Consider the following 93,172-nt stretch of genomic DNA (forward strand, 5'->3'; position numbering starts at 1 on the left):
TGACAGGCTTGAGCATACATACGAAAATATACTATCGCAACACTAAGTAAAACAGCGCATAATGAAGTTTATGTTAATTTCCAGGCCTCGCCATCTTGTACCACCCGCGACTCAGACAACAGCTTCTCCAGATGCGCCGCAACGTTTCGTTCTGCGGCCATTGCGATATGTGGGTCGGTTTTCTGGTAGACGGAAGCGGCGATATTCTGGACCGAATCCGGGGTGTTTGAGAGGTGGGCGAGGATCTCCGCCTCGCGACGCATGCGGTTGGAAAGCAACCGTTTGACGTAAGGTTGCGGATCCCGGAGTATAGGTCCGTGCCCCGGAAAGTAGATCCTATCGTCGCGCTCAATCAGCCGCTGTAGCTGCGCGCAGTAGTCGTGCATGTTTCCGTCAGGGGGGCTGACGATCGAACTGTTCCAACTCATAACGTGGTCGCCCGTGAAGAGCACTCCGTCAGGTCTCGCGAAACAAAGGTGGTCGCTCGCGTGACCAGGTGTGTGCAGGACGGTAAGACCGGCAATGACCTGTCCGTCCTCCAGAAACCGGTCAGGTCGAAATGCATCGTCAGGGAATGCCCGTGAGGCATAAACAGGTGCGTCTGTCCGTGCTCGCAGGGCTGGGACGACTCCAAAATGATCAGAATGGTGGTGTGTGAGCAGAATCCCGGATGGTTTGGCCCCCAAATTTTTGATGATTGCCTCGAAATGTGTACTGTCTTCTGCTGGGCCGGGGTCGATTATGAACCGACCATCAGGCGTATCAATGATGTAGCTATTTGTCCCGTGGTAGGTCATCTTTCCGGGATTGTTCGCGACGATCCTCAGAATTCCAGGGGCCAATTCGACTCCCTTCGCGCGGCAAGGCTCCGGCTCTGAGAAAAACATGCTGCTTCTTTTCATTGTGTGCGACCAGGTATTGATTGCGAACAATTTGGTTCGCACAGTTTTGCGCATTGCTCTCGCATGGCGCCGGAAACCTCAGGCTGGCGTCCGGTGCCTGTCAAATCCGGCATCGGACCATTTCAACTTATATTGGACCAAGACCGTATGAGACTGAAACAGTCTGATACAGTCTTGGGCTGGCAGTCACACAGCGCGGCGATTATGGTAAGCAGTATACAGAACTACAGCAATTGTCGCCTTCGTCAGATCCCCGAGAAGGAACGGGTAAAGACCGGCGTTCAGCAACTTTTCGCCATAGCCGACAAAGCCACCCAACCAGAACAGCCCTGCGCAATACATGAGTATCGAGCCCAAAAAGACCGCGACAGATGCTCTGAATGAAGGCCAAAGTCCTTGCAGTGCTTGAACAACCCAACCGGCAGCCGCCGCTGCAAGTGCGAAGCCTATCAGGTATCCGCCTGTGGGACCCGCAATATACGCCAGTCCGGCCGGAGCCGGAGGCGTGCCTGCGAAGACCGGCAGGCCAAGCAGACCTTCAAAAAGGTATGTCACAACAACAAGACTACTGCGCACCGGCCCCAGGAAAAGGCCCAGACCCAAGACAACCAGGGTCTGTGTAGACATAGGTACGGGGTAGAACGGCACCACGATTTTGGCGGATAGTGCCAAAAGAATTGTGCCGACGAGTATTATCGAGATTTCTCGGGTCAGTCTTGCGACTGATTGGCTTTGAGTGGTTTCCAGATTCATCTTTTTCGTCCTTGTTTCTGAAGATTGTTATTTTTTGGATAGTAAGCTCACATGCGCTTGGCGACTTCTTCCAACATGACTTCGCTCGCCCCGCCGCCGATGGCCTGCACACGGGCATCGCGTGACATGCGTTCCACCGGTGTTTCGCGCATATAACCCATGCCGCCGTGAAACTGGACGCAGTCATAAAGCACGCTGTTCACCAGTTCGCCGCAATAGGCTTTGACCATTGAGACCTCTTTCACGCAGTCACCGCCCGCGGCATCCAGACCGGCGGCGTGATAGACCAGCTGACGTCCTGCCGCGATCCGCGTCTGACAGTCGGCCAGCCGTTGGCGCACGGCCTGCTTGTCCCACAGAACGCCGCCAAAGGCCCTGCGCTGCTTGACGTAATCCACGGTCATGTCCAGCGCGGTTTGCGCTTCGGCACAGGCCATCGCACCCAGGACGATGCGTTCGTTCTGGAAGTTCTTCATCACCGAATAGAAGCCGCGGTTGACCTCGCCCAGAACGTTTTCGGCCGGGATGCGGACATCTTCGAAGATCAGTTCGGCAGTGTCCGAGCACAGCCAGCCGGTCTTGTTCAACGCCCGTCCGACCGAAAAGCCCGGCGTGCCTTTTTCGACCGCAAACATGGTGATCCCGCGCGACCCCTTGGCATCGGGATCGGTCTTGGCGCCGACAAAGTAGAGATCGCCATGCACGCCGTTGGTGATGAACATCTTGGTGCCGTTCAGCACCCAATCCGACCCGTCCCGCACCGCGCGGGTGCGCATGCCGGCCACGTCCGAGCCCGCGCCCGGCTCGGTCACGGCGACGGCGGTGATCATTTCGCCAGAGGTGATCGACGGCATCCACCGCGCCTTCTGTTCGGGCGTGCCGGCGTTTTCCAGATGCGGCGAGGCCATGTCGGTGTGGACCAGAACCGTGGCCGAGAATCCGCCGAAGGTGGATCGCCCGACCTCTTCGGCCAAAACCACGCTGGACATCACGTCCAGCCCCGCGCCGCCATACTGTTCGTCATAGCGCATCCCCAGAACGCCGAGATCACCCATCCGGCGCAGCACGTCGCGGGGCACCATGCCCTCCTCCTCCCAGGGCTCGGCCTTGGCGGTCACCTCGGTTTCGATGAACCGGCGCAGCTGGTCGCGGATCAAGTTGAGGTCTTCGTTGAACGGGCCGGAGGCCGCGGTGATGTTGTCTTGTCTGGTCATGTGTTTTCCTCTGGATCGAGTTTGATAAGTGGGGCGTGCCCGGCAACCGTGTCGCCCGGTGCACAATAGATTTCCGTCACTACGCCCGCGACCGGCGCGGGCAGGCTTTGCAACAGCTTCATGGCCTCAAGCACCACAAGCGTGTCACCGGCTTTAACGCGGTCGCCGCGTGCGACACGCACCTCGGCAACGGCGCCGGGCATGGGTGCGGACAACAGGTCAGCGACGCCAGACCCGCCGGTGGCACGTTGCAGATGCTGGTCTTCCAGCGTGCGCAGGTCTGTCGCGGTCATTCCGGCAGGGGTTTGCAGGTGCACCCGCCAGTGACCCGGCGCGCGCGAGACATAGGCGGTGCGCGAAAACGGAACCCCGTCGATGCGTCCGCTCAGACGGCATCCTGTTAAGGCGGCACTCTCGACCGCGATGGTCTGGCCGTCCAGTTGTACGGCTGTCAACACCGACCCGGAGCCGTTTACGCGGATCGGGTCGTCTTTGGTCGTCTCCCAATAGGATGCTGCACCGGGCCACCCCGCAGGGGCCGTGAGCCGCCATGACCCCAGGCTTTCCCAGGGCGACGCGCCCGCCGGGGCGAGATGCAGATGCAGCGCCATCGCGGCAAGGGCCATGTCCCGGGGATCAGCGGACGGTTCAGTCCAGCCGCCTGGAAACATCTCGGGCAGGCCTGAGGTATGGTGCCGGAACGCCTCAAAATCCGGGTGTGTCAGCAACGCGCGCTGATAGGCCAGGTTCAGACCGACGCCACCGACTGCAAAGGCATCCATTGCGACAACCGCCCGGCGGATCGCACCGGCCCGATCCGGCGCGTGGACGATCAGCTTGGCAATCATCGAATCGTAATGGTGGCTGACGACCGAGCCTGCCTCGACCCCGGTATCGAGCCGCACGCCGGCGGGCGGAGCCCAAAGGCTGATCTCGCCCGTTTCGGGGCGGAAATTCTCGGCCGGGTTTTCGGCGGCGATGCGGATTTCAATGGCGTGCCCGTCAAACTGCACATCGCCTTGCGTCAGCGCCAGCGGCTCGCCCCGCGCGATGCGCAACTGCCATTCGACCAGATCGATGCCGGTGATCGCCTCGGTCACGGGGTGTTCCACCTGCAACCGGGTATTCATTTCCAGAAAGTAGTATTCACCGCGCCCGGGGTCATAGAGGTATTCCACCGTCCCGGCGGAGCGATAGCCGATCGCCTGCGCCAACCGCACCGCTGCCGCACGCATGCGGTCGCGCACAGCCTCGGGAAGATCGGCGGCGGGGGCTTCTTCGATCAGCTTTTGGTGGTTGCGTTGCAGCGAACAATCGCGGTCGCCCAGATGCAGCACGGTGCCGTGAGTGTCGCCCAGAACCTGCACTTCGACGTGGCGGGCACGGGGTGCATAGCGTTCGAGGAACACCGCCGGATCGTCGAAGGCGCTCTGCGCTTCGGCCCGGGCAGATGCAATCGCTTCGGGTGCGTCGCCCGGATCGGAGACCAGCCGCATCCCGCGTCCGCCGCCGCCGGCGCTGGCCTTGACCAGAAAGGGGGTGCCTAGCGCCTCGGCCTCTTGCAGCAGGCGCGCGTCGGACTGATCCTCGCCTCGATAGCCGGGCAGGACGGGCACGCCTGCGGCTTCGGCGGCAGCCTTGGCCTCGATCTTGGAGCCCATCCGCGCGATAGCGTCGGGTTCCGGCCCGATGAACACAAGGCCCGCCGCCTCGACCGCCGCCGCGAAACCGGCATTCTCAGACAGAAAACCATAGCCCGGGTGCACCGCACACGCGCCCGTCGCCCGCGCGGCCTCAAGGATGGCCTCGACGTTCAAATAACTGTCCGACGGGGCGGCCCCACCGATGCAGACGGCATGATCGGCCTCGGCCACGAAGGGCGCGTCGCGGTCCGCGTCCGAAAACACCGCTACGTTTTCCAGCCCCAGTTTGCGGCACCCGCGCTGGATGCGCCGGGCAATCTCGCCCCGGTTGGCGATCAGAACGCGGGTGAAGCTCATTTCACCCGCCATGACGGAACGCCCTTGTTGATGAAACTGTTGATGCCTTCGATACCTTCCTCAGTCTCCCACGCATCGGCCAGCCGGTCGGCGGTGTAGATCATGTTGGTCTCCAGATCGTGGGACGCGACATAGGCGATCAGCGCCTTGGTATCGGCCACGGCACCCGGCGCGGCCTGAAGGTGATCATGCACCACCCGGTTCACCGTGGCGTCCAGGTCGCCCGGCGCGACAACCTCGGTCAACAGACCGATCCGCTCGGCGCGGGCCGTGTCGAACAACGCCCCCGACAGCATGGTTTCACGCGAATGCACCTTGCCGATGCGGGCCACCACATAAGGCGATATATTCGCGGGCAGAAGGCCCAGTTTTACCTCGGTCAGACCGAAGCGCGCGCCTTCGGCGCCGATGGTGTAGTCGCAGACGGAGATCATGCCGACACCGCCACCGTAAGCCGGGCCGTTGATCCTCCCGATCAAGGGTTTGGGCAGCGTGTCAAGACGGCGCAACAGCCGCGCCAGCGTGGCGCTTTGTGCGACCCTTTCACTACGGGTTTTCTCGACATTAGAGGCGAACCAGTTGAAATCGCCGCCCGCGCAGAAGCTCTTGCCCGCGCCGGTCAGGACCACAATACGCACATCGTCATCTGCAGCCAGCTTTTCGGCGGCATCGTATAGCTCTGCGATCAATTCGCCATTCAGCGCATTGTGTTTGTCGGGGCGGTTGAGCGTCAGCGTGGCGACGCCACGCGCATCGGTTTCGATAAGGATCGTGTTGTAGGTATTGGTCAACTTGAAGCCTCACATTCTGAATACAGGCGTATGGCGACCGGCTTCGGGCACCGATGTCACGATGGCCAGACACAGGCCAAGGATATCGCGGGTTTGCGCGGGTTCGATCAGCCCGTCATCCCAAAGCCGCGAGGTGGCATAATAGGGATCGGACTGTTCACCGTACTGGGCCCGAACCTGCTCCTCGATCAGCTTCATGTCGGCCTCCATCTTGCCCGGGTCGCCCCCTTTCTGGCGGCGCAGTTCCAGCATCACATTTGTGGCGATGTCGGCAGACATGGTGGCCAGTTCCGCCGTGGGCCAGGCAAAGAGAAAATTCGGGGCGAAACCACGTCCGCACATGCCGTAGTTGCCTGCCCCGTATGAGCCGCCCAAGAGGACCGACAGGCGCGGCACCTTGGCAACCGACATGGCATAGACCAGCTTGGCGCTGTCTTTGGCAATGCCGCCGCGCTCGGCTTCGGTGCCGACCATGAAGCCCGAGATGTTGTGGAGGAACAAAAGCGGGATGTTGCGTTGATCGCACATCGACACGAATTGCGCGCCCTTGAGCGAACTGTCGGACACAAGCGCCCCATTATTTGCGAGAATGCCCACTCGATAGCCGTGAATCCGCGCGGTGCCGCAGACCAGCGTCTCACCCCATCCGGGCTTGAATTCGCGGAATTCGCCGGCGTCGATCATGCGCAGCAGAACCTCGCGCATGTCATAGGGCTGTTTGCGATCGGCGCTGATGACGCCAAGCAGTTCCTCTGGGTTGCGCGCCGGCGGCGCGCAGGTTGCATCGGGACCCATCGGGCGCGACAGGCCCAGTTCGGATACGATGTCGCGCATCAGAGCAAGCGCATGATACTCGTCCTCGGCCAGATGGTCAGACACACCGGAGACGCGCGAATGCATCTCGGCCCCCCCCAATGTTTCTCCATCAACCTCTTCGTTGATCGCCACCTTGACGATCGAGGGGCCGCCCAGATGGATGCGTGCGTTGCCGCGTACCATGATGACTTCGTCCGACAGGGCCGGGATATAGGCCCCACCGGCCGTGCAGCCTCCAAAGACCGCCGAGATCTGCGGCAGGCCGCTCGCGGACATGTTGGTTTGACGATAAAAGGAATTGCCGAAATGGCGGGCATCGGGGAAAACCCGGTCCTGCTCTGGCAGATAGGCACCGCCGCAATCCACCAGATAGAGGCAGGGCAGCCGGTTCTCGGCTGCGATTTCCTGGGCGCGGATGTGTTTCTGCACGGTTTCGTGATAGAAAGACCCACCCTTCACTGTCGCATCGTTGGCGATCACAACGCAGGGCAGCCCGTGGACGATCCCGATACCGGTCACGATCCCCGCACCGGGCACCTCGCCCCCGTATTGACCGTAGGCGGCAAGCGACGACAGCTCAAGAAACGCAGTGCCCGGATCCACCAGCAGGTCGATCCGTTCGCGGACCAACAGCTTGCCGCGCTTGCGATGCCGCGCGACCATATCGGGGCGGCCGCCAGCCGTTGCTTCGGCGATCCGCGCACGCAGCGTTTCGACGCGCTCGCTTTGTGCGGCGTGGTTGCGGGTGTAGGTCTCTGATGCGGTCAGCACCGCTGTTTCAAGACGTGCCATGAAGTCAGGTATCCTGTCTTTGGAGTATCCCGTTGAGGAACACATCGGCATAGGTGCGTGACAACGCATCGGCGCTACCGCGGTCCGGGTCGAACCAATCGAGCGTGGCGTTCAATGTACCGATCAGCATCAGGCGCAGGCGACGGATATCGACGTCTTGCTTCAGCTTGCCATCTTTCTTAAGCTGGGACAGAAGACTGTCCCACTCTGCCTCATAGGCCCTGCGCGTGGGCAAGTTGGCATCCCGGACGGATTGCGGCACCTGCCCGAAAATACGCACATTCGCCGATGTATAATCGCTCACATCAATAAGCGCGCGCAGATGCGCCCGGATCGCGGCGCGCAGTACCGTTTCGCCGTCGGCATCGGCCCGCAGGTCGGTGACGGCGTCTCTCATGCTCTCGTGAACGACTCGAATCCCTGCATCAAGAACGGCCGCGACGATCTCGTCCTTGGAACCGAAATGATAATATATGCTACCCGCCTTGATCCCGGCGGCCTCGGCAATTTTTCGGAGCGAAACGGACCCGTAGCCTTGTTCGCGGAAAAGCCGCGCGGCAATGTCCAGCACCCCATCCCGTCCAACCGCGCTGCGCGATGTCTCGTTGATTTTGATTGCCGTGTTTTGTGCCATATACTTTCGTATCGCCCCAACGCCTAACTAACGCCTGTTAGGTTAATAACGCAAATGAGTAAATCGTCGTGATCGTGCCAGACTAGAGTTTGCGGAAAATTCCGCATTGGCGACCGCCAAGAGGCCGCCCAGACATTAATGTGCTTGCCCGGACCCCGTCATCGGGTCCGGGCAAATGCCTTAGATCACGAAACCGCCACCGCAGATGACGTGCTGGCCTGAAATGAAGTTCGATTCCGGCGCACAGAACAGATAGACGGCACCGGCAGCTTCTTCCGGAGTGCCGACCCGGCCCAGCGGGATCATGCGCTCCATCTGGGACAGGAGATCGGGATTCACGCCGACCTTGATCTCTTTTTCTTCGACCTTGATCGTGCTGTCGCCATCCGCGCTGCCTTCGGTCAAGCGGGTGCGAATCGGGCCGAAGGCGACGGCGTTGACGTTGACCTTATAGCGGCCCCATTCCTTGGCCATCGTCCGGGTGACCCCTAGGATACCGGCCTTTGCGGCGGAATAGTTGATCTGGCCAGCATTGCCGCCGGTCCCTGCGATGGACGAGATGTTGACCACCTTGCGGAACACCTCTTGCCCGGCGGCGGCCTCTTCCTTGGCCTTGGCGCTGATCACCGGCTGGGCAGCGCGCAGGATCTTGAAAGGTGCCGTCAGGTGGACGTCGATGATCGCCTGCCACTGTTCGTCGGACATCTTCTGAACGACGCTATCCCAAGTGTAGCCTGCGTTGTTCACGATGATGTCTAACCCGCCAAAGCTGTCCACGCCGGTCTTGATGAACCGTTCGGCAAAACCGTCTTCGGTGACGCTGCCGGCACAGACCACGGCCTCAGCTCCCATTGCGCGCACCGCCTCGGCGGTTTCATTGGCCGGATCCGCATCCAGATCGTTGATCACCAGCCGGGCCCCTTCCGAGGCCAGTTTGAGAGCGATTTCGCGGCCAATGCCCCGGCCCGAGCCCGAGACCAGCGCCACGCGCCCGTCGAGTTTTCCAGTCATATTGATTCCTCCCGAAAGGCGCTATCAGGCTTTTTCATAAAGCGTGGTGACGCAGGCCCCGCCGAGGCCCAGATTGTGCTGAAGCGCCAGACGTGCGCCATCAACCTGGCGCGCATCTGCCTGGCCGCGAAGCTGCTGAACGAGCTCGGTACATTGCGCTAGGCCGGTCGCCCCAAGCGGATGGCCTTTGGACAAAAGACCGCCCGACGGGTTGGTCACGTATTTTCCGCCGTAGGTGTTGTCGCCATCATCAACGAATTTCGCCGCTTCGCCGCGACCGCAAAGGCCAAGCGCCTCATAGGTGATAAGCTCGTTGTGGGCGAAACAGTCGTGCAGTTCGACCACATCCACGTCCTCGGGCCCGATGCCCGCGTCCTCGTAAACCTGATCGGCGGCGCGCTTGGCCATCGAAAAGCCGACCACTTCGCGCATGTCATGGGCTTCGAAAGTTTCCGGTCCGTCTGTTGTCATGGCCTGCGCCGCGATCCGAACGGAACTGTCCAATCCGTGCTTGTCGGCGAATTCCTTGGAACAAATGATCGCCGCCGCCGCGCCACAGGTTGGCGGACAGGCCATGAGCTTGGTCATGACGCCGGGCCAGACGACCTGGGCGGCCATGACATCTTCCGCCGTCACCTCCTGCCGGAACAGGGCAACCGGATTCTTCGCAGCATGTCGGCTGGCCTTGGCGCGGATCTTGGCGAAGGTCTCGACGGGTGTGCCGAACTCGTCCATATGCGCCTTGCCCGCACCGCCAAAGTACCGCAGTGCCAGCGGGATTTCGGAACGGCCAACCAGATCGTCGGTTTCACTGTCGAATGCCGCAAACGGGCTGACCCGGTCATGGAACATCGCACCGATTGCGCCGGGCTGCATCTGTTCGAACCCAAGTGCCAGAGCACATTCGACCGCGCCGCTTTCAACTGCCTGCCTGGCCAGGAACAGGGCGGACGATCCGGTCGAGCAGTTGTTGTTCACATTCAGAACCGGGATGCCTGTCATTCCGACATGGTACAGGGCGCGCTGACCGCAGGTGCTGTCGCCATAGACATAGCCAACATAGGCCTGTTGGACTTTATCATAATCCAACCCCGCGTCTGCCAGAGCGGACCGGGTCGCAGCGGTCGCCATCACATCGTAGCTTTCGGATTTTCCCGGCTTCTGGAACGGGACCATCCCAACGCCTGCAACATAGGCTTTGTCTGTCATTTCTCTCTCTCCCAAGTTCGGTCAGGCCACCCTAATCGGTCCGCCAGCCTATTTTCTACCATTTGTTAGATTTTAAATCCCAACCTTGGGAAGTGTCAATATCGCCAAGCTGTGACGTAGGGAGCTTGCGCTATTTTCTAACTTGTGTTTGTTTTCGGGCCACACGCCCTGATCGGCGGCACAATTGAGGGATTCTGGTCCCGGCGCAACCGCTGACAAGCGTTTAGCACTCAGCTTACGAAAGGTGGTCGGAATGGCATACTGTTATGAGTTCAAGGGTTTTATACCCGTCGTGCCCGAGGATACATATGTCCACCCCCAGGCCGTTCTGATCGGAAATGTCATCTTGGGTCATGGATGCTACATCGGCCCCGGAGCAAGCTTGCGGGGCGATTTCGGCAGGATCGTGATCGGGGATGGAGCCAATGTTCAGGACAATTGCATCATCCATTCCTTTCCCGGCCGCGACGCCGTGGTGGAAAGCGACGGCCACATCGGCCATGGCGCGATCCTGCACGGTTGCACAGTGGGCCGGAACGCTCTGGTCGGAATGAATTCCGTCATTATGGATGGTGTAGAGCTTGGGGCGGAATCGATTGTCGGCGCGCAGGCGTTTGTGCGTGGCGAAACCGTGATTCCGCCGCGTTCGATGGTGGTGGGATCGCCGGCAAAGGTGATCCGCGAGGTCAGCGAGAAAGAAATCGCGTGGAAAACGCGCGGCACCGCGGAATACCAGCAACTTGCGCGCGACTGTCTGGCCGGATTGACGCCGGTCGAGCCGCTGAAGGCGGTCGAGGCAAACCGGCCCGGCATGGCGGCCTCTGACGTCGTCTCCATTCAGGAGGCGCGGCGGACATCGTCCTGACCGGTCCGGGAACCGGACCGGTCAGGACTACTTCAGATTCCGAAAGCACCAGATGGAAGCGCCTTGACGCGGAACGGCACTCCCCGACCCGGTGTGCCGTCCCTCAAGCCTTTACAGACGGAAGATCCCGTAGTGCGGATCGTCGATCGGTGCATTGAGCGAGGCAGAAATCGACATGCCAAGCGCGTTGCGTGTGTCCGCCGGATCGAGGATGCCGTCGTCCCACAATTCCGAGGTCGAGGTATAAGCCTCGACATCGCGCTTGTATTTTTCCAGCACCGGTTCGCGGATCGCGGCGATTTCTTCTTCGGTCAGCTCTTTGCCTTCGCGCTGAAGCTGCCGAATCTTGACGTCCGCCATGGTATTTGCGGCCTGATCCGCCCCCATCACGCCGATCTCGGCCTGGGGCCACATGAACAGCGTGCGCGCGTCCCAGGCCCGTCCGCACATCCCGTAGTTGCCGGCCCCGTAAGACGCATTGGCGATCACGGTAAACTTCGGCACGACCGAGCCGCCCTGCGCCATCAGCATCTTGGCGCCATCCTTGGCGATGCCTCGTTCTTCGTATTCGCGGCCCACCATATAGCCGGTGATGTTCTGGAAAAAGACCAGAGGCGTGCGGTTCTGGTTGCACAACTGCATGAAATGCGCTGCCTTGAGCGAACTGTCGTTGAACAGCACCCCGTTGTTGGCAAGGATGCCGACCTTGTAACCCCAGATATGGGCAAAGCCGCAAACCATCGTGGTGCCATAGTCGGGCTGGTATTCGTGAAAGCGCGAGCCATCGACGATCCGCGCCAGAACCTCGCGCATATCAAACTGGGTTTTCCGGTCCTTGGGGATGATCCCATAAAGCTCCTTGGGGTCGTAGTATGGCTCTTCAAAAGCGGCGGTTTCGATGATCGTTTTCGGGGTGCGCATCCATTGGCTGACAATCTCGCGCGCCAGTGAAAAGGCGTGTTGTTCGGTCGCGGCGCGATAGTCGCCGGTGCCCGATACCGAGGTGTGCATGACCGCGCCGCCAAGCTCCTGAACACCGACCTCTTCGCCGGTAGCCGCCTTGACCAGCGGGGGACCGCCAAGGAAAATCGCGCCTGTGCCTTCGATGATGATGTTGTAGTCGCTCAGCGTCGGCACATAGGCACCGCCAGCCGTGCAGTGTCCGCCGACCACGGCAATCTGCGGGATATTGGCCTGGCTCAGCTTGACCTGGTTGCGGAACACCCGCCCGCCCAGATACCGGTCGGGAAACACCCCGTGCTGCAGCGGCAGGAAACCGCCCGCGCTGTCGCAGATATGGATGACCGGCAGACGGTTTTCCAGCGCGACATCCAGAAGACGCACGACCTTTTTCACGGTATGCGGATACCAGGCACCGCCCTTGACGCTGGCATCATTGGCATGAATGGCGACCTCGCGGCCTTGCACGATGCCGATCCCCGTAACCACGCCTGCGCCGGGCACCACCCCGTCATATTCACGACAGGCCGCCAGGGTTGAAAATTCCAAAAACGGAGTGCCGGGGTCCAGCAGCAGTTTCAACCGCTCGCGCACGCCCAGTTTGTTCTGGCGGGCGAGGCGGTCGATATCGCGTTGCGGACGTTCGAAACGCGCCGCGTGCTGGCGAGCGTGGAATTCCTTCAGCCGTTCAGACATGGCGGCGAAATTTGCCTTGTAGTCGGCGGCATTGGTGTCGATCTGACTTTCAATTCTGCGCATGGTCACTCCTCCTCCGGAGCCAATTGGGCCAGGATGTCTTTCAGACCAAAACTGTCGCCTTCGGCGAATGGCATTTCGGCAACGACCCCGTCGCGCGGCGCCGTCAGTGTGGTTTCCAACTTCATGCTTTCGATCACCAGAAGTGGCTGGCCTTCTTCAACCGCATCGCCGGGTTTAACCGCAACTGACACCACGACACCCGGCATGGGCGCCACCAATCGGTCGTCGCTCGCGCCACCGTCGCTTCCGGCCAGGCGTTCGGCGGGATCAACCCGCCCGACTTCGTAGGTTCGCCCGTCCATGTGCACAAAAGTTGCTTCCGGCCCCACGGCCAGTCGCAATTCGCGCACAACACCCTTGGCCCGCAGCTTGTAACCGCCCGGCAGACCCGTCGGATCCAATTGGCAGGCAACAGCGCCAGTGGGGGTGTTGAGCACGAACCGGCTGCCATCATGACCCAGCCAGCAATCAGTCTCTTCTCCGTCGATCTGAAAAATCCGTTGCATCAGTTTCTCCACCCACCCATCTTGCGGTACATTTCCGGTATCTGCATTACGTCACTCACCAGGCGCTCGTCCGATAGGGCCGCCGCCGCTATCAGCAAGTCAGAGACATCTTCGCCCGGCGCGGTTAGCGTTTCGGATTGTTCAGCCAGGAAGCCAGTTGAAACGTCACCAGAGGCGAAATCCGGATGTGCAAGGATTGCATCCAGGTAACCGGTGTTGGTCGTTACCCCGAGAATCACATAGCTTTGCACCGCGCTCCGGGCACGGGCGATGGCCTGCGCGCGATCCGGGCCATGCACGATCAGCTTGGACAACATCGGGTCGAAGTCGGTCGTTACCTTGCCGCCATCCAGAATGCCGCTGTCTACGCGGATCCCCTCGCCCTGGGGTTCGTCCAGCAGCAGGATATTGCCGATCGCGGGGCGAAAATCGGCGGTCGCATCCTCGGCACAGATGCGCAGTTCGATCGAGTGTCCGGTTTGGGGAATATCCGCCTGCACGGCGCTCAGCCCGTCGCCCGCCGCGACACGCAGCTGCTCGGCAACCAGATCAAAGCCGGTTACCATCTCGGTCACCGGATGTTCGACCTGAAGGCGGGTGTTCATTTCCAGGAAATAAAAGGCCCCATCCTGTGCATAGATGAATTCGACAGTCCCTGCCCCGCGGTATTTGACGGCGCGGGCAATTCCGGCAGCGGTCTCGCAGATCTCATCCCGTTGCTCGGGGGTCAGCGCCGGTGACGGCGTTTCCTCGATAATCTTCTGGAACCGGCGCTGGATCGAACATTCACGTTCCCAGAAATGGACCACGTTGCCCTGTCCGTCGCCCATCACCTGCACCTCGATATGGCGCGGGCGTTCGATATAGCGTTCGACGAAAAGCCGCCCGTCGCCGAAATATCGTTCGCCTTCGCGGCGCGCGGTTTCGATTTCGGTCTCCAGCGTGCTGTCCTCGCGTACGACGCGCATGCCCTTGCCGCCACCGCCGGCCGAGGGCTTGATGAGCAGCGGATAGCCAACGGCGCGGGCGCGTTCGACAAAGCTCGCCGGATCATCATCCTCGATGGCCGAGGGGGCGACGGGAAACCCGCGTTCCTCGACGAAGGCGCGGGCGCGGACCTTGTCCCCCATCAGGTCGATGACCTCGGACGTCGGGCCGACAAAGGTCACTCCGGCTTTTTCCAGCGCCGCGACAAAACCGGCATTCTCTGACAGAAAGCCATAGCCGGGATGAACCGCGTCCGCGCCGATCCCTTTGGCGGCTTCGACGATCTGAGGAATATCGAGATAGGCGGCCACGGGCGTCGGGCCGTCGATCATCACGACCTCATCTGCGATCAGATGCGCCGGCCCCTCTTGCTCGGCGACATGACGCAACACGGCAGTCGCAAGCCCGCGGGCCTTAGCGGTGCGCAACACGCGCGCCGCGATCTCGCCCCGATTGGCGACCAGGAGTTTCGAAATGGTCATGGTGTCGTCCTCTTAGTTCCGGGCCGCGGCATTCAGTCCGTCACGTGCGGCCAGATCGGCTGGCACGGGAATTTCGATATCAAGCAGCATCTGCGCGAACCCTTTGCCCTGCGGGTCTATGCGGACCGAGGCGATGCCGCCACCGCCAAGCGATTCATGCAACAGGAAATTCAGCGAATGGCTTCCAGGCAAGTCGAACCGTTCTACCCTGCCGTCGCAGACATGGGCGAAATAGTCCTTCACCACCTCTTCGCTGAGAGCCGAGCGGATATATGGTAGGTAGTCCGGCTTGCGCGCGAGGATGCCGATATTGGCGATGTCCCCCTTGTCGCCCGAGCGGCCCCAGGCCAAATCGACGAGGCGGACCTTGACAACGTCCGGACCGGGCTCGCGGCTATCTGCGGGCGGTGCGGCAGGCGGATCAAGGTGGACTGGCGTAGTGGCCACGCTCACGGGCACATCCTTGCCGTCGACCTCGACCGCGACGGGGGTTTCGGCCTTGCTCTGAAGGAAGGAAAATAGACGGACCACCGGCTGCACCTTTGGCCGTCCGGCGAAGAACCCGGTCAGACCCTGCGCGGTCGAAATCGCCATCGGTGCGATTTCGCCGGCAAAGATGTTCAGCGCGGCGCGATCGTCATGGACCGCGCCGATCTTGAGCACCACCTCGCGGGTCCGGGCGCGCGCATTTGCGCCGTAGGCCGCCTCGGCCCCCAGCACCTCGACGCTGACCTGCCGGAAATCTCCCATGTTGCGGTCGCGGAAAATCCGGCGACAGCGGGTCAGGATCGCCTCGGCCACACGTTCGGCCTTGGCGGGTGCGTCAATCGCGGCCAGTGTCAGGGTAGAGACCGCGCGCCAGCCATCGGCATGGGTCGCCGACACCTTGTAGCTGTCGGTGCGCCCAAGCCCCCTGCCGCCCTTGACCAGCACCCGGTCGGGTCCGACCTGTTCCAGGGTGACCCCGGACCAGTCGCAGATCACGTCGGGCAACAGGTAGGCGCGCGGGTCCCCGATTTCATAGAGCATCTGCTCTCCGACTGACCCGGGCACGACCAGCCCGCCGGTGTCAGGCGTCTTGGTCATGATGAAACTGCCGTCTTCGGACACCTCGACGATGGGCATGCCCATATTGTCCCAACCCGGCACGTCCTGCCAGTCGGTGAAGTTGCCGCCGGTTCCCTGGGGGCCGCATTCGATCAGGTGGCCGGCCAGCGATCCCTGGCTGAGCTTGTCCCAGTCATCGTCGCCCCAACCGTATTCATGCATCAGGGGACCAAGCGCGACCGCGCTGTCGGCGCAGCGTCCGGTGATCACGATGTCGGCCCCGGCATCCAGCGCGGCAGCGATGGGGCGGGCACCCAGATAGGCATTCATGCTCCAGATATCATCTGGAAATGCGACACCCGAGAACATTTCCGTCTGACCGTTTTTGCGAATTTCATCGGCCCTGGGCAACAGGTCATCGCCTAGCACGACTCCGACGGACAGATCGATCCCGGCCTGGGCGGCGGCTTTGGCAAGCGCATCGCTGCAGCCACGCGGGTTCACGCCCCCTGCATTGGCAACGACCTTGATCCCTTTTGCCTTGATATCCGACAACCAGGGTGCCAGCGCCTTGACGAAGTCCGGCGCATAGCCCGACTCGGGCGCTTTGGCGCGGGCCCGCGCCATCAGCGACATTGTCACCTCTGCCAGATAGTCAAACACCAGATAGTCGATCTCGCCCTTTGAGACCAGTTGACCGATCGCTTCCGGCGTATCGCCCCAGAAACCCGACGCGCATCCGATGCGCAGCTTTCGTTCCGACATATTCCTCTCCTCCCCGTTTGATCAGCGGCCCGTCCATTCGGGTTTGCGCTTCTCAATAAAGGCATCAAAGCCTTCGCGCGCGTCTTCGGTCTGCGCCACACGCGGTAACAGTGTTTCTGCAAACCGCATCTGCTGCGGATAGGTCATGTCCTCCATCGCGTGACAGGCGTATTTTCCCAGCCGGATCGCGCTCGGCGACTGCGCGGCGATCTGGGCAACCAGTTCTGCAACCTTGTCGTCCAGCCCCGCGGCATCGGTCACATAGTTGACCAGATTGAACTGCAGGGCTTCCTCGGCCGTCAGAGGAACGCCGGTGATGAACATCTCCATCAGCCTCCGCCGGGGCAGCACGCGCATCATGGGTGGCACGATCGTCATGGGAAACAGACCCACCTTCACTTCCGGCGTTCCGATGCGAGCATGATCCGCCATCACAGCCAGATCGCAGGCACAGATGATGCCCGCTCCTGCCCCCATAGCGACGCCATTGATGCGCGCGATCGTTGGCTTTCGGCACGCCTGTATCGTCTCGAACAACCTTCCGGCAAAATGATCCGGGTCCGCCGGATCCTGAACAAACGGGCCGCCATCCGCCCCCGCCTTGATGTCGCCCCCGGCACAGAAGGCGCGCTCGCCCTCGCCGGTCAGAACGATCACGCGGCAATCGCTGTCCCTCTCGGCAGCACATATGGCGGCCATGATCCCGTCTGCGACCTCACGGTTGAGGGCATTTCGATTGTCAGGACGTCGAATCGTGATACGCACTTCTTTGCCGAGCGCCTGCGATTGAACAACGCTCTCAGTCATTTCCGAAGCTCCCCCCCCCTCTGTATTGCAGGACACCGCGCTTTCTTACGTCAGGTCGTCAAAAGCTTGGCTTGATCTATTTTCTAACATATGTTTGATTTTGGTCAACACGGCGGACGACATTTTTCGGGAGGATGATATGACCACTCAAAGTGAGGCCATCTCGGCTGATCTGGAAGCCATCAGGGCGAACTATTCTTTGACTGATGAGCAACGGCAGATCGTCGATCACGTGGATCGGGTGTCGCGCGAGGTGCTACACCCACTGCAAGCGCGTATGGATGACGAGGAATGGTGGCCCGATGATCTGTTCAAGCAGATGGGCGAGCTGGGCCTGCTGGGGATTACCGCACCCGAAGAGCTTGGCGGATCGGGACAGAACGAGTTCACCCAGGCGCTGGTGTCCGAGGTGATTTCGAAGTGGAATCCGGCTGTGGGCCTCTCACACGGGGCGCATGACAACCTGTGCCTGAATAACCTGCTGCGCAATGGATCCGAAGAGCATGTGAAGAAATACGTGCCGGGCCTTTGCTCGGGCGAGCTGGTTGGTGCTTTGGGCCTGACCGAACCGGGTGCGGGATCCGATGCGCTCGGATCCATGGCCACAACTGCCCGCCGCGACGGTGATGATTATGTCATCAACGGCTCGAAGATTTACATCACCAACGGCCCCATTGCCGATGTGATCCTGCTTTATGCCAAAACCGACAAGTCGAAGGGCGCCAAGGGCATTTCTGCTTTCATCATCGAGACGGACAATCCCGGTTTCAAGGTGGCGCAAAAGCTTGACAAGATGGGCTTTCGCGGCTCGCCAACCGGAGAACTGGTGTTTGAGGATTGCCGCGTACCCGCATCCGCCATGGTTGGACCGGAAAACACCGGCGTTTCGGTGGTAATGAGCGGGTTGGATCTGGAGCGTGCTATGGTTGCCTCAGTCTGCGTTGGCATGGCCGAACGCGCCCTGGAACTAGGGCTGGAATACGCCAAGATTCGCGAACAATTCGGCAAACCGATTGCAAGTTTCCAGATGATGCAGTCGAAACTGGCCGAGATCTACACCGAGGTCGAAACCGCGCGCGCATTCGGTTATCGGGCACTGGCCGCCTGTACGGGCCTACCAAAAGGGGCCGGGGGCCGTGGCGAAATCCACAAACTGACCGCGGCGGCCTGTCTTTACGCAGGCGAGGCATTCAACAAGGCGGTGACCGAAGCCTGTCATATTCATGGTGGCTCTGGCTACATGCAGGACACCGAGATCAACCGGCTGTTCCGCGCCAACAAATTGTTGGAGATCGGCGCGGGAACAAGCGAAGTCCGCAAGATCATCATTGCCGAAGAACTTTTGCGCGCCTGAGGGGGACGAGACAATGAACAAGCAACTGCGCAACGACACCGCTCTGCCAACACATTTCATGACGGACGAACAGCAGGCCCTGGCCGATCAGGCCGGCAAGTTCTTCATGTCCGAATTCCACCATCTGAATGCGGAAATGGACGATACTGATGACCTGCCGTCTTCGGTTTTCCCCAAGCTGGGCGAAATGGGCTACCTGGGACTGAACGTGCCGACGGAATTCGGCGGTGCCGGGCTCGATTTTACCTCGGCCTGTATCATCACCGAGGAAATGTCGCGCGCCTCGGCGGCCATCGGACTGACCCATGTGGCGCACGACAACCTCTGCGTCAATAATATCTATCGCAACGCCAATGACGAGTTGCGCCGAAAATACCTGCCAGGTCTGTGCGACGGCACGCTGGTGGGTGCCCTGGGTCTGACCGAACCCGGCGCGGGGTCTGATGCGCTTGGCTCGATGCGGACCACGGCCAAAAAGGATGGCGACGACTACATCCTGAACGGCGCCAAGATCTACATCACCAATGGGCCGATTGCCGATCTGGTGCTGGTCTATGCCAAGACATCGCCCGAAAAAGGGGCCAAGGGCATTTCCGCCTTTATCGTGGAAACCGACACGCCCGGTTTCAAGGTGGCGCAGAAGCTGAACAAGATGGGATTCCGGGGCTCGCCGACGGGCGAACTGGTATTCGAAGATTGCCGTGTTCCGGCCAGAAACATGGTCGGCAAGCTGGATGGCGGGGTTGCCGTTACCATGTCCGGACTTGATCTGGAACGTGCCATCGTCTGTTTCAACGCTCTGGGCATTGCGCAGCGGGCGCTGGATATTTCCATCGATTACGCCAAGACACGCCAGCAATTCGGCAAACCGATCGCCAGTTTTCAGATGGTTCAGGCGATGCTGGCCGACATGTATACGCAGATCGAGGCCGCGCGGAGCCTGTCCTTGCGCACCGCTGCCATGTGTGAAGGCCTCGAAGAGGGCGAAGGCGGGCGCGGCGAAATACACAAGCTCACCGCTGCGGCGATCTACAAGGCCGCTGAGGCGACATCCTTCGTGCTGGACAAAGCTGTCCAGATTCACGGCGGCTCGGGTTACATGCGTGATACAGAAGTGAACCGGCTATACCGGACCGGTCGCGTGCTTGAGGTCGGCGCAGGCACCCAGGAGGTTCGCAAACTCATCATCTCTGGCGAATTGCTGAAGAACTAGGGGCGGAACATGAGCGAAGCGAAATCAAGGCGTTACGCGTCGGATCTCATGGCGGGTCAAGTTGCCCTGGTCACGGGGTCCGGATCTGGAATGGGCCGGGCGACGGCGATCGAAATGGCCGCTTGCGGGGCAAGGCTTGCGCTGTTCGCGCGCCGCGAAGAGCCGCTGGAAGAGACCGCCGAAATGATCCGGGCGGCGGGGGGCGAGGCCTTTGTCGTGCCCGGAGACACCCGCGACGAAGACAGTATCGAAGCTGCGATGGGGCGGATCAAGGACCACTATGGGCAGTTGGATGTTTTGGTGAACAATGCCGGCGGCCAGTATATCGCGGCCGCCCGCGATATCACCAACAAGGGCTTCGAAGCCGTGATCCGCAACAACCTGATCGGATCTTGGCAGATGACCCGGGCAGCGGCGGATCACTTCATGTACGACAATGGTGGATCGGTTGTGTTTGTCACCGCCATCTCTGCGCGCACCGCGCTTACCGGCTTTACACACACCGTCGCCGCCCGCGCCGGTGTGACGGGCATGATGAAAACGCTGGCCGCCGAATGGGGCGAGTACGGCATCCGGCTGAACTGTGTCGCGCCGGGCACGATCAAGACCGATGCGCTTGGCCGCTATCCGATTCCGCCGGAACAGTGGAAAAAGCTGAACCGCTCGGTGCTAAACCGGATGGGGGCGGCCGAGGACATCGCAGGCACGATCATTTTCCTGGCCTCGAAACTTGGCGGTTTCATCACCGGAGAAGACATTTATGTAGACGGCGGTGAAACCTTGCATATGGGTCATGACGCGCGGGACATGATCAACCCCGCGATGTTCGAGAAACGCGAACGGGGAGATGGCAAGAATGAATAAACAGCCCGTCCTTCTGGAGATTTCCGACAGGATCGCTACGGTTACGCTGAACGACCCCGAGCGGCGCAACCCGGTCACCGGCAACGACATGATCGCTGCCCTTCTGGAGACCTTCGCCAAGGTGCAGGCCGATCCTCAGGTCAGCGTGATGATCCTGACCGGGGCCGACCCGGCCTTTTGTGCAGGCGGGGACATCAAGGAGATGAACGATCCCGACAGCGTGTTCCGCAAGGAGCCGCTGGCGGCGGCGCAGAGTTATGTTGATGGGGTGCAGCGGCTGCCGCTTGCGCTCTACAACATGGATATTCCGACGATCGCCGCAGTCAACGGCCCGGCGGTGGGCGCGGGGTGCGACCTGACCATGATGTGCGACATGCGCATCGCGTCAGAAAAAGCAAGGTTCGGCGAGGTGTTTCTGAATCTCGGAATCATTCCGGGCGATGCGGGCAGCTGGTTCCTGTTGCGTCGTCTGGGCCACCAGAAGGCCGCCGATCTGACCTTCTCGGGGCGCATGGTCGAGGCCAAGGAAGCGCTGGAGCTTGGTATGGTGCTTGAACTTGTGCCTCATGAAAAATTGATGGAACGGGCCCGTGAACGGGCCGCTGTCATCGCCGCGAAACCGCCGCGCGCGGTGCGGGTCGCCAAGCGTCTGATGCGCAATGCCGAACGGATGGACCTGCCGGATTTCCTGAATTCCGCGGCGGCCTATCAGGCGCTCATGCATCAGACCGAAGACCACCACGAGGCGGTTGCTGCGTTCGTCGAAAAACGAAAACCCAATTTCACGGGGCGTTAAAGGAAAGATCGCATGTCAGACATCACCCAAAAGAAGATGGAGCAAATCGCGCAGATGTGGAATGCGCGCGGCAAGGGTCTGATAACGCATATGGCGCTTGAGATCGAAGAGGTCTCGACGGAAGGTGTTCGGGTTCGGATGCCGTTCAATCCGGACTTTTGCGTCGATGCGGAACAATCGCTGCTCCACGGTGGTATCCTGACGGCACTTCTGGACAGTGTCTTTGGACTGGCGAACTTTGTTGCCATCGAAGGCGTCAGTACCATGGCCACTCTTGACCTCAGAGTTGATTACCTGCGCCCGGCCCGTTCGCGCGCGGATGTCATCGTTCAAGCGCATTGTTTTCGCAAGACCCGCCACATCGCCTTCAATTCCGGCAGCGTCTGGTTCGCGGGCCATGAGGATGCTGAAATAGCTAGGGGAACCGCCTCGTTTGCATTGACGCGCGGCGAAACCAGCCTGTTTGACGCAATGACAAAAGGAAAAACCTCGTGATGGACGTGCAAACTGTCAATGCCAATGTATCCCGGGTGCCGTTCTTCCGATTTCTCAACTTTGAGGTCAGAAGTCTAGACAGTCTCCATGCTGAGGCGGAAATGACCTTTGATGACCGCCATATCGGTAACCCGATCATGGAGTACTACCATGGCGGCATAATCGCGAGTTTTATGGAGGCCACTGCCGCCATCGCGGTACAGCCCGATTTCGCCGACGTTCCGGCCAAGCCGATCAACCTGACCGTCGATTACCTCAGACCCGGTGTGAAGGGACCGCTTTTTGCGCGCGCTAACGTCACGCGCAAAGGCAAGCGGATGGCAAGCGTCAGCGTGCTCAGCTGGCAGACGGATCGGGAAAAGGCGGTTGCCGAAGGGCTGTATCACTTCCTTCTGGTCTGACCGGGGCAACCGCTTTCAGGGCTACCTTGTCCTGTGGACGGGGTCGCTTCCCGGTTACAAATGCCTTCCAATAGCAGATTGATGAGCATGCTGGAGAATTCAGGCAGTGATAGATATCCTTCCACTCCTGCCTTGTTCGGGTCGAACCATTCCACCGTCCAGTTTAAGGCACCCAACATCACTTGGCGCAAGGGGACGATCTTGATATCCGACCGTATGGCACCGTCGTCCTGAGCTTCACGGAGTATCCGATCCCAGAGTTTTCCATACTCATGGCGAATACCCCTGTGCCTCTCCCTGAAATGATTGGGGAGCATTCCATAGCTTCTGATATTCGCCGAGGTGAATTCACTTGCCTTGAAGAGGAAATCCAGGTGCGCCCAGATTGCAGTCGCTATCTTGGCGTGATGATCGTACGGGGCATCGAATTTCCGAACGGCGGCTTCGACACCTGATAGCAAGTCCCTCAGTCCGGCGTTTAGAACTTCGTCAACGATCGCTTCTTTGGAGTTGAAATGGTAATAGACGCTGCCCGCTTTCATGTCCGCTTCTTCCGCGATCTTTCTCAGCGTGGTCGCCTTGTAGCCATTGTCCCTCAGAACGCGCGCTGCGGCCTTTAGAATTTCTGCACGGGTCTTAGCCGCCTTGCTGTCGGGATCCGGGGTTTTGGCGGTAGTGGCGGGGCACAGCTTCAAGCCTTCGGTATCCGCCTTGCGATGTGGACACATTCCGTCAAGTATCAGCTTACTCATTCGTTCCGCGAGTATGCGCACCGGATACGAGTCGACATCGTACCATTCTACGGTCCAGTTCATGGCACTCAGGATGAACTGGCGGATCACAGCAGTGGATATGTCGCTTCGAAGGTGGTCGGCGCGTTTGGCGTCATTCAGGAATTTGCCCCAGGCACCCGCATATGATGCACGCAATTCGCGATGCGGGGCGCGTGTTTCGTCCGACAACATCGGATAGTTCCGAATATTGGCTGACGTAAAGTCGCTGTCGGTCAATAGGTAGGCAAGGTGTGTTTCAATCAGCAGTCCGAAAGTCTTGCGAAAATCCTCCGAACTTGTCGGTGCCGACCGAACGATTTCACTGACCGCCTGATATAGTTGACGGACGCCAAGATCGAGAACTTCGCTCAGAATCTGGTCCTTGGATTGAAAATGATAATAAATGCTGCCGGCCTCAATGCCAGCTTCCTGCGCGATGTCGCGCATAGTCGTTGCGTGATAGCCTTCATACCGAAAAAGTCGCGCAGCCGCCGAAAGGATACCCTCACGTGTCCTCTCAGACTTGCTCAAGTCTTCGCTCAGTGTCCTGGGGGGGTCAGTCTTGTGTACCATTTCATTTCGATACTTGCGGGACACGAGACTGTCCATTGCATTAAATCTAACAAATGTTAGAATAATCCAAGGAACGTTCCGAATCAAGTTCTTGACAAAGGTTTATCGGAAGAGGAGGACCTCCATGCGAGGGTTGAGTGGAAAACGGGTCATTGTGACCGGCGGTGGAAGCGGCATTGGCCGCGCAGTTTGCGAACGGTTCGGCGAAGAGGGCGCCGAAGTTGCCGTTTTCGATCTGAACAAGGATGGGGCGGAGGAAACTGTCCGACTGATCACCGAGGCTGGCGGGAAGGCGCAGGCCTTCAAGGTAGATATCACCGACCGTAGTCAAGTCGACACGGCGGTGGCCGAGTTCGAATCCGGCGGCCCGATTGATGTGCTGGTGAACAACGCCGGCTGGGACGTCAGCAGAATGTTTCTCGACACCGATGCCGATCTTTGGAAAAAGGTTATCGACATCAATCTTTACGGCCCGCTCAACATGCATCACGCGGTGCTTCCGGGCATGGTCAAGAGCGGCGGCGGTCGCGTGGTTAACATCGCCTCTGACGCTGGTCGTGTCGGGTCATCCGGCGAGGCGGTTTATTCAGCCTGCAAGGGCGGCATCATTTCGTTCACGAAGACCGTGGCGCGCGAGCTGGCGCGCAAAGGTATACAATTGAATGCGGTCGCCCCGGGACCGACCGACACACCTCTGTTCGCTCAATTTGCCGAGGGCGAGGCAGGTCAAAAGATCGCCGAAGGTCTCAAGCGGGCGATTCCGATGAAGCGCCTGGCGCAGCCGACGGATTACCCTGGCATCATCTGCTTCCTGTCGTCGGACGACGCAGGGTTCATTACCGGCCAGGTGATTTCGGTTTCGGGCGGCTTGTCCATGCACGGTTGAAGCCATGACAGCAGCGCCGGACACCAGGCGTTGCTGCCAAACCGTGCCAAAAGAGTTACCTCCCCGACTGGCCGCGCCTTTTGTGCGGCCCTTTTTCATTCTAGAAAGGTTGCGAATGTTTCAGCCAGGCTCTGACATCCAGCGGACAAGCACTCTGACCGCATTTCTGACGGGCTGCGGCATTGACAGTTACGAGGAACTCGTCCGCCGTTCGAATGAAGACCCAGACTGGTTCTGGGGCCGGATCATTGACCATGCCGGGATACGGTTCGCGCGGCCCTACAGCCGGTTGCGAGATATCTCCGAAGGGCCCGAATCGATCCGGTGGGCCGTCGGGAGTACTTTGAATCTGACGGAAACCTGTCTTGACGCCCGAATTGTCGATGGCTTGGGCGACAAGGTCGCAATCGACTGGGTCGGCGAAGACGGAAGCCGCCGCCGCTGGACCTATTCCGACCTTACCGCCGAAGCCTCCCGCGTTGCCTCGGCCCTTGCCACGCGCGGTGTAAGGCCCGGTCAGGCGGTGGGCATCTATATGCCGATGATCCCCGAAATCGAGGCCGCGCTTCTGGGGATTGCCCGGCTGGGCGCGGTTGCGGTGCCGCTGTTTTCCGGTTTTGCGCCTCATGCCATCGTATCGCGCCTGAACGACGCGGATGCCGTGGCGGTGCTGACAGCGGATGCCACACCCCGGCGAGGCAAGCCGGTCTGGATGGAGGCGAGCCTCGCCCAGGCTTTGACCGACGTGCCATCGGTTCATACCGTGATCAGCCTGCGACGGTTCGGCGGTGCGGTAGCCGATCCCGCCCGCGATCTGGACTGGAGCGAAACCGTGGGCCGCGCCAGTCCGGAGCTTGCCGCCGTTCCGGTCAAGGCCGAAGCCACCTTTCTGATCGCCTATACGTCAGGCACCACCGGACGGCCCAAGGGCGTCGTGCATACCCATCTGGGCGTGCAGGCCAAGGCCACGGCCGATTTCCTGCTTTGCCTCGACATGAAACGGGATGACCGGCACCTCTGGATGACCGACATGGGGTGGGTCATGGGACCGCTTACCCTTTTGTCGGTGCTCTTGTCCGGTTCGACTCTGGTGCTGGCCGAGGGCGCACCATCAATGCCCGGCGATCCCTTCAGGCTGTTGCGTCTTGCGTCCGAGATGGAGGTCACGCATCTCGGCGTGGCCCCGACCCTGGTACGGCAGTTCATGACGCAGGATACTGAATCTTTGTCGGGCTACGACTTGTCGTCCCTGCGCATCGTCGCCTCGACCGGCGAGCCCTGGACCGAGGATGCCTGGCTCTGGCAGCTCGATCATATCTGTCGCCGCCGCGCCGTGCCGCTGAACATCTCGGGCGGGACCGAGCTTTTTGGCGCGATCCTGACCTCGACCGTGCTGCACGAGCTCAAGCCCGGCGGATTTTCGGCCCAGGCCCTGGGTGTCGGGGCCAAGGTTCTGCGCCAGGACGGCAGCGAAGCCGCACCGGGCGAGGTCGGCGAACTGGTCGTGACCCAGCCGCCTCTGGGTCTGACCCCGGCCATCTGGGGGGACCGCGATCGCTACCTTGAAACCTACTGGTCCACCTTCCCCGGCCTCTGGCGGCACGGCGACTGGGTGCGCTGCGATCCGGACGGGACATGGTATATCCTGGGCCGGTCGGACGACACGCTGAACATCGCCGGCAAACGCATCGGCCCGCCCGAGATCGAGGCGGCCCTGACCGAAACCGGAGAGGTGGTGGACGCCGCTGCCATCGCGGCACCTGATGACATCAAGGGCGTGGCCGTCGTCTGCGTCTGCGTGGCGGCCCCAAATGTGTCGCCGGACGCGGAGCTCGTGAACCGGCTCAAGGATCGTGTCGGAGAGATCGTCTCGAAGCCCTTCCGCCCGCGCGAGATCCACTTTGTCGAAGCGCTGCCCAAGACCCGCAGCATGAAAACCATGCGCCGTGTCGTGCGTGCCGCCTTTCTCGGTGAAGATCCGGGCGATCTGTCGTCGATCAGCAACCCGGAAACCATTCAGCCCATCGCAGACCTGCAAAAGGAAAAGTCATGATCACTGTTTTCGGAGCCACGGGCACGACTGGCGCGCCCCTCGTCGATACGCTTCTGGCAAAAGGCGCGTCCGTGCGCGCTGTCACCAGCGCCCCCTCCAAGTTAGATGCGCTAAGGGCCAAAGGATGCGAGGCGGTCGCAGCGGATTTCACGGACCCTGCCGCGCTGGCGCGGGCCTGTGACGGGGCAGAAAAGATATACCTGGTCACGCCTGCCCATCTGAACATGCGCCAGTGGAAGGCGAACGTGATCGAGGCGGCCAAGGCCGCGGGCGTGCGCCATATCGTTGTGGCCACGGGGCTTGGCGCGTCGCCCAAGGCGGGGCTGACCTTTGGAAAGTGGCATTCCGAAACCCAGGAGCTGCTGAAGCAAAGCGGCCTTGACTGGACCTTTGTCCAGCCGACCTATTTCATGCAGAACCTGCTGTGGCAGGCCGGCAACATTGCAAAGGACGCCGTGTACTATGACGATCTGGGCGGCCCCGTGGCCTGGATCGACGCCCGCGACATCGCGGATGTCGCCGCCGAGGCGCTGACCGCTCCGGGTTACGAAGGCAAGGCTCTTGGCCTGACCGGGCCCGAAGCTCTTGCAGGGGATGACATCGCGGCCCTTCTGTCCGGGGTGACGGGACGAACAGTGTCGTGCGTGTCCCTGTCGGCCGAAAATGCCAAGGCGGGCATGGTGGCTGGCGGAATGCAGGACGAGGTCGCCAGAGCCATGGTCGAATTGGCTTCCATCGCGCCCAAGGGCTACCTTGCCGGCATCGAGACCACGGTCAGTGATGTGATGGGACGCCCGGCGCGCCGATTTGCCGATTTCGTCGCCGAGAACCGGGATGCTTTCGTCAAGTAACCTGATGGAGCCGCCGCGTTATCTCGAACTGGCTCCGCCTGAGGAAGCGGCCAAACAGATCGACCATTTGTTCGTGTTCCGCGATACCGGTGTGCTGAGCGGTGGTGGACACGGGCGGTTCGCAACCGACCTCTTTACCCTTTCGGTAACGCGCGACGACAGCGGCGGCGGGCGCGTATCGCTGGCAGAACCGCGCCCCTATTTTTCGCCCCGCCCAAGGCCATTCCTGGGTGTCGTGGCCGGGCTGCGACTGTCGTCACGACCGCAGCGATTTCCCGACTCCAAAGGGCTGGACATGCTGGCCTCAGAACTGGCCCGGGTTCAGAACGGGGACGATGACCTGCCTGCGCTCATCGCGGTGCTTGACGGCCTTGCGAGAGACCTGCGCTTTGCCGCACCAACCGGAGCTTACAGCGACCGGACCAAACGTCGAAAGGTGCGGGCGGAAACCGGCGTGTCGCGGCGGCGGCTTGCGACCTTGCGACGCTTTCGCCGGGCTCTCGGGCAGCTTGCGTCAAAGACCCTGCTGCTGAGCGATCTGGCGCTGGACGCCGGATACTACGATCAATCTCACTTGTCCGCCGCTTGCCGGATCTTCGCCGGCAAACCGCCCGGCGCGTTGCGCGCTCTGTCTATTCCGCGTCGTTTTGACCTTTCGCTACAAGATACGCGCCTCAAAGACCGCCTAAGATTGGTCATTGACGAATGAAATCGAAGAGGAAGACCCGCCATGACACAATTCAAACCGAAAAACCCCGACTATGACGCACGCGTGCGCAACAGTTTCGATCGCCAGAAGGTGATGAACACGTTGGGGATCAGCATTGCCGAGTTGTTACCCGGCCGCATCGTTCTGGAAATGGCACATCAGGTTGCACTGACCCAGCAGCATGGGTTTTTGCATGCCGGAATCCTGTCGACAGCGCTGGACAGCGCCTGCGGATACGCGGCCTTTTCGCTGATGCCAGCGGACGCGGCAGTGTTGACGGCCGAATTCAAGATCAACCTACTCAACCCGGCGGACGGCGAACGGTTTCGCTTCGTCGCTGACGTGGTGAAACCAGGCAGGACGCTGACCATATGCGAGGCGCGTGCCTATGCCGTGAAGAGCCAGGATGAAAAGCTCGTCGCAACGATGACCGGAACGCTCATGGCGCTGATCGGGCGGGCGGGGGTCGCGGACTGAGCGCAACCCGGCCGCAGCACATCCGATCCGGGCGGCCGGGCCGATTATTCAGACAGCTGGATCAGCTGTTCCAGCGGCTCGCGACCTCGGCCAACCGTTTCCCGTAGGCGCGCGCGGTATCCAGATCGCCGCCAGCAGGTTCAGACCTGCCAAGCGGTAATGTTAGCCTTTAGCAGTGCGGTCGCCGATTGTCCCTCGTCAGGGTTTTTCGGAGAGCTGAGACTGTATCGTAACGGAGGATCTGGTTCAGTTTCTGTTCAAGTTTATGCGGCAGCGGCCTGATGCTGCAACCGTAATTGGAACGGATGGACGCCCACGGTGCCGATGGGCTGCCGTCACGCCGGAGTTTCCAGTCAGGGCGGAGCTGGCGCACCATTCCGGCCAAGCGCGAGAACTTTCGTGCTGCCTTCGCCGGGTTCGACTTTCGGGGAGTTGCGAACTTTGACGACAACGATATTAAGCGCCTACTTGCCGATGAAGGAATTGTTCGCTATCGAGGCAAGATCGAAGCCGTGATCAACAACGCTCGCCGTACTTTCGAGGTCGTCCAAGAGGAAGGCTCCTTCGCCGCATTCATCTGGCTATATGAACCTGCCAAGGACGACGCACTGCCACAAATGCGGTCCAAATCACCAGCGTCCGAGACCCTGTCCAAAGACCTACGAAAGCTTGGCTTCAAATTCGTGGGGCCGGCCACCGTATATGCATTCATGCAGGCCATGGGATTTATCAACGATCACGCAGAGGTCTGTTGGATGCGAAAGGACGTCGAAACAGCCCGAAACACCCTTCGCACACCGACATAGGCAACTGTCGGCCAATTAACGTGAAAAAAATTCAGGGCCACTTAGCGTGGAAAGTCACAGACAGGTTTCGCGTCAGTCGACCTAGACTTCAGAGCTTTGAGAGTAGCGAGGCCAATTGAGCGGCGTCTTTGGGTTTCAGCTTTGCGCCGATCCTTTCCGACAGAACCCGTTCATAGATCGGCCACATCGCCCTCCTGACAGATTTACCCTTTTCAGAGATAGAAATGTTTTGACCTCGCCCATCTTCCAAGCAGTCCTGTCGGTTCACCAGCCCTGCTTTCACCATACGGTTCAGCAGCCGCGAGGTACCGTATTGGGGTAACAAAATCCGGTCTTTGAGTTCGAATGGCCGGAGTCCGTCCGGGCCAGCCTTCTCGAGTTCGAGAAGCGCGTCATACCATGCAATTGGCGGGTATCCTGCCGATTTCAGAGACGTTTCGACAGCCTCAAGCAAAACGCGGCTTTTAGTCATGAGGGCTGTCCAGGCGGCCTCAGTAGCATGGTCAATCTCGTTCATATCCAGCACCTATCATGTACATGTAAGTGCATCAACCTTGACATCGCATGTGACGCGCTATATATAGATGCAACTGCATCGACATATGGGATCATATCATGTCACAATCGCACCTCACAGAATTTGGGATATTCCTGCTCCGTATAGCACTCGGGATCATGTTCCTGGCGCACAGCCTGTTTCTCAAGCTCTTCATTTTCACACTTCCCGGAACGGCGCAGTTCTTCATTTCGATCGGGCTGCCCGGCTGGTTTGCTTATATGGTCTTTGCAGTCGAGGCGATTGCCGGTGCCCTTTTGGTCCTCGGCGTACAGGCTCGGTGGGTCGCGTCGGCGACCGTGCCCATCCTGGCCGGTGCGACCTGGGCTCACTCCGGAAACGGCTGGATGTTCGGATACGAGAACGGCGGGTGGGAATACCCGGCCTATCTGACGCTGCTTGCCATCGTGCAAGGGCTTCTGGGCGACGGCCGTTTCGCCCTCAGCCCTTCCTTCGCGCCCGGTAACGTGCAGATGGCGGGAGAGACAACATGAGCCTCCACCTCATTAGCCATGCGCTCTGCCCATATGTGCAGCGCGCGGCGATCTCGCTCACTGAGAAAGGTGTCACGTTCGAGAGAACTGACATCGATCTTTCGAACAAGCCCGACTGGTTTCTTGCCATATCTCCGCTGGGCAAGACGCCTGTCCTGGTTGTGGACGGGACGCCGATTTTCGAATCTGCGGTTATCCTCGAATATCTTGAGGATACACAACCCCACGCGCTTCATCCGCACGACGCTCTCGATCGCGCCCGCCACCGTGCCTGGATTGAATTTGGATCTGCTGTCTTGAACGACATTGCGGGGTTCTACTCGGCGCCGAACGAGAAAGCGTTGGAAGAAAAAGTGGCGGCGCTCCGCGCAAAGTTCCTTCGGCTGGACGCGGAGCTTGGGGAGGGACCATGGTTCGATGGCCACCGGTTCAGCCTCGTCGATGTCGTATTCGGCCCGGTCTTCCGCTATTTCGACGTTTTTGACACCATCGGAGAGTTTGGCGTCTTCACAGGGCTTGCCCGTGTAAGGGCCTGGCGACATGAACTGGAGCGTCGGGTTTCTGTGAAGAATGCCGTCAGTGAAGATTACCCGACCCTTCTGCGTGACTTCATCAGACGGCGCAATTCTTACCTGTCCCAGATCATGCAGACAGGAGGGCCGAAGAAGACAGTTACACAGGTGCGATCGGCTGACCGCTGATCACTTGATATCGTTTTGTCGGGCCGCAGTACAGAACCGGACGTTTGAGGTCGCTTGGCGAATGTCCGCTTTGTCCCGCACATCGGATAGTCGCCGACTTTCCCTTGAAGGCCCGCAGCAGCCCCAACCGGCAATTGCCGGCAGTCCATGCCCGTCGGTGCGATGCGCCGGGTTACTGCTGCCCCCACAGCGCAACCGGGAACAAACCACCGATCGCACTGATGAATGGCTCAGGGATCTACGAATCCTCCTGAGCTCAAACACCCGGAAAACCCTAGCCGTGTAGTCCGACAGAGGGCTGCGCTTCAATCGCGGGTCAATCTATCCCAGATGGTGGATCACTTTCAGGGGGTTACTCCAAAGGGCGGGGATAAGAAGCTCGTGGCAACGAGGATAAGAACGCTTTTATCGCTATTGGGGCGAACTGGCGTGGCTGGCTGACGATCGGGTCAGAGCGAAAATTAATCTGCGAGCCGGGCTTCGAGGATATGCCGCTGGATCTTGCCGCTGGTCGATCTGGGAAAATCCTCGAACGCGATGAAGCGAATTTCGCGTGGTCGCTTATAGCCAGCGAGGCTTTCGCGGCACAAGTTCAGCAGCGCCTCGGCATCCGGCCCGTCATCGTCACAGGCGACAAAGGCCACCGGGCTTTCCCCCCATTTCGCGTCGAAGGCCCTTACCACGGCGGCATCGATCACATCGGGATGAGAAAGAAGCACACGTTCGATTTCCGCCGGATAGACGTTTTCACCTCCGGTCTTGATCAGGTATTTCGCCCGATCCACAAAGTCGACGGTGCCGTCCGCATTGCGCCGGAACAGATCGCCCATGTGGAAAAAGCCGTTGCGAAAGTCACGGGCATTGGTGTCGTCGGCGTTCCAGTACCCGGAAAACAGCGTCGGACCCCGAAGCGCCATTTCGCCCGGCGTTCCATCGGGGACTTCGCGGTCGTCGGGATCGACCAGCCGCACCTCGCAAAAGGCGCTGATGCGCTTGGACAGCCGGTCCGGGGTCACACCCGGCGCGATCAGATCGGCGGTTCCCGGCGGCAGGCCGGTTTCGGTCGCCCCGAAGGAATTCAGATAGGGCGTGTCCAGAAGACCGGTCAGTTCCGCGATCTGATGCGGCGGCACCAGATCAGCCATTGCGCCGCAAACCTTGATCCCCTTCAGCGGCAAAGGGTTGGCGTGCCGTTCGTTAATAAAAGCCTCCAGTGCCCCGGGCATCATCACGAACCAGCCGATCCTGTGGCGTGACAGCGCCTCGTTGATGACGGCGGGCTGCAGCCCGTCCACCATCACCACGGTCCCGCCCCGCAGGATCGTTGCCAGCGCATGATCGGTGGAGGCCATGTGGAACATCGGCGCCCAGGCGATGAACCCGTCGCCGGGATCCAGCGCCAGCTGGGCCGCAAAAACCATGGATCGGGCGATATGCGCGCGGTGGCTGATATGCGCCCCCTTGGGCAGGCCCGTGGTCCCCGAGGTATAGAGGATCGTCAGACCGGCCTCGGGGTCGTCAACCATGGTTCCGGTGCGCGGGTCCGGCTCGACCCCGGCAATGGCCGTTTCCAGGTCTGGCCCGACGGTTAGACAGGGTGTCGACGCGACGGCGCGGTAAGCTTCTGAAAGTTCCGGTTCGACAACCGCGAGAACCGGCTCGACCAGATCGATGCAGTGCCGCAGTTCATCGGGGGCAAGCCGCCAGTTCAGACAGGCGACGATCGCGCCGATTCCCGCTGCTGCAAGTTCGACCTCCAGGTATTCTGAGCGGTTATGCGACAGGATCGCGATCCTGTCTCCGGGCGCCACGCCTCGTGCCAGAAATACAGCCGCCAGACGATCGACCCGCTCCAGCAGTTCTGCATAGGTCAGTTTTCTGCTGCCGTCCTCGATGGCGAGGGCGCGGGCGCAGTCATGTGCGCGGGTTCGAAAGATCGAATACAGATCAGCGCGCCCCGCGCGGATGACGTCGGTCAGCATAGTTTCCCCCTTGCCCGAGCCTCGGTTCAGAGATCCTGCGCCAGGCGCACGCCCTCATCAATGGCGCGCAGCGCATCCAGTTCGGCGGCCTCCTTTGCCCCGCCGATCATCGTAACCGGGACGCCGCGCGCTACAACCTCTTTGGCCAGGGCCCGTTCCGGTTCCTGACCGGTGCACAGCACAATTGTATCGGCTGCGATGACCGTCGGGTTTCCGTCCGCGACGATGTGCAGCCCCGCATCGTCGATATGTTCATAGGTCACCCCGCCCATTGCCTCGACCCCATGTTTGCGCAGCGCGTTGCGCAGGATCCACCCTGTCGAAACACCAAGCCCCGCGCCCGGTTTAGCGGTCTTGCGCTGCAGCATGACGACCTTGCGGCGCGACGGCTTCGGTGCCAGAGGGTCGCCCGCCAGGGCACCCGAGGAGACAAACTCGGGGTCCACTCCCCAGGTTTCGCAAAAGACGTCGGAATTCGCGGTCTCGGCGGGTTTGGTCACTAGGAACTCGGCCACATCATGACCGATGCCCCCCGCCCCCATCACCACGACACGGTCGCCCGCCTCGCGGTCACCGGACAGAATTTCGGCGTAGGTCGCGACGCTGGGATGGTCGATACCCGGCAGGTCGGGAATGCGCGGCGTGACCCCGGTGGCGATGACCACATGGTCAAATCCCTCAAGATCGCTCGCCTCTGCCCGCTGTCCCAGACGCTGCGTGACCCCGTGTTTCTGCATCTGACCGGCATAATACCGCAGGGTTTCGTCGAATTCGTCCTTGCCTGGTGCGGCGCGGGCCAGATTCAGCTGACCGCCCAATTTGTCCTGCGCTTCGAACAGGGTGACATCGTGGCCCAGCCGTGCCGCCTCGGCGGCTGTGGCCATGCCCGCGGCACCACCGCCAACGACGGCCACTTTCTTTGGCGTGTCGGTTGGCGTATCCCGGAATTCCGTTTCACGCCCGGCCCTTGGATTGACCAGACATCCGACCGGCCGGTCCGAAAAAATGAAATCCAGGCAGGCCTGGTTGCAGGCAATGCAGGTGTTGATCTCGTCTGCGCGGCCCTCGCGCGTCTTTTTCACGAAATGCGGATCGGCCAGAAACGGGCGCGCCATCGAGATCATGTCCGCATCGCCAGAGGCAAGTATGTCTTCTGCAAGCTGGGGTGTGTTGATCCGGTTCGAGGCGACTACCGGGATCGACACCGCCGCTTTGACGTTGGCTGCCGCCTTGCGCCAGGCACCGCGCGGCACCGGGTAGGCGATCGTCGGCACGCGGGCCTCATGCCAGCCGATGCCGGTGTTCAGGATATCCGCACCCGCAGCCTCGATCTTGCGGGCCAGTGCGGCAATTTCTTCGGCGGGCGCGCCGCCCTCGACCAGATCGGCCGCCGAAATCCGGTAGATGACCAGAAAGTCGGGGCCGCAACGTTCGCGCACCGCGCGCACGATCTCGACCGGGAATCGGTGGCGGTTCGCGGCGCTGCCGCCCCAGTCGTCTTGGCGCTTGTTGGTGTGGGTGACGGTGAATTCGTTGATCAGGTATCCCTCGGACCCCATGATCTCGACGCCATCAAAGCCTGCGGCCAGCGCATTGGCGGCCGCTACGGCAAAATCCTCGATGGTACGGAGAATGTCGGCTTCGGTCATTTCACGCGGGATGAAACGGTTGATCGGGGCGCGGATCGGCGACGGGGCCACACACCCTTCGATCTTGGCATAGCGCCCGGCGTGGAGGAGTTGCGCGCAGACCAGGCTGCCTTCGGCCTGCACCGCCTCGCAGATCGGGCGCAGGTCAAGCGCTTCTTCCGGGTCATCGATTCTCGGACCTTCTGGATCGAATATGCCCTCGGCATTGGGCGAAAACCCGCCGGTGACCAGAATCGCCGCCTCCCCCCGCGCACGCTCGGCGTAAAACGCGATCTGTTTGGCTATGCCGTCAGGCTCGGTTTCCAACCGCGTGTGCATCGACCCCATGATGACACGATTTCGCAATGTATGCTGGCCTGCGCGGATGGGCGAGAGCATGGTTTCAAAGCTTCCATCTGGTCTATTTTTCACTTTGGTTCTCCTCCTCAAAACTGCACTTGATCTACATTCTAACATTTGTTAGATTTTTGGAAAGAAGATTTTCGCTCATGGGGAGGAGCACCGATGCAATTCCAGCCTACAGACGATCAGAAGGCGTTTCGCGAGACCGCAAAGCGCTTCGCAACTGAAAGGCTTGCGCCCACATATCAAGAACGCGCCAGCGGCCATACATTCGACCGTGCGCTGATCAAGGAGATGGGCGCACTGGGGCTGATCGGGGCCGATCTGCCCGAGGAATTCGGGGGTCTCGGCGAAAGCTCTGTCACGTCAGGGCTGATCGTCGAAGAGATCGCCTATGCCGATTTCAACGCAAGTTACGTGCAGCTTCTGGGCTCTCTCATGGGCGGAATGGTTGCCAAACATGCCTCCAAGGACATCGCGTCGGAATGGGTGCCCAAGGTTGTTTCGGGTGATGCGGTCATTGGCCTGGGCCTGACAGAGCCGCGCGGCGGTTCGGATGCGGCGAACCTGATTCTGAGGGCCGAGAAATCCGGCAACGGCTGGCGGCTGAACGGTGAAAAGACATCCATGAGTTTTGCCAGTCAGGCGGATGCGGCGGTCGTCTTTGCCCGTACCGGCGATCCTGATGGCGGCTCACGCGGGGTCAGCGCCTTTTTCGTCGATCTGAACCAGGAAGGCATCAAGCGCACCCATTTTGACGACATCGGCACCAAGCCTGTCGGGCGCGGCTCGGTTTTCTTTGACGATGTTTTCGTGCCGGCTGAAAACATGATGGCGGAACAGGACCATGCCTTTGGCACGATCATGGCGGGCTTCGACTATTCCCGCGCACTGATCGGGCTGGAGTGCCTGGGGGCCGCGCAAGCGTCGGTGGATGAAACCTGGGCCTACGTTCAGGAGCGCGAGGCATTCGGAGCCCCGATCGTGCAGTATCAGGGTGTCAGCTTTCCCTTGGCCGAGGCCGAGACCCAACTGACCATGATGCGCCAGCTTTGCTATTACACGTTGGACCTGCGCGACCGTGGCCTGCCCCACACCTCTCAGGCCGCCATGTGCAAATGGTACCTGCCCAAAACCGCCTGCGAGATCCTGCACCAGTGCCTGATCCTGCACGGACATTACGGCTACACCACCGACCTGCCCCACCACCAGCGCTACAACGATGTGCTCGGCTTGCAGATCGGTGACGGCACCGCGCAGATCCAGAAGCTGGTGATCGCCCGCGAGAAGGTCGGTCGCATGGCGCTGCAGTATGACAAGAAGGCGAAGGGAGCCTCGAAATGAGCGACCCCATCCTCGTCACTTCCGAGGGCAACACCGGCATCATCGAACTGGCCCGCCCCGAGAAATTCAATTGCCTGTCACTTGAGGTGCATGAGCGTATTTCTGTCGCGCGTGCGGAATTCGAGGCGAACCCCGCTATTCGGGCGATCCTCATCCGGGCGCAGGGCAAGCACTTTTGCACCGGTGCCGATCTGGTGGAAGTGAAAGGTAAATTGAACGATCCCGCCGCGCTGGACCATTTCATCGCCTTTGGCATGAACAACCTGCGTGCGCTCGAAACCTCCTCCCTCCCTGTCGTGGTGGCAGTGCAGGGGTTGTGTCTGGCCGGCGGGATCGAACTGATGCTGGCATGCGATGTGTGTTTCGCGGCCGAAAGCGCCCAGTTTGGCGATCAGCACGCGCAATTCGGGCTGATTCCCGGTTGGGGTGGCTCGCAGCGGTTGACACGGTTGATGGGGCAGCGCAGGGCGCTCGACCTGATGTTCTCGGCCCGCTGGCTCAAGTCGGACGAGGCCAAAGAGGCCGGATTGGTCAACTACATCGTGCCGGATGCGGACCTGCACAAGTCTGCGCTGGAATACTGCGAGAAAATCGCCACCCGTTCACGTCCCGGCATCGCCGAGATGAAGCGGTTGGCGCGCGAAGGCGCGGACCTTGGTATCGACCAGCAGATGCGGCTTGAGCGCGATGCCGCCGTGCGCGCACTGCCCAGCGATGACGTGGCCGAGGGCCTCGATGCATTCGAGAACCGGCGCGCCCCCGAATTCAAGGCTTGAGGACGAAGCATGGATTTCATTTTGAACGACGAACAACGCCAGATTTACGACTATGGCGGCCAGCTGGCGCAGAAGTTCGACAACGATTACTGGCTGAGACACGCACGCAAGCACGAGTTTCCGCACGAAATGTTCCGCCAGATCGCCGATGACGGCTTCCTCGGCATCATGGTGCCCGAGGAATATGGCGGCGCGGGCCTTGGTATGACCGAAATGGCCCTGTTCATGGAGGGCACCGCCAATCACGGCATTCCTCTTTTGATGATGGTGGTCGGGCCGACCATGTCGCTGGCCCATATCGCCAGCCACGGGAGCGAGTTCCACAAGAAAGAACTGCTGCCGGCTGCCTGCCGCGGTGATATCCAGTTCTGTTTCGCGATCACCGAACCGGGGGCCGGGTCTAACACGATGAAGGCCACTACGCTGGCCAAGCGTCGAGGCAACCGGTTCAGCCTGTCGGGCGAAAAGACCTTCATCACCGGGGCCGAAGTGGCCGACTACTGCCTCGTGGTGGCGCGGACCAAACCGCATACCGAGGTCAGCCGCAAGACCGACGGCTTTACCCTGTTCGCCGTGGATCTGAAGAAAAAAGGCGTCGACAAGCAGCGGGTGAAGATCTCGATCCCCCTGCCCGAGGAGCAGTGGACACTGTTCTTCGACGATGTGGATCTCGGCCCCGAGGATGTGGTCGGCGAGGTGGACGAAGGGTTCTCGATCCTGTTCGACAGCCTCAACCCCGAGCGTATCATCCTGGCCGCCTTGTGCTGCGGCATCGGCCGGTTCGCCCTGAACAAGGGCGTGGCCTATGCCTCCGAGCGCAATGTGTTCGGCCAACCCATCGGTGCGCACCAGGGCGTGCAGCATCCGATGGCCAAGGCGCACACAGCGGTCGAGATGGCCAGTCTGATGACCCGGCGCGCGGCATGGGAGTTCGACAACAAGCTGCCTGCCGGTGCGTCGTCGAACATGGCGAAATATGCCGCCGCCGAAGCCGGGATCGAAGCGGTCGACGCGGCGCTTCAGGCGCATGGTGGATCGGGCTTTACCGAAGATACGGGACTTTACGAAATGTACCCGCTGGTCCGCCTGCTGCGCACAGCGCCGGTGAACCGCGAACTGTGCCTGAGCTTTATCGGCGAAAAGGTCATGGGCCTGCCACGATCCTATTGATCGCCACGGCTTGGAACGGAGAACGACATGCAATTTGGAATGCGCTTCCGGCGGGAGGATGCCGCCGACAAGGTAAATGATCGCTTCTGGCACGCGATCGAGGGCACGCCGCTCGACGAGGTGCGCCGTATTCAGGAAGAGCGGCTGCGTGACCAGATGGCCTATCTCAAGTCGAATTCGACCTTCTATCAGGAAAAGTTCGCCGACGCCGGTGTCGATTTCGACGAGATTCGCAGCATCGAAGACCTGCAGAAGCTGCCTTACACCTACAAGACCGAGATCCGCGAAAGCCTTGCTGCGGAACCGCCCTTCGGCAAGCACCGCGCGGCACCAATGTCGGACATCATCCAGATGCAGGCCTCGTCGGGCACCACCGGCAGCCCCTCGTATGTGGCCCTGACCGAATCCGACGCCGAAATGTGGCACGAGATGACGGCGCGCTGCTTCTTCGCCAACGGGGTGCGACCGGGCGATATGGTGTTGCACGCGTTTTCGCTGGCCAAGGGCTTTGTCGGCGGCATCCCGGTGATGCAGGGATTGCAGTACATGGGCACGATCGATGTGCCGGTGGGGGCGGATGGCGGTGCAGAACGTCTGCTGCGCGCCTGCGCAGACACGCGGCCGCGTTGCGTGGTCGGCGCTCCGAACTTTGTTCTGCACCTGGCCGAAAAGGCTCCCGAGGTGCTGGGATGCAAGGCCAGCGAACTGGGTATCGAGCGCGTGATCGTCGGCGGCGAACCCGGCGGCGGCATTCCCGCAATTCGGGCAAAGATCGAAAAGGCCTGGGGTGCGAAATGCACCGAGATGCTGGGCGGCACCGATCTGGGCGTGACATACTGGGCCGAGTGCGACGCCCAGTCGGGTATGCACATGGTCAACATGGACTATATCATCACCGAATTGCTCGACCCCGAAAGCGGCGAAATCATCCCCTGGGAAAAAGGTGCCGAGGGCGAGATGGTCTATACCGCGCTCGGCCGCCAGGCGAGCCCGCTCGTGCGGTTCCGGTCAGGCGATTATATCGAAGTGATCGATACCGAATGCTCCTGCGGCCGCACCGGGCCGAAGATCCGCTGTACCGGCCGGACCGACGACATGCTGATCGTCCGGGGGGCCAATGTCTTCCCGTCGGCGATCAACAGCGTCATTACCGAAATGGTGCCGGACACCAATGGCGTCATGCGCATCGTGGCCGATTTCGAGGGCCACACCACGCAGGGCGCGCTGACGGTGATTGTCGAACGCGGCCCCAATCGCGATCCGGCCGATGACGTCACCCTCAAAAAGAAAATCGAGCAGCGCCTGCGCGAATCCTTGGTCTTCAAGGCCGACGTTCACCTGGTTGCGGCCGACACTTTCGAAAAACCTGGCGCCGCCAAGGTCGCCTTCGTTCTCAGGAAATATCCAGACCTGCCATGACTAGAATGAAATCCCTTCTCGACACCGCGTCGGACGACTTCCGCGCCAACGACGTGTCTTACCGCGAAAAGGTCGATGAACTACATGCCCTCCGGCTCTTACAGCGCGTCGGCGGCCCCGAAATGGCGCGCAAACGTCATGTGGACAAAGGCAAAATCCTGCCGCGCGAACGGATCGAACGACTGATCGACCCGGGCACACCATTTCTGGAACTCGGCGAGTTGGCCGGACTGAATATGCACAAGGGAGTTCCACCCGGCGCCGGCATCATCACCGGTATTGGCGTGATCGAAGGCCGTCAGTGCATGATCATCGCCAATGATGCCACCGTAAAGGGCGGCACCTATTTCGGGATCACCTGCCGCAAACACGTCCGGGCACAGAAAATTGCCTGGAAAAACCGCCTGCCCGTCATCACCCTCGTGGACTCCGGCGGTGCCTTCCTGCCCGACCAGGCCAACCTTTTCCCCGACGAAGGCCAGTTCGGCTCCATCTTTCACCAACAGATCGGCATGTCTGGCGATGGTGTGCCGCAAATCGCCGTGGTCATGGGGCCCTGCACCGCGGGTGGTGCCTATATCCCCGCGCTCTGTGACGAAGTGGTGATCGTGCGCGGTCAGGGCTTTATGTATCTAGGCGGACCGGAATTGACCTTTGCCGCAACCGGCGAAAAGGTCGAAGCCGAAGAACTGGGTGGCGGCAAGATGCATTCGTCCGTCTCCGGTGTGACAGACCATTTGGCCGAAGATGACGCCCACGCTCTGGCCATCACGCGCGAAATTGTCAGCCATCTTGGCGAAAAACCCCAACCCCGCAAGACGCCCGAAACGCCCCGTGCGCCCGCCTACCCGGTCGAAGAGATTTATGGACTCATCAGCCGCGACCCCAAGGTGCCGACCGACAACCGCGAAATCGTGGCTCGGTTGGTCGATGAGAGCGATTTTCACGAATTCAAACCGCTTTATGGCGACACGATCATGACCGGCTGGGGCCGCATCCACGGCCACGAGGTCGGTATTCTCGCAAATACAGGCGTGCTTTTCGTCGAAGCCGCACTGAAGGCCACGCATTTCATCAATCTCTGCGTCCAGCGTGATATTCCGCTGCTGTTCCTGGCCGATGTGAACGGCTTCATGGTGGGCCGCGAGGTCGAGCAGATGGGCATTGCCAAGGCTGGCGCCAAGATGATCACGGCCATGTCTTCGGCCCGGGTGCCGAAATTCACCATTATCACCGGCGGCTCCTATGGGGCGGGATACCTGGCCATGCTGGGCCGCCCGTTCCAGCCGGACGCAATGTTTGCCTGGCCGACGGGACGGTCGGCGATCATGGGGCCGGAACAGGCCGCCAGCGTGCTGGCTCAGGTCCGCGCGCAGATCAACGAACGCGAAGGCAAAAGCTGGACCCCCGAGGAGGAGGAAGCCTTCAAGGCACCGATCCGCAAGGAATACGAAGATTTTCAGGGAGCCTATAATTTTGCTTCCAACCTTTGGATCGACAGCGTGATCGAGCCCTGTGAGACCCGTGATGTCATGGCGCTGATGCTGGATGTGACATCGCGCAGACCCAAGGTCGATACCAAATTCGGCGTGTTCAGGATGTGAGGAGCGAACCGTGAAAATCAAGACGCTTCTGATCGCCAACCGCGGCGAAATTGCCTGCCGGATCGCGCGCACTGCGCGGGCCAGCGGTATCATTCCCGTCGGCGTGCATTCGCAGGCCGACGCCAATGCCCTGCATGTCCGCGAGATTGGCAAATCTGTCTGTATCGGCGCCGGACCTGCATCCGAGAGCTATCTGAAAATCGACGCGGTGATTGCCGCTGCGCAATCAGTGGGCGCGGATGCGATCCATCCCGGTTATGGCTTTCTGGCCGAAAACCCCGATTTTGCTCGTTCGGTCGAAGCCGCCGGCATGATCTTCATGGGGCCGACGCCTGAAACGCTTGAACGTTTCGGCGACAAGGCCAGCGCCAAAGAGGCCGCCGTGGCGGCCAGCGTCCCGGTGATTTCGGGCGCCGAAGGTGCGCGGTCCGATCCCGAGCAGATTGCCGAGGAGGTGCGCCAAATGGGCCTGCCGGTGCTGCTCAAGGCGGTCGGCGGCGGTGGTGGGCGCGGACAACGGCTCGTCACTGACGAAACCACGCTGGTCGAGGACATCGAAGGCGCGCTGCGCGAAGCAAAATCCACCTTCGGCTCCGAAGGGCTGCTGTTGGAGCGTTTCCTGCCCGAGGCGCGCCATGTTGAAGTGCAGATCGCAGGTGACGGCAAAGGCCATGTGGTGCATCTGTTCGAACGCGATTGCACGCTTCAGCGCCGCCACCAGAAGGTCATCGAGGAAGCCCCGGCCTGGGGTCTGCCCCGAACGCTTCTGGACGACATCGCACGCGACGCGGTGCGCTTGGGCGAAACGCTGGACTATCGCGGGCTGGGCACGGTCGAATTTCTGGTCGCGGGTGGCGAGTATTTCTTCCTTGAGGTGAACCCGCGCATTCAGGTGGAACATCCCGTCACCGAAGCGATCACCGGGCTGGACCTTGTCGCGCTTCACCTGCGGATTGCCGAAGGCGCGGGCCTTGGACTGGTGCAGGACGATCTGACGATCAACGGCCACGCGGTCGAGGCGCGGCTTTACGCCGAAGATCCGGCGATGCAATTCGCCCCGTCGACGGGCACGCTCTCCACGCTCAGCCTGCCATCGGGCCTGCGCATCGACAGCGGCGTCGAAGAAGGCGATGCCGTCACGCCCTACTACGACCCGATGATCGCCAAGCTGATCGTGCACGCGCCCGACCGGGAAACCGCATTGGCACGTCTGGCCACGGCGCTTGATCATGTCGCGGTCGAAGGTGTCGAGACCAATCGCGCCTTTCTAACGGCGCTGGCGCGAAACCATGAATTCGAACGGATGCAGGTGCATACCCGCTGGATCGACGGCAGGCTGGATGAGCTGACACAGGCACCCGGCCTGACCCGCCCCGATCTGTGGAAGGCGACCGCTGCCATTCTCTTCGTGACCCAGTCGCGCAGCGACACAAACGCCAATCCCTGGACCAACCGTGATGCCTTTACCGGCTGGCGGCTTGGACTGGGCGGCGATGCGATTGAAGCGGGGCAGCGCGTGACGCTTACCGATTCTGACGAGGTATCCGAAGAACTGCGCGTCAGTCCTGTCAAACCGGGTGCCAAGTACACCATCCATTCGGAGAAAGGCGAGGCGCTGATACTGTCGGCACGTGAACTGACCCCGGGCCGTTGGCGTGTCGGCGAAGGCGACACCGTCCATCTGATCGACGCGCGCCTGCACGCGGGCGTGATCGAACTGGATACGCCCGAAGGCCGCCTGGTATTTCGGCCCGCCGCGCCCCTTGCCTTTGCCGGCGACAATGCCGCGGCGGATCGCGCCGTGACCTCTCCGCTGACCGGCATGATTGTCGAAATCAAGGTCTCCGATGGTCAGAGCGTGGCCGAAGGCGACGTGGTCGCGGTCATGGAATCCATGAAACTCGAAATCTCGATCCGGGCGGCCGCGGCCGGGATCGCCAGCAATATATCCGTCTCGAATGGGGACATGGTCGATCGCGGCCAGGTCATCGCCGAGATCCTGCCATCCGAGGAGTGATGAAATGAGCGACTTTCCCAAATTCGTAGAATTTCGTGAAGAAGGCCCGCGTGAGGGTTTTCAGATCGAAAAGAAGATTTACCCGATCGAAGAGCGGATCGAACTGATCGACATGCTCAGCGAAACCGGCTTGAAACGCATTCAGGTCGGCAGCTTTGTCAGCCCGAAATACGTTCCTCAGATGGCGGACACCGGCGAGTTGTTCCAGCGTATCAAGCGCAAACCGGGCGTGAACTACACATCGCTGTGGCTGAACGACAAAGGGTTTCGCAAGGCCCTGACCGCGCATGAGGTCGATATCGACCCGCGTCTGCTGTTCTATCCTTCCGAAGCATTCGCCCAATCGAACAACAATTGTTCCTCGGCCGAGATGCGGGAAAAACAACGTGACTGGGTCCGTCTTTACAAGGAAGAGGGATATACCGTCGACGCGGCCTATGTGATGACCGCCTTCGGCTGCAACCTCGAGGGCCCCATCCCCCAAGAACGCATCTTGGACGATTTCCGCTTTATCCTTCAGCTATGCGAAGAAGAGAACATCCCCGTGCCGATCCTCGTGGTCGCCGACACCATGGGTTGGGGAAACCCCGAGGCGGTCAAACGGATGATCGGCGCCCTGCGCGAATTGGCGCCCGAGGCGCGCATCGGTATGCACATCCATGACACACGTGGGCTGGGGATCGCCAACGTTTATGCGGCCCTGTCGATGGGCGTGGACATGTTCGAAAGCTCCGTCGCCGGTCTTGGCGGCTGTCCTTTCGCGGGCCACGGCCACGCGCGCGCCGCAGGAAATGTCTGCACCGAGGATTCAGTGTTCCTGTGTCACGAGCTCGGCATCGAAACCGGCATTGATCTGGACAAGCTGATCGCAGCGGCGGTCAAAGCAGAAGAGATCATCGGTGTGCCGCTCATGGGCCGGGTCATGCACACCGGCGGGTTGGACAAATACCGCAAGTCACGCTGAGGGAGCAAGAAGATGACAAAAGCACTTGACGGAAAGGTCGTTCTGGTCACCGGGGCCGGCGGTGGGATCGGGCGTGATATCGCCTTGATGGCAGCCGCAGAAGGCGCCGCCGTGGTGGTCAATGATCTGGGCGCATCCCTGAAAGGCACCGGTCAGACAGAAACTGCGGCGCAGAAAGTCGTCGAAGAGATCAAGGCGGCGGGCGGCGATGCGATCGCCGATGGCGGCAACGTCACCGATCCGGACGCCGCGCGCGCGATGATCGAGGCGGGTGTCAAGGAATTCGGCCGCATCGACGCGGTGGTGAACAACGCCGGCATCCTGCGCGACGGGTTCTTCCACAAAATGACCTACGAGGATTTCGACGCGGTGGTGAAGGTCCATCTCTATGGCGCCTTCAACACCAGCCGCGCGGCGGCCGATTATTTCCGCGAGCAAGAGGGCGGTGCTCTGGTGCACATGACCTCGACCTCGGGGCTGATCGGCAATCTGGCGCAGGCGAATTATTCGGCGGCAAAGCTGGGCATCGCGGCCTTCTCGAAATCGGTAGCGCTCGACCTGAAACGCTGGAACGTGCGGTCAAACTGCATCGCGCCCTTCGCCTGGAGCCGGATGATCTCGTCTATCAAGACAGACACCCCGGAACAGGTGGCACGGGTCGAAAAGATCAAGGAGATGACACCGGCCAAGGTTGCACCGATGGCCTGTTTCCTGATGAGCGACCGCGCGGCTGACGTGTCAGGACAAATCTTTGCGGTTCGCAAGAACGAGATCTTCCTGTTCAACCAGCCCCGCCCGGTGCGGTCGGTTCATTCCGATGATGGCTGGACCGCCGATGAAATCGCCGAGCGCGCCATTCCCGCGCTCAAATCACAGTTCACGCCGCTCGAAGTTTCGGCGGATGTCTTTTCGTGGGATCCGGTTTGATGGGAAAACGCAAAGAAAAAATCAGCTCCGACATTGCCTGGAGCACCTCTGACAAGATCAGCGTGCGTGGGCTCGATCTGCCCAACGAGATCCTGGGCCACATGAACCTCGGCGATCTGGCGTTTCTGCAGTTGACGGGTCGCAAGGCCACGCCCGAGGAAAGCCGCGTCTTTAACGCTATCGTCATTACCTTGGTCGAACATGGTATCACGCCCTCGGCCCTGGCGGCGCGGATGACCTATATGGGGGCGCCGGAATCGCTTCAGGCGGCTGTGGCGGCTGGCTTGTGCGGGCTGGGCACCGTCTTTGTCGGTTCTATGGAGGGTGCCTCGAAGATGCTTTACGAGGCACTGCCACAGGACAAGTTGGGCACCGGTGTCGATCTGGATGCGCTGGCCGTCGAGACGGTGGAAAAATTCCGCGCCCGCAAGATGATCGTGCCGGGGCTGGGCCATCCGGTGCACAAGCCGGTCGATCCGCGCACACCTCGCCTGTTCCAGATCGCTGCCGAGAACGGCAAGTCCGGTGAATACATCGAGTTGATCCAGAAAATTCAGGCCGTTGCCGAAGAAAAATCGGGTAAGATGCTGCCGATCAACGCCACCGGGGCGATCGGAGCGATCTGCTGTGAATTTGGCTTCCCCTGGAAGATCGTGCGGGGCTTTGGCGTCATGGCACGCGCCATCGGTCTGGTCGGTCATATCCTCGAAGAGAGCGAAAACCCGATTTCCTATGAGCTTTGGCAGCGTGCCGAGCAGGAAATTCTTGAAACGTCGGGTCCGGGAGCGAAGTAACCGATGCAGACGTCAGCCCCAGACACTCACACCGATCTGCGCGACGCCTTGCGCGCACTTTGCGCGCAGTTTCCGCCAGAGTATCATCGCAAGTTCGGCGAAGACGAAACCTACCCCGAGGAATTCGTCGATGCGCTGACCCGCGAGGGCTGGCTTGCCGCGATGATCCCAGAGGAATACGGTGGCTCGGGTCTGGGGTTGACCGAAGCCTCGATCATCATGGAGGAGGTGAACCGCTGCGGCGGAAACGCGGGCCATTGCCACGGGCAGATGTATAACATGGGCACGCTGCTGCGGCATGGTTCGGATGAGCAAAAGCAGAAATACCTGCCCGGCATCGCCAGCGGCGCGTTGCGCCTGCAATCCATGGCCGTGACCGAACCGACAACCGGGACCGACACCACCAAACTGAAGACCACCGCGGTCAAGAAAGGTGACCGGTATGAGATCAATGGCCAGAAGGTCTGGATCAGCCGTATCCAGCATTCCGACCTGATGATCCTGCTGGCACGCACCACGCCGCTGAGCGAGGTCAAGAAAAAGTCGCAGGGCCTGTCGATCTTTATGGTCGATCTGAAAGAGGCTATCGGCAACGGGATGGAGGTCCGCCCCATCGCCAATATGCCCGGCCACGAAACCAATGAAGTGTTTTTCGACAACCTGGAAATCCCCGCCGAGAACCTGATCGGCACCGAGGGGCGCGGGTTTTACCATATTCTTGACGGGTTGAACGCCGAACGGACCCTGATTGCGGCGGAATGTATCGGTGATGGATACTGGTTCGTCGACAAAGCCCGCGCCTATGCCGGTGACCGCGTGGTCTTTGACCGTCCCATCGGCCAGAACCAAGGCGTGCAATTCCCTATCGCCAGGTCTTATGTGAACATCGAGGCCGCCAATCTGATGCGCTTTGAAGCCTGCAGGCGGTTCGATGCTGGGCTGGATTGCGGAGCACAGGCGAATATGGCTAAGCTGCTGGCTTCGGAGGCCAGCTGGGAAGCGGCCAATGCCTGCATTCAGACCCATGGCGGCTTCGGTTTCGCACGGGAATACGATGTCGAGCGCAAGTTCCGCGAGGCGCGCCTCTATCAGGTCGCCCCGATCTCGACCAACCTGATCCTGTCATATGTCGGAGAACATATCCTCGGCATGCCAAGATCGTTCTGAAGGCTAGGATTATGGGTGAGATCGACCTTGACGCGCTGGCGCCCTGGCTGGGACGCACCGAGACTAAGGAAGATGTTCTGACGCACGGGCTGATCGACAAATTCCGCGCCACGCTCGGTCCGCATCTTTGGGATGGAGCGGGCGATGTCCCGCTGGGAATTCATTGGTGCCTTGCCCTTGATACCGTGCCAGCGACCGCCCTGTCAGAAGACGGCCATGCCGCGAGGGGTGGATTTCTGCCCCCTGTTCCGCTGCCCGCCCGCATGTGGGCTGGCGGCGATGTTACGCATATCGCGCCGCTGAAAATCGGCGAAACCATCACCCGACGCTCTTCGATCAGGGATATTGTGGCCAAGCAGGGCCGTAGTGGACCATTGGTCTTTGTGACCGTCGAACATGAGTATCTGAGTGGCAACCGGCTTTGTATCCGGGAGCAGCAAACGATCGTTTATCGTGAGATTTCCGCCCCCCGCACGGGCGAGAGCGCACCTGACGCGGGTGACCCCACCACGCTCAGATCGACCCTGACACCGGATCCTGTTCTGCTGTTTAGCTATTCGGCGCTGACGTTCAATGCCCATCGCATTCACTATGACCACATCTACGCCACCGAAACCGAAGCCTATTCCGGGCTTGTTGTCCATGGCCCCTTGCAAGCCACGCTACTTCTGAATCTGGCGGCGGATGCGTTGAAAACATCGCCTCACCGGTTTTCTTTTCGCGGACTCGCGCCACTCACCCTGCCCTGCGAATTGCAACTGCACAATGAAGAGACCGGCACCTCCGGGACAGTCTGGTGTCAGGATCAAAACGGTCTTCGAAGCTTTTCCGCAGAGTACGCGGCTGTCTGATCGTTTTTCTTCGGTAGCGAATTCAATTGTTGACCAAATTTTCTAACATCTGTTAGGAATGGCGGAGAAACTTGGTAAATAAACCAGGCAAACCTCTGAATTTAGAGGTGGGAGGAGGAACAATGCGAGGAAAACTCGTAACCAACGAAAAACCGTGCGGTCAGGCTATGCGCGCCTCCATGAGGTGTGGGGCAAAAGCACGGGCCGCAACATGACCACGAATAACGGGCACGTATCCTCACCGCTTGCGGTGCGTGGTGCAACTTTGAAATTTGGCGGTGTGACCGCGCTCGACGATGTGAGCATTTCTGTGGCCGACGATGAATTGCTTGCAATTATCGGACCGAACGGAGCCGGAAAAACATCACTTCTGAACGTGACTGCGGGCTTCTACCGTCCGCAGAAGGGCCGTGTCGAATTGTCCGGGCAGGACGTGACCGGCCTGCGTGTTGACCAGATCGCCCGGCGCGGTCTGGCGCGGACGTTTCAGGGCACCCATCTTTTTGCCGGGCAGACGGTGGTGGAAAACATTATGATCGGCCGCCACATGCTGATGAAATCGAATGTAGTCCAGGCCTTTTTCCAGTTCGGTCCCGTGATGCGCGAGGAATCGGAACATCGTGAAGCCGCAGAGGAGATCATCGATTTTCTCGAGATCGAGGCAATCCGCAACCGGCCCGTGGGCACGTTGGGGTATGGGTTGCGCAAGCGTGTCGATCTGGGCCGTGCATTGGCGCAGGAACCGTCGATCCTGCTGATGGATGAACCGATGGCCGGCATGAACTCGGAGGAAAAAGAAGACCTGGCGCGCTTCATTCTCGATGTGCGCGAGGCGCGCAAGATTCCGGTAGTTCTGGTGGAGCACGACATGGGCGTCGTGATGGACCTTGCCGACCGGATCGTGGTGCTGGATTTCGGGCGGGTCATCGCCGAAGGCACCCCGGAAGAAATCCAGAAGGACCCGGCTGTCATAAAGGCATATCTGGGGTAGCGGCATGGTCAAACAACGGACAGCAATGGTCTTTTCGGACCCAGCAGTGACACATAGCGAAACCCTGCCGCAGGTTTTGCTCGCGCGAGCGACATCCACACCGACCAACCTCGCCGAACGGCACAAGCGCCTGGGCATCTGGCGTGAATTCACCTGGGCCGATGTTCTTGACAGGGTTCGCGCCCTGGCTCTCGGGTTGGAGAACCTGGGCTTGTCGGCTGGCGAATCCGTCATGATGATTGGCGAAAACGAACCCGAACATTTCTGGGCTGAATACGCCGTCCAGTCGTTAGGCGGCAAAGTCCTGTCTGTCTATCCGGATCAAAACGCTGAAGAGATTCTGTATCTGGCCGAAGACTCGCAAACGCGGATTTTTCTGGCGCAGGATCAGGAGCAGGTCGATAAATGCATCGAGATTGCGGGCAAGTACTCGGGCGCCCTGGCGGTCGTTTACTGGGACGATTCCGGTCTGTGGGGCTATGATCATCCCCTGTTGCATTCGTTTGAAAGTGTGAGCGCGGCAGGGCGTCAGATCCACGCCAAGGAACCCGCCAGATTTGAAGAACACGTAAAACGTGGACGGGCGGACGATACCGCCTTGCTGTCCTATACCTCGGGTACCACGGGAAAACCCAAGGGCGTTGTCATCAGCCATCGCTACCTGTTCGACAATTGCTCGCGGGTGATGGGGGCAATCGAAATCGCGCCGGGCACCGAATACCTGACCTACATTTCGCCGGCCTGGGTCACGGAACAGATTTTCGGCCTGTCGATCGGTTTGATCGCGCCCATGGTCGTCAATTTCCCCGAAGGCCCTGAAGACGTACTGACCAACATTCGCGAACTGGCGGTCGACGCACTGGTGTTCAGCCCGCGCCAGTGGGAAAATCTCGCCTCCATCGTTCAGGCCCGGATGCTGGGGGCGGGCAAAATCCGCAATGCGATGTACAACTGGGGCATGAAGGTCGGCCACGACGTTTATGTGGAACGGCTGGAGGGGCGTAGCCCCAGCCTTGCCGCACGCCTGCAGCTTCCCTTTGCCGAAGCTCTGGTGCTGCATCACCTGCGCGACAATCTTGGCCTTGGTAAGGCCAAAAACGCAATGAGCGGCGGCGCCCTGATGGCACCTGACGTCTTTCGTATGTTCCACGCGATGGGGGTTAAGCTGCGCAACGTGTATGGCGCGACCGAAATCGGCCTTCTGACCGCGCATGTCGGCGAAAGCTATCAGCTGGAAACCAGCGGCAGCTGGATGCAAAGCAACACGAACTACGGCGAACCGCTGGAATACAGGGTCTCGGACGAAGGGGAGCTTCAGGTGCGTGGCGGATCGGGCTTCGGTGGCTATCACGGCAAGCCCGAAAAGACCGCAGAGGAATTGACCGAAGACGGTTGGTACAAGACCGGTGACGCGGTGTCGATGACCGACGACGGCGAGCTTTTGTTCTTTGACCGTGTCAAGGATATGCGCCGCCTGGCAAATGGGCACAGCTATCCGCCGCAATTCATCGAAACGCGGTTGCGGTATAGCCCCTTCATCAAGGATCTCATGACCTTGGGCGACGAAACCCGGAGCTTCGTCAGCGCGCTTATCAATATCGATATGGAAGTTCTCGGGCGTTGGGCGGAAGAGAACAAGATCAGCTTTTCGACCTACACCGATCTCTCGCAGAAACCCGAAGTTCTGGACCTTATCAAAGGCGAAGTGGCGCGCATCAATGCGCTCCTGCCCGAAGGCTCGCGCGTGGCACGTTTTGCGAATTTTCCCAAGGAACTCGACCCGGATGAAGGCGAGTTGACCCGCAGCCGAAAGCTTCGCCGGGCCTTTCTGGAGGAACGGTATGCCAAGCTCGTCGAGGCGATCTATGCTGGCGATGACGAGACAGATCTCGAAATCGCTGTGACCTATCAGGACGGCCGTCAAGGCGTTCTCAAGACCACGGTTCGCGTGTCGGATGTTGAAAACGCATCGAAGGCTGCCAAGCGGCAGTCCAAATCTTAAAGGAGGTCGGCGACAATGGTCTATTTCATCAATGACATCATTACCGGGGCTTTGATCGGCCTTCTGTATTCGCTGGTGGCCATGGGCTTTGTTGTGATTTACCGCGCCAGCAAGGTGTTCAACTTCGCGCAGGGCGAGCTTGTGATCATCGGCGGGTTCATCGTCTGGTTCACAACGATGCAAGCGGGGCTTAGCCTTTGGTTGTCGATACCCCTTTCGCTGGTTCTGGCCGGGCTGGTCGGGTACGCAATCGAACGGATTTTCCTGACAAAGCTGATCGGTGAATCGGTTTTCTCGATGGTCATGGTCACCGTCGGCCTTTTGATCCTGCTGCGCGGTTTGGTGCTGCTTGTGTTCGGTCCCGCGGTAAGACCCTTCCCGATCATTTTTCCGCTGAAACCCTTGTTCCTCGGCGATATGTTGATCCCGATGAACCTCCTGATAGGTGGGATCATCACCATTGTCGCGGCCGTCGGCCTGTCGTGGTTCTTCAACCGGACCCGGTCCGGCCTCCGTATGACCGCTGTGGCGGAGGACCACGTCGTAGCTTCCTCGATGGGCATTTCGGTGAAAGGCTCGATTGCCGTTGCCTGGGTTCTCGGGGCAATCCTGTCCACAATTGGTGCGATGATCTTTCTCAGCGGCAAATCGCTGACCTTCCTGGCCTCGGATATCGGGTTCGCGGCCCTGCCGGTGGCGCTCTTTGCCGGGCTGGAATCCATCGGCGGGCTTATCTTGGCAGGAATAATCATCGGCATCGCGCAGAGCTTGACCACCAACTACCTTGATCCGTTGATCGGTGGCTCGCTCGGCAGTGTCGTTCCATATATCATAATGCTTGCCATTCTGCTGATCCGGCCGACCGGCCTGTTCGGCTGGCGCACAATCGAACGGGTGTAATCCATGGATCCTTCTGGCGTATTCCCGACAAGCTATCGCAGTGACAGACGTTTGATCCGAACGCGCTGGCAGTTTCTGGCCCTCGTCGTATTCATGGCTCTACTGCTGTTGGCGCCTTACCTGGTGAGCAGCCGTATCATCGCTATCCTGAATATGATGATGATCAGCGCCGTCATCGCCGTCGGGCTTCAGATCTGCACCGGCTATGCGGGCCAGATCAACCTGGGTCAGGCGGCGTTCATGGGGGTCGGCGCCTATACGGCCTCGATACTGGCCTCGAAGACCGGCCTTACGTTTCTGCTGACCATTCCTCTGGCCGGGCTCTCGGCTGCGCTGTTCGGCTTTCTCTTTGGCTTGACCGCGGCGCGGATCAAGGGGTTCTATCTGGCACTGACCACGATTGCAGCTCAGTTCCTGTTCCACTTTGCCGTATTGAACCTGCCGTCAACCTGGCTGGGTGGGTCGAACGGTATCACCGTGCCCCCGGCCGAGCTTTTCGGGCTGCGATTTGTCAGCGAATCTTCGCAGTTCTATCTGAATTTCGCCGTGACCGCGATCATGGTGGCGGGCGCGTTCGGGATCGTTCGGTCACGCTTCGGCCGTGCCTTCGTGGCGGTCAGGGATGATGACGTGGCCGCGGGTATAATGGGGATCAATGTCGCGGCCACAAAGGCAAATGCCTTCCTGATCGGCGCTTTCTATGCGGGCGTCGGCGGGGCGCTTTGGGCCTATCTGATCCGCTTCGTGGGGGTAGACCAGTTCACCCTGTTTCACTCGATCTTCTTCGTCGCGATGATCATCGTCGGCGGGATGGGTTCAATCGTGGGGGCCCTGATCGGCGTCTTCATTATCCGCATCATCCAGGAAATTATCGCGACGGTCGGCCCCAATATCGCCGACTCGGTATCATTCCTTGGCGGTGACATCGTGTTCGCTGGCATGAATGTCGTTCTTGGCGGCGTGATCGCATTGTTTATGATCCTCGAACCCAAGGGGCTGATGCACCGCTGGAACATCCTGAAGTCGTCATACCGTATCTGGCCGTTTCCTTACTGAGAAATAGAGCGGCTCTAAACCTGGGAGGAAGAATATGACTTACCAATCGAATCGAGGTCTTCGCGGCTTACTGGCAGCGGCTGCCTTGGCGGCCGCGGCGACCATGCCTTTGAAGGCGCAGGCCGAAGAGACCTATAATCTCGCCCTGCTGTCGGACTTTTCCGGCCCTTATGCTGACATCATGCCCATCCTGGCAGGCGGACGCGAAGCTGTGTTCACCTGGTGGAATGAAACCCGCGGCAAGGAACTTGGCGTCACGCTGAACTACAAAAACTACGAAACCCGCTATGACGCGGCACAGGTGGCAAGTCTCTGGCCCGGGATCAAATCGGAACTGGACCCGATTGCGGTTGTCGGCCTCGGCGGGCCTGACGTCGCGGCCCTTTCCGAACGCCTGCCGGAAGACAAAATCCCGATGTTCATGGCCACAGCGGCCTACGGTTTTGCCTGGCAACCGGATGCCTGGATTTTCAACCCACGCCCGACCTATTCGCACGAAAGTGTCGGCTTTCTGAACTGGATGCGTGAACAGCGCGGAGGAGACGAACCGCTCAAGGTTGCGATCCTCGCCTCCGAAGCATCGCCTGCCTATGTCGACATGGCAAAGGGCCTTGAACTCTATGCCGAAGAGCACCCCGAGGAGATCGACCTCGTCGAGGTCATCTATACCGAAGTTCAACCCACCGATCTGACGGGGCAAATGCGCCGCGTTGTACGAGCCGGGGCCGAGGCGCTGGTAATCCAAACTAACACCTCTATCGTGGTTGCCGCGAAACGTGGGCTGCAGGCCAACGGGGCGAACATCCCGATCATGATGAGTTCGCATAACGGGCTTCCAGCCTCGGGTGGCGCGCTTGGCGGGCTTGAGCAAATGGAGGGGGACTTTGAAGCCTACGGCATGGCGATTGCGGCCGATGAGGACACTCCCGCGCGACAATTCTACGAGACATTGGTTGCCGATTACGGACTCGAAGCACCTTGGAACGTCGTGACCGCAATGGGCGTATCTCAGGGTCTCTATACCGTGACCGTGATCGATCACGCGATCGAGGCGAACGGCGCCGAGGGCCTGACCGGAGAGATGGTACGTGAGGCGCTTTTTGCCAAACCGATCACCACCGAAGAAACCCATGGGTTCCTGCCGACCTTGTCCTTTACGCCAGAAGCACCGTTCCCATTGGAAGGCCTCAAAGTGAATGTGGGCACCGTCAAAGATGGGAAAATCACCATCGCGGCAACGGGTGTCGACGTTCCGCAAGTTGAGAAATGGTGAATTAATCCGGGCGCCGCAGTCGCGGCGCCCGTTCTGATCCTTAGCCCCGGGCAATATGACCATGCTGGAACTCAACAACGTAGAGGTGACATATTCCGACGTCATCCTGGCGCTCAAAGGCGTGTCCATGACAGTCCGTGCGGGACAATGTGTTGCTCTGCTCGGTGGCAATGGCGCAGGAAAAAGCACGACGCTTAAAGCCATCTCGGGAACGCTCAAATCCGAGGATGGAACCGTTTCGGCGGGGTCCATCGTTCTGGACGGAACTCCCATTCAGAACATGGAAGCCTCGGAAGTCGTGAAGAACGGTCTCATCCATGTGATGGAAGGGCGGCGCGTTTTGCGGCATCTGACGTCAGAGCAAAACCTGATCGTCGGCGGGCACATGGTGCCCAACTCCGCCGAGCTGAAAAAGCGCCTGGACCATGTTTACACCTTGATGCCCCGGCTTGCGGACCTGCGCAACCGCACCTCTGGCTTCATGTCTGGTGGCGAACAACAACTGCTGCTGATCGGCCGGGCCATGATGGCCAGCCCCAAGATCATCGCGATCGACGAACCGTCGTTGGGATTGGCCCCGATGATGATCCGGGATGTTTATGAAGTGCTCAAGCAGCTCAAGTCAGAAGGCACGACCTTCTTCCTGGTCGAACAAAACAGCGCCGCGGCGCTATCGATCGCCGACTATGCCTATGTGATGGAGAACGGCCGGATCGTGATGGACGGCCCTGCCGACAAGCTTGCTGACAACGAGGACATCAAGGAATTCTATCTCGGCGTCACCGCATCGGGCGAGCGCAAAAGCTATCGAGATATCAAACACTATCGCCGCCGGAAGAGATGGCTGGGATAGAAAGGAACGAAGATGAGTAACCTGCTTTCCATCAAAGGTCGTACCGCATTTGTAACCGGAGCGGGGCAAGGCGTTGGTCGGCAAGCCGCGCTTTATCTGGCGGAACACGGAGCCGGTGCCATCGTTGTCAACGATTTTCACGCCGAACGGGCCGAAAGCGTTGCCGCGGAAGTGGAGGCAGCGGGTGCAAAGGCTCTGCCACTCGCCTTCGACGTCTCGGATTTCGACGCGGTTGGCGCGGCGTTTGCCGAAACGCAGACCACATTTGGCGGCGTGGATATTCTGGTCAACAATGCGGGCAACGCCGGGCCGACATCGCGGCTCGACGATCTGGTCCCTTTTTGGGAATCCGATCCCGACGAATGGCGCCGCTGGATGGCCACCAATTTCGATGGGGTGCTGAACTGCACCCGTCACGCCATGCCGTTGATGGTTAACAGTGGCTATGGGCGCATTGTGACCGTCATTTCCGACGCCGGCCGTGTCGGTGAACCGCATCTGGCGGTTTATTCCGGGGCCAAGGCCGGTGCGGCCGGCTTCATGCGGGCAATTGCAAAGGCCGGCGGCCGGTTCGGGATCACCGCGAATTGCGTCGCCTTGGGGGGCACAAGAACTCCGGCTGTCGCCGACCTGATCCCGGATGCAGAGACCGAGAAGCGGGCATTGTCGCAGTACGTGATCCGCCGTCTGGGCGAGCCGGAAGACCCCGCCGGAATGATCCTGTTCCTCTGCTCGGATGCTGCCAGCTGGATCACCGGTCAAACCTATCCGGTGAATGGCGGGTATTCTTTTGCCTGCTAGAGCCGCCATCGGACGGCTGCCGCCTCTAGTTGGAGCTGTCCGAAAAAACGCTGTCATTATCTGCCCCGAGCTCGGGGGGCAGATCCGGTATCGCGGTTTCGAAACCATCGAATTTCAACGGCTGGACAATAAAAGTCTCGGCCTTGCCGCCGTCATGCGTAATCTTGCGCAGCAGCTGGCGCGCACGCACATGGGGGTCGTCCAACGTTTCGACCAGGGAATTGACCGGACCCCATGGCACCCCCGCCTTATCCAGAAGGTCGCCCCATTCGGCGCGCGTCTTGTTGACCAAAATCGCCGCGATTTCTTCGCGCAGCGCGGCCTTGCGGGCGACACGGTCGCGGCCTGTCAACGGCGCAAGATCCGCCCTGTTGATCACATCGCAGAACGGTTTCCAGAACCAGTCCTCATGCGCGATGGACAAGGTCAAGAGCTTGCCGTCTTTGCAGGTGAACACGCCATAGCCCGGCTCGGCGATAAATTCGCCCAGCGGTGTTCCATTGGCGGCGGGAACGAGGAATGCGGTCAACATCGAAACCACCGCATCCGACATGGACACGTCCACGTAACGCCCCTGCCCTGTGCGCTGGCTCGACACCACCGCCGACAGGATTGCGATCGCCGCGAACAACGCCGCGCCAACATCCGCAAGGGGGATCGGCGGCACAGGGCCGGGCTGCTTTGCATCGGCCTGATCGGCCAGCAAACCGCCAACCCCTTCATAGCTCAGGTCATGGCCAGCCCTGTCACGATAGGGGCCGTCCTGCCCGTAACCCGAAATCGATACATAAACCAGCCGCGAGTTGACACGACGCATGTCCTCGAAACCGGCACCCAAGGCCGCAAGCTTGCCAGGGCGGAACCCTTCGACGATGACATCCGATTCCTTGGCCAGTTCGCGAAACCGTGCCAGCCCCTCGGCCGATTTCAGATCCAACGCAACGCTGCGCTTGCCTCGGTTCAGTGCCCGGAACAAGGGCGGAAATTGCCGGGCCGGATCGCCGACACCCGGTCGTTCGATCATGATCACCTCGGCTCCCATGTCGGACAACAGCATTGTGGCATAGGGACCGGGAAACTGTTCGGCAAGGCTGAGAATTTTCAGGCCGGCCAGGGGTGTAGTGCTCATATCAATCTCCAGCTCTTTTGTTTTCCACGTGCGGGTCCGCCCGAGTGCAGCGCAAATCGCCGCAAAAGACAAGGCGAAAAACCAATAATATGTATAATTATCAGGAGCTTAGCATGAGTGAAGCAAAGCAGACGCTATTCGTTGAGCGGGTCGAAAAAACTGAATGGATTACCTTCCAGCGCACCGAACAGCTCAACGCAATGTCAACGCAGATGCTGCGCGAGATGGCGGCAGCACTGGAATCGGCGCTGGCCGACGATGGGGTGCGTACAATTGTCCTGACCGGCTCTGGCCGGGCATTCTGCGCCGGTGCCGATCTGAAAGAAGTTGCTGGCGCCAAACATGCACCAGGCGAGCCGGATCTTCTGGATCTTGTCGATCACACGTTTGGGCTGATGCGACATGGCCCGAAACCGGTGATCGCCGCAGTGAACGGGCTGGCGATGGCGGGCGGTTTGGAAATGGTGATGGCCTGCGATCTGGTCTTTGCCGCCGAAAGCGCGCAACTGGGCGACGCACATTCCAACTTTGGCGTCTTTCCCGGGGCCGGCGGTGCGGCGATCCTGCCGCGTAGGATTGGCCTGAACCGCGCGAAATACCTGCTGTTCTCGGGCGAGAACGTTTCGGCACGGGACATGATGGACTGGGGACTGGTGAACAAGGTCGTCGCGGACGAAGACCTGCGACAAGCGGTGCAGGCCTTTACCGACAGGCTGGCAGAAAAAAGCCCGGCGGTCTTACGCCGCATGAAGACGGTTGCCAATCGGTCGCTGGACGTGGACGAAACCGCCGCGCTTTCCGAAGAGATGCTGAACCTGCGCGCGCACATGCGATCCTGGGACATGCACGAGGGTCTGTCGGCGTTCAATGAAAAACGAAAACCGCAGTTTCGCGGATACTAGGTCAGGAGGACAAACGATGCAGGACATTTACATCGTTGGCGTCGGGATGACGCCGTTCGGAAAGTTCCGGGACAAAACCATCAAGGACATGACCGGCGAGGCCGTCGCCGCCGCGCTTTCCGATGCCCGAGTGACGGCAGATCGTATCGACGGCGCATTCTTCTCGAACGCGGTGCAGGGCCACATGGAGGGCCAGCACATGATCCGCGGCGAAATCGCGCTGCGTGAAATGGGCATTCAGGGCATTCCGGTGGTGAATGTCGAAAACGCCTGCGCCAGCGCCTCGACCGGGTTCAAACTGGCAGTCGATTTCCTCAAGGCCGGCAATGGCGACTGCTGTCTCGCCGTGGGCGCCGAAAAGATGTATTCTGACGACCGTGCGTTGATGTTTTCGGCCTTCGACAGCGGCTGGGACGTCAGCAACAGCGAAGAGGTCGCGCAACGGCTGGCCGATCTGGGTGCAGGGGTCGAGGAACCCGAAGGATCGAAATCGCCCAAGCCCTACAGCGTGTTCATGGATGTCTACGCAGGCTTCGCCCGGCTGCACATGAAGACCTTTGGCACAACTCAGGAACAGTTCGCCGCCGTCGCCGCCAAGAACCATGCGCATTCCGTGCATAATCCACTGGCGCAATACCGAGAAGCCATGAGCGTCGATCAGGTATTGGCCGCGCCGCCGATCACCTATCCGCTGACCCTGCCGATGTGCGCCCCGATCTCGGACGGGGCCGCTGCGGCCGTTTTATGCACCGGCGAGGGGATAAAACGTCTGGGCCTAGATCCCGCGCGCGCGATCAAGGTCAAGGCCGCGATCCTGCGCTCGGGCACCGATCGTCCGCCGGAAGATTACAAGAACCACCTGACCCGGCTTGCCGCGCTTGAGGCCTATGAACAGGCCGGGATCGGCCCCGAGGATATATCGGTGGCCGAAGTGCATGACGCCACGGCCGTGGGCGAAGTGATCCAGATCGAGAACCTCGGATTTGTCGAATTCGGCGAGGGCGGTCCCGCCAGTCTGCGCGGCGAGACAAAGATCGGCGGACGCATTCCGGTGAACCCCTCGGGCGGGTTGGAATCCAAGGGCCACCCGGTCGGTGCCACAGGGATAGGGCAGGTTTTCGAACTGGTCACGCAACTGCGCGGCGAAGCTGGCGCGCGCCAGGTCGAAGGGGCAAAGAATGCCATCGCCGAAAACGGCGGGGGGTTGCACGGGGTAGAAGAAGCGGCCGCCTGCGTCATCATTCTGGGCCGTTGAAACAAGGAGACGAACCATGGAAAACGTGATCGCCGCCGCTCAGGCAATCTATACAGATGAGCAACGCATGTTGCTGGAAAACTTCCGCAAGATGGCCGAGGCAGAGTTCGCGCCGCTGGCCGAGAAATACGAGAACCTCGGCCACCCCCCCGATGCGAAAACCCTGAAGTCCCTGTTCGCCAAGGTCGAGGAATTCGGGCTGATCAGCGGCCTGATCCCCGAAGAGGAAGGCGGTGCCGGAATCGACCGCATGACCTATGGCATCCTATACGAGGAACTGGCCCGGATATGGGCCGATCTGGCAATCGCGGTGCTGATTCAGGGTCATGCCGTGTTCGCGGTCAACCTCTTGGGAAATGTGGCGCAGAAAGAGGCCTATCTGAAGCCGCTCCTGCGCAGCGAACGGATCTGTGCCACCTGTATTTCCGAACCAGAGGTCGGTTCGAACGTACGCGAGGTCAAGACACGTGCGGACCGAGAGGGCGATAAGATTTTCGTCACTGGCCAGAAGCTCTGGATTTCCAATGGGGCCCAGTCGGATTTCGCCATCGTTGTCTGCAATCTGGACGACGGTATTTCCATGGTCATCGTCGACCGCGACACCGGCAACTATGAGAGCCGCGAATTGCGCAAGATGGGACTTGTCGGTGCATCGACCTGTGAATTGTTTTTCGACCGGGCGGAAACCACCGCCGAGCATGTTCTGGGTAATGCAGGCGGCGGCCTGTTCCAGACGTTGAAACTGTTTGAGAGCGCGCGTGTGTTTGTTGGCCTGACCAGCATCGGCATTGGTCAGGCGGCATTGGAATGTGCGGTCAAATATGCCCAGGAACGCGAGCAGCATGGCAAGCCGATTGGCGGGCACCAGTTGATTCAAGGCTACCTGGCCGACATGGCCACGCACCTGGATGCCGCGCGCCTGTTGTGCCAGCGCGGGCTGCAACTTCTGGACCTGGGCGTGCGCTGTGACACCCAGACCTCGATGGCGAAATGGTATGCAACCGAAATGGCCGTCGAAATCGCCGGCAAAGCGGTGCAGATCCACGGCGGCAACGGCATCACCAAAGAGTTCGACGTTGAACGGCACTTCCGCAATGCAAAGGTCATGCCGATTCCCGATGGCACCACCGAAATCCAAAAACTGGTCATCGGGCGCAACCTGACCGGGCTTAACGCGTTCTGAAATCGTGACTCTAAGAATTGCGGCCGGGGATTCCCGGTCGCCTTATCGTAGGCCCCCGGTCCGGGGGGGGCGGCCAACGGATCATGCCCCAACCGGCGCTGCGGGACGCGTTTGATCAATGCCTGTCCCGCGTCAGTGGCAAAAAACTCACGGTTCAGGTCGGTTTCGATATAACCGGGGCAGATGGCATTCACCCGGATGCCATGCCGCGCCCATTCAAGCGCCAGAGACCGGGTCAGTTGAATCAGCCCTTCCTTGGACGCGGCATAGGCGGACACATGGCTGGCCACCCGTGTGCCCAGAAACGAGGCGACATTGACGATACAGCCCCCGCGTCCGGCATCAATCATCGCTTTGGCGGCGATACGTGCGACATGAAATGCGCCCTTGAGATTTGTGTCTATGATCGCGTCGATTTCGGCCGGCCCGTGTTCCAATGCGGGAAGAGATGCCGTCGTTCCGGCATTGTTGATGACAGTGTCAAAGACCCGTCCCTTCAGCGCGGCTTCCACCGACTTCGGGTCCGCCACGTCCATCTCTATCACATCGGCCTGCCCCCCTTCCGCCGCTATCTTTGCGGAAAGCTCAGACAAGCGGGCGACGCGGCGGGCGGCCAATGTGACGTCGACATCCTGCCCCGCCAGCAGTTCGGCGAAATGCTCGCCCAATCCCGAAGATCTGGCGGACGACTATCAATTCATCCCGGGCCAGTACGTCACGCTGCGCCGTGCCGATGATATCGATGGTGTGCGGCGATGCTATTCGGTCAGCTCCGGCCGAGACGATGGCGAGTTGCGCGTTCTGGTCAAGCTGCTGGAAGGCGGAGCGTTTTCCTCTTTCGTTCATAGCGAACTGCCACCGGGCACCGAACTTGATGTCATGACGCCCGAAGGCACATTCGGATCAAAGATACGACAAGGCGGACCACGCACCTATCTCGCCCTGGCCCCGGGCAGTGGAACTACTCCAATCATTTCGATCATCCGCTCGGTGCTTGCCACCGAGGCCGGGGCCAACTTCATCCTTTTTTACGGCAGTCGAACGCTAAGTTCCATCATCTTCCGCGACGAATTGAACGATCTCAAGGATACCTATCCCGGACGGTTCTCTCTTTTTCATACACTGACGCGCGAAGGCACCGATTCCCCACTATTCTCGGGCCGGCTTGATGCGGAAAAGCTGCGCAAGTTCTCCGGTGCCCTGTTCGCTCCGGCAGAAATAGAAGATGCTTTTCTTTGCGGCCCCGCCGAGATGATTCAGGAACTCAAGACCGCGCTCCGCGACCTAGGCGTTGAAGAGAACCGTTTTCATGACGAGCTGTTCGCTCCCGCCGATGCTGACAATACCGCCACCGTCACGCTTGCGCCGCTTACGGCGGAAGCCGCCACTGGAGAAGGAGTTCAGGTCACGGCGATCCATGATGGCACCGCCCGCAGCTTTGTGATGACACCTGATCAGGAAAGCGTGGTCTCCGCCGCCGCAGCAGGTATCGAACTACCCTATTGCTGCAAGGGCGCAATGTGTTCCACCTGCCGCGCCAAAGTTATCGAAGGCGAGGCAGAGATGACGCTGAACTATGCTTTGGAGCCTTGGTAGTTGAAGGAGAACTTTGTCCTGACCTGCCAGGCCCGTCCGAAAACCAAAAAACTGACAGTCGATTTCGACCACGTTTGACCTGTGCCGCTTTCCGCGACACCCCACGGGCGCGCGGGGCCGGGATCCCCAAGACCTTCGCCAAGTTGAAAGTCTTGGGTCCACGAAAACCCGCGTGCCAGTGTCGGCTAAAAGGTCGGATTCAGGCAAAGCGCACAGAACCCGATCTCAGCGGTCTTTTTGGTTGACGATCAGTTCTGCATTTTCGGGTAGTTCCGAAACAATGTTCACCTCGTCAGCACGAATTCGTGCATGCAGTTTGAAGGTATCAGCGGCGGCTGCTTCTGCGGCGGAAGCGTCGGCACCGTCTTCCAGCACAAGCGAGAGGCGGATCATGTCGCGATCGTTCTCGCGCGTTACCACGGCCTGCGCGGCCTTTGCGCCCGGCGTGCCGATGACAACTTCTTCAACCACGCGCGGATAAACGAAAATCTCGCGCACTTTGACCGCTGCCCCGACCCGTCCCTGCAATGCTGAAATCCGGCTGACGGTGCCATCCGCGTTGCTTTCCAGGGCAAAGGCGCTGTCGCCGGTGCCGAACCGGATCATCGGCCAGGTGGCATCGCGCGCGGTCACGACAACCTCGCCAGGTTCGCCATGAGCGACCTGTTCGCCGCTGACCGGATCGCAGATCTGCACCACGCGGTCGGGATGAACCAGGTAGCCTTCGCCGCCATCCTCATAGGCGACAAGGCCCAGATCGGCGGTGGCATAGGCGGCCCAGGTGGACACGCCGTATTCGGCCTCGATCCGGCGGCGCTTGGCCATCCAGTCGCCCATCTCACCGCCGAGGAAGGCTGTCTTCACCTTCCATGCGTCGCGGCCATAGGTTTCGATCACCTTGTCCGCCAGCGTCAGGAAAAACGCGGTCGAAGCGCAGATCGAAGTCACGCCGGTTTCGGCGATGATCTGTGCCTGAAGCTCCGTATTGCCGACGCCTCCGGGGATCACCGTGGCGCCTGCGGCCTGTGCCGCTTCGTCGAACAAAAGCCCCGCGGGCACCAGATGATACATCCAGGTGTTCAGGATGATATCCCCCGGCCCCACGCCTGCCGCCTTGAACAGCCGGTCAAGGCCGTGGCCGCCACCGTCCGAAAGGGCCGGTTCGAAAATCGGGCCGGGGGACACGTAGATCCGCCCGACATCCTTCAGATCCGAGGCCAGGAACCCGCCAAAGGGCGGGTTCTCGCGCTGGATCTTCAGAAGCTCTTCTTTTTTCATCACTGGAAGACGCGAGAGGTCCGCCACCGATGTGACAGCTGCCGGATCGAATCCGGCAGCCGTAAATCGCGATTTCAGGCCAGGAGCTTTTTCGGCCGCAGCGGCATAGGCTTGAGCTATATCTTTGTAGATATCATCAGACATTTCCATGCCTCCTCGTCCAATCGGGCGTTAAAGCGGGCAGTCCTTACGGAAGTTCGGCGCGCGCTTCTCGCGGTGCGACAACACACCTTCCTTGACGTCCTCGCTCATGAAGCCAAGCATCTCCAGCGCGGTCGACGCATCAAAGATCGGCCCGGCCTGGCGCAGCCAGTTGTTCAGCGAATACTTGGTCCAGCGAATCGCGCTTTGCGAGCCGTTGGCCAGTTCGACGGCTGTATCCAGCGCGATCTGCTGCAGCTCGTCATCCTCGACGCACATTGATACCAGACCGATACGCTCGGCCTCTTCGCCCGACACCGGCTTGCAGGTCATCAGATAGTATTTCGCCTTGGCCATCGAGGTCAGCAGCGGCCAGATAATCGCCGCGACGTCACCGGCGGCAACACCAAGGCGGGGATGACCATCGACAATCTTGGCCTTCTTTCCGGCGATCGAGATGTCGGCCAGGATGGCAACCACAAGGCCTGCGCCGGCCGCAGGGCCATTGATCGCGGAAATGATCGGCTTGTTGCAGTTGATGATGTTATAGACGAGATCCTTGGCTTCTTTCCACGTCTTCATGATCTCGTGCGAATTGCCAATCATGTTTTCGATCAGGCTGAAATCACCCCCGGCGGAAAATGCCTTGCCCGCACCGGTCACGATGACCGAATTGATGTCTGGGTCACGGTCGATATCGATCCACATGTCCGTCATCTGAGTGTGGGTTTCGGCATCGACCGAGTTGAATGTCTCGGGCCGGTCGAACGTGATGCGCAGGACGCGATCCGCCGGGTAGTCAAATTTCAGTTTATCGTATTTTGCATAACGATCCGACATGGTTCTATTTCCTCCGTGGGGTATTGAGTCAGCCAGGCAGTCCCAGGACGGCCTTGGACAGGATGTTTCTTTGGATTTCGTTCGATCCACCGTAGATCGTGGTAGGTCTGGCCTTGTAGAAACTCGCCAGAACATCGACACTTACGTTGCCGACCTGAAGCGGCCCGATGGAGCCGCCATCGGGACCGGCTGCTTCGATCATCAGCTCGGTGATGCGCTGGAAGCATTCAGTCACCCAAATCTTCAGCATGGACACATCCGCACCGAGCGTCTCGCCACGTTTGAGCTGATCTGCAAAACGGGCATAAAGCGCGGCATGATCTTCCACATCCAGTGCCGCCTGGGCAAAGCGGTCACGGAACACCGGATCGTCAAACGCGCCACGGCCACGGGCAAAGCTTTCAAGCTGTCCCAGAGCGTTCTGGGCCAGACTTGGCGAACCGATGAAAATGCGTTCGAAGCTCAAGAGAGCCTTGGCCATCGTCCAACCCTTGTTCAGCTCGCCCACGAGGTTCTCGCGGGGCGTCCGTGCATTGTCAAAGAAGACCTCGCAAAACTCGGTCTCGCCCGACAGGGTCGTGATGGTGCGCACCTCGACTCCGGGTTGATCCATCGGAGCGAGCAGGAAACTGATGCCCTGCTGTTTCTTCGGCGCATCGGGATCGGAGCGCACCAGCATGAAAATATGCGTGGCGTCATGCGCCATCGTGGTCCAGATCTTCTGTCCGTTGATGACAAAGTCGTCGCCGTCAATCTCTGCGCGTGTGCGCAGGTTCGCCAGATCGGACCCGGCGCCGGGTTCCGAATAGCCCTGACACCAGATATCTTCGCAACTCAGGATACGCGGCAGCCAGTAATCTTTTTGTTCCTGGGTGCCGAATTTGATGATCAGCGGCCCGACCATCTGCACGCCCATGTCGCGGCCGCGATTGACGCCCCAGCGCTGCTGCTCTTCGTAAAAGATCAGCAACTTGGCGGCGTTCAGCCCCATACCGCCGAATTCAGCGGGCCAGGCTGGCGCGACCCAGCCCTTGGCGTGAAGCTTGCGGTGCCAATGTTCGATCTCGGCGAACTTCGGTCGGTGCGGCAGGTGACGCAGCTCCTCGGGATATTCCGCCTCGAAGAACTGGCGCACTTCTTTGCGGAACTCTGCATCGGTCATAGCGTTCCAGTCGGTCATTGTGCTGCCCCCTCTGCTTCGCGTGCCTCGAACCATATCCGCCTGTGATAGGCATCGTCGCCCAACCAGGCCGACAGCACCAGCGCCCGGTTCAGGTAGAGCCCGATATCGAACTCATCCGTGTACCCGACGGCCCCGTGCAGCTGGATGGCGTCGCGGGTGATTTTCTTGGCGGCCGTGACGGCGCGCGCTTTGGCGCGGCTGGCAATCGGGGCCCGAACCTTCGGATCGGTTTCGCTGTCCATCTGCGCAAGCGCCTCCCGCACTCCGGCCTGCGCGACCTCGCACATCACGTTGAGGTCGACGGCACGGTGCTGGATGACCTGGAATGATCCGATCGGCTTGTCGAACTGCTCCCGCGTCTTGATGTAGTCGAGCGTGATCTCGAAGGCGCGCTCGCTCAGGCCGACAAGCTCGGCCGCGGCAAGCGCCGTTGCATCGGCGACAGCCTCGGCCAGTGCAGTGAGAACCGCACCGCTGCTGGCCAATTCCGCGGCCGGAGTTCCCGAAAACGAAAGCTCGCCCAGAGAGCTGCCATCCGCCTGCGTCCGCTTGTCGATGACAAGCCCCTGCGCGTCTGCCTCAGCCAGAACCAGAACCGGACCATCATCCTGTTCGGCCACGACAAGGAACCCGTGCGAACCGATCGCACCGACGACCCAGGCCTTGCTACCGGTCAGCTTTCCGTCCGCGTATCGGCAGGTCGCATCGGCAGGCGCCCCGTCGGGGCCGCGTTCCTGCCAGGCAACCGCCAATGAAATTTCGCCGCCGATGAGCTGTGCCATCTTCGGATGATCCGGACAAAGGCGGCGCAGAAGGCCGAGGCTCAGACCGATCGTCGACACGACCGGTTCCGGGGCAATCACACGGCCGACTTCCTCGGCGATGACACCCCCGGCGGCTAGGCCCATGCCAAGCCCGCCCTGATCTTCGGGCACCGCCACGCCGAAAACACCGGCCTCGGCCAGTTCCCGGACCATCTCCGGATCGAAACCGCCCCCGGCATCACGGAGTTGTCGGGCTCTGTCACTTCCGCCCGCCCGTTCAAACAACGTGCGCACGCTCTCGCGCAACAGGCGAAGGTCTTCTTGTTCGCTGGAAAGGATATCAGTTTGTGTCATTTTGTTTTCGCTGGATCATCACGGGGGTGTCGGTCGAAAAAACGACCTCGCCCTCGGGGTTTCTGGCGCTGAGCGTATAGTGCAAAACACCTCTGTCGGGCTTGCTTTTTGACGGTGTGACCGAGTTGACCGTCAGTTCGACATCAAGGGGTTCGTTCGGGTGCACAGGCCGCAGCCAGCGCAAATTGTCAAAGCCCATGCCGCCGATATTGGCAACATCGACCATCATCTCGGTCATGACCGGCTTGAACACCTCAAGCATGGTCTGAAAGCCCGAGGCGATCAGGCTGCCATGTATGGCGGTTGCATAGTCTTCATCGGTGTGCAGCCGCTGCGGATCCCATTCCTTGGCAAAGGCCTTTATTGAATCCGCGCTCATCGGAGCGCTGCGAAAGCGATAGACTTGGCCCGGCGAGAAGTCTTCCAGATACCTCAAGAGGCACCCTCCTTTGCGAAACCGTCATCGTATCCGCTCGCATCCTTGGATATTCGGATGCGGTTGAATTCTTCCAGCTTCGGATAGGTTTGCTTGAACGCCACCAGGAACTCACCCATCGGCGCGTCGAAATAGAGACCACGGTCGTTCACATATTCCATGTGCCGGTGATTCTGTTCGTCGAACTCATGAAAGAGCGCGTCGTGATAGCCGTCGAAGACCAGGGGTTTGACCCCGAATCTTTCACACAGTTCCATGTTGAATGCAGGTGTCACCTTGTAGGCCTCATTCCCCAACCACAGCTGAACATAGCCGTGGTAGATAAAGAGATCGGTCCCCATCAACTCCTGCAACTTGGGTGTATTCAGGTGGTTGCGCACATCCGCGAACCCCAGAGCGGCAGGGATACCCACAGCACGCAAACAAGCCGCCAGAAGAATTGCCTTGGGAACGCAAAACGCCGCTTCCGCCCCAGCGATACGGCTGGCACGGTAAGAGTCCTCATCCAGCGCAAAACAATAGGGATCATAGCGAATATCGTCGCGCACCGCTTCGAACAGGCGGATCGCCTTATCTCGATTGGTTGCGCCCACAGGAAGATCACGCAAAGCCGATGTCACGAAACCCTGCACTTCCAAGCTATCGCTTTCCACAAAGCGCGATGGCATGACATAACGCTCAGCTTCAGTCGGCAGGTCATCGTCAGACTTGTCCATTGGACCCTCCTTTTTTCTAACAATTGTTAGATTACCGATTCAAAACCTGCCCGTCAACGGGATTTACTCTGTCTTTGGTTGGTCCAAGCCATAACGCGTATTGTCTTCGCCCAGAGTGGCTGCAACTCCGACCGAATTTCCGGAAGAACGGAACTCCGGGGCAATTGGCAGCGGCAAAGCGGGCGCGTCCCGGCCGGAGATTTTTACGGTCCGCCCGAACACGTCACGCGCTTTGAAATGCGGGCCACGCGCCGCCTCGGCGGGCGTCTTCACGACCGAACAGCAGCAATCTGCCGCAGCCAGCAAAGGCTCCCAATGGGTCGAGGGGTGTTCCCTCAGACGACGTGCAACCTCTGCGGCACAGGCATTTGGATCGGACCAGTCATCGCGAAGGGCCACCGGCAAACCAATGACATCGCAGAACGACTGCCAGAACTTTTCTTCCAACGCGCCGACGGCGATCTGACGCCCGTCCGCAGCCGTATAAAGCCGATAACGGGCCAGGCCACCCGTCAGACGGCTGCAACCGCTTTCGATGTTCTGCCCGGCAATCACACCTTCGGCATGGGCCCAATAGGCAAAGGCGAACGCCCCCTCGGCCATTGCGATATCCAGATGCGTCCCCTGCCCGCTTGCCTGCCGCGCAATCAGGGCCAGCAGGATATTCATCACCGCAGGATAGGTTCCGCCTCCGATATCGGCGACCAGCCCGAACGGGGCTGTTGGCTGGTCATCCGGTCCGCGACTGAGCGACAGGATACCCGCATCACCGACGTAGTTGAGATCGTGGCCGGCGGCGCTGGCCTTTGGTCCGGTCTGGCCATAGCCGGTGATCGAACAATAGATGAGACCGGGATTGATCTTTCGCAACGCTTCATAACCAAGCCCCAGCCGGTCCATCACGCCGGGACGAAACTGCTCTACCAGAACATCGGCCTTCTCGATCAAAGGGCGCAGACGTTCCACTGCGCCCCTTGACTTGAGGTCGATGGCCACCGATCGCTTGCCGTGGTTCAACACGGCAAATCCGATGCTCTCTCCGTCGATCCTGGGCTCGGTTTGGCGCGCGTCCTCGCCGACTCCGGGCCGTTCGAACTTGATCACTTCGGCGCCGGCCTCGGACAGCATGAGCGTCGCCATCGGACCGGGAAGAAGGGTGCTGAAATCCAGCACCAGGATATCCTTGAGAGGTTGAGCCATCTTCATTGCCTCAGGCGAAGCGCGCTGCGCCGTTGTTCAGAACAACCACGTCGCGTGCAGGAATAGACGCTCGAAACCGGACCTCGCCGTCCTCTTCCCAGATTTCGAACCGCACGGTTTCGCCGGGATAGACCGGAGCCGAGAACCGAACATCCAGACCGACAAGCCGGGCAGAATCATAGTCAAGCAACGTCTTTAGAATCGCCCGGGCCGCCAGCCCATAGGTCGCCAGACCATGCAGGATCGGGCGGTCGAACCCGACAGAACGGGCCACATCCGGGTCAGCGTGAAGCGGATTGAAATCACCGCTGAGACGATAAATAAGGGCTTGGCGGGGCAGGGTATCGATATCACATATGTGATCAGGCGCCCGGTCAGGTAGCACTGCGGGTGCCGGACCTGCCTGGTTCTCACCGCCGAACCCCCCATCACCGCGACAGAAAGCCGACATCGCCACGCGCGCCAGTTTTTCACCGCTGTCCGCGTCGATAATATCACGGCTTTGGTAAATGACGGCTCCCTTGCCCTCGCCCTTGTCGGCGATGAAGTCGATCTTGCTGCGGCCGACAATCCGGCCATGTGTCGGCAGCGGCTTGTAGATGTCGAGCCACTGTTCTCCGTGCAGCACTTTTTGCCAGTTTACGCCGGTCTTGGGATCGCGCAGCCAGAAGCCGGGATACCCCAAAATGACCGCCATCGAGGGAACTGCCTTGAGCCCGTCCTCATAGACATAGGCCAGCTCCTTTTTGTCGGTCGGATCCTCGCCGAACCCAAGGCCGAGTGCATACAGGATGGTATCCCGCTCGGTCAGCGTCTGTTCGATTTCCTCAAAGTCCCAGTTCGACAGTGCCTCGAAATCCAATGGCATTTACTTTCCTCCCTTAGTTGCCGTCAGAGCGTGTTTTGCGATCCAAGTATCGCCGTGACCTGGCTGGACAGCACACCGCCGTTGCCATGCGCCAGCGCCAGGTCGATATCCTTCGACTGAATGCCCGGCGCGTCGCCACGGATCTGACGAGCAGCCTCGATCACTGTGAAGATGCCGTACATCCCGGGGTGCACGCAGGACAGGCCGCCGCCATTCGTGTTCACCGGCAAGACGCCGCCAGGCGCGATGCGTCCGCCCTCGACAAAGGCCCCTCCCTCGCCCTTGGCGCAGAACCCAAGATCTTCGAGAAACAAAATCGTGTTGATGGTGAAGGCATCATAGAGCTCGACCGCCTGGATATCCGCAGGGGTCACTCCGGCCGCCGCAAAGGCGCGCGCGCCCGAGTCGCGGGCCGCGGTCACGGTGAAATCCTTCATCTGGGAAATCTGCCGGTGCGAGCTTGCCGTCGCACTGCCCAGCACATAGACAGGCACCTTGGGGAAATCCCGTGCGCGGTCCGCGCGGACCATCACGATCGCGCCACCGCCGTCGGTGACAAGACAACAGTCGCGCACGGTCAATGGATCGCCCACCATGCGCGCGCCCAACACGTCTTCTCGGGTCAGCGGGCCGCGCTCGAACGCTTCGGGGTTGTGTTGTGCCCATGCCCGCGCAGCAACGGCCACGTCGGCCAGCTGCTCTCGGGTGGTGCCATATTCATGCATGTGCCGGGCTGCGGCCATCGCATAGGCCGAGATCGGATAGCGCGGATTATATGGCGCCTCGTAGGCCGGCGGACGTGAAGCGGTCACGAGTCTGCCCGATGCGGTGCGCTGGTTGGAGCCATAGACGATAAGAGCGACATCACACAGACCGGCATCAAGCGCCATGGTCGCGGACGTCAGGTAGTTTACGAAGGACGAACCGCCCGACATCGTGCCATCAATGAAACGGGGCTGGATGCCCAGATACTCCGCCGCCATAAGCGCCGGCATGCTGTCTTCCATCATGGTGCAGAACAGCCCGTCGACGTCGGACAGTTTCAGCCCGGCATCGCCAAGCGCCGCAAGCGCAGATTGCGCCATGACATCATAGGCCGTCAGGCCATGGGCTTCTCCGAAACCGGCATGACCGGTTCCCACGATGGCGGATTTCCCCCGAAGTTCTGTGGTCATGACTTATACCTCCGACGGCTTGAAGAGCACGGCCGGAACACCCTCGGCCTCGCCCACGAAAGCGGTTACAGCCATGTCGATGGCGACCTCACCCGGTGCAATGTCTTCGACCCGGCTCATCATTCGAACGCCCTCTTGAAGCTCGACCATGCACACGTTGTAGTCGCCACCGCGGTTTTGGCTGCGGCGCACGACGGTTGTGGTGTAGACCCGTCCCTTGCCGGTGGCCTGCTTCCACGAAATCGCGGCGCCATGACAATGTGGACACAGGACTCGCGGGAAAAAGTGATAGGCCCCGCAGTCGTCGCACTTGGGCAGCAGGATCTCTCCCTCTGCCAGCGCGCGTTGGAAAAGCTGGTCTGGTCCTTTGGCATCCTGCATAGGCGTTCTCCTTCAAGCGACCCAGTCTTTGTTCAAGCGTATTGATAATCTTTCTAACAATTGTTAGATTTAGTCAACCTTTCAGGATCAATTGAGAGAAACTCATGTCAGGTTCAGACTTAGCCCCCCTTTCCGGCAAACTCGTCGTTGCGCTGGAACAGGCAGTCGCTGCGCCTTTTTGCTCCTCGCGGCTGGCCGACGCCGGCGCGCGCGTGATCAAGATCGAACGCAAGGGCGCAGGCGATTTCGCCCGCGCCTACGATACCGCCGCCAACGGTGAAAGCGCCTATTTCACATGGCTGAACCGAGGCAAAGAATCGGTCGCCTTGGACATTAAAGCCGACGAAGACCGTGAAATCCTGCTCAGGATGCTGGAAAACGCAGATGTGTTTATTCAGAACCTGCTGCCGGGCGCGCTGGCCAAGCTGGGGCTCGATTCCGCGAGTCTGCGAGAGAGCTTCCCGCGTCTAGTGACCTGCGACATCACCGGATATGGCGAAGACGGCCCGATGCGCAACGCCAAGGCCTATGACCTTCTGGTGCAATGCGAGAGCGGTCTGGCATCAGTGACCGGTACACCCGACGGACCAGGACGGGTGGGCGTGTCGGTCTGCGATATCGCCACCGGTATGACAGCCCATGCTGGAATCTGCGAAGCACTTGTCGGGCGTGATCGCACCGGCAAGGGCAGCGGCGTTTCCGTGGCAATGTTTGATGTGATGGCCGACTGGATGTCGGTTCCACTGCTGTATCACGATTACCTTGGCAAGCCGACACCTCGTGTCGGACTGAACCACACGGTCATTTGCCCGTACGGGGCCTATGAATGCAAGGACGGTCAGCTTGTCGTCATTACCGTGCAACACAACGGCGAATGGCAACGGTTCTGTGAACACATACTGGGCGATGCGGCTTTGGCAACCGACCCCCGGTTCCATGACAACACGTCGCGAATTGAAAACAAACCCGCGCTCGAAGTTCTCATCAAGGACGTGTTCGCCTCGCATGACCGCGCCGAGATGCTGAAGCGGCTTGACGCTGCGGGCATTGCCTCGGGCGCGGTGAACGACGTGGCGACCCTGTCCGGTCACCCCCAGCTTGACCGGTCCGTAATTCGCACGCCTTCCGGTGAAATCAACGTCCCGACCCCCCCGATCCGGCGCAGCCTCGGCGAAACGGCACTGGGCCCCTGCCCGGCCTTCGATGCGCAAGGCAAGGCCCTTCGCGCCGAGTTCGGCCGTTGTTCATAAAAAACGGTAGGCAACTAAGTGGACAATCAAATGACCGATGAGAACAATCCGGCGATCCTTCAAGACGTGAAGATCGTCGATCTGACTTCTGTAGTTTTCGGACCTTTGGCGACGCAGATGCTGGGCGATCTGGGGGCCGATGTGATCAAGGTGGAAGGCCCCGAGGGCGATCTTCTTCGCCAGGTCCAGCCATCGCGCAACAAGCTGATGGGGGCCGCTTTTCTGGGGACCAACCGTAACAAGCGCAGTGTCGTACTCGACCTCAAAACACAAACCGGTCTCGATCAGTTGCGCAAACTGCTCATCGATGCCGATGTGATGATTTCGAGCATCCGGCCTGCGGCGCTTGCCAGATTGTCTTTGGATCCCGAAACCCTGCGCCAGGAAAACCCGAACCTGATCACGGTATCCGCCACCGGTTTCGGACAGGACGGGCCCTATGCCGCCAAGCCAGCATTCGACGATTCCGTCCAGTCGGTGTCGGGATTGGCCAGCCTGGCAACCTTGCGCGACCCCGAGGCACCGCCCGCTTATGCCCCGACAATTCTGGCCGACAAGCTTGGCGGCGTGACCGCCGCCTATGCCGTGATGGGCGCCCTGTTCCACCGCGAGCGTACGGGACAGGCCCAGCATGTCGAAGTTCCGATGTTTGAGACGCTGGCCGCCTTCCTGCTGGCCGAACACATGGATGGCGCCACCTTCGAGGAGACTCCGCAGGATTTCGGCTATGCCCGCATGCTGGTTCCGCACCGGCGTCCGGTTCAGACCGCAGATGGCTACATCACCATTCTGCCCTACACCAACGTGCAATGGGCGCGGTTCTTTCAGGCGGTCGGGCGCGACGACATGATCGACCATGTCTGGGTCACTGACATGGATGCCCGAAGCCGCAACATCGGCGCAGTATACGATATGGTGGCGCAGATTGCGCTGACCCGGACCACAGATGAGTGGCTTGACCTCATGGAGCAGGCCGACATACCCGCCATGCCAGTGCGCAACCTGTCAGATTTGCCGAACGATCCCCATCTTGCCGCAACCGGGTTCTTTCAACGGATTGATCACCCGACCGAAGGTGCGATCTGGACGACACGCCCGCCGGCTCGCTTTTCGGCGACCCCTGCGCGACATGATCATCGCCCGGCCCCGCGACTTGGGGAACACAGCGACGAAATTCTGGGACCGGGCAGGGAATAGCCCCACCCGGCACCGGACGGATCAAACATCCATCGAGCGTGCGATCAGTTCCTTCATGATCTCGTTGGTGCCGCCATAGATCATCTGGACCCTGCTGTCGGCATAAAGTCGCGCGATGGGGTATTCCATCATGAAACCGTAACCGCCGTGCAGTTGCAGGCATTCATGCATGACCTCGTTCTGCGTCTGGCTGCCCCACCATTTCGCCATCGAAGCCGTGGCCGCATCAAGTTCGCCCGCTTCAAGACGCGCGAGCCCGTCATTTACGAAAGAACGTAGCAATTCGGCCTTGGTTTTGCATTCCGCCAGTTTGAAGCGTGTATTCTGGAAGTCCATGATCCGGCTTCCAAATGCCTTGCGGTCCTGAACATATTTCACCGTTTCATCGATCGCAAAATCAATAAAACCGAGCGCGGTAATGCCGATCATCAGCCGCTCCCAAGGCAGCTGCTTCATCAGCTGGTAGAACCCCTGCCCCTCTTCCGGACCAAGCAGGTTCGCCGTGGGCACGCGCACATCCTCGAAGAACAGCTCAGCAGTATCCGAACCTTTCATACCCAGTTTCTTCAGGTTCCGTCCCCGGCGAAAGCCCTCGGCGCCCTCGGTTTCCAGAACGATCAACGAAACGCCCTTGGCGCCGGCGTTGCGATCGGTCTTTGCCACGATAACAACGAGATCCGCCGTGTGCCCGTTTGTGATAAAGATCTTCGAACCGTTGATCTTGTAGTGGTTGCCATCCTTTTCCGCATAGGTTTGTACGTTCTGGAGGTCAGAGCCCGTTCCAGGCTCGGTCATGGCAATCGCCGCAACGCTGTCGCCGCTGACCAGTTTCGGCAACCACTTTTTCTTCTGTTCCTCACTGCCATATGCGTTGAGATAATGGATTACGATGGACTGAATCCCATAGCCCCAACCCGTATCACCGGTGCGCCCCTGCTCGTAGACGGTAATCGCGTCGAACCCGATGCCGCCACCGAAACCACCATATTCTTCGGCAATCGAGCCACCCATGACACCCTGCTGACCGACTGTTTTCCAGAAGTCGCGGTCAACAATTCCCTGCTCCGCCCATTTTTCAATCTTCGGAGCCATCTCTGCATCGAAAAGCCTGCGTGTACTATCGGCGAACATCTTGTGTTCATCCACTGCCCAACTCGGGGAGTTCTTGATCAGAGACATGTTTTATTCCTATCGAGTCATGCTTGCATTGATGAAATCTAACAAGTGTTTTTTTTCTCGACAATGAACCCGAGCCGTTCTGACGGAGCGTCACACGGCTTCGGACCGTGCGCATCCGGATTTTTCCAATCAACGCGCCGCCCATTCGGCTCGTACAAAAAGGCCCGACAAAACAGGCGGGCCTTTTTGTAATTTTTGCAATGGACTTACAGCTTGTCGGTCAGTTCAGGCACAGCTTCGAACAGGTCGGCGACCAGACCGTAATCGGCCACCTGGAAGATCGGGGCCTCTTCGTCCTTGTTGATCGCGACGATGATCTTGCTGTCCTTCATGCCCGCAAGGTGCTGGATCGCACCCGAGATGCCGACGGCAATATACAGGTCAGGCGCGACCACCTTGCCGGTCTGGCCAACCTGCCAGTCGTTCGGTGCAAAGCCCGAGTCGACGGCGGCGCGGGATGCGCCAACGGCGGCGCCCAGCTTGTCGGCCAGTTTCTCGATCAGCGCGAAATCGTCTTCCGAGCCGACGCCACGGCCGCCCGACACCACGATACCGGCCGAGGTCAGTTCGGGACGGTCGCTTTCGGCGACCTTGTCTTCGACCCATTCCGACAGGCCCGAAGCGGAGGCCCCGCCCACGGTTTCCACGGCGGCCGAGCCACCGGTGCCGGCCGCGTCGAAGCTGGCGGTGCGGAAGGACACGACCTTTTTCGCGTCGCCCGATTTCACCGTCTGGATCGCGTTACCTGCATAGATCGGGCGCTCGAACGTGTCGGCATCGACCACGCCCGAGACGTCGGTCAGCATCATCACGTCCAGCAGCGCGGCCACGCGGGGCAGCACGTTCTTGGCGTCGGTGGTGGCGGGCGCCACGATGTGATCGTAATCGCCTGCCAGCGACACGATCAGGTCGGCGGTCGATTCCGCCAGGCGATGACCCAGCGCGGGGTCTTCGGCGACCAGCACCTTGGCCACGCCATCAATTGTCGCGGCTTCTTTCGCGGCGTCGGCGGCGGATGCGCCGGCGCACAGAACCGTCACGTCGCCCAGGGCCTTGGACGCGGTGACCGCCTTTGCGGTCGCGTCCATCGACAGTTCACCATTGTTGACTTCGGCAAGAAGAAGAACAGCCATCACACCGCCCCCTTTTCCTTGAGTTTCGCAACCAGCTCGTCGACCGAGCCAACCATTTCACCGGCGGCGCGTTCGGCCGGCTCGGACGTCTTGACCACGGTCAGGCGCGGGGTGACGTCGACGCCGTAATCGGCGGCGGTCTTTTCATCCAGCGGCTTTTTCTTGGCCTTCATGATGTTGGGCAGCGACGCATAGCGCGGTTCGTTCAGGCGCAGGTCGACGGAAACGACGGTCGGCATCTTGACCTTGATGGTCTGCAGGCCGCCATCGACCTCGCGGGTGACGACGGCGCTGTCGCCATCGATGCCCACTTCCGAGGCAAAGGTCGCCTGGCTCCAACCGAGGATCGCCGACAGCATCTGGCCGGTGGCATTCATGTCGTTGTCGATCGCCTGCTTGCCGCAGAGAACCAGACCGGGCTGTTCCTCTTCCACGACCTTGGCAAGGATCTTGGCCACTGCCAGCGGCTCGATATCCTGGTGCACGTCATCCGCTGCGACGACCAGGATGGCGCGGTCGGCGCCCATGGCCAGTGCGGTGCGCAGGGTTTCCTGCGCCTGTTTGACGCCGATGGATACCGCGACGACCTCTTCGGCTTTTCCCGCCTCTTTCAGGCGGATCGCCTCTTCAACGGCGATTTCGTCGAACGGGTTCATCGACATCTTAACGTTGGCGAGATCGACACCGCTGCCATCCGCCTTGACGCGGACCTTCACGTTGTAGTCGATCACGCGTTTCACAGGCACGAGTACCTTCATTGGCGTGGGCTCCTTGAGTTTTGCGATAAGGTTTCAACCGAGCTAACGGTCTTTGAATTCTGGAGTTCTTTTTTCCGAGAACGCTTTCATCGCCTCGGGAAAGTCATGCGCGCACAGCAAAACGCTTTGGGCATCGCGCTCGATATCCAGCGCCTCGAGATAGCTGCACTCGGCTGCGGCGCGCATCACACGCTTGGCGGTCTGAACGCCAAACATCGGGTGCGTTGCAATCTCGCGGGCAATTTCCAACGCCCGTACCTCGACCTGGTTGGCCGGCACGCATTCTTCGACAACGCGCAGGTCCCTAGCGGTGCGTCCGTCGATCTCGCGGCCCGTGAGCACCAGCATCCGCGCCACCCCCGCACCGGCACGCTGTTGAAGCAGCCAGCTTGATCCCGTGTCAGGACAGCCGCCGACGCGCGCAAAAACTTCGCACAGCCGGGCATCTTCGGCAGCAACGACAATGTCCGCCGACAAGGCCAGGCTTAAACCCGCGCCAAAAGCCACGCCGCATACCGCGGAAATCAGAGGTTTGCGAAACAGATAGGCCGCGCGTCCGCCATCGTGAACCAGCTCCACCATTTCCGATGTCGCCTTTGCGCCTTTCGCGATCTCAGACTGAAACCCGACAAGATCGCCGCCGCTGCTGAAATGATCGCCACCGGTCATAACAACGACACGGATCGTAGCGTCCCGTTCGGCTTCGCGCAGGAGCGCCACTAGTTCTTCGACGAACCCGATGCTGTAAGGGTTGCGTTTTGTCGGCTGAAGAAACCGCAGGATTCCGACAGGGCCATCCCTGTCCAGGCGAATAAGCTCAGTCATTCAAGCCTCCATCAGGTCCCGGTCCAGACGGGTGCTCGCTTTTCAGCAAAGGCCTTTGGGCCTTCAATCGCGTCGTTGCTGGCGTAAACCACCTCGTGCAGGCGCTTGCCCTCTTCCAGACCACCGGCACAGCCAAGATCCATGGTTGCGCGAACACTGCCTTTCGCGGCAACAACCGACAGCGGGGCCGCGCTGGCAATGCGTTTGGCAAGGTCGAAGGCCCGTGCGCGGACAGCATCGGGAGTGTCTTCGATATAGTTGGTGAACCCGTATTCGTGCAGGCGCTCGATCGGCATCAAGTCGCCGGTCAGAACTATTTCCATAAGGATGGGCTGCGGCAGCATGGACAATGCTGGCGATGCCCAAGGCGATCCACGACCGATCTTTACTTCGGTGATACCGACCTTGGTCCCCTTGAGACCGACCCGCAGATCGCAATTCAAAGTCAGCATCATTCCGCCCGCCATCAGCGACCCCGTCATCGCCGCGATGATCGGTTTCTTGCAGGCGCGCATTGTCTCGTGAAACGGGTCGCGCATCTTGGTCAGAATATCGACGCCCTCGTCGCGTGCGATTTTTGTGGCTTCCTTCAGATCCAGTCCGGCGCTGAACACGCCACAATCGGCCGAAGTCAGAATGGCCACACGAACGCTGTCATCCGCCTCGATCTTTTCCCAAGCATCGGTCAGCCCGTTCGTAGCCGCCACGGAAAGTGCGTTTTTGCGTTCGGGCCGGTTAATACAGACGGTTGCAATTCCGTCTTCGATCTTCACGTCAATGGGGCTCATGATACCTGCTTCGCTTTCTCGGGACAATCTAACTGCGGAAAGCTTCCCCGCGACGTGTCTGCCGCGGGGAAGCCCAGTCTTATTCGACGGTGAAAGTCGCCGAGCTGTGCTTGATGACATCCCAAACAACGTCGAGATAGTCGGCGCTCCAGTCGGTCAGCGGAACCCAGGTTTCGCCATTCCACTGTTCGACCCGGGTCTTGCCACCACCTCCGTGGTCTTTGTCGGTCACTGTAACCGGGGCCATGATGCCGTTTCCATCGAAGTTCTCGATCGATTCAAAGGCATTCTTCATGGTTTCCGGTGTGATCGGCCAACCGTTTTCGGTAATCGCAATACGCGCAGCTTCGAAACCGGCCGAGTAGATCGCCATGCCCGTATTGTAGTACACGTCGCGCACGAGGCTCTCGGGTCCGCTGCCCTTGCCATTGGCATAGTAGGTGTCCAGCATCGTCTTGACGATCGGAACTTCCTGGCCACCGGCCACGTTCGTCCCGCGCAGGATGCCTTTCGCCTCTTCCGCGCCGATATTGGCGATATCGACTTCGTTCAGCCAGTTCACCGACAGATAGCGGTCGATCGGGAAACGGTTGCGGCGCATTTCCTTCGAGGCGACCACATGTCCGCCCGCCAGTAGCCAGCTGATCACATAGTCGGGCTTGTCGCGGCGGATTTTGCTCCATGCGCCGGCTTGATCCGACCCGGGAAGCGGTACGGGATACAGCTCCAACTCGAACCCTTCCTTTTCGGAAAGCGTTTTCAGGATCTCGATCGGTTCCTGGCCAAAGGGATAATCCAGATAGATGAACCCGATCTTCGCCTTGCTCAAGTCACCGCCCATCTGACCCTTGATGAAGGCAACGTCATTTGCCGCCTGCTGCCAGTACGTCGGACCGACCGGGAAAACCCATTCGAACACTTCGCCGTCCACCGCGTCACCGCGGCCAACGAAAGACTGCATCAGTACGTTACCGTCCTTCATGGCACGCGGCAAAACCGCGTTCGTGACCGGCGTGGACAGAAAATTGAAAAGGAAAACGCCTTCGCGCTTGAGCTGCTCATAGCATTCCACGCCACGCTGCGGTTCGTTGCCGTGATCGCGAATGATGACTTCAACCGGATGCCCTTCAATACCACCGTTTTCGTTGGTGTACATCGCGAGATCCTGCGCGGCCTGGGCCACCTGCGGCGAAATGAACGTGTAGGATTTACTGAGGTCGAAGCAGAGTCCGAAGCGGATCGGCTCCTTGTCCTGCGCTGAGGCCACAGTCGCGCTTGCAGCCAGCGCAGTAGCAAGGACCACTGCCTTAATGTGCTGTTTGACTTTCATGTTTTCTCTCTCCCGTTTCTAGGGTTTAGGGCGATGATACCGTTTCGTAAGCGCCGCTGCCGCCCTGCGTAGCGTCACCCTTCCTGCTACCTGTCTTTCACTGCTCGTATTTTGAGGAACTTTCTTTCACCACGTCCCACACGACGTCCGTGTACTCAGAGATCCAGTCGGTTTGCGGCACCCAAGTCTCCCCGTCCCACATCTCGATCCGGGTCTTACCGCCGCCGCCATGATCTTCGGCCGTCACCGTAATGGGGGCCATCAGCCCGTTCGCGTCGTATCCCTCAAGAGATTCCAGTCCGGCTTTGTAGGACTCCGCGGTTATCGGAAGGCCTTCCTGTTCTGCCGCCCTGCGCGCGGCTTCGAACATGATTGAATACATCGCCAGACCGGTGTTGTAGAAAACGTCCTGCGTCTTCTCGATCGGGCCGGACCCCTCGCCCTTGTCATAAAGCTCGGACATGATTTCCTGATACAGGGCAATATCCTGACCGCCCACGACATTGGTACCGCGCTTGATACCCTTGGCGGCCTCTTCACCGATGTTGGCGATATCGACTTCGTTCAACCAGTTGACCGAGATGTACTTGTCCATCGGAATGCGATTGCGCTGCATCTCCTTCGACGCAACCACATGCGCACCGCCCAACATCCAGACGATTACATGATCGGGCTTGTCGCGGCGCACCTTGGACCACACACCGGCCTGGTCACTGCCCGGAAGCGGCACGGGGTACAGCTCAAGCTCGAAACCCTCTTTTTCGGACAAGGTTTCCAGGATCTCGATCGGCTCCTGTCCGAAAGGGTAATCGAAATACACAAACCCCACCTTCACGTCCGACAAGTCGCCATCATGCAATTGCTTTATGTAGGCAACATCATTGGCCGCCTGTCCCCAATAGGTCGGTCCGACCGGATAGACCCATTCGAAAACGGTGCCGTCAACGGCATCGCCTCGGCCGACAAGCGACTGCATCAGGATACGCCCGTCTTCCATGGCCCGCGGCAGGATAGCCAGAGAGACCGGAGTGGACAGGGTATCGAAGACGAATACACCCTCGCGGCTGAGCTTGGAGTAGCACTCGATTCCGCGCTGCGGTTCGTTCCCGTGGTCACGCACGATGACTTCGACCGGTTCCCCACCGATGCCGCCCTTCATGTTGATGAGCTTGGCAAGGTCCATCGCGGCCTGCGAAACCTGCGGCGTGGCAAAGGTATAGGCCTTGCTGAGATCGTAGCAGATGCCGATCTTGAATGGCTCAGCCAGCGTCTGGGTGCCAAACATTGCTCCGCCGAACATTGATAATACGGCCAACGCTTTGGTAAGTTTCTTCATTTGTTCCTCCCTGAACAACTTCTGATTAGTACCTCAACTCAACCAACGTTTGCGTCGGCTGTAGTGCTTGACGTTGTGAAAATCGGTCTCTCCGCCGCCTAGATAGAACTCCTGAATGTCGGAGTTAGATTTGAGCGCCTCGGCGGTGCCGTGCATAACAACGCGGCCGTTTTCGATAAGGTACCCTTGCGAAACGATTTCCAGAGCCGCCAAGGCGTTCTGTTCCACCAGCAGGACGGACAGGCCCTCATCCTTATTGATCTTTTGCAAGATGCCGAAGATTTCCTCGACCAGGAACGGAGCAAGCCCGAGACTTGGTTCATCAAGCATCAACAGCTTCGGCTGGGTCACGAGGGCCCGCCCAATGGCAAGCATCTGTTGCTCACCACCCGACAAATAGCCTGCTTGCGAATTCTTGCGTTCGGCAAGCCGCGGAAAATATCCGTAGATCTTGTCCTTTTCCGCATTCAGCGTTGATCGGGACATTCCGCGCGGCGCGGCGGCGGTCAGGTTCTCGTCGGGGGTCAGGTGTTCGAAGACTCGTCGCCCTTCGATGACATGACAGATGCCCATCTCGACGCGTTTTTGCGCGAGCGCTTCGGTAATGTCCGCTCCCTGGAACGTTATCTCACCTCGGCTGATGCGTCCGCGCTCAGCCTTCAAAAGACCGCTGATCGCTTTCAACGTGGTGCTTTTCCCCGCTCCGTTCGATCCCAAGAGTGCGATCATCCCGCCTGTAGGAACCTGAACCGAAACACCTTTGATCGCCAGCATTACATTGTCGTACAGCACCTCGACACTGTTCATGGACAGAATGTTCTGGGCTTCAACTTTCTCTTGCATCGTCAATTCCCTTATTTCTTGAACTGATCGAAGGGCCAGACCATCAGGTAGTCTCTGATGTTGCCGTAGAGTTTTCCCAAACCGAGTGGTTCGATCAGAAGGATAATGACGATCAGTGCGCCATAGACTGCGTTCGGGATGTGAGCGAGCGTTTCAACGTTGATCTGCATGCCAATCCATTCACTCAGCGTGACGACGAGACCGTTCACGATACCCGGAACAAGAAGGATCAGGGCAACCCCAAAATAGGATCCGATGATGCTGCCAAGACCTCCAACGATCACCATCGCAAGAACCTGGATCGAAACGGCAACCGAGAATTGCTCGGGTGCGGCGAGAAAGAAAAAGGTGGCAACAAGCAACGCACCGCTGACGCCCGCGATGAACGACGAAGTCGCGAATGCGAGAATTTTGTAGTAGAAACTGTTCACACCCAGGATCGCGGCGGCAAAATCTTTTTCACGGACAGCGACCAAAGCGCGACCGAGTCCAGTACGCTTGAGATTAAGCATGAAGATCGTCACCAAGACACACCAGCCGAAGGCGACATAGTAGAAGCCAGTATCAGTGGTAATCTCTTGCCCGAGCAGCGCCAATGTCGGTGACTGGAGCGACGCGTGTGAGCCCCCCGAGATCGCCGGAGAGTGGGTCAGAACCCAGTCCATCACAAATTGCATCGCAAGAGTGGTAAGGGCGAGGTACAGTCCCTTGACCCGCAAAGCGGCAAAAGCAAACAGGCTGCCGATCACGGATGACGTCAACCCGCCGATGATCAGCGCGAATTCCCACGGCACCCCGAAACGCGCGGCATGGATCGCCGAATAGGCGCCGACCGCCATGACCGCGGCATAGCCCAGGTGAAGCTGCCCCGCCCAACCTGTCACCAGGTTCAGCCCCAAAGCGGCGGCCGTCCAGATCAGCCAGGGAAGCAAGTAGCTGTTCAGGTAAAGCGACGGAATGATGAACGGCGCGGCAAGACCGATCAGAAAGATGAATGCTGTCAGATTTCTGTCGGCAGGCACCTTGAAGATACGGCTGTCCGAAACGTAGTCGGCGTGATGGACGCCAGAAAGTCTGTAAAACATCCCTTACACCCTTTCGATGTCGTGACGACCAAATAGCCCGTGCGGACGGATCATGACCGTAAGAATGAGCACGGCGGCGACGATAAGCTCACGGCTTCCGCCTCCGACAAGCGGATCGAGGAAATCAGCGCCAACGTTTTCGACGACGCCCAGGATGATGCCCGCGATCACGGCGCCAAGGATACTGTCGAGACCACCGAGAACGGCAACGGTCAGACCCTTGAGCAGCAACAGCGACAGCGCCTGATCGACACCCTGAATTCCGCCCCAGATAACGCCCGCGGCGACAGCAACAACAGATGCCAGCGCCCAGGACAGGCCAACTCCGCGTTCAACCGAGATGCCGACCGACCACGAAGCCATGTAATCATCCGCGATCGCCCGCAACTTGATCCCGGTCCGGGTTCGGAAAAACAGCATGAATGCGACAAACAAGGCGAGCGCAACACCGGCACCAACCAGATGGATGCGGCTGATGAAGATGTCGTCCAAAAACAGTGGATCATAGCTGACGCCCAATTCCATCGAACGTGACGTCCCGCCCCAAATCGCAAGCGTTGTACCCCGCAGGAAAATGTCGAGGCCGAGTGTCAGCATCAAGATCATGACAACCGGCCGACCTGCGAGACGGCGCAAAGCAACACGCTCAATGCCGAACCCAAGGCCGAACATGACAACCGCAGCCAGAGGGATGGCCAGCCACAAGGGTAAACCCACGTCGCGTGCCAGCGCCAAGACCACATAGGCCCCGACCATGGTCAACCCGCCCTGCGCCAGATTGGGCACCGAAGATGCCTTGTAAATCAGCACAAGGCCGATGGCGAATAGCGAGTACAGCAGACCCGTCAAGGCTCCGTTGATCGCAAGCTCTGATAGAAAGACCCAGTCCATTTATACCTCCCTGATGGGAAGGCTTCTTTCGACCTTCCCTACTTCCCCGGTCTCGTAAGTCACCTGCGCGCTTACATGGACCTCTTTTGAACCGTCGTAGAGCGCCGCGATCACGTCAGCATAGCGTTCCTGAACGACCTTGCGCCGTAGTTTTCGTGTCCGTGTGATTTCACCATCGTCCGGGTCGAATTCTTTCGGCAGACTGACAAAGCGTTGCAGGCGCAATGGTTCGGTGACGGCCTTGTTGACCCGTTGGAAGGCCTCGCGAAGCAACGTCGCGACCTCTTCACGCTGAGAAAGATCGGCATATGACACGTAAGGTACGCCGTTCACTTCGGCCCAGTGCCCCACGGCCTCGAAATCCACGCAGACCATCGCCGTCAGTTCCTTCAGCCCGGCGCCGATTACGGCAGCATCCTTAATATAAGGGCTGAATTTCAACCGGTTCTCGATGTAGTTTGGCACAAACCGCTCGCCTCCGGCCGTATGCATGACCTCGGAGACGCGCCCCAGAACAACCAAGTGTCCATCTTCCTCCAAATACCCGGCATCACCTGTATGCAGCCACCCGCCCTCAAGGGCTTCGGCGGTCGCTTCGGGTTTGTTGAAGTACCCTTCGAATACGCTGTCCGAGCGTACCAGGATCTCCCCGTCCTCGGCGATGGTCACCTCGACGCCGGGCGCGGGTTTGCCGACGGTATGAAGGCGCACTTCACCCGGAGACTGAATTGCATTGATCGCGCTGTTTTCGGTTTGGCCATAGAGTTGGCGCAATTTGATTCCCAAGGATCGGTAGAAAACAAAGGTGTCTTCGCCGATCGCTTCGCCGCCGGTGAACGCGTTCTTGAGGCGGCTCATTCCGAACTGGTCCTTGATCGGTCCGAAAATGATTGCCTCGCCCAAAAGTCGGCCCAAAGGCTCCAATATACCACCGCTTTTTCCGTTCAGCTTGCGTGTCTCAGCGGCGATGGCCCGATCCATGAAAAAATGGTACAGCCATTTCTTTAAAGGGGACGAATTTTCGATACCCACCTGGATTGTCGTCAGCATCTGGTCCCAGCTTCTCGGAGCCGCCAGATAGAAGGTCGGAGCGATCTCGCGCATGTCGCGCACGACCGTTTCCTGGCGCTCAGGCACATTCACGGTGAAACGCCAAAGGAGTGCCGCGGCAACGGTTATGGCGTAGTCTCCCACCCAGGCCATCGGCAAGTACGCGAGGATCTCCTCATTTTCGTCGAAGGCACCCGCCGCATGTCCATTCCGAGCAGCAGCAAGAACGTTCTTCTGACTCAGTACGATGCCCTTCGGCGCGCCCGTCGTTCCGGAGGAGTGCAGAAAAATGGCCGGATCTTCCGGCTTCGCACGACTAAGCAGTTCCTCACGCAGGCCCGGGGTTTCGTTCAGATCGTGCTGACCAACTTCGATCAGGTGATCCCAGGACAACAGCCCTTCAACCTCGTAGAAGCCAAGACCGCGCGCTTCATCATAAATGATGTGGTCGATGCCCTCGGCGCCCGCGTCCTTCAGTTCCAGGATCTTGTCAACCTGTTCCTGATCTTCCGCAATGGCCGCGACGATCTCGACTTCGCCAAGAAAGTGCCTTAGTTCCTCAAGAGTTGCGCCCGGATAAGCGGGCATGGCGTAGGCACCAAGCAACGAAACAGCCAGCATGCCGCCATAGAGCCGCGCACGGTTATCGCCCAGAACAAGCACTGCTTTGCCAGGCTTCACGCCGATTTTTTCAAGCCCAGCCGCACAGGCCACCACCTCTTGGGCGTATTCCGCCCAGGTGGTTTCTTTCCATATCCCACGCTCTTTTTCGCGACGGGCGATATCCTTTCCGTGGAGCGACGCGTTCTTCGCCAGAAGTGCACCAATCGTTTCGCCGCCTGAAGACCGGTTCTTCGTAAAATCAGTCATGCGACCCTCCGATATATGCCTCGATGACCCGCGGGTCCTTCACAACCTCCTTGGGGATGCCACTGGCGATCATTTCACCGTAGTTCAGTGCCAGCATCCGATCACAAATGCCGGTGATGACATCCATATGGTGTTCGATCAGCAGAACGCTGACGCCGCGTTCGGCACGGGCATCCAGAATGAAACGGGACATATACCCTTTCTCTTCCTGGTTCATGCCGGCCATCGGTTCATCGAGAATCAGCATCTGTGGCTCGGCCACCAATGCCCGCGCCAGCTCGACCCGCTTTTTCAACCCGATCGGAAGACCATCGACCAACTCATGCCGAATGCTCTCGAGCTGTAGAAACTCGATCACCTCCTCGACGATTTTACGGTTCTCGATTTCTTCACGCTGTGCTGCCCACCAATATAGCGCCGTACGCAAAACGCCTGGGCTCATGTGGATGTGCCGCCCGAGCAGGATGTTGTCCAGAACGCTCATCCCGTTGAACAGGGCAAGATTTTGGAACGTTCTGGCAACGCCGAGCTTGGCAACCTTGTGAGGCGCCGTACCCGTAATGTCGTTTCCTGCCAGCCGGACCCTGCCCTCGTTTGGCGGGTAAAATCCGGTAATTGCGTTTGTTAGCGTTGTCTTGCCGCTGCCATTCGGACCGACAAGTCCAAAGATTTCCCCTTGTCGAATAACGAGGTCAACACCGGTGACAGCGACGATGCCGCCGAACCGTCGTTCGACCCCGCTGCACTCCAGTATCGCCCCATCATCGGCTCCGATTGCTGTGTTAATCCTTGTCGTCATCTAGATATCATTGTCCCCCTAAGGTTCACGGCCAACATCAGGTAATCCGGAAGTAGTCCGGCCGCCCCGTTGGCCATGGATCCCCCCACAATTGCTGCCCACCGTCGATGTTCAGAACTTCTCCGGTTACGAATTTCCCTGAATTCGCCGCCATATAGACAACCCCTTCAGCGACATCCCATTCGTCCCCGGCGTGCCGCATCGGGTTGGAGTCCTGAAAGGTCGCAGAACCCTCCGGAGGGTAGTTCCCGAAACCGTTGCTTTCGCAGCAACCCGGCGCCACGCAGTTCACTCGGATACCGTGCGGGGCCCACTCCACCGCAACCGACTTGGACAGGTAAACTACCCCTGCCCGGGCCGCACAGGTATGCGCGATGCCGGGCATGCCGCGCCAGATATCGGCCACGATGTTGACGATGGAGCCCGATTGCTTGTTGGCAACCCAGTGGCGCGCCGTGGATTGCATCATCCACCACGTGCCGTTCAGGTTGGTGTCTATGACCGCATTCCAGCCCTTTGGACTAAACTCCAACGCTGCTTGCGGAAACTGACCCCCAGCATTGTTCACCAATACGTCAATCGCCCCGAACTCCTGGTTCGTCTTGGCGACAAAATCCTCGACCTGCTCAGGCTCCCGGATGGTCATAGGCACAGCGAAAACTTCGCCCCCGAAACTTTCAAGAAACTCCTTGGCCAAAGCCAGTTTCTCTTCGTTGCGTCCATTGATCGCCAGATTGGCCCCGAGCCTTGCGAACAAGGTCGCAATTGCCAGCCCCAATCCGCCTCCGGCCCCGGTCACCACAACGACTTTGCCGGTGAATAAACCGCTTGCGTAAACGGTTGCACGTTTTGATAGGTCCTCCCTCGAAGACCCAAACTGCGTCTTATTCATGACGCCTCCTCCCATTCCCCATTAGGGGCAGCTGCCAGTAATCTAACGAGCGTTAGAAAATTGGTCAAGACAACTTTTCCCACCAGCCCCGCCCGTTATCTCCGATCAGTAAGACTTTGGAAGTCCAAGGGCTTTTTCTGCTATGAACGACAGAAGCATCTGCGGTGTCACCGGTACGATGCGGAACAGCAGAGCTTCACGTACCAGTCGCTCCACGTGATATTCCTTAGCATATCCGAATCCGCCAAACGTAATTTGCGCGGCTTCGGTCGCCTCGACCGCGGCGTCGGCGGCCAAAAGCTTGGCGGCGTTCGCCTCGACGCCGCAGGGTTCTCCCGCATCGTAGAGGGCTGCAGCGTGCATCACCATGAGATTGGCAGATTCCACTCGCGCCCAGGCTTTGGCGAGTGGATGCTGAACACCCTGATTTTGGCCGATCGGGCGGTCAAAAATCACACGTTCGTTTGCATAATGCGCCGCTCGCGCCAGTGCGTTGCGCGCAATACCGATGCATTCACCGGCCACCAGGATGCGTTCGGGATTCAACCCGTGCAAAATTTGCCTAAAGCCTTTGCCCTCCTCCCCGATCAGGTCCTCAGCCGGAATCGGCAATCCATCGATGAAGACTTCGTTCGAATCGACAGCCTTTCGACCCATCTTTTCGATCTCTCGCACGTCAACGAAATTTCGGTCGAGATCTGTATAGAACAGGCTCAGCCCTTCGGTCGGGCTGCTCACATCCTCAAGCCGCGTTGTTCTGGCCAGAAGCAACATCTTGTCTGCCACCTGCGCGGTAGAAATCCAGACTTTTTGTCCGTGCACGACATATCTGTCCCCCCGCCGCACCGCCATGGTCTTCAGCTTTGTGGTATCCAGCCCCGTCGTCGGTTCGGTCACGGCGAAACAGGCCTTTTCATCGCCTGCTATTAGAGGGCCAAGCATACGCGCGCGCTGCTCATCGGTCCCAAACTTCACCACCGGGTTGAGCCCGAAAATGTTCATGTGGATGGCCGAGGCTCCGCTTGCGCCGGCCCCCGACTCGGCGATTGCCTGCATCATTATGGTCGCCTCGGTGATCCCCAGACCAGCGCCGCCGACAGCTTCTGGCATGGCGATACCCAGCCAGGCGCCATCGGCCATTGCCCTGTGCAGTTCATGGGGAAAACCACCGTTGCGATCCCGATCCAGCCAATAGTCGTCGTCGAACCTTGCGCAAATCCGCAGAACCTGGTCGCGAATCTCTTGTTGGTCGGCGGTCAATCGAAATGTCATAGCGCGCGCCCTCTTTCCAATCTTACGAGCCCAGCCTCACATAGGGCAGCGATCCGCTCATCGTCAAAACCAAGATCACGCAGAATGCTTTGGCTGTCTGCGCCAGGCGGTCGTCCCAGCCAACGAAGCTGACCGGGCGTCGCGCTGAGATGAGGGACCGGACCAATGACCTGAGTCTGTTCGCCAGCGACCGACACGATATCCCCGCGATGGCGTATCTGCTCGTTCGTCGCGATTTCCTCGACACTCAACACACGCGAGGCAACGGCATCATGGCGGGCGAATACCGCCTCCACTTCCTTAGCCGTGTGCTGCGTGACGAAATCATTGATCGCGTCAAAGACCACCGTCATGTGCTGCGACATCTCGCCGAGTGTCGCAAACCGCGGATCATCGGCAAGGGCGTCCCCGCCGACTGCCCGCAACAGTCGGTGCGCGGTTTCCGCGCTCCCTGCGGAAACGGTCAGCCACACCCCATCGGACGTTCGGAACATCCCCCCCGGAGCAAAGTCCATCGGCTGGCGCAGCCCATTGCGCCGCGGCGAGAGGTTCGCGCCCGTCAATGCGGGAACAGGATAGTCCATCAACCGAAGCAACGCCTCGAACACCGCAAGATCGACGACCTGACCGCGTGCAATGCCCTTTTCGCGAGCAAATAGCGCGATCATGATTCCCAAAGCGCCCATCAGCCCTGTCGTGCTGTCGGCCGCCGGAAAGCCGGGGTGCATCGGCGGCCCGTCGGGAAAACCGGTCAGATGCGCTAATCCACTCATGGCCTCCGCAGCACGCCCAAACGCTGGCACGTCGCGCATCGGACCGTCCTGTCCGTAACCTGAAACCCGCAAGACAACCAAGTCCGGGTTCCAATCGTGCAAGACGTCTGGCCCAACACCGGCACGTTCCAGCACACCCGGTCGGAAATTTTCGATCAGCACGTCGGCATCTTCGACCAACTTTCGCAGGATGTCCCGGCCCTCGTCGGACTTCCAGTCCAGGCCTAGTGTTTTCTTGTTACGGCCCAAAGTCTTCCACCAGACGCCCACCCCATCCTCTGCCTTGGGTCCAAGGTCGCGCATCATATCCGTCCGGTTGGGGGCTTCGATCTTGATGACATCTGCACCAAAATCCGAGAGTAAAGCTGCCGCAAGTGGTCCGGCAATTACGTGACCAAGTTCTATAATCTTCAGTTGATCAAGGGGTCCAGACATCTGCACTTTCGACTTTGCTAATTTTCTAATGGTTGTTCGATTCCTAGCAAAGGCGAAGTCGGACCTCAAGATTCAAAGGTAATCACTTCCCCAAAAACGTAACCGCCCGGTTGTTACCGCGGATCAGTTTATCGGCGTCCAGTTCCATGAAAGCAGTTCGTTGAGCGGGTTGGTCATGTGATTGTGGATGCGGTCGAGGATTTCGGCCAGCCAGGCTTGCCGATCGTGGCCGTTCATCTTGGCTGTCTCGACAAGGGAGATCGCCCGGGACAGCGTTTCGCCACCGCTGTCGGAGCCTGCAAAAAGTCAGTTTTTTCGCCCGATGCTGATCGGGCGCATGACGCGCTCGGCGGTGGTGTCGTCGATGCCGACGCGGCCATCTCCAAGGAAGAGCTCGAATGACGGCCAGCAGCTGAGACCATAGCGGAAGGCCTTCGCGAGACCGTCCTTGCCGGGAATGCGTAGCAGTTGGGCCTCGGTCCATGCCTTGAAGGCCTAGACCATGGAGCGGGAGTGCGCCTGGCGTGCTGCCAGCCGCAGTTTCGCTGTCTTTTTTGCCCACCCGAACTATGGCCTGCCGTGCGTTCTTTCAGGCCTGTGGGACGAAGCGCTCGTCTTTGGCGGCACCGAAGTGGCTCCGACATTCGGCGGTTTTCTCGAAGGCGCGCTTGAGGCGACGGAACATGCCTACACCGTCCTTAAGACGGGTCGAGGGCGCTCAGAGAAACGCTTATAACTGCATCTGCGTTCAGGCTGTCGCTGGGGAACCTGAAGGAGCGTTTTCTTGTTTAGGCGGCTTGATCAAGAAGAACAGCGCATACAATACCGGCACCGCGACCAGTGTCAGGATCGAGGCGAACGCGAGGCCACCCATGATTGTGACAGCCATCGATGCGAAGAAGGCGTCTGATATGAGCGGAGTCATACCGAAAATCGTTGTGCCCGCAGCCAGCACGACGGGCCTCAAACGGCTGACCGAGCCATCGATTACCGCCTGATAGTCCTCGACACCTTCGGCGCGTTGCTGATCGATTTCTTCCACCAGCACAATGGCATTCTTCATCAGCATCCCGGAAAGGGACAAGAAGCCGAGAAGCGCCGTGAACGTGAACGGTAGCCCAGTGAACAGCAGACCAAGAACCATCCCCGTGACCGACATCGGAACCACGAGCCACAGGATCAGTGGCTGGCGCACTTTGTTGAACATCAGGATCGAAATTGTCAGCATTACCAGAAAGCCCAAGGGAAGCTGTTTGCCGAGACTTGCCTGCGCTTCTCCCGCGCTTTCGAACTCGCCACCCCATTCCATCGTGTAGCCTTCGGGAAGCCGAATGGCTTCGATATCAGAGCGGACACTGCGAAAGGCCTCATCTGCTGTCAGGTCGCCGCCTGCACCGCCGAGGACCGTTATCGTACGCTCACGGTCGCGGCGGTGGATAAGGGCCTCGACGAGGCGGGGCTCAAAGCCGGAGACGAGGTTGGCCATCGGCACATAGCCATTTGCACCCGGCGACCAGACGGAGAGATCGCGCAAACGATCCAGCCCGTCGCGCTCGACCTCGGGAAGCCGCAGATACATAGGGATTTCGGCATCGCCTTCGCGCAGGGTGCCGACCCGCAGGCCCGAGGTCCCGTATTGCACGGTGTCGGAAATCGATCCGCGAGTCGCACCGGCCAACCGCATGCGAGCCTCGTCGACGATGGGTTCGACGAGAATTTCGCGCTGTCGCCAGTCTGTGCGCGGGTTTGTGATCGTGCCGGCCTCGTCGAAGATCGCAAGCGCGTTATCCGATAGCTGCCGGAGGACTACCGGATCGGGTCCCGAAAAGCGAACGGCGACATCGGCCCCGGCAGGCGGACCGAAGACGATCTCCTCGACGCGGATAAGAGCATTGGGGAATTGCGCCGGCAGTTCGCGATTGAGACGCGCCGCAACATCGGGGATGAGTGTGGCATCGGTCGCACGCACGATCAGCTGACCGTAGCTCGCATCGGCCTGCTCAGGGTTGTAGGTCAGCATGAAGCGGCTGGCCCCTCGCCCGACAAGCGTTGTAACGTCCGTCACTATCTCCTCGCCTAAGATGATCGCCTCGAGCCGGGCCATTTCTTCATTCGTGGCTCGAATGTCCGTGCCCTGTGGCATCTGGAATTCGACGTAGAATATCGGGGTGTTCGACGCCGGAAAGAAAGCCTGCTTGACTTGGCCGAAGGCCATGACCGACCAGACCGTGATTCCGACGACCGTCAGGACTACGAGCACGCGGGCGCGCAGCGCCATCCAGAGGAAACCGCGATAAGCCGAATAGACTAAGCCGCGATAGGGGTCCTTGGAGGTGTCTCTTGGCGCCTTCAGAAGGAGCTTCCCAAGATAGGGTGTAACGGTTACGGCGAGGATCCAGCTCATCAGCAACGAAATCGCGATAACCGCGAAAAGCGAGAACAGGAATTCTCCGGTGGCGTCTGGCGATAGCCCAATGCCCGAAAACGCCATGATCCCGATCACGGTGGCCCCAAGCAGGGGAAACCCTGTCGCGGTCTCTGTATCGGCGGCGGCGTCTTCGGCGGACTTGCCCCGCGCCATGCCAATCAGCATGCCTTCGGCGATCACGATGGCATTGTCGACCAGCATGCCCATGGCGATGATCAAAGCCCCGAGACTGATCCGTTCCATCTCGATGCCGAAGACAGACATGAAAAACAGTGTGGAAAAAACCGTGAGGCCCAGCGTGGCACCCACGACCAAACCCGCGCGCCAACCCATGGTCAGCATCAGCGCCCCGATGACGATGGCCACGGATTGACCGGGGAGTGTGCGTAATTTTGTGCCCTGACGCCTTTAGTTACGCCATGGGAAAGCGTTCTTCGAACATGATGGCGAGTT

Annotated in this window: 85 protein-coding genes and 2 pseudogenes; 40 read left to right on the forward strand and 47 right to left on the reverse strand. The window is 59.8% G+C overall.

Annotated elements, in window-relative coordinates:
- Positions 1 to 68: 68 nt before the first annotated feature.
- The 9 genes from ACGYK7_RS11585 to ACGYK7_RS11625 all read right to left on the reverse strand — a co-directional run bounded on the left by ACGYK7_RS11585 (position 69) and on the right by ACGYK7_RS11625 (position 10,122).
- Positions 69 to 887: an MBL fold metallo-hydrolase gene (locus ACGYK7_RS11585; protein WP_136340210.1), complete on the reverse strand. Its 819-nt coding sequence runs from the start codon at positions 885 to 887 to the stop codon at positions 69 to 71.
- Between the two features lie 201 nt (positions 888 to 1,088).
- Positions 1,089 to 1,655, reverse strand: a complete 567-nt coding sequence (locus ACGYK7_RS11590; protein WP_136340106.1) for a biotin transporter BioY — start codon at positions 1,653 to 1,655, stop codon at positions 1,089 to 1,091.
- 47 nt (positions 1,656 to 1,702) lie between these two features.
- Positions 1,703 to 2,869, reverse strand: a complete 1,167-nt coding sequence (locus tag ACGYK7_RS11595) for an acyl-CoA dehydrogenase family protein (RefSeq protein ID WP_152467144.1) — start codon at positions 2,867 to 2,869, stop codon at positions 1,703 to 1,705.
- Positions 2,866 to 4,881, reverse strand: a complete 2,016-nt coding sequence (locus ACGYK7_RS11600; RefSeq protein WP_276155040.1) for a biotin carboxylase N-terminal domain-containing protein — start codon at positions 4,879 to 4,881, stop codon at positions 2,866 to 2,868. The genes ACGYK7_RS11595 and ACGYK7_RS11600 overlap by 4 nt, the downstream gene beginning before the upstream one ends.
- Positions 4,866 to 5,660: a crotonase/enoyl-CoA hydratase family protein gene (locus ACGYK7_RS11605; protein ID WP_028288551.1), complete on the reverse strand. Its 795-nt coding sequence runs from the start codon at positions 5,658 to 5,660 to the stop codon at positions 4,866 to 4,868. Before ACGYK7_RS11605 ends, ACGYK7_RS11600 begins: the two co-directional genes overlap by 16 nt.
- Positions 5,661 to 5,669: 9 nt before the next feature.
- Positions 5,670 to 7,268, reverse strand: coding sequence for an acyl-CoA carboxylase subunit beta (locus ACGYK7_RS11610; protein WP_043753606.1), 1,599 nt, complete (start codon positions 7,266 to 7,268; stop codon positions 5,670 to 5,672).
- 4 nt (positions 7,269 to 7,272) lie between these two features.
- Positions 7,273 to 7,902, reverse strand: coding sequence for a TetR/AcrR family transcriptional regulator (locus ACGYK7_RS11615; protein ID WP_394402413.1), 630 nt, complete (start codon positions 7,900 to 7,902; stop codon positions 7,273 to 7,275).
- Between the two features lie 180 nt (positions 7,903 to 8,082).
- Positions 8,083 to 8,913 carry an SDR family NAD(P)-dependent oxidoreductase gene (locus ACGYK7_RS11620; RefSeq protein ID WP_027264429.1) on the reverse strand — a complete coding sequence of 277 codons (831 nt, stop codon included), beginning with the start codon at positions 8,911 to 8,913 and terminating at the stop codon, positions 8,083 to 8,085.
- Positions 8,914 to 8,937: 24 nt separating this feature from the next.
- Positions 8,938 to 10,122 (reverse strand): lipid-transfer protein, encoded by a 1,185-nt coding sequence (locus tag ACGYK7_RS11625; protein WP_152467141.1) that lies wholly within the window; start codon positions 10,120 to 10,122, stop codon positions 8,938 to 8,940.
- A gap of 253 nt (positions 10,123 to 10,375) precedes the next feature.
- On the opposite strand from ACGYK7_RS11625, the gene ACGYK7_RS11630 reads away from it, so the two are divergent.
- Complete coding sequence (locus tag ACGYK7_RS11630; protein ID WP_043753615.1) at positions 10,376 to 10,987, forward strand: transferase hexapeptide repeat family protein; 612 nt, start codon at positions 10,376 to 10,378, stop codon at positions 10,985 to 10,987.
- A gap of 111 nt (positions 10,988 to 11,098) precedes the next feature.
- Here ACGYK7_RS11630 and ACGYK7_RS11635 read toward each other — a convergent pair whose 3' ends face one another.
- Genes ACGYK7_RS11635 through ACGYK7_RS11655 form a run of 5 tightly spaced genes read right to left on the reverse strand, consistent with a single transcriptional unit; the run spans position 11,099 to position 17,300 of the window.
- A complete protein-coding gene (locus ACGYK7_RS11635) occupies positions 11,099 to 12,706 on the reverse strand; it encodes an acyl-CoA carboxylase subunit beta (protein ID WP_043753618.1) in 1,608 nt (535 codons plus the stop codon).
- A 2-nt stretch (positions 12,707 to 12,708) separates the two neighbouring features.
- A complete protein-coding gene (locus ACGYK7_RS11640) occupies positions 12,709 to 13,212 on the reverse strand; it encodes an acetyl-CoA carboxylase biotin carboxyl carrier protein subunit (protein ID WP_232237131.1) in 504 nt (167 codons plus the stop codon).
- The gene (locus ACGYK7_RS11645; protein WP_136340206.1) at positions 13,212 to 14,681 is read right to left on the reverse strand and encodes an acetyl/propionyl/methylcrotonyl-CoA carboxylase subunit alpha; all 1,470 of its coding nucleotides are present in this window, start codon (positions 14,679 to 14,681) and stop codon (positions 13,212 to 13,214) included. The genes ACGYK7_RS11640 and ACGYK7_RS11645 overlap by 1 nt, the downstream gene beginning before the upstream one ends.
- Positions 14,682 to 14,693: 12 nt before the next feature.
- The gene (locus tag ACGYK7_RS11650; protein ID WP_152467139.1) at positions 14,694 to 16,493 is read right to left on the reverse strand and encodes an acyclic terpene utilization AtuA family protein; all 1,800 of its coding nucleotides are present in this window, start codon (positions 16,491 to 16,493) and stop codon (positions 14,694 to 14,696) included.
- Between the two features lie 21 nt (positions 16,494 to 16,514).
- Positions 16,515 to 17,300 (reverse strand): enoyl-CoA hydratase-related protein, encoded by a 786-nt coding sequence (locus tag ACGYK7_RS11655; RefSeq protein WP_043753629.1) that lies wholly within the window; start codon positions 17,298 to 17,300, stop codon positions 16,515 to 16,517.
- 94 nt (positions 17,301 to 17,394) lie between these two features.
- Here ACGYK7_RS11655 and ACGYK7_RS11660 point away from each other — a divergent pair, with 94 nt between their 5' ends.
- The 6 genes from ACGYK7_RS11660 to ACGYK7_RS11685 are packed head-to-tail and all read left to right on the forward strand — an operon-like array spanning position 17,395 to position 22,423.
- Positions 17,395 to 18,654 carry an acyl-CoA dehydrogenase family protein gene (locus tag ACGYK7_RS11660; protein WP_276155041.1) on the forward strand — a complete coding sequence of 420 codons (1,260 nt, stop codon included), beginning with the start codon at positions 17,395 to 17,397 and terminating at the stop codon, positions 18,652 to 18,654.
- 13 nt (positions 18,655 to 18,667) lie between these two features.
- On the forward strand, positions 18,668 to 19,867 hold the full coding sequence (locus tag ACGYK7_RS11665) for an acyl-CoA dehydrogenase family protein (RefSeq protein WP_152467138.1): 1,200 nt from the start codon (positions 18,668 to 18,670) through the stop codon (positions 19,865 to 19,867).
- A 48-nt stretch (positions 19,868 to 19,915) separates the two neighbouring features.
- Positions 19,916 to 20,731, forward strand: a complete 816-nt coding sequence (locus ACGYK7_RS11670; protein ID WP_268920936.1) for an SDR family NAD(P)-dependent oxidoreductase — start codon at positions 19,916 to 19,918, stop codon at positions 20,729 to 20,731.
- Positions 20,724 to 21,527 (forward strand): enoyl-CoA hydratase-related protein, encoded by an 804-nt coding sequence (locus ACGYK7_RS11675; protein WP_152467137.1) that lies wholly within the window; start codon positions 20,724 to 20,726, stop codon positions 21,525 to 21,527. The genes ACGYK7_RS11670 and ACGYK7_RS11675 overlap by 8 nt, the downstream gene beginning before the upstream one ends.
- 36 nt (positions 21,528 to 21,563) lie before the next feature.
- Positions 21,564 to 22,022 (forward strand): PaaI family thioesterase, encoded by a 459-nt coding sequence (locus ACGYK7_RS11680; protein ID WP_232237119.1) that lies wholly within the window; start codon positions 21,564 to 21,566, stop codon positions 22,020 to 22,022.
- Positions 22,022 to 22,423, forward strand: a complete 402-nt coding sequence (locus tag ACGYK7_RS11685; protein ID WP_028093915.1) for a PaaI family thioesterase — start codon at positions 22,022 to 22,024, stop codon at positions 22,421 to 22,423. Before ACGYK7_RS11680 ends, ACGYK7_RS11685 begins: the two co-directional genes overlap by 1 nt.
- Here ACGYK7_RS11685 and ACGYK7_RS11690 read toward each other — a convergent pair.
- Positions 22,405 to 23,805 (reverse strand): TetR/AcrR family transcriptional regulator, encoded by a 1,401-nt coding sequence (locus ACGYK7_RS11690; protein WP_269648888.1) that lies wholly within the window; start codon positions 23,803 to 23,805, stop codon positions 22,405 to 22,407. The two genes, ACGYK7_RS11685 and ACGYK7_RS11690, sit on opposite strands and share 19 nt — an antisense overlap.
- A gap of 88 nt (positions 23,806 to 23,893) precedes the next feature.
- Here ACGYK7_RS11690 and ACGYK7_RS11695 point away from each other — a divergent pair, with 88 nt between their 5' ends.
- The 6 genes from ACGYK7_RS11695 (at position 23,894) to ACGYK7_RS11720 (ending at position 29,551) form a co-directional block, all read left to right on the forward strand.
- A complete protein-coding gene (locus tag ACGYK7_RS11695; protein ID WP_152467136.1) occupies positions 23,894 to 24,655 on the forward strand; it encodes a glucose 1-dehydrogenase in 762 nt (253 codons plus the stop codon).
- Positions 24,656 to 24,770: 115 nt separating this feature from the next.
- Positions 24,771 to 26,708 (forward strand): AMP-binding protein, encoded by a 1,938-nt coding sequence (locus ACGYK7_RS11700; RefSeq protein ID WP_197918524.1) that lies wholly within the window; start codon positions 24,771 to 24,773, stop codon positions 26,706 to 26,708.
- Positions 26,705 to 27,559, forward strand: coding sequence for an SDR family oxidoreductase (locus tag ACGYK7_RS11705; RefSeq protein ID WP_152467134.1), 855 nt, complete (start codon positions 26,705 to 26,707; stop codon positions 27,557 to 27,559). Before ACGYK7_RS11700 ends, ACGYK7_RS11705 begins: the two co-directional genes overlap by 4 nt.
- Positions 27,560 to 27,563: 4 nt before the next feature.
- A complete protein-coding gene (locus ACGYK7_RS11710) occupies positions 27,564 to 28,268 on the forward strand; it encodes a helix-turn-helix domain-containing protein (protein ID WP_234168045.1) in 705 nt (234 codons plus the stop codon).
- 21 nt (positions 28,269 to 28,289) lie between these two features.
- A complete protein-coding gene (locus ACGYK7_RS11715) occupies positions 28,290 to 28,745 on the forward strand; it encodes a PaaI family thioesterase (protein WP_152467132.1) in 456 nt (151 codons plus the stop codon).
- Positions 28,746 to 29,050: 305 nt separating this feature from the next.
- On the forward strand, positions 29,051 to 29,551 hold the full coding sequence (locus ACGYK7_RS11720) for a DNA-3-methyladenine glycosylase I (RefSeq protein ID WP_136340201.1): 501 nt from the start codon (positions 29,051 to 29,053) through the stop codon (positions 29,549 to 29,551).
- Positions 29,552 to 29,639: 88 nt separating this feature from the next.
- On the opposite strand, the gene ACGYK7_RS11725 is transcribed toward ACGYK7_RS11720, so the two are convergent.
- Positions 29,640 to 30,068, reverse strand: a complete 429-nt coding sequence (locus ACGYK7_RS11725; protein ID WP_232237122.1) for a MarR family winged helix-turn-helix transcriptional regulator — start codon at positions 30,066 to 30,068, stop codon at positions 29,640 to 29,642.
- Between the two features lie 98 nt (positions 30,069 to 30,166).
- Between ACGYK7_RS11725 and ACGYK7_RS11730 the strand changes: the two genes are divergently transcribed.
- Both ACGYK7_RS11730 and ACGYK7_RS11735 read left to right on the forward strand, forming a co-directional pair.
- Positions 30,167 to 30,601 carry a DoxX family protein gene (locus ACGYK7_RS11730; RefSeq protein ID WP_036051600.1) on the forward strand — a complete coding sequence of 145 codons (435 nt, stop codon included), beginning with the start codon at positions 30,167 to 30,169 and terminating at the stop codon, positions 30,599 to 30,601.
- Positions 30,598 to 31,302: a glutathione S-transferase family protein gene (locus ACGYK7_RS11735; protein ID WP_043753650.1), complete on the forward strand. Its 705-nt coding sequence runs from the start codon at positions 30,598 to 30,600 to the stop codon at positions 31,300 to 31,302. Before ACGYK7_RS11730 ends, ACGYK7_RS11735 begins: the two co-directional genes overlap by 4 nt.
- Before the next feature lie 461 nt (positions 31,303 to 31,763).
- On the opposite strand, the gene ACGYK7_RS11740 is transcribed toward ACGYK7_RS11735, so the two are convergent.
- Both ACGYK7_RS11740 and ACGYK7_RS11745 read right to left on the reverse strand, forming a co-directional pair.
- Positions 31,764 to 33,284: a class I adenylate-forming enzyme family protein gene (locus ACGYK7_RS11740; RefSeq protein WP_152467131.1), complete on the reverse strand. Its 1,521-nt coding sequence runs from the start codon at positions 33,282 to 33,284 to the stop codon at positions 31,764 to 31,766.
- Between the two features lie 26 nt (positions 33,285 to 33,310).
- Complete coding sequence (locus ACGYK7_RS11745) at positions 33,311 to 35,311, reverse strand: NADPH-dependent 2,4-dienoyl-CoA reductase (RefSeq protein ID WP_152467196.1); 2,001 nt, start codon at positions 35,309 to 35,311, stop codon at positions 33,311 to 33,313.
- Between the two features lie 126 nt (positions 35,312 to 35,437).
- Here ACGYK7_RS11745 and ACGYK7_RS11750 point away from each other — a divergent pair, with 126 nt between their 5' ends.
- The 18 genes from ACGYK7_RS11750 (at position 35,438) to ACGYK7_RS11835 (ending at position 56,184) form a co-directional block, all read left to right on the forward strand.
- Positions 35,438 to 36,619 (forward strand): acyl-CoA dehydrogenase family protein, encoded by a 1,182-nt coding sequence (locus ACGYK7_RS11750; RefSeq protein ID WP_043753664.1) that lies wholly within the window; start codon positions 35,438 to 35,440, stop codon positions 36,617 to 36,619.
- On the forward strand, positions 36,616 to 37,395 hold the full coding sequence (locus tag ACGYK7_RS11755) for an enoyl-CoA hydratase/isomerase family protein (protein WP_027264403.1): 780 nt from the start codon (positions 36,616 to 36,618) through the stop codon (positions 37,393 to 37,395). The genes ACGYK7_RS11750 and ACGYK7_RS11755 overlap by 4 nt, the downstream gene beginning before the upstream one ends.
- A 9-nt stretch (positions 37,396 to 37,404) precedes the next feature.
- Complete coding sequence (locus ACGYK7_RS11760; RefSeq protein WP_027264402.1) at positions 37,405 to 38,565, forward strand: acyl-CoA dehydrogenase family protein; 1,161 nt, start codon at positions 37,405 to 37,407, stop codon at positions 38,563 to 38,565.
- Between the two features lie 27 nt (positions 38,566 to 38,592).
- Positions 38,593 to 39,984 carry a phenylacetate--CoA ligase family protein gene (locus ACGYK7_RS11765; protein ID WP_136340197.1) on the forward strand — a complete coding sequence of 464 codons (1,392 nt, stop codon included), beginning with the start codon at positions 38,593 to 38,595 and terminating at the stop codon, positions 39,982 to 39,984.
- Entirely contained in the window at positions 39,981 to 41,588 is a 1,608-nt protein-coding gene (locus ACGYK7_RS11770) for an acyl-CoA carboxylase subunit beta (protein WP_152467130.1), read from the forward strand. The genes ACGYK7_RS11765 and ACGYK7_RS11770 overlap by 4 nt, the downstream gene beginning before the upstream one ends.
- A gap of 10 nt (positions 41,589 to 41,598) precedes the next feature.
- Entirely contained in the window at positions 41,599 to 43,605 is a 2,007-nt protein-coding gene (locus ACGYK7_RS11775; protein ID WP_152467129.1) for a biotin carboxylase N-terminal domain-containing protein, read from the forward strand.
- Between the two features lie 4 nt (positions 43,606 to 43,609).
- On the forward strand, positions 43,610 to 44,569 hold the full coding sequence (locus ACGYK7_RS11780) for a hydroxymethylglutaryl-CoA lyase (protein ID WP_152467128.1): 960 nt from the start codon (positions 43,610 to 43,612) through the stop codon (positions 44,567 to 44,569).
- A 12-nt stretch (positions 44,570 to 44,581) separates the two neighbouring features.
- On the forward strand, positions 44,582 to 45,496 hold the full coding sequence (locus ACGYK7_RS11785) for an SDR family NAD(P)-dependent oxidoreductase (protein ID WP_152467127.1): 915 nt from the start codon (positions 44,582 to 44,584) through the stop codon (positions 45,494 to 45,496).
- Positions 45,496 to 46,290 carry a citryl-CoA lyase gene (locus ACGYK7_RS11790; protein ID WP_152467126.1) on the forward strand — a complete coding sequence of 265 codons (795 nt, stop codon included), beginning with the start codon at positions 45,496 to 45,498 and terminating at the stop codon, positions 46,288 to 46,290. Before ACGYK7_RS11785 ends, ACGYK7_RS11790 begins: the two co-directional genes overlap by 1 nt.
- Positions 46,291 to 46,293: 3 nt before the next feature.
- Complete coding sequence (locus tag ACGYK7_RS11795) at positions 46,294 to 47,457, forward strand: acyl-CoA dehydrogenase family protein (protein WP_152467125.1); 1,164 nt, start codon at positions 46,294 to 46,296, stop codon at positions 47,455 to 47,457.
- An 11-nt stretch (positions 47,458 to 47,468) separates the two neighbouring features.
- Positions 47,469 to 48,308: a MaoC family dehydratase N-terminal domain-containing protein gene (locus ACGYK7_RS11800; RefSeq protein WP_152467124.1), complete on the forward strand. Its 840-nt coding sequence runs from the start codon at positions 47,469 to 47,471 to the stop codon at positions 48,306 to 48,308.
- Between the two features lie 211 nt (positions 48,309 to 48,519).
- Positions 48,520 to 49,299 (forward strand): ABC transporter ATP-binding protein, encoded by a 780-nt coding sequence (locus ACGYK7_RS11805; protein WP_028288584.1) that lies wholly within the window; start codon positions 48,520 to 48,522, stop codon positions 49,297 to 49,299.
- A 4-nt stretch (positions 49,300 to 49,303) separates the two neighbouring features.
- A complete protein-coding gene (locus ACGYK7_RS11810) occupies positions 49,304 to 51,301 on the forward strand; it encodes an AMP-binding protein (RefSeq protein ID WP_234163364.1) in 1,998 nt (665 codons plus the stop codon).
- 15 nt (positions 51,302 to 51,316) lie between these two features.
- Positions 51,317 to 52,201 carry a branched-chain amino acid ABC transporter permease gene (locus tag ACGYK7_RS11815; RefSeq protein ID WP_028288586.1) on the forward strand — a complete coding sequence of 295 codons (885 nt, stop codon included), beginning with the start codon at positions 51,317 to 51,319 and terminating at the stop codon, positions 52,199 to 52,201.
- 3 nt (positions 52,202 to 52,204) lie between these two features.
- Entirely contained in the window at positions 52,205 to 53,257 is a 1,053-nt protein-coding gene (locus tag ACGYK7_RS11820; protein ID WP_027264390.1) for a branched-chain amino acid ABC transporter permease, read from the forward strand.
- A gap of 103 nt (positions 53,258 to 53,360) precedes the next feature.
- Entirely contained in the window at positions 53,361 to 54,530 is a 1,170-nt protein-coding gene (locus ACGYK7_RS11825) for an ABC transporter substrate-binding protein (protein ID WP_232237124.1), read from the forward strand.
- A 61-nt stretch (positions 54,531 to 54,591) separates the two neighbouring features.
- Complete coding sequence (locus tag ACGYK7_RS11830; RefSeq protein ID WP_028288589.1) at positions 54,592 to 55,383, forward strand: ABC transporter ATP-binding protein; 792 nt, start codon at positions 54,592 to 54,594, stop codon at positions 55,381 to 55,383.
- Between the two features lie 12 nt (positions 55,384 to 55,395).
- Positions 55,396 to 56,184, forward strand: coding sequence for an SDR family NAD(P)-dependent oxidoreductase (locus tag ACGYK7_RS11835; RefSeq protein ID WP_043753691.1), 789 nt, complete (start codon positions 55,396 to 55,398; stop codon positions 56,182 to 56,184).
- 25 nt (positions 56,185 to 56,209) lie between these two features.
- On the opposite strand, the gene ACGYK7_RS11840 is transcribed toward ACGYK7_RS11835, so the two are convergent.
- The gene (locus tag ACGYK7_RS11840; RefSeq protein WP_276155042.1) at positions 56,210 to 57,385 is read right to left on the reverse strand and encodes a CaiB/BaiF CoA-transferase family protein; all 1,176 of its coding nucleotides are present in this window, start codon (positions 57,383 to 57,385) and stop codon (positions 56,210 to 56,212) included.
- Between the two features lie 41 nt (positions 57,386 to 57,426).
- Between ACGYK7_RS11840 and ACGYK7_RS11845 the strand changes: the two genes are divergently transcribed.
- Genes ACGYK7_RS11845 through ACGYK7_RS11855 form a run of 3 tightly spaced genes read left to right on the forward strand, consistent with a single transcriptional unit; the run spans position 57,427 to position 60,653 of the window.
- A complete protein-coding gene (locus tag ACGYK7_RS11845) occupies positions 57,427 to 58,215 on the forward strand; it encodes an enoyl-CoA hydratase/isomerase family protein (protein ID WP_152467123.1) in 789 nt (262 codons plus the stop codon).
- 16 nt (positions 58,216 to 58,231) lie between these two features.
- Positions 58,232 to 59,470 carry a thiolase family protein gene (locus ACGYK7_RS11850; protein WP_152467122.1) on the forward strand — a complete coding sequence of 413 codons (1,239 nt, stop codon included), beginning with the start codon at positions 58,232 to 58,234 and terminating at the stop codon, positions 59,468 to 59,470.
- A 16-nt stretch (positions 59,471 to 59,486) separates the two neighbouring features.
- Positions 59,487 to 60,653, forward strand: a complete 1,167-nt coding sequence (locus ACGYK7_RS11855; RefSeq protein WP_136340189.1) for an acyl-CoA dehydrogenase family protein — start codon at positions 59,487 to 59,489, stop codon at positions 60,651 to 60,653.
- Between the two features lie 146 nt (positions 60,654 to 60,799).
- Here ACGYK7_RS11855 and ACGYK7_RS11860 read toward each other — a convergent pair.
- Positions 60,800 to 61,321, reverse strand: a pseudogene (locus ACGYK7_RS11860) (SDR family NAD(P)-dependent oxidoreductase); the annotation flags it as partial.
- On the opposite strand from ACGYK7_RS11860, the gene ACGYK7_RS11865 reads away from it, so the two are divergent.
- Positions 61,272 to 62,249, forward strand: a complete 978-nt coding sequence (locus tag ACGYK7_RS11865) for an FAD-binding oxidoreductase (protein ID WP_168733229.1) — start codon at positions 61,272 to 61,274, stop codon at positions 62,247 to 62,249. The pseudogene ACGYK7_RS11860 and the gene ACGYK7_RS11865 sit on opposite strands and share 50 nt — an antisense overlap.
- Positions 62,250 to 62,474: 225 nt before the next feature.
- Here the strand turns inward: ACGYK7_RS11865 and ACGYK7_RS11870 are convergent, their stop codons facing one another.
- The 10 genes from ACGYK7_RS11870 to ACGYK7_RS11915 form a co-directional block, all read right to left on the reverse strand.
- The gene (locus tag ACGYK7_RS11870) at positions 62,475 to 63,671 is read right to left on the reverse strand and encodes a phenylacetate--CoA ligase family protein (protein WP_232237126.1); all 1,197 of its coding nucleotides are present in this window, start codon (positions 63,669 to 63,671) and stop codon (positions 62,475 to 62,477) included.
- Between the two features lie 27 nt (positions 63,672 to 63,698).
- Positions 63,699 to 64,508 (reverse strand): enoyl-CoA hydratase/isomerase family protein, encoded by an 810-nt coding sequence (locus tag ACGYK7_RS11875; RefSeq protein ID WP_028095226.1) that lies wholly within the window; start codon positions 64,506 to 64,508, stop codon positions 63,699 to 63,701.
- 28 nt (positions 64,509 to 64,536) lie between these two features.
- Entirely contained in the window at positions 64,537 to 65,688 is a 1,152-nt protein-coding gene (locus tag ACGYK7_RS11880; RefSeq protein ID WP_152467119.1) for an acyl-CoA dehydrogenase family protein, read from the reverse strand.
- Complete coding sequence (locus ACGYK7_RS11885; RefSeq protein WP_136340185.1) at positions 65,685 to 66,809, reverse strand: acyl-CoA dehydrogenase family protein; 1,125 nt, start codon at positions 66,807 to 66,809, stop codon at positions 65,685 to 65,687. Before ACGYK7_RS11885 ends, ACGYK7_RS11880 begins: the two co-directional genes overlap by 4 nt.
- A complete protein-coding gene (locus ACGYK7_RS11890; RefSeq protein WP_136340184.1) occupies positions 66,796 to 67,245 on the reverse strand; it encodes a MaoC family dehydratase in 450 nt (149 codons plus the stop codon). The genes ACGYK7_RS11885 and ACGYK7_RS11890 overlap by 14 nt, the downstream gene beginning before the upstream one ends.
- Positions 67,242 to 67,961: a transglutaminase family protein gene (locus ACGYK7_RS11895; RefSeq protein ID WP_152467118.1), complete on the reverse strand. Its 720-nt coding sequence runs from the start codon at positions 67,959 to 67,961 to the stop codon at positions 67,242 to 67,244. Before ACGYK7_RS11895 ends, ACGYK7_RS11890 begins: the two co-directional genes overlap by 4 nt.
- Positions 67,962 to 68,024: 63 nt before the next feature.
- A complete protein-coding gene (locus ACGYK7_RS11900; protein ID WP_152467117.1) occupies positions 68,025 to 69,161 on the reverse strand; it encodes a CaiB/BaiF CoA-transferase family protein in 1,137 nt (378 codons plus the stop codon).
- Between the two features lie 10 nt (positions 69,162 to 69,171).
- Positions 69,172 to 70,029 (reverse strand): MaoC/PaaZ C-terminal domain-containing protein, encoded by an 858-nt coding sequence (locus ACGYK7_RS11905; RefSeq protein ID WP_172975947.1) that lies wholly within the window; start codon positions 70,027 to 70,029, stop codon positions 69,172 to 69,174.
- A gap of 23 nt (positions 70,030 to 70,052) precedes the next feature.
- Entirely contained in the window at positions 70,053 to 71,204 is a 1,152-nt protein-coding gene (locus ACGYK7_RS11910; protein ID WP_152467116.1) for a thiolase, read from the reverse strand.
- A gap of 3 nt (positions 71,205 to 71,207) precedes the next feature.
- On the reverse strand, positions 71,208 to 71,585 hold the full coding sequence (locus tag ACGYK7_RS11915) for a Zn-ribbon domain-containing OB-fold protein (protein WP_152467115.1): 378 nt from the start codon (positions 71,583 to 71,585) through the stop codon (positions 71,208 to 71,210).
- A gap of 104 nt (positions 71,586 to 71,689) precedes the next feature.
- On the opposite strand from ACGYK7_RS11915, the gene ACGYK7_RS11920 reads away from it, so the two are divergent.
- A complete protein-coding gene (locus tag ACGYK7_RS11920) occupies positions 71,690 to 72,835 on the forward strand; it encodes a CaiB/BaiF CoA-transferase family protein (RefSeq protein WP_152467193.1) in 1,146 nt (381 codons plus the stop codon).
- A 66-nt stretch (positions 72,836 to 72,901) separates the two neighbouring features.
- Positions 72,902 to 74,032: a CaiB/BaiF CoA transferase family protein gene (locus ACGYK7_RS11925; RefSeq protein WP_394402443.1), complete on the forward strand. Its 1,131-nt coding sequence runs from the start codon at positions 72,902 to 72,904 to the stop codon at positions 74,030 to 74,032.
- Between the two features lie 21 nt (positions 74,033 to 74,053).
- Here ACGYK7_RS11925 and ACGYK7_RS11930 read toward each other — a convergent pair whose 3' ends face one another.
- The 16 genes and pseudogenes from ACGYK7_RS11930 to ACGYK7_RS12005 all read right to left on the reverse strand — a co-directional run.
- Entirely contained in the window at positions 74,054 to 75,211 is a 1,158-nt protein-coding gene (locus ACGYK7_RS11930; RefSeq protein ID WP_081979662.1) for an acyl-CoA dehydrogenase family protein, read from the reverse strand.
- A gap of 206 nt (positions 75,212 to 75,417) precedes the next feature.
- Positions 75,418 to 76,344 (reverse strand): electron transfer flavoprotein subunit alpha/FixB family protein, encoded by a 927-nt coding sequence (locus tag ACGYK7_RS11935; protein WP_152467191.1) that lies wholly within the window; start codon positions 76,342 to 76,344, stop codon positions 75,418 to 75,420.
- Positions 76,344 to 77,102, reverse strand: a complete 759-nt coding sequence (locus tag ACGYK7_RS11940; protein WP_090029138.1) for an electron transfer flavoprotein subunit beta/FixA family protein — start codon at positions 77,100 to 77,102, stop codon at positions 76,344 to 76,346. The genes ACGYK7_RS11935 and ACGYK7_RS11940 overlap by 1 nt, the downstream gene beginning before the upstream one ends.
- 42 nt (positions 77,103 to 77,144) lie before the next feature.
- The gene (locus tag ACGYK7_RS11945) at positions 77,145 to 77,927 is read right to left on the reverse strand and encodes an enoyl-CoA hydratase/isomerase family protein (protein WP_136340178.1); all 783 of its coding nucleotides are present in this window, start codon (positions 77,925 to 77,927) and stop codon (positions 77,145 to 77,147) included.
- Between the two features lie 11 nt (positions 77,928 to 77,938).
- Positions 77,939 to 78,700 carry an enoyl-CoA hydratase/isomerase family protein gene (locus ACGYK7_RS11950; protein WP_394402448.1) on the reverse strand — a complete coding sequence of 254 codons (762 nt, stop codon included), beginning with the start codon at positions 78,698 to 78,700 and terminating at the stop codon, positions 77,939 to 77,941.
- A gap of 94 nt (positions 78,701 to 78,794) precedes the next feature.
- On the reverse strand, positions 78,795 to 80,045 hold the full coding sequence (locus tag ACGYK7_RS11955; RefSeq protein WP_152467189.1) for an ABC transporter substrate-binding protein: 1,251 nt from the start codon (positions 80,043 to 80,045) through the stop codon (positions 78,795 to 78,797).
- Between the two features lie 97 nt (positions 80,046 to 80,142).
- The gene (locus tag ACGYK7_RS11960) at positions 80,143 to 81,381 is read right to left on the reverse strand and encodes an ABC transporter substrate-binding protein (RefSeq protein ID WP_394374333.1); all 1,239 of its coding nucleotides are present in this window, start codon (positions 81,379 to 81,381) and stop codon (positions 80,143 to 80,145) included.
- 33 nt (positions 81,382 to 81,414) lie between these two features.
- The gene (locus tag ACGYK7_RS11965) at positions 81,415 to 82,224 is read right to left on the reverse strand and encodes an ABC transporter ATP-binding protein (RefSeq protein ID WP_152467188.1); all 810 of its coding nucleotides are present in this window, start codon (positions 82,222 to 82,224) and stop codon (positions 81,415 to 81,417) included.
- Between the two features lie 11 nt (positions 82,225 to 82,235).
- On the reverse strand, positions 82,236 to 83,309 hold the full coding sequence (locus ACGYK7_RS11970; protein ID WP_152467187.1) for a branched-chain amino acid ABC transporter permease: 1,074 nt from the start codon (positions 83,307 to 83,309) through the stop codon (positions 82,236 to 82,238).
- A 3-nt stretch (positions 83,310 to 83,312) separates the two neighbouring features.
- Positions 83,313 to 84,200 carry a branched-chain amino acid ABC transporter permease gene (locus tag ACGYK7_RS11975; RefSeq protein ID WP_152467186.1) on the reverse strand — a complete coding sequence of 296 codons (888 nt, stop codon included), beginning with the start codon at positions 84,198 to 84,200 and terminating at the stop codon, positions 83,313 to 83,315.
- A complete protein-coding gene (locus ACGYK7_RS11980; RefSeq protein ID WP_368999367.1) occupies positions 84,201 to 86,120 on the reverse strand; it encodes a long-chain fatty acid--CoA ligase in 1,920 nt (639 codons plus the stop codon).
- Positions 86,113 to 86,919 carry an ABC transporter ATP-binding protein gene (locus ACGYK7_RS11985; protein ID WP_136340174.1) on the reverse strand — a complete coding sequence of 269 codons (807 nt, stop codon included), beginning with the start codon at positions 86,917 to 86,919 and terminating at the stop codon, positions 86,113 to 86,115. Before ACGYK7_RS11985 ends, ACGYK7_RS11980 begins: the two co-directional genes overlap by 8 nt.
- Before the next feature lie 37 nt (positions 86,920 to 86,956).
- On the reverse strand, positions 86,957 to 87,811 hold the full coding sequence (locus tag ACGYK7_RS11990; RefSeq protein ID WP_028284935.1) for an SDR family oxidoreductase: 855 nt from the start codon (positions 87,809 to 87,811) through the stop codon (positions 86,957 to 86,959).
- A 105-nt stretch (positions 87,812 to 87,916) separates the two neighbouring features.
- Positions 87,917 to 89,083 (reverse strand): acyl-CoA dehydrogenase family protein, encoded by a 1,167-nt coding sequence (locus ACGYK7_RS11995; protein ID WP_172975950.1) that lies wholly within the window; start codon positions 89,081 to 89,083, stop codon positions 87,917 to 87,919.
- A complete protein-coding gene (locus ACGYK7_RS12000) occupies positions 89,080 to 90,291 on the reverse strand; it encodes a CaiB/BaiF CoA-transferase family protein (RefSeq protein ID WP_152467184.1) in 1,212 nt (403 codons plus the stop codon). The genes ACGYK7_RS11995 and ACGYK7_RS12000 overlap by 4 nt, the downstream gene beginning before the upstream one ends.
- 123 nt (positions 90,292 to 90,414) lie before the next feature.
- A pseudogene (locus ACGYK7_RS12005) lies at positions 90,415 to 90,837 on the reverse strand (transposase); the annotation flags it as partial.
- Between ACGYK7_RS12005 and ACGYK7_RS12010 the strand changes: the two are divergent.
- The gene (locus tag ACGYK7_RS12010; protein ID WP_336246031.1) at positions 90,794 to 91,027 is read left to right on the forward strand and encodes a hypothetical protein; all 234 of its coding nucleotides are present in this window, start codon (positions 90,794 to 90,796) and stop codon (positions 91,025 to 91,027) included. The pseudogene ACGYK7_RS12005 and the gene ACGYK7_RS12010 overlap by 44 nt on opposite strands.
- A gap of 12 nt (positions 91,028 to 91,039) precedes the next feature.
- Here the strand turns inward: ACGYK7_RS12010 and ACGYK7_RS12015 are convergent, their stop codons facing one another.
- Positions 91,040 to 93,085, reverse strand: a complete 2,046-nt coding sequence (locus ACGYK7_RS12015) for an efflux RND transporter permease subunit (RefSeq protein ID WP_394402457.1) — start codon at positions 93,083 to 93,085, stop codon at positions 91,040 to 91,042.
- Positions 93,086 to 93,172: the final 87 nt, after the last annotated feature.

This window comes from Sulfitobacter sp. 1A15299, from assembly GCF_043556915.1.
Taxonomy (GTDB): Bacteria; Pseudomonadota; Alphaproteobacteria; order Rhodobacterales; family Rhodobacteraceae; genus Sulfitobacter.

Excerpts from the sequence above, each read along its gene's own strand:
- ACGYK7_RS11585 (WP_136340210.1), bottom strand. The coding sequence starts at position 887 with ATGTTTTTCTCAGAGCCGGAGCCTTGCCGCGCGAAGGGAGTCGAATTG.
- ACGYK7_RS11590 (WP_136340106.1), bottom strand. The coding sequence starts at position 1,655 with ATGAATCTGGAAACCACTCAAAGCCAATCAGTCGCAAGACTGACCCGA.
- ACGYK7_RS11595 (WP_152467144.1), bottom strand. The coding sequence starts at position 2,869 with ATGACCAGACAAGACAACATCACCGCGGCCTCCGGCCCGTTCAACGAA.
- ACGYK7_RS11600 (WP_276155040.1), bottom strand. The coding sequence starts at position 4,881 with ATGGCGGGTGAAATGAGCTTCACCCGCGTTCTGATCGCCAACCGGGGC.
- ACGYK7_RS11610 (WP_043753606.1), bottom strand. The coding sequence starts at position 7,268 with ATGGCACGTCTTGAAACAGCGGTGCTGACCGCATCAGAGACCTACACC.
- ACGYK7_RS11615 (WP_394402413.1), bottom strand. The coding sequence starts at position 7,902 with ATGGCACAAAACACGGCAATCAAAATCAACGAGACATCGCGCAGCGCG.
- ACGYK7_RS11620 (WP_027264429.1), bottom strand. The coding sequence starts at position 8,913 with ATGACTGGAAAACTCGACGGGCGCGTGGCGCTGGTCTCGGGCTCGGGC.
- ACGYK7_RS11625 (WP_152467141.1), bottom strand. The coding sequence starts at position 10,122 with ATGACAGACAAAGCCTATGTTGCAGGCGTTGGGATGGTCCCGTTCCAG.
- ACGYK7_RS11630 (WP_043753615.1), top strand. The coding sequence starts at position 10,376 with ATGGCATACTGTTATGAGTTCAAGGGTTTTATACCCGTCGTGCCCGAG.
- ACGYK7_RS11635 (WP_043753618.1), bottom strand. The coding sequence starts at position 12,706 with ATGCGCAGAATTGAAAGTCAGATCGACACCAATGCCGCCGACTACAAG.
- ACGYK7_RS11640 (WP_232237131.1), bottom strand. The coding sequence starts at position 13,212 with ATGCAACGGATTTTTCAGATCGACGGAGAAGAGACTGATTGCTGGCTG.
- ACGYK7_RS11645 (WP_136340206.1), bottom strand. The coding sequence starts at position 14,681 with ATGACCATTTCGAAACTCCTGGTCGCCAATCGGGGCGAGATCGCGGCG.
- ACGYK7_RS11650 (WP_152467139.1), bottom strand. The coding sequence starts at position 16,493 with ATGTCGGAACGAAAGCTGCGCATCGGATGCGCGTCGGGTTTCTGGGGC.
- ACGYK7_RS11655 (WP_043753629.1), bottom strand. The coding sequence starts at position 17,300 with ATGACTGAGAGCGTTGTTCAATCGCAGGCGCTCGGCAAAGAAGTGCGT.
- ACGYK7_RS11665 (WP_152467138.1), top strand. The coding sequence starts at position 18,668 with ATGAACAAGCAACTGCGCAACGACACCGCTCTGCCAACACATTTCATG.
- ACGYK7_RS11670 (WP_268920936.1), top strand. The coding sequence starts at position 19,916 with ATGGCGGGTCAAGTTGCCCTGGTCACGGGGTCCGGATCTGGAATGGGC.
- ACGYK7_RS11675 (WP_152467137.1), top strand. The coding sequence starts at position 20,724 with ATGAATAAACAGCCCGTCCTTCTGGAGATTTCCGACAGGATCGCTACG.
- ACGYK7_RS11680 (WP_232237119.1), top strand. The coding sequence starts at position 21,564 with ATGGAGCAAATCGCGCAGATGTGGAATGCGCGCGGCAAGGGTCTGATA.
- ACGYK7_RS11685 (WP_028093915.1), top strand. The coding sequence starts at position 22,022 with ATGGACGTGCAAACTGTCAATGCCAATGTATCCCGGGTGCCGTTCTTC.
- ACGYK7_RS11690 (WP_269648888.1), bottom strand. The coding sequence starts at position 23,805 with ATGGACAGTCTCGTGTCCCGCAAGTATCGAAATGAAATGGTACACAAG.
- ACGYK7_RS11695 (WP_152467136.1), top strand. The coding sequence starts at position 23,894 with ATGCGAGGGTTGAGTGGAAAACGGGTCATTGTGACCGGCGGTGGAAGC.
- ACGYK7_RS11700 (WP_197918524.1), top strand. The coding sequence starts at position 24,771 with ATGTTTCAGCCAGGCTCTGACATCCAGCGGACAAGCACTCTGACCGCA.
- ACGYK7_RS11705 (WP_152467134.1), top strand. The coding sequence starts at position 26,705 with ATGATCACTGTTTTCGGAGCCACGGGCACGACTGGCGCGCCCCTCGTC.
- ACGYK7_RS11710 (WP_234168045.1), top strand. The coding sequence starts at position 27,564 with ATGGAGCCGCCGCGTTATCTCGAACTGGCTCCGCCTGAGGAAGCGGCC.
- ACGYK7_RS11715 (WP_152467132.1), top strand. The coding sequence starts at position 28,290 with ATGACACAATTCAAACCGAAAAACCCCGACTATGACGCACGCGTGCGC.
- ACGYK7_RS11720 (WP_136340201.1), top strand. The coding sequence starts at position 29,051 with ATGGACGCCCACGGTGCCGATGGGCTGCCGTCACGCCGGAGTTTCCAG.
- ACGYK7_RS11725 (WP_232237122.1), bottom strand. The coding sequence starts at position 30,068 with ATGAACGAGATTGACCATGCTACTGAGGCCGCCTGGACAGCCCTCATG.
- ACGYK7_RS11730 (WP_036051600.1), top strand. The coding sequence starts at position 30,167 with ATGTCACAATCGCACCTCACAGAATTTGGGATATTCCTGCTCCGTATA.
- ACGYK7_RS11735 (WP_043753650.1), top strand. The coding sequence starts at position 30,598 with ATGAGCCTCCACCTCATTAGCCATGCGCTCTGCCCATATGTGCAGCGC.
- ACGYK7_RS11740 (WP_152467131.1), bottom strand. The coding sequence starts at position 33,284 with ATGCTGACCGACGTCATCCGCGCGGGGCGCGCTGATCTGTATTCGATC.
- ACGYK7_RS11745 (WP_152467196.1), bottom strand. The coding sequence starts at position 35,311 with ATGCTCTCGCCCATCCGCGCAGGCCAGCATACATTGCGAAATCGTGTC.
- ACGYK7_RS11750 (WP_043753664.1), top strand. The coding sequence starts at position 35,438 with ATGCAATTCCAGCCTACAGACGATCAGAAGGCGTTTCGCGAGACCGCA.
- ACGYK7_RS11755 (WP_027264403.1), top strand. The coding sequence starts at position 36,616 with ATGAGCGACCCCATCCTCGTCACTTCCGAGGGCAACACCGGCATCATC.
- ACGYK7_RS11760 (WP_027264402.1), top strand. The coding sequence starts at position 37,405 with ATGGATTTCATTTTGAACGACGAACAACGCCAGATTTACGACTATGGC.
- ACGYK7_RS11765 (WP_136340197.1), top strand. The coding sequence starts at position 38,593 with ATGCAATTTGGAATGCGCTTCCGGCGGGAGGATGCCGCCGACAAGGTA.
- ACGYK7_RS11770 (WP_152467130.1), top strand. The coding sequence starts at position 39,981 with ATGACTAGAATGAAATCCCTTCTCGACACCGCGTCGGACGACTTCCGC.
- ACGYK7_RS11780 (WP_152467128.1), top strand. The coding sequence starts at position 43,610 with ATGAGCGACTTTCCCAAATTCGTAGAATTTCGTGAAGAAGGCCCGCGT.
- ACGYK7_RS11785 (WP_152467127.1), top strand. The coding sequence starts at position 44,582 with ATGACAAAAGCACTTGACGGAAAGGTCGTTCTGGTCACCGGGGCCGGC.
- ACGYK7_RS11790 (WP_152467126.1), top strand. The coding sequence starts at position 45,496 with ATGGGAAAACGCAAAGAAAAAATCAGCTCCGACATTGCCTGGAGCACC.
- ACGYK7_RS11795 (WP_152467125.1), top strand. The coding sequence starts at position 46,294 with ATGCAGACGTCAGCCCCAGACACTCACACCGATCTGCGCGACGCCTTG.
- ACGYK7_RS11800 (WP_152467124.1), top strand. The coding sequence starts at position 47,469 with ATGGGTGAGATCGACCTTGACGCGCTGGCGCCCTGGCTGGGACGCACC.
- ACGYK7_RS11805 (WP_028288584.1), top strand. The coding sequence starts at position 48,520 with ATGACCACGAATAACGGGCACGTATCCTCACCGCTTGCGGTGCGTGGT.
- ACGYK7_RS11810 (WP_234163364.1), top strand. The coding sequence starts at position 49,304 with ATGGTCAAACAACGGACAGCAATGGTCTTTTCGGACCCAGCAGTGACA.
- ACGYK7_RS11815 (WP_028288586.1), top strand. The coding sequence starts at position 51,317 with ATGGTCTATTTCATCAATGACATCATTACCGGGGCTTTGATCGGCCTT.
- ACGYK7_RS11820 (WP_027264390.1), top strand. The coding sequence starts at position 52,205 with ATGGATCCTTCTGGCGTATTCCCGACAAGCTATCGCAGTGACAGACGT.
- ACGYK7_RS11825 (WP_232237124.1), top strand. The coding sequence starts at position 53,361 with ATGCCTTTGAAGGCGCAGGCCGAAGAGACCTATAATCTCGCCCTGCTG.
- ACGYK7_RS11830 (WP_028288589.1), top strand. The coding sequence starts at position 54,592 with ATGCTGGAACTCAACAACGTAGAGGTGACATATTCCGACGTCATCCTG.
- ACGYK7_RS11835 (WP_043753691.1), top strand. The coding sequence starts at position 55,396 with ATGAGTAACCTGCTTTCCATCAAAGGTCGTACCGCATTTGTAACCGGA.
- ACGYK7_RS11845 (WP_152467123.1), top strand. The coding sequence starts at position 57,427 with ATGAGTGAAGCAAAGCAGACGCTATTCGTTGAGCGGGTCGAAAAAACT.
- ACGYK7_RS11850 (WP_152467122.1), top strand. The coding sequence starts at position 58,232 with ATGCAGGACATTTACATCGTTGGCGTCGGGATGACGCCGTTCGGAAAG.
- ACGYK7_RS11855 (WP_136340189.1), top strand. The coding sequence starts at position 59,487 with ATGGAAAACGTGATCGCCGCCGCTCAGGCAATCTATACAGATGAGCAA.
- ACGYK7_RS11870 (WP_232237126.1), bottom strand. The coding sequence starts at position 63,671 with ATGTCTGATGATATCTACAAAGATATAGCTCAAGCCTATGCCGCTGCG.
- ACGYK7_RS11875 (WP_028095226.1), bottom strand. The coding sequence starts at position 64,508 with ATGTCGGATCGTTATGCAAAATACGATAAACTGAAATTTGACTACCCG.
- ACGYK7_RS11880 (WP_152467119.1), bottom strand. The coding sequence starts at position 65,688 with ATGACCGACTGGAACGCTATGACCGATGCAGAGTTCCGCAAAGAAGTG.
- ACGYK7_RS11885 (WP_136340185.1), bottom strand. The coding sequence starts at position 66,809 with ATGACACAAACTGATATCCTTTCCAGCGAACAAGAAGACCTTCGCCTG.
- ACGYK7_RS11895 (WP_152467118.1), bottom strand. The coding sequence starts at position 67,961 with ATGGACAAGTCTGACGATGACCTGCCGACTGAAGCTGAGCGTTATGTC.
- ACGYK7_RS11900 (WP_152467117.1), bottom strand. The coding sequence starts at position 69,161 with ATGGCTCAACCTCTCAAGGATATCCTGGTGCTGGATTTCAGCACCCTT.
- ACGYK7_RS11905 (WP_172975947.1), bottom strand. The coding sequence starts at position 70,029 with ATGCCATTGGATTTCGAGGCACTGTCGAACTGGGACTTTGAGGAAATC.
- ACGYK7_RS11910 (WP_152467116.1), bottom strand. The coding sequence starts at position 71,204 with ATGACCACAGAACTTCGGGGGAAATCCGCCATCGTGGGAACCGGTCAT.
- ACGYK7_RS11915 (WP_152467115.1), bottom strand. The coding sequence starts at position 71,585 with ATGCAGGATGCCAAAGGACCAGACCAGCTTTTCCAACGCGCGCTGGCA.
- ACGYK7_RS11920 (WP_152467193.1), top strand. The coding sequence starts at position 71,690 with ATGTCAGGTTCAGACTTAGCCCCCCTTTCCGGCAAACTCGTCGTTGCG.
- ACGYK7_RS11930 (WP_081979662.1), bottom strand. The coding sequence starts at position 75,211 with ATGTCTCTGATCAAGAACTCCCCGAGTTGGGCAGTGGATGAACACAAG.
- ACGYK7_RS11935 (WP_152467191.1), bottom strand. The coding sequence starts at position 76,344 with ATGGCTGTTCTTCTTCTTGCCGAAGTCAACAATGGTGAACTGTCGATG.
- ACGYK7_RS11940 (WP_090029138.1), bottom strand. The coding sequence starts at position 77,102 with ATGAAGGTACTCGTGCCTGTGAAACGCGTGATCGACTACAACGTGAAG.
- ACGYK7_RS11945 (WP_136340178.1), bottom strand. The coding sequence starts at position 77,927 with ATGACTGAGCTTATTCGCCTGGACAGGGATGGCCCTGTCGGAATCCTG.
- ACGYK7_RS11955 (WP_152467189.1), bottom strand. The coding sequence starts at position 80,045 with ATGAAAGTCAAACAGCACATTAAGGCAGTGGTCCTTGCTACTGCGCTG.
- ACGYK7_RS11960 (WP_394374333.1), bottom strand. The coding sequence starts at position 81,381 with ATGAAGAAACTTACCAAAGCGTTGGCCGTATTATCAATGTTCGGCGGA.
- ACGYK7_RS11965 (WP_152467188.1), bottom strand. The coding sequence starts at position 82,224 with ATGCAAGAGAAAGTTGAAGCCCAGAACATTCTGTCCATGAACAGTGTC.
- ACGYK7_RS11970 (WP_152467187.1), bottom strand. The coding sequence starts at position 83,309 with ATGTTTTACAGACTTTCTGGCGTCCATCACGCCGACTACGTTTCGGAC.
- ACGYK7_RS11975 (WP_152467186.1), bottom strand. The coding sequence starts at position 84,200 with ATGGACTGGGTCTTTCTATCAGAGCTTGCGATCAACGGAGCCTTGACG.
- ACGYK7_RS11980 (WP_368999367.1), bottom strand. The coding sequence starts at position 86,120 with ATGACTGATTTTACGAAGAACCGGTCTTCAGGCGGCGAAACGATTGGT.
- ACGYK7_RS11985 (WP_136340174.1), bottom strand. The coding sequence starts at position 86,919 with ATGACGACAAGGATTAACACAGCAATCGGAGCCGATGATGGGGCGATA.
- ACGYK7_RS11990 (WP_028284935.1), bottom strand. The coding sequence starts at position 87,811 with ATGAATAAGACGCAGTTTGGGTCTTCGAGGGAGGACCTATCAAAACGT.
- ACGYK7_RS11995 (WP_172975950.1), bottom strand. The coding sequence starts at position 89,083 with ATGACATTTCGATTGACCGCCGACCAACAAGAGATTCGCGACCAGGTT.
- ACGYK7_RS12000 (WP_152467184.1), bottom strand. The coding sequence starts at position 90,291 with ATGTCTGGACCCCTTGATCAACTGAAGATTATAGAACTTGGTCACGTA.
- ACGYK7_RS12010 (WP_336246031.1), top strand. The coding sequence starts at position 90,794 with ATGGAGCGGGAGTGCGCCTGGCGTGCTGCCAGCCGCAGTTTCGCTGTC.